The following is a 112,377-nucleotide window of genomic DNA, read 5'->3' as shown; positions in this document are numbered from 1 at the left end:
CGTCAGAGATGAGACCGTCGCGGCCATGCCTGTTCCTTTCCTCCTGCTCCGGCCCGCGGCCCGCGAAGACGGAGCCGTCTCTACGCCGAATCACGCCCTGGCAACCCACCGCGAGCGCCCTTCGATCTGGCGCCGCGATGGAAACGCTCTCAATCACCCGCCCCGGACCGTGGCGGAAAGCGGGCGTTTCGCCCGTCGCATGAGCATACGCACCTAACCGCGCCCAACCAAGCGGCGCCTTTAGTGGCCGCCGTGCGCCTCGCCGTGGTCGTGACCCGACTTCGGGGCCGGCTCGGTGTGGGTCAGCTGCCTCTGGCAGCGTTCCAGCAGGCGCAGGTTGTCGGGGCTGTTCCAGACGTCGGCGAACTCGACCACCGCCAGGCGCAGGCGGCGCATGTGCTCGGTCCACTCCAGCGGCGGCTCGGCCTTGTCGTCGGCCTTGTCCTCACAGCCCTTGTCCTGGGGCTTCGCGCCGCAGGTGCAGGCGTGGGGCTTAGCCGCCGGCGCCGCGGCCGGCGCGCAGTTGGCGTTGACGATGACGGTCTGCTTGCTGCTGATCTTCACCTGCGGCGAAGCCAGGGCCAGGCCGCCCACGCTGACCGGCACGCAGCAGATCACGCACTGGCAGGGCGCGGGCGCCTTGCAGGCGGGCGAAGGCGCGGGCTCGGCCTCGTGGCCGTGCTTGCCCTCCTCCTTGGCCCCATGGCCGCAGGTGCAGGGCTTGGAGACCTTCGGCTCCGGCTTGGTCTCGGGCTTGGGGAACTGGCCCAGGCACGCCTTCTCCAGGCTCTTGAGCGCCTTGCCGCAGGCGGCGAATTCGATCAGCGCCCCAACCCGGGCCTCGACCTCGGCCACCAGTTCCTCGGCGCGGCGCAGCAGCTCGCCCGTCGGCGCGCTGGTGGCGGCCACGCAGCGGGCCAGGATGGCCTTGTGGATGGTCTTGGGCACGTCGCGCCAGCGCTCGTCCCTGCCCTTGCGGCCGGTGAAGCGTCCCGCGCAGAAGGCCAGGGCCGCGACGGCCAGGGTGATCAGCGCGATGCCCGCCAGCAGGGTCGGATCGAAGATCGGCACCGGCGTCTCGACCGGAAACTCGGATTGATACACCCCACCCCTCCCGCATGCGCCGTTCGACGAGCAGCGTTATGGTTAACGCATGCGCGCGACGCTTGCACGGCCAAGGTTGGGATCAGCGGCGGGAAATCACGCCGCGGGCGCGGGCGCCCTGGTCGTAGCGGCTCTCGCCGCCATAGACGGCGACCTCGCACAGGATGTCGCCGCCTTCCTGGCCGGCCCACAGGTAGTTGCGCTCGACCTCGACGTTGCGGCCGGCGGGCGAGATGCCGTCGAAGGTGTCTCCCCAGGGAATCACCTTCGACAGTTCACGCCAGGACAGGGTCATGGCGCGCGACAGTTCGTCGTCGGCCATGGCCTGCAGGTCGGGATCGCTCACGCGCGGACTACTCGGCCGAGGTTTCGGCGTCGCGGAAGTACGGCACGACCTCGCCTTGCAGCTTGATGGTCATGGCGTTGCCCTTGCGGTCGACGGTCTTGCCGGCGGTCACGCGCACCCAGCCTTCGCTGACGCAGTACTCGTCGACATTGGTCTTCTCGACGCCCTTGAAGCGGATGCCGACGCCGCGCTCGAGCGCCTCGGCGTTGTAGTAGGGGCTGTCGGGATTGGCGGACAGGCGGTCGGGAGGCGTATCGCTCATCGGGTCGGCTTTCGAGATCTTGGGGCGGGACGGCCCGCCGAGGCGGGCGTGATAGCGAGGAAAGACGGAAAATCCAAGCGCTTGGGCCGAAAGCCTCAGCGGATGGAGGGCGCGCGGCCGCTGGAACCGCCCTTGGCGGGCGTGGGCGCGCCGTGCGGAGGCGTGTTGGCGGCCTGGCGGACGGGCGGCTTTTCCAGGGCCTGGTAGACCCACTTGCGGGTCTCGGCGTCGAGGCCGGGCCCCACCCCGCCCAGGCGCTGGATCATGCCGACGAAAAAGAGGTCGTTGGCCGGATCGATCCAGAACCAGGTGCCGGCGCTGCCGCCCCAGCTGATCGTGCCGGGGCCGACCGGCGCGCCCGAGGCGGCCGGGTCGACGGCCACCGCCACGTCGATGCCGTAGCCCATGCCCAGCGCGAAGGGGAACGCCTTCTGCTGGCCAGGCTTGAGCACGCCGGACGTGCCGTCGGTGGTGACCTGGAAGCTGGGCGGCAGGTGGTTGAGCCGCATCATCGCCACCGTCTCCGGCTCGAGGATGCGCACCCCGTCGAGGTCGCCGCCGTTGAGGATCATCTGGGCGAAGCGGGCGAAGTCCCCGGCGGTCGACAAAAGGCCGCCGCCGCCGGACGGCGCCGGGGGCGGCCGGGTGACGTCTCGCCAGCCGCCCTCGACGGCGGGCATGAGCTTTCCGGTGACCGGATCGGCGTCGTAGATCGCCGCCAGGCGCGCGGCCTTGTCGGCCGGAACCCAGAAGGCGGTGTCCTTCATCTTCAGCGGCTTGAAGATCCGCTGCTGCATGAACACAGGCAGGGCCTGGCCCGACAGGCGCTCGATGATCAAGCCCTGGATATCGGCCGCCACGCTGTAGCGCCACAGCTTGCCGGGCTCGGAATACATCGGCAGGCCGGCGATCTTCTGCACCATCGAAAACAGCGAGTCCGACTGCAGCACGCCCGCCCGGTAATAGGCCTGGTCGGCCTGGCTGCCCGGATCGTCGGCGATGCCGTAGGCGAAGCCGGCCGTGTGGGTCATCAGCTCGCGCATGGTCGGCGGGCGGCTGATCGGCGACAGGATCGGACGGCCCGAGGCGTCGACGCCATTGGCGACGCGCAGGTTCTCGAACTCCGGAATGAACTTGGTGATCGGATCGTCGAGCTTCCAGCGGCCCTCGTCATAGAGGATCAGCATGGCCACGCCCGTGACCGGCTTGGTCTCCGAACGGATGCGGAAGATCGCGTCGGCCGGCATCGCCTCGGGCTGATCGAGGGCGCGCTTGCCGTAGGTGGTCTGGCTGACGACCTTGCCGTGGCGGGCCAGCAGCGTGACGCCGCCGGCGATCTGGCCCTGGTCGACCAGGCGCTGCATGGTCTCGTCCACGCGCTTGAGCTTCTCGGACGAGAACCCCACCGCCTCGGGCTTGGCGCGCGGCAAGGCGCTCGCCACGCCCGGATGGGCGGCGGTCAGGCCCAGGAACCCGGCCAGGGCCCCGACGGACTTGCGCCACAAGCTCATAAGTCGACTTATCTCTCAGAGGGTTGGCGAGAGCATGGCGCCGAAGACGCCGGCTCTCGCCATATCACATCACTTGGGACGGAAGCGCTTCTGGGTCGGGAAGCCCTTGGGCGCCAGCTTGCCCGCGCCGGCGCGACGGCCGACAAAGGTCTGCCAGTCGGTCCATTCGCGGCGACGCAGCGCCGTGTCGATCCAGTAGGCGCCGGTCTCGGCGTTGAACGACAGGCCGTCGCGCAGGCCGCCCTCACGGTAGGCCTGCAGTTTCACGCCCTTGCCGCGCGGCATCTCCGGCAGCTCTTCCAGCGGGAAGATCAGGATCTTGCCGTTGTCGCCCACCACGGCCAGCTGGTCGCCGACGGCTTCCAGGCAGAAGGCCGCGCCGGCGGCGTCGACGGTCAGCACCTGCTTGCCCGCCTTGCGGTTGGCCAGGGCCTCCTCCTCCGGCAGCAGGAAGCCGTAGCCCTGCTTGGAGGCCAGGATACGCTTGCGGCCCGCCTTGAACGGGAAGACGTCGATGATCTTCACCTTGTCGTCGAGCTCGATCATCATCCGCACCGGCTCGCCGTGACCGCGCGCCGACGGCAGGTTGGCGCAGCCCAGCGTGAAGAACCGGCCGTCCGAGGTGAACAGCAGGAGCTTGTCGGTGGTCTCGGCCGGGACCAGGAAGCCCAGCTTGTCGCCTTCCTTGAACTTCAGTTCGGACGGATCGTCGATCTTGCCCTTGGCTGCGCGGATCCAGCCGCGCTCGGACAGGATGATGGTGATCGGCTCGCGCACGATCATCGCCTCGATGGCGGCGTCGGCGTCGACCACCGGAGCCACGTCGAAGACCGAGCGGCCGGTCACGCCCGTCGGGCGCGGCTTGTCCAGCGGGTGCTTGATCTTGATCAGGGAGGCGCGAACCTGGCGCAGGCCCGTGCCCACCAGGTCCCACTGCTTCTTGTCGCTGGCCAGCATGGCCAGGATGCCGTCGCGCTCTTCCACCAGTTCGGCGTGCTCGCGGCGGATCTCCATCTCCTCCAGCTTGGCCAGTTGGCGCAGGCGGGTGTTGAGGATGGCGTCGGCCTGGATGTCGCTGAGGGCGAAGGCCGCCATCAGCTTTTCCTTCGGCTTGTCCTCGTAGCGGACGATGCGGATCACCTCGTCCAGATTGAGGTAGGCGATCAGCAGGCCGTCCAGGATGTGCAGGCGGGCTTCGATCTTGGCCAGGCGGTGGCGGGCCCGGCGGGTCAGCACCTCGCGGCGGTGGGCCAGGAACGCCATCAGCGCCGACTTGATGCCCATCACCCCGGGGGTGCCGCGCGCGTCCAGCACGTTGATGTTGACCGAGAAGCGGCTCTCCAGCGCCGAGAGCTTGAACAGGCTCTCCATCAGCACTTCAGGCTCGACGTTCTTGGACTTCGGCTCGAGCACGAGGCGGATGTCCTCGGCGCTCTCGTCGCGGACGTCGCCCAGGAGGGCGGCCTTCTTGCTCTCGATCAGGTCGGCCAGCTGCTCGACCAGATCAGACTTCTTCACCTGATACGGGATCTCGGTGACGACGATCTGATAGGTGCCGCGGCCGGTCTCTTCGCGCTCCCACTTGGCGCGGGTGCGGATGCCGCCACGGCCGGTCTCGTAGGTTTCCAGCAGGGAGGCGGCCGGCTCGACGATGACGCCGCCGGTCGGGAAGTCCGGCCCCGGCACGCGTTCGAGGATGTCGGCGGTCGTCGCCTCGGGGTTGGACAGCAGCAGCAGGCAGGCGTCGATCAGTTCGGCCGGGTTGTGCGGCGGGATCGAGGTGGCCATGCCCACGGCGATGCCGGCCGAACCGTTGGCCAGCAGGTTCGGGAAGCCCGACGGCAGGACGACCGGCTCCTCGTCCTGGCCGTCGTAGGTGGGCCGGAAGTCGACCGCGTCCTCGTCGATGCCGTCGAGCAGAAGCGTCGCCGCCTCCGTCATCTTGCATTCGGTGTAACGCATGGCCGCGGCGTTATCGCCGTCGATGTTGCCGAAGTTGCCCTGCCCCTCGACCAGCGGGATGCGCTGGGAGAAGTCCTGGGCCAGGCGCACCAGGGCGTCGTAGATCGACTGGTCGCCGTGCGGGTGGAAGTTACCCATCACCTCGCCGACCACCTTGGCGCACTTGCGCGCGGCGGCCTCGGGGTTCAGGCGCATGTTGCTCATGGCGTAGAGCACGCGACGGTGCACCGGCTTCATGCCGTCGCGGACGTCGGGCAGCGCCCGCGAGCCGATGGTCGACAGCGCATAGGCCAGATAGCGCTTGGACAGCGCTTCGGTCAGCGGCTCTTCGAGGATGCGGTCGCCGTCGCCGGGACCGCCGGGGGGAGGAAGGACGGGCTTGTTCATCAGTCAGATTCGTTTCGGCCCGCCAGCCTAGCAGATATGCGGCGCTCGATTCGAGGCGGCGGCGGGGTTTTTGCGGCTTATCCGGCCGCGGGCGCCCCCAGAACGGCCCCTGCCCGCTCCACGAGGTCGATCACCGCCTCGTCGCGCCACACCTCGATCGTCTCGGCGCTGGCGTGATCACGCAGCAGCGACAAGGCATGACGCCGGTAGGCGTTGTCGGCCAGGTCCTGGATATCGACTGCGGTGGCGACCTGGTTACCGGCCAAGCAGACGAACGTGTAGGTTTTCATCACAGCCCTCGCCGTGACCCTAGCACGCCGAGCGGCGCCGTTTGTCGCCTGCCCGACCGATCACGGCATTGGGAACGGCCGTGTTTCCTCAGGCTTCGGCCGCGCTGCGGGCCGGCAGGGCCAGGGTCACGCGCAGACCGCCGATCGGGGCCCGCCCCAGCGTCAGCGCGCCGTCGTGCAGTTCGGCCAGTTCCAGGGCGATCGGCAGGCCAAAGCCGTGCCCCTGGCCACGCTCGTCCAGGCGGCTGCCCGGCACCAGGGCCGCGGCGGCGGCCTCGTCGGTCAGGCCCGGGCCGTCGTCGTCGATGTCGAGCACCACCCGCGCGCCCTCGCGGCGGCCGGTGACCCGCACGGTGCGCTCGGCGAACTTCCAGGCGTTGTCGAGCAGGTTGCCGGTCATCTCGTCGAAGTCCTGCGGATCGCAGGCGACATAAAGATCCTCGGCCACGTCGAGTTCGGCCCGCACGCCGGCGGCGGCGTGGATGCGCGACAGGGCCGCCACCAGGTCGTCCAGGCGCGAGCGGACCGGCAGGGCCGGACGCCCCGGCGCCCCCGGCGAGGCGGCGCGGGCGCGGCCCAGGTGATGGCCGATGGCCCCGTCGATCTGGGCGATCAGGCTGGCCAGGCTGCCGTCGGGATCGCGCCCCGGCTCGGCCAGCCGCACGGCCAGCGTGGCCAGCGGCGTCTTCAGCCCATGGGCCAGGTTCGAGACATGGCTGCGCGCCTTGGCCAGCGCCTGCTCGTTGTGGTCCAGCAGGGCGTTGAGCTCGGCCACCACCGGGTCGAGTTCGCGAGGCTGCTTGCCCTCGATGCGGCGCTGCTCGCCCGCGCGCACGGCCGCCAGCGAGGCGCCGAGCTTGCGCAGCGGCCGCAGGCCCAGCTCCAGCTGGCCGATCATCGCCGCCAGCAGACCAACGCCCAGCACGCCCAGCGACAGCAGCAGCGGCCGCAGGCCCTCGTCGCGCATGCGGTCGCGGATGTATCGCGGCGCGCCGGCGGTGACGGTGACCGGCCCGCGGCTGGTGCTGATCGTCAGGGTCCGGAAATAGAAGCTTTCGTTCCAGCCGCTGCGCGAGCGCCAGCGGCGGGATTCCTTGAGCGGCGCGGTCGGCGGCTTGTCGGGACGCATCTCGCGCTGGGGCATGCGATCACGGTCGCGGTCGCGGTCGCGGTCAGGACGGGGCCAGGGCGGCGGCCCCTCCCCCTGCCGGGGTTCGACCGCGGCCACGGTCTGAGAGCGCAGCACGCCCGCCGGTCCCTTGACCACCCAGGCCCAGCCCGCGCCGCGCCGGATGAACGGGCCGACCGACTGGATGCGGTCCTGGTCGAGCGAGCCGTCGGACTTCACCGCCCGGGCCAGCACCGAGATCTGCGATTCCAGGCTGGCGTCGACGTTGCGGCGAACGAACTGGTCCAGCGTCGGGCGGATGCTCAGGGCCGCCAGCACCACGGCCACGATGGTGAACAGCACGCCGCTGATCAGCAGCCGCGCGCGGATGGAGTTCAGAGGGCCGCTCATGCCGCCCCCGCCGTCAGGCGATAGCCGCGGCCGCGCACGGTCTCGATCATCTCATGGCCGATCTTGCGCCGCAGCCGGCCGACGATGACCTCCAGCGAGTTGGAATCTCCGCCCGCGTCGCCCTCATAGGCCTGCTCCAGGATGTCCATCCGCTCGACCACCACCTCCTTGCGCAGGATCAGGCACGACAGCACCCGCCACTCGAAGCTGGTCAGCTTCAGCGGCATGCCGTCGAACTCGAACCCGCCCATCTGGGCGTCGAAGGTCAGGCGGCCGCAGACGATGCGCGGACCGTGATGCCCGGCGGAGCGGCGCACCAGCGCCCGCAGGCGCATGACCAGTTCCTCCACCCGGAAGGGCTTGGTCAGATAGTCGTCGGCGCCGGCCTTGAAGCCCTCGACCTTCTCGGTCCAGCCATAGCGGGCGGTAAGGATCAGCACCGGCAGCGGCCGGTTCTGGGCTCGCCAGCCGCGCAGCACCGACAGGCCGTCCTGCTTGGGCAGGCCCAGGTCCAGCACGGCGGCGGCATAGGTCTCGGTGGCGCCCAGGTGCGCGCCGGTCTCTCCGTCGGCGGCGATATCCACCGCGAACTGCTCTTCGCGCAGGGCCTGGGCGATGCTTTCGGCCAGCGGCGCGTCGTCTTCGACCAACAGGATGCGCATCCGCAATCCTTAGCCGACGAACCCAAACCGAACCTGAACCAGTTCGTTCAGGCTACGTCGAGGTTGGGTGCGTTAGAGAGGCTGCAATCGAGGGATTCGGTTCGAGCCGTGGGGATGAGGAAATGACGAGGAAGATGGCCCTGCTGGCGGGCCTGCTGGGCTGCATCACACCGACGATGCTGTACGCCCAGGAAACGGCCCAACCGGCCCAAACCCCGCGCCCGTCCGCCCAGCAGGTCCCGTCCGACGCCGATATCGACACCGAGGTCGAGGGCATCGTCGTCACCGGCCAGCGCCAGTACGGCTCGGTCATCGGCGACATCCAGCCGGAAACCACCTTCAGCGCCGCCGACGTGCGCTCGCTCGGCGTCAGCTCGGTCACCGAACTGCTGTCGGAGCTCGCGGCGCAGACGACCAGCGCCAGCGGCGCCGCCCCCGTCACGCTGCTGAACGGCCGGCGCATCTCGGGCATGGGCGAGATCCGCGACATCCCCACCGAAGCCATCCAGCGCGTCGAGGTCCTGCCCGAGGAAGTGGCGCTGAAGTACGGCTATTCGGCCGACCAGAAGGTGGTCAACGTCGTGCTGCGCCAGCGCTTCCGCGCCCGCACCGGCGAGATCAGCCTGGCGGCGCCCACCGACGGCGGCCAGACCACCGAGCAATTCGATTCCAGCACCCTGCGCCTCAACCGCCAGGGCCGCCTGAACACCGCCTTCAAGTACGCCCACAGCGACAAGCTGCTCGAAAGCGACCGCGACATCACCTCGCGCTCGGCCAGCAGCGACTATGTCGGCGACGTCACGCCCTTCCGCACCCTGCGTCCGCGCACCGACAGCCTGTCGTTCAACACCGTCTACAACCGCGTGCTCGAGAACGGGATCTCGGCCACGGTCAACGGCAGCCTGTCCTACGACCAGAGCCAGTCGCTGTCGGGCCTGGCCCGCGCGCAGTTCGACGTGCCGGCCGCCAGCCCGTTCTCACTGTCGGGCGACGAGGAAGCGGTCTACCGCTACCTGACCGATCTGGGCGCGATGGAGCAGTGGAACCGGTCCTGGAACGCCCATGGCGGCTTCACGCTGGACGGCTCGATGAAGTCCTGGCGCTGGAACCTGACCGGCAACTACGACCACGACGAAAGCCGCACCAGCACCGACCGCGCCCCCCGGGTCGACGAGCTGCAGGACCGGCTGGACGACCTGGATCCCACCTTCGATCCGCGCGCCGGCCTGCCGACCGGCGACTTCCTGAAGGACCGCGCCAGCTCGACCAGCGACACGCTCAACACCCAGCTGGTGATGAACGGCGCCCTCAAGCGGCTGCCGGCGGGCGACATTTCCTCCACCGTCAAGCTGGGAGCCGAAGGCGCCTGGGTGGACTCCTGGTCCCGCCGCAACACCGCCACGGGCGCCACCGAGAGCAGCGTCGACCTGTCGCGCGGCACGGCCAACGCCCAGGTCAGCTTCGACGTGCCGATCACCAGCCGGAAGAACAACTTCCTGGCCCAGGCCGGCGACCTGTCGGCCAACCTGAACCTGTCGGTGAACCAGCTGTCGGACTTCGGGACGCTGACCTCGATCGGCTATGGCCTCAACTGGTCGCCGATCAAGCCGGTCAGCTTCATCGTCTCGATGAACAACCAGGAAAACGCGCCCAGCATGTCGCAGCTGGGCGGCGCGCAGGTCACCACGCCCGACGTGCAGGTGTTCGACTACGTGCGCGGCGAAAGCGTCCAGATCGTCCGGCTCAGCGGCGGCAACCCCGACCTGAAGGCCGAGGAGAAGAAGGTCCTGCGGGTCGGCGTCACGCTCAAGCCGCCGGTCGTCGAGGGGCTGTCGATCAACGCCAACTACACCCACTCGCGCACCGACAATCCGATCTCGTCGTTCCCCAGCGCCACGGCGGCCACCGAGGCGGCCTTCCCCGACCGCTTCTTCCGCGAGGACCCGACGGTCGATGACCCGATCGGCCGCCTGATCCGCATCGACGCGCGACCGGTGAACTTCGCCAAGCGCGAAAGCGACCAGATCCGCTGGGGCCTCAACTTCAACCGCCAGATCGGCAAGACGCCGCCGCGCCCGACCCCCACGCCCGAGGAAATGCAGCGCTGGCGTGATCGCCAGGGCCAGGGCGAAGGCCGGGGCGAAGGTCGTCGCGGCCAGGACGGCCAGGCGGCCGGCGGTCAGCAGGCTCAAGGCCAGACACCCCAGGGCCAGGCGACCCAGGGCCAACAAACCCAGACGGCCGAAGGCGCCCAGCCTCCGGGCATGGAGCTGCTGCAAGGCGCCATGCGCCAGGGCGGCGAACAGCGCAGCGGCGGCGACAACGCCCAGCCGCCGTCCGACGGACCGCGTCCGGGCGGCGACCAGGGCGGTCCCGGCGGCGGTTTCGGCGGTCCGGGCGGTCCGGGCGGCTTCGGCGGTCGCGCTCCCGGCGGCGGCTTTGGCGGTCCGCCTCCCGGCTTCGGCGCGGCGCGCCTGCAGCTGGGCCTCTTCCACACCGTCCGCCTGCGCGACCGGATCTACATCACCGACGGCGGAACCCCGCTCGACCTGCTGGACGGCGATGCGCTGGGCAACAGCGGCGGCTCGCCCCGCCACGAGGTCGAGGCCCAGGCGGGCCTGACCAAGAACGGCATGGGCATGCGCCTGACGGCCAACTGGCGCAGCGCCACCGAGGTGACCGGCGGCACGACGGGCAGCACGACCGGCACGCTGAAGTTCTCGGACCTGACGACGGTGAACCTGCGCCTGTTCGCCAACCTGGGCGCCCGCCGCGAGCTGGTGGCCAAGTATCCGGTGCTGCGCGGCACGCGGGTGACCTTCGGCGTCACCAACCTGTTCGACGAGAAGCAGCAGGTGCGCAACGCCGCCGGCGGCACGCCGATCACCTACCAGGAGGACTACCTCGATCCGCTCGGCCGCAGCGTGAAGCTGAGCGTGCGCAAGGTGTTCTTCTAGGACTGGCCGGGGCGGCTGCTACAGCCGTCCCGCCTCGCCCAGCCGGTCCAGCAGCCACATGCGGGCCGGCGGCAGCGGGCGGTTCAGCGGGCCGAACACGAACTGCTCCAGGAAGTGGCCGGTGATGTCGAGCCCGGCCTTCACGTCGCCCTCGGACAGCCCGCCTTGCGACGACAGCAGAAACGGCGGCAGCGGCAGCAGCTTGTCGTGATAGGGCGCGCCGGCCTTGCGGCTGACCGCCCGCCCGGTGCGCGGGCTGACATAGACCAGATCGTCGACATCCCCGGTGGCCGCGCACTTCGAGAGATCCAGGCCAAAGCCCAGGTCCTGCAGCAGCCCCGCCTCGTAGCGCACATAGACCGCCGGCCAGATGTCGGGGATCTCCAGCACCCGGATCAGGGTCTCCAGGGCCAGGAACGCGCCGGGATGCGGCTCGCGCTCGGGCAAGGCGCCGGCGGCGACGGCGGCGGCCGACTGCAGGCCGGCCAGCGCCAGGCGATCATCGAACAGCGACGAGGGCCCCTCGCCCATCGGCTCCAGCTGGGCCGAGCCCAGCTGATCGGCGACCCGGGCGCGATAGCGGGCGATCACCCGTGCGCCCGCCTGCAGGAACGGCTTCATGCGCCGCGAGGCCGCGCCGGCCACGTGGGCGACGAACTTGCCGCGGTCCTGGGTCAGCAGTTCGACGATGGCGCCGGTCTCGCCGTGCGCCCGCGCCGACAGCACGAAGGCGTCGTCTTCCCATTCCGTCACCGGGAGCGCTCCACTAGGCGGGGGTCCCCCAGGCGACGACCTTCTCCAGCACCGGCCGCCACTCGGGCTCGACCGGCAGGCCGATCACGTCGCGCAGGGTCGCCTCCAGCTCGTCGACCGACAGGTCGCGCTGTTCGATCAGCGCGCCGGTGGCGTCGCGATGGGTCAGGCGGTTGTTCTTCAGGGCGAAGCGATCGGTCGGCGTCGTGCGCCCCACCGTCATGCTCCAGGTGAAGTGCGAACTGGGATGGGTGTAGGTGAAGAAGTTGGCCTGCTCGTAGTCGACCGCCGCCCAGGCGCCCTTGGCCACCTGGTAGAGCGGCGCCCAGCGGCCGGACAGGTCGGCCTGCACCTGCCGTTCGACAACCCCGTCGTGCGAGGCGTCGACGATGCGGAAGGCGCCGTTGGGGCTCTGCTGCTCGCCGTCGGCGAACAGCCGCAGCGGCGCGGTCAGCACGCAGCCGCCGAAGCCCGCGTCGGCCAGCCAGGTCTCGCCGTCCAGCGTCACCCCCAGCACCTGGTGCGAGCGCGGACGCGGCGGCGCGCCCTCCGGCGCCATCCACAGCACGCGGGCCATCAGCCCCTCGACCTCGAAGCCGAGCGCCGCCAGCACCCGCTTGAGCAGGCTGTTCTGCTCGTAGCAGTACCCGCCCCGACCGGCCCCGATCAGCTTGGCGTCGACCTCGGCGGGAACGATGCTGATCCCTCGCCCCAGCAGAACATCGAGGTTCTCGAACGGGATCGCGTCCGGATGCTTCTGGCAGATGGACCTCAGCACCGCGAGCGTCGGCTCGCGCGGGCCCTCATAACCGATGCGGGCCAGATAGGCGTCCAGATCGACCGCCGGGGCGGCGGATGCGGGCGTGGCGGTCGTAGTCTCGAGGGGACGCAAGGGCTGGGGCCTTCCATGACGTTCGGCGCCCTCAAAGGCTGCCGGAGCGGGGCGAAGTCAACCCCGCGCCACTCGCCCAACAATCGACCGATGGTTGAGCCGATTCATGCGACTCGCTAAGCGCGAGCATGCGCTATGCGTACGGCGCTGTGGGGGATTGCATGACCGACACTTTCGCCAGCCCGGCTCCGCGCCGCCGGCCCAAGCCGCCGATCACCTGGCCGGCCTTCGTGCTCGTCGCGATCGCCGCGGCGGCCGCCGCGATCGCCTATGGTCTCTATCGCGGCCCGCAGTTCTCGTCGGGCTTCACCTCGAACGCGCTGACGGCTGCCTTCAACGCCGCACTGATCCCGACCCTTCTGGGCACGCTGGCGTTCTGGTGCCTGCTGTATTTCGGCTACGTGCGCTGGAAACACGAGGCGCGCGGCCCGGCCTATTTCAATGCCCTGCTGGCGATCATCTTCGCCTGCCTCTTCCTCAGCCCCTTCGCGCGCCATCAGGTCGAGGTCTACAAGGCCGGCGACGTGAAGGGCATGGAAGCGGCGGTGGCCAAGGTCAACGCCCGCGCCGTCGCCGAGGAACAGGCCGCCCGCGCCGAGTTGACCAAGGCTCTGGACGCCTGCGCTCGCGAGATCCGCCTTGATCCCGAAGTGCTGCTGACGGCGGGCGACCGCAAGGCGGCCCGCGAACGGATCGGCGTCGCCCGCGCCGCCGCCGAGGCCTGTCACGCGGGCTATCCCGAACGCCTGGCCAAGGCCCGCGTCGCCTTCGTCGCCGCCGTCGGCCAGGCCAAGGTTTCGCAGGAGGTCGCCGCCCGCAAAATCGCCGACTTCGACGACTCGGCGAAACTGCAGGTGCACCGCAGCGCCAAGATCCAGGAATGGGAGCAGGCGCTGTTCGACGAGGCCGAGGCCGGCATCGCCGCCCTCAGCCGCTCGCCCTGGAGGCCCTACGGCGACACCCAGCTGCTGTTTTCCAGCCGCGCCGACGGCGAGGCCTTCATCCTGGCCCAGCGCGAGGCCGGCGATCTGCGACTGAAGCTCCAGTCGCTGACCGCCGGAACGGGCGACGTGGTCATCACCGACCAGCCGATGATCCCGCAGACGCGCCAGCGCAGGCCGATCGCCGACGTCTACGGCTAGACGTCGAAGTCCAGGCCCATGTCGCTGAACAGGCCACGTTCCTCGGCCCAGTTCTCCTTGACCTTCACGTGAAGGAAAAGGTGAACCTTGCGGTCGAGGATGTCCTGCAGCTCCTCGCGCGAGGCCTGGCCGATCCACTTCAGCACCTGGCCGCCCTTGCCCAGGACGATGGCGCGCTGGCCCTCGCGCTCGACATAGATGGTCTGCTCGATGCGGGCGCTGCCGTCGGCGCGCTCCTCGAACGAGGTGGTCTCCACCGAGGCCGCGTAGGGCAGTTCCTCGTGGACGCGCAGATAGATCTTCTCGCGGGTGATCTCGGCGGCCAGCAGGCGGGCCGGCAGGTCGGCCGTCTGGTCTTCCGGATAGAGCCACGGGCTCTCCGGCATCATCGAGGCCAGCTTGGCGGTCAGGTCGTCGACGCCCGCCCCGGTCTCGGCGCTGATCATGAACACGTCGGTGTAGACGCCGGTGTCGAAGAAATCCTTGGCCACGGCCAGCAGGGTGTCGCGCTTGATGCCGTCGATCTTGTTGAGGGCCAGGATCACCTTGCGGCCGCTCTCCTTGAGCGCCTCGATGATGGTCTGGACRTCCTGCACGGCGCGGTGCTCGGCCGGAGTGGCGTTGCGCGCGCGGTCGGCCAGTTCGGCCTGCACGTCGACCAGGTGGACAGTGACTTCGGCTTCTTCCGAACCGGCCCAGGCCGAGCGCACCATGGCGCGGTCGAGGCGGCGGCGCGGGCTGAAGATCCCGGGGGTGTCGACGAGAACGATCTGGGTGTCGCCGGCCAGGGCGACGCCGCGCACGGGGAAGCGCGTCGTCTGCACCTTCTGGGTGACGATCGAGACCTTGRCCCCGACCATGCGGTTGACCAGGGTGGACTTGCCGGCGTTCGGCGCGCCGATGATGGCGGCGAACCCGGCGCGGGTGTTGGAGGTGTTTTCAGTCATTGGGCGTGCGTGTAGCACAGCAGCACTGCAAAAGCCCTCCCCCATCAAGGGGGAGGGAGAGATCACTTTACCCGCCCACGCGCTCCAGCAGCGCCTTGGCCGCGGCCTTCTCGGCTTCCTGGCGGGACTTGCCCTTGGCGATGGCCGGATCGACGTCCTTGACGCTGACCTGGACTGTGAACTCCGGCGCGTGGTCGGGACCGGTGCGGTCGAGCACGCGATAGGACGGCAGCGGACGGCCCTTGCTCTGCGCCCATTCCTGCAGGGCGGTCTTAGGATCGCGCGGACGCCCCTGCCCGGCCCGGTCGAACTCTTCCGACCACAGGTCGAGGAACACCTTGCGGGCCAGCTCCAGCCCACCGTCCTGGTAGAGAGCCGCCATCAGCGCCTCGCAAGCCCCGGCCAGGATCGATTCCGTTTCGCGACCGCCGATCTTGCTGGACGAAGCCGACAGCCGCAGCGCCGGGCCCAGTTCCGCGCCCTTGGCAACACGGGCGCAGGTCTCGCGGCTGACCAGGGCGTTGAGGCGGGGCGCCAGCTCGCCCTCCTTGGCCTTGGGGAAACGCTCGGAAAGCGCCTCGGCGGCCAGGAGCCCGAGCACCCGGTCGCCGATGAACTCAAGCACCTCGTTGTCGCGAATCTTGGCCTTGGCCCCGTCGCCGACGCTGGCGTGGGTCAGCGCCCGCTCGAGCAGTTCGCGGTCCTCGAACCGATGACCGATCCGGCGCTCCAGGTCGCCGACGGCGGCGACCCGTCTGTCCTTCACGGCCATGATCTTACTTCAGCACGCGGAAGAAGCGGCTCGGGCGCGCGTCCATGAACCATGTCCACGGCTTGAACAGGTGCGCGTCCGCGTTCCACGACAGCAGGATGATCTGCGCCTTGCCGACCAGGTTCTCGGCCGGGACGAAGCCCACGCCGATGGCGTCGCCGGTGTACTGGTCGTTCTCGTAGTTCCACTTGCAGGTCCCCGAGTCCGTCTTGAACGGCGAGATGCCCGGGTTGAAGCGGCTGTCGGCCGAGTTGTCGCGGTTGTCGCCCATGAAGAAGTAGCAGCCTTCCGGAACCTCGTAGACGCCGGTGTTGTCGCCCTGCGTGTCCGGGCCCGCGTCGGCCTGGGTCAGGTAGGTGCGGCCCTCGGGCGTGGTTTCCTGGATGCGCTTCATCGGCTGGGTGAAGCCGTAGCCGCTGTCGACCAGCACGTCGGCCTGCTCCTGGCGCTTGACGGCCTGGCCGTTGATGTAGAGCGCGCCGCCGCGAACCTGGATCTTGTCGCCCGGCAGGCCGACCAGGCGCTTGATGTAGTCGACATGGCCGTCGCGCGGCAGCTTGAAGACGATGATGTCGCCCCGCTTGGGCGCCGAGCCCAGGATGCGGCCCTTGAACAGCGGCGGGCTGAACGGGATCGAGTGCTTCGAGTAGCCGTACGAGAACTTCGAGACGATGATGTAGTCGCCTTGATAGAGATTGGGCTCCATCGAGGCCGACGGGATCGTGAACGGCTGGAACAGCAGCACCCGCAGCACCAGGGCGATGCCCAGGGCATAGGCCACGGTCTTGATGATCTCGATGAATTCGTTGACGGCGCCGCCCTTTTCTTCTTCGGGGGGCGTGGTCTCGACGGCTTCGGTCATGCGCGCGGGGCTCTTTGCGAATGGGGGTCGGGCGAGCCCGACAGGTCTTGCTAGACGCGGTTGTCGTCGCGGGCAAGCACCGCCGGCGATAGTGACGCTTCGTGGCGGCCGTTTGGCGCCGGAAGGCCGGCTCGCCTTAAAGATTATTCATTGGCCGCCACGATCGGCGAATGATGTTCTTCGGCCGCCGTTTCCCGGGGATACCGTCGATGCGCCCGCTCGTTCCGCTGTTCATTCTCTCCGTGGGCCTGATGGCCGCCTGGCAGGCCAGGTCGGCCGAGGTCGCGCCGCGCCCCGTGGTCGAGGACGTGGCCAAGGCGATCGCCGACAACTACTACGACGCCGCCAAGGGCGCGGCGGTGGCCCGGGACCTCCGCGCGGAGGCCGCAAAGGGCGCCTATGATCGCCTGACCGATCCTCGCGACCTGGCCACGACGCTGAGCGAGCGGCTGCGGCCGCTGGATCATCACTTCAACGTCTCGTGGTCGGCCGAGCCGGCGCCCGCCCAGCGGCCCGCGTCCGGACCAGCGGCGGCCGCCGGTGCGGCTTCCCCGCGCGTCGATCCGGCCAAGCGCGCCAACTACGGAATCCGCCGGGTCGAGATCCTGAACGGCAACCTCGGCTATATCGACATGCGGATGTTCGCCCACTTCCCGTTCGGCCAGCCCGACGCCCCGGCCCGCAAGGCCATCGAGGCGGCGCTGCAGACGGTGGCCAACACCGACGCCGTCATCATCGACCTGCGCGACAACGGCGGCGGCTCGCCGGCCATGGTCGGCTACCTGACCAGCGCCTTCACGCCCAAGGGCTCCGACATCTACAACACCTTCAGGCATCGCGAGGGAACGCTCAGCGAGGCCCCGGGCGACTGGTATCCGGCCCCGCGCCTGGACACGCCTCTGTACGTGCTGATCAGCGGCCGCACCGGCTCGGCCGCCGAGGCCCTGGCCTACACGCTGAAGAACGCCAAGCGCGCCGTGATCGTCGGCGAGGCCAGCGGCGGCGCGGCCAATCCCGGCGGTCCCGTGCCGCTGGCCGGCGGCTTCTCGGTCTTCGTGTCCGGCGGCTCGCCGGTCAGCCCGATCACCAAGACCAACTGGGAGGGCGACGGGGTGCAGCCCGACGTGGCCGTCCCCGCCGCGGGGGCTTTGGACGCCGCCCGCGCCCTTGCTTTGGAAGCTGTGCTGAAGACCGCGACCGGCCCCGCCGCCCAGGACGCCCGCTGGGCGCTGGAAGCCCTTCGCGCCGAAGCCGCGCCGCCGGCGACCAAGCCGTTGGCCGACTATGTCGGAGCCTACGGCGCGGTCGAGATCGTGCAGGTCGACGGTCGCCTGGCCATGAAGCGCGGTCGCCGCCCCCTCACCATCCTGCTGCCCCTGGGCGGCGAGACCTTCACCGTGGCGGGCGAGTCGAGCCGCCGCGTGGTGTTCGAGCGCGACGCCAAGGGCGCGGTCAGCGCGTTCGAGGCGATCGGCTACGAAGGCGGCGGCGCACGCTTCCGACGGGGGGCGGCGCCCATCGGATGACCGGTGAGCGAGTTCGAATTCGCGCAACAATTTAGGATTGATTTTACCTGGGCGACCCAACCTTGCGCCTATCCACATCGGGCGGGGTCGTTTCCATGCGTCAACTGAAGGCGATCACGCCGGTCATCGCGCTGGCCGCCGCGCTCACGCTCGCGCCCCAGAGACCAGCCGCCCAGTCGCTGCCGCCGACATCGCCGCAGCCTTCGGCCTGCGATCCTGACCAGAAGCGCTACGCGGATTCCATCGGCGTGCCCTGCTCGGCCCTGCGGGCGTTCGAACCGTCCTCAGCCTCGCCCAGCAAGACGCCGGCGCAGCCCGCGCGAACGGCCCAGGTCGCGGCTCAGCCTGACCAGGCCGCCGTCGCTCCCGCCTCTGTCCAGGCACCGACGAGGCCCGCCGACAGCGGAAGCTCCCAAGTCTCTACGTCCGTCCAAGCCGCCAGGACTTCAGCTCCGAGCCGCCTGGCGCTCTCTATCTCGCTGCCGTTCCGCAGCGGCGTCAGTTTGGACATCAGGCGGCTGGACGCTCCCGGCAAGACCGTCATCAGCCGCTCGCAAAGCCTGTACTCGAGCCCGCCGGATTTCTCCGGCGAGGTCTCCGAACGCTTGACCGGCCCGGCCGCCGACATGGGCTATAGCTATGTGTCGGCGATGGACTTCAAGGCCAAGGTGATCGTCAAGGACCTGCCCGCCGGCCGCTATGAAATCCGCAGCATCCAAACCTTCACCGGAGCAGGCGGAACAGTCTACCTGAAGCGAGACTTCGAAGAGCTGGGCCTCACCTTCGACATCGCGCCCGGGACGACGACCTATCTGGGCGAGTTCGGGCTTTGGAGCATCAACGGCAAGTCGCGGATCGGCCTGCGGATGACGGCCGGCGCGATCGTGGTGGTTCGCGACCAGAGCGCCCGCGACCTGCCGTTGGCCGCCCGCTCCCGAGACCTGGGCGAGGTGAGGATATCGGTCCCGGACGTCGAGCGATTGCGCCAGCCCTTGATCCAGCCCCGACTCTAGCGCCTCAGCTCGCCGGTACGGCCTCGATGATCACGAAGGCCTGGGCGTAGGGGTGGTCGTCGGTCAGCGACAGGTGGATCACCGGGACCATGCCCTCGGGGATCAGCTGGGCCAGCTTGGCAGCCGCGCCGCCGGTTAGGGCCATGGTCGGCTTGCCCGACGGCAGGTTCACCACGCCCATGTCGCCCAGGTGCACGCCCTGCTTGAGGCCGGTGCCCAGGGCCTTGGAGCAGGCTTCCTTGGCGGCGAAGCGCTTGGCGTAGCTGGAGGCGCGGTCGGGCTTGCGCTCGGACCGCTTGCGCTCGATCTCGGTGAAGACCTTGTTGGTGAAGCGCTCGCCGAAGCGTTCGAGGGTCTTCTCGATCCGCCGGATGTCGCTGAGGTCCGAACCGATGCCGATGATCACGCCGCCGCCTCCAGCCTCGCCGCGTCCATCAGGGTCCGCATGCGCAGGATGGCCTGGGGCAGGCCCACGAAGATCGCCTCGCCGATCAGGAAGTGGCCGATATTGAGCTCGACGATCTGCGGGATGGCGGCGACCGGCTTGACCGTGGCGTAGTCGATGCCGTGGCCGGCATGCACTTCCAGGCCCAGGGAGGCGGCGAAGGCCGCGCCCGACTTCAGGCGCTCCAGGATGGCGGCCGCGCGTTCGGTCTGGCCGGCGCGGGCGGCGTCGCAGTAGGCGCCGGTGTGCAGTTCCACGACCTGGGCGCCGACATCGGCCGAGGCCTGGATCTGAGCGTGGTCAGGCTCGATGAACAGCGACACCCGCGCCCCGACGGTGCGCAGGCGCGCGGTGGCGTCGGCGATGCGGTTGGCGCCCTTCACGACGTCGAGCCCGCCTTCGGTGGTCACCTCCTCGCGCCGCTCGGGCACCAGGCAGGCCGCGTGCGGCTTGGCGTTCATGGCGATTCCGACCATCTCGTCGGTGACCGCCATCTCGAAGTTCAGCGGCTTGCCGCGCTTGAGGCAGAGGTCGGTGAGGACGGCGATGTCGGCGTCGCTGATGTGCCGGCGGTCCTCGCGCAGGTGCGCGGTGATGCCGTCGGCGCCGGCCGCGAGCGCCAGCTCGGCGGCGCGCACCGGCTCGGGATAGCTCGATCCGCGCGCGTTGCGGATCGTGGCCACGTGGTCGATGTTGACGCCGAGCCTGAGCATGGGGCTCAGCCCTTCAGCCGGCGGCTGCCCGGATCCTCGATCGGGATCGCGGCCAGTTCGGGCGGCAGGGCGTCGGCCGGATAGGCCGGGACTTCCAGGCTGGCCAGGGCGATCAGCGGCACGCCGACATCGGCCTTGCCGCCCGAGCGGTCGACGATGCAGGCCGCCGCGACGACGTCGCCGCCGGCGTCCTTGATCGCCTGGATGCATTCGCGCGACGACAGGCCGGTCGTGACGATGTCCTCGACCATCACGACCTTCTGGCCGGGCTCCAGGTGGAAGCCGCGGCGGAACTTGAAGCCGCCGCCCTCGCGCTCGACATAGATCGACGGTACGTTCAGGTGGCGAGCGGTCTCGTAGCCCGGGATGATGCCGCCCACGGCGGGGGAAACCGCCACGTCGACATGGCCCACGGTGGCGATGATCTTGTCGGCCAGGGCCTTGCACAGGCGCTCGCAGCGCTCGGGCCGCATGAACACCAGGTTCTTCTGCAGAAACACCGGGCTGTGCAGGCCGCTGGAGAGCACGAAGTGGCCTTCGCGCAGGGCGCCGGCGGCGCGGAATTCGTCGAGGACGTCATCGTTGGTCATGAGGCGTGGATATAGACCAGCGCGGCGAGTCTACAAACCACCCTCAAAGGGGCGTAGGACAACGGCATGAACGACTCCCCTCCCCGCCCTCGCGTCGGTTGCGGCGCGGCCATCATCGACGCCGAGGGCCGCATCCTGCTGGTCCAGCGCCGCCGACAGCCGGAAGCCGGCCACTGGGGCCAGCCGGGCGGCAAGCTCGACTGGGGCGAGCCCGGCCGCACCTGCGCCGAGCGCGAGATCCGCGAGGAACTCGGCATCGGGATCGTCGCCGGCCCGGTGCTGGCGGTGACCGACATGATCGCGGCCGACAGCCATTGGCTGGCGGTGACCTATCGCGCCGACGGCTGCGTGGGCGAACCGGCCATCCAGGAGCCGGAAGCCCTCGCCGACTGGGGCTGGTTTGCGCTCGACGCCCTGCCCTCGCCCCTGACCCAGGCCACGAAGGACGCCGTGGCGGCCCTGCGCGGCGCGAACTGAACTTTTTTCGGCGGGTCGCGTCACACACGCGGACCTTGCCTCGTCATGGCGGCGCAACCCTCTTGAAAGGAGACCCGCCATGACCGCCAAGCTCGATCCCTTCGCCGCCGCTCCGGCCGTGATGAAGTCGTGGTTCACCGCCTCGACCGTCATCGCCGCCAGCCTGGAGCCGAGCCTGATCGAACTGGTCAAGATCCGCGCCTCGCAGATCAACGCCTGCGCCAACTGCATCAACATGCACACGGCCGAAGCCCGCGCCCAGGGCGAGACCGAGCAGCGCATCTACCTGCTGTCGGCCTGGCGCGAGGCGCCCTGCTACACGCGGCGCGAACGCGCCGCCCTGGCCTGGACCGAGGCGCTGACCCGCCTGTCGGAGGGCCACACGCAGGAAGCGGCGCACGCCGACCTCGCCGCCGAGTTCACGGAAGAGGAGCAGGTCAAGCTGACCCTGATGATCAACGTCATCAACGGCTGGAACCGCCTGGCGGTGGGCTTTGGCCTCTGGATCGAGCAGCCGGCCAAGGCGGCGGCCTGATCTACAGCGACAGACGCGGGGTCAGCCCCGCGTCCGGTCCACCGTCTCGACCGACGGGCAGGTGCGCAGCGCGGCCGAGATATTGGTCAGGTGCTTGGCGTCGCGCACCTCGACGTCGATGTCGGTGTCGAAGAAGTCGCTCTGCCGGTGATGCATGCGCAGGTTGACGATGTTGCCGCCCGCCTCGCCGATGATCGTGCAGACCTGGCCCAGCACGCCCGGCGCGTTGCCGATGGTGGCGTGCAGGCGGGCCAGCGAGACGGTGTCGCGCTCGGCCTCGGGCGTCCAGTTCAGATCGCGCCAGAGGTCCTCGCGGTCCTCGTACTCGGCCAGCTTCGGACAGTCGATGGTATGGACGTCGAGACCGCCGTCCTGATCCTTGGCGCTGTCCTCGCGCAGGATGCCGACGATGCGGTCGCCCGGCACCGGGCTGCAGCAGTGGGCGAAGTGCAGCGAAACGCCAGGGGTCAGCCCGCCGCCGCGCACATAGAGCCGCGCGCCCTTGCCGCCCTCGATCTTGCGGCGCGCCGTGGCCGCCTCGCGATCGGCGTCGACCATGCCCGGGAACGCGGTTTCCAGCACCTGGCTGGGCGTGACCCGGCCGCGGCCGACGGCGTCGAACAGGGCCTCTTCGCTCTCCAGCGCGAACCGCTCGAGGATCGGCCGCAGCGACACGTCCTTCAGGTTCTTGCCGGCGCGCTCGAAGATCTGTTCGACCGACACCCGGCCCAGGCGCAGGAACTCTTCCTTCTCGGTCTGGCGGATGTGACGCCGGATGGCCGAGCGGGCCCGACCAGTCACCGTCAAGGAACGCCAATCGGGCGGCACCACGGGCTTGGAGCCGCGGATCACCTCGACCACGTCGCCGTTGGTCAGGATGGTGCGCAGCGGCTTGAGCTCGCCATTGATTTTCACGCCGATGCAGGTGTCGCCGACGCTGGTGTGCACCGCGTAGGCGAAGTCCAGCGGCATCGCGCCCCGGGGCAGGCTGACCAGCTTGCCCTTGGGGGTGAACACGAACACCTGGTCGAGGAACATCTCGAGCTTGGCGTGCTCGACCAGCTCCTCGCTGTCGCCGCCSTGCTCGAGCACCTGCACCAGCTGGCGCAGGTTGGCCAACGGGTCGCGGCCGCCGGCGGCCTCCATGCCTTCCAGGTCGAGCCCGTACGAGGCGTCCTTGTAGCGGAAGTGGGCGGCTACGCCCTCTTCGTTCACCCGGTCCATCGACTCGGTGCGGATCTGCATCTCGATGCGCATGCCGCGCGGCCCCACCACCGTGGTGTGCAGCGAGCGGTAGTTGTTACGCTTGGGCGTCGAGATGAAGTCCTTGAAGCGGTCGGGCACGCTGGACCAGGCGCGGTGAACCACGCCCAAGGCGCGGTAGCAGTCCTCCTCGCTGTCGACGATCACGCGGAAGGCGTAGATGTCGGACATCTGCGAGAAGCCGATCGACTTGCGCTGAAGCTTGCGCCAGATCGAATAGGGAGCCTTTTCCCGGCCGAAGACGCGGGCCGGCAGATTGGCTGACTCCAGGCGCGCCAGGATTTCCTGGCTCACCAACTGGACCGCCCCGCCCTGCTCTTCCCGCAGCTTTTCCAGCCGCCGGACGATGGCGTCCCGGGCGACCGGGTTGGTGTGCTGGAAGGACAGCTCCTCCAGCTCGGTGCAGATGCGGTGACAGCCGATGTTGCGGGCCAGCGGCGCGTAGATGTCGCGCGTCTCGCGGGCGATGCGCTCGCGCTTGGCCTGGTTCTTGATGAAGTGCAGCGTCCGCATGTTGTGCAGACGGTCAGCCAGCTTGACCAGCAGGACGCGGACGTCCTTGGAGATCGCCAGGATGAACTTGCGCAGATTCTCGGCCTGGCGGGTGTGCTCGGCCTGGAGCTCCAGCTTCGAAAGCTTGGTGACGCCTTCGACCAGCTCGGCGATCTCCTCGCCGAACAGCTTGCCGATCTCCTCCTTGGTGACCGGCGTGTCCTCGATGACGTCGTGCAGCAACGCCGTGACGATGGTCGCGGTGTCGAGCCGGTACTCGGTGAGGATGCCCGCCACCTCGATCGGGTGGGCGTAGTAGGGGTCGCCGCTGGCGCGCGTCTGGCTGCCGTGCATGCGCATGGCGAAGACGTAGGCGCGGTTGAGCAGGGCCTCGTCGGCCGTGGGATCGTAGGCGTGGACGCGCTCGATCAGCTCGTACTGGCGAAGGAACTTGCGCGGCTTGGGCGCCGGCGGAGCCTCGGGCGCTGTGGCCTGGGGCTCAGACGAAGACGCGCCCGATTCCCCCCCAGGTGAAGGAGAGGATTCGGGCGCGCGTTCGGACGGAGCGGCGGCGGGCGCCGCTTCGATGATCAGAGGGTCTGCGCCGTCGGGGCTCAGTACCGCTCCTCCTGACCGCCGTCGCGGTCGCTTTGCAGCGCGCGAACGAGTTCCAGTTCGCTCATCTGCATGTGAGTCGGGTCGGCCAGCAGGGCGAGGGTTTCGGCCTCTTCCTCGGCTTCCGAGTGCTCGTCGACGCGCTGCAGCGTGGTGATCAGGTGCTCCTTGAGCCCCTCGTGATCGATCACGTCGTCAGCGATCTCGCGCAGGGCGACGACCGGGTTCTTGTCGTTGTCGCGATCGACCATCAGGGCCGCACCGGCCGAGATGCCGCGAGCGCGGTGCGCCGACAGCAGGACGAGCGCGAAGCGGTTCGGAACCTTCTCGACGCAATCTTCGACGGTGACGCGGGCCATGAATTCCTCGGGCTGACCGTAAGGTCTCTCAAAATAGGGCTCCGTGCGGCGTCACGCAACGCCGCTTCGGTTGTCACCCAGCTTTCGCGAGGCGGCGTGTATGCCTTTTCCGAAAAGCAAAGTCCAGCGCGGCCGTAGATTTCCCGAAGATCAGCCGACGGGACGGGCGTCGCCCCCCACGTCAGCGCCGGCGGCCAGCCGTGCGGCGCTCTTGCCCAGCACCGGATGGATCCAGTCCGGAGCGATCTGCGCCAGGGGCCCCATGACGAACAGGCGCTCGTGGGCGCGGGGATGGGGCAGGACGAGGTTTCCGTCCATCACCGTGCGGCCGTGGGCGATCAGGTCGAGATCCAGCGTGCGGGCGGCGTTGCGCTCGGACCGGGCGCGGCCGAACGCGGCCTCGACGCGGTGCAGGGCCGCCAGCGCCTCGGCGGGCGAAAGGCCGGTCTCCACCAGCGCCACGCCGTTCAGATAGGCAGGTCCCGAAGGATCCGGCCATGCGGCCGACGTCCACCAGCCGGAACGGGCGACCACCGCCAGCCCTTCGCCAGCCAGCGCCGCCACGGCGGCTTCCAACAGAGCCTCGCGACTCGTGTAGGCTCCGGGCAGATTACAGCCGAGGGCGACGACCACGGCCGCGTCCCGACCATTTTTATCCAGCCGATTTTTCAAGGAATTAGACCCGTGACCTTCTATCCGACCGAGCGGCTGGCGCTGTTCATCGACGGGGCCAACCTCTATTCCGCCGCCAAGGCGCTGGGCTTCGACATCGACTATCGAAAGCTCCTCGACGAGTTCAAGAAGCGCGGCCTGCTGGTGCGCGCCTACTACTACACCGCCATCGCCGAGAACGACGACTACTCGCCGATCCGTCCGCTGGTGGACTGGCTGGACTACAACGGCTTCACCCTGGTGACCAAGCCGGCACGCGAGTACACCGACAGCCAGGGCCGCAAGCGCTGGCGCGGCGACATGGACATCGAGATCGCGGTCGACATGCTGCAGATGGCCGACACGGTCGATCACCTGCTGCTGTTCTCGGGCGACGGCGACTTCCGCGCCCTGGTCGAGGCCGTCCAGCGCAAGGGCCGCCGCGTCACCGTCGTCTCGACGATGAAGAGCCAGCCGCCGATGACCAGCGACGACCTGCGCCGGCAGGCCGACAACTTCGTCGACCTGGCCGACCTGGGCAACATCATCGGCCGCCCGCAACGCGCGCCGCAGCAGCGCTACGCCTCGACCGACCAACGCACCCCGGCCGAGCGCGAAGCCGAAGACGAGTACTGAGAACGAGCCGACGCCATGCAGCATTCCAACATCGTCGGCGAGGTCGTCCCCTCCCCGGCCGAACCGCCGCGCGACTGCCCGCTGTGCCCGCGCCTGGTGGCCTATCGCCGTGAGAACCAGGAGCTCTATCCGGACTACTTCAACGGCCCGGCCCCGTCGTTCGGCGACAAGGACGCCCGCCTGCTGGTCGTGGGCCTGGCCCCCGGCCGCAAGGGCGCCAACCGCACCGGCCGACCGTTCACCGGCGACTATGCCGGCACGCTGCTCTACGAGACGCTCATCAAGTACGGCTTCGCCACCGGCAGGTTCGAGGCGCGCATCGACGACTCCCTGCAGCTCGTCGGCGCGGCGGTGACCAACGCGGTGCGCTGCGCCCCGCCCGGCAACAAGCCCGAGACCAGCGAGGAGAACACCTGCCGCCCGTTCCTGAAGGCGCGGCTGGACATGTTCCCCAACCTCAAGGCCATCGTCACCCTGGGCGACGTCTCGCGGCGCAATGTGCTGAAGACCCTGGGCCTGAAGGCCTCGGCCGGCATCCCCGGCCACGGCTCGGAGTTCCAGGCCGGCCCCTACCGCATCTTCAACAGCTATCACTGCTCGCGGCTCAACACGAACACCGGACGCCTGACGACGCCGATGTTCGAGGAGCTGTTCGCGCGGGTGAAGGCCTACGTGGATGCGGCCGACTAGGCCGCAAGCCGGGCCCGGTCGAGGCTGACCGTGCCGCCGGTCGTCAGCAGGATCACCAGTCGTCGCCCGCCAATCTCGATCGGGAACTCGATGGCGCCGTCCTGACGCAGCTTGCCCTCGCGCAGCCTCAAGAGACCGCCCGCGAGCAGGCCGGAGATGGGTTCGATGCAGGCTCGCACCGCCGCATCGACGTCTTCGAGCGCCATCGGCTTACCGACCGCCACCACCTCGCGCACGGCCAGCGACAGGCGGGTGAATCCCAGGAAGAGGCCCCGCGTCAATAGCTGGCCGATGGCCTGGCGCACGATCCCGGCGATATGCGCCTCGTTGATCAGCAGCGTGCTCAGATAGCCGAACACCTTGCCCTTCAGCGCCCGCACCACGCCCGCGATCCGGGCGGCGCGGGCCGCCGGAGCCTCGCCCTCGCCAGCCAGCGCGACGTAGATTTCCACGTGGTCGGCGAACTCGGCCGGCGTGCTGGAAACGGTCAGGGCGAAGGCCACCGCTTCCCTGGCCAGCTCGGCGTCCACGCCGCTCAGCACATCGGCCAGCGCGAGGACGGCCACATGCGCCGGATAGTCCATAATCTGGAACACCGGCGCATCGCCGACGCCGAGAGTCGCCAGGAAAGCCGGGCCGGCCGCCAGATCGGCCTGGGTCAGCAAACCGTGCTCGACCAGCACAGCCCGCGCCTTGGCCAGCGCCTCTTCGCCACCGGTCTGCTCGGCCGCCACCAGCGCCTTCAGCGCGTCGATCTCCAGCGTGACCAGCTTGGCCGAGCACACCTGCAGCCCCAGCGCCGGCAGCAGGATCAGAGCGCTGTCATGCAGGTCCGGCACGGCGCCGAGAAGCCCCTCCTCGTCTGCGAAGGCGAAGTGGGCGTTGCTGTCGCGTATCGCCCAGGCCAGCCACTCCGGAGCCGAAGGGATCAGGCTGAGCACCAGCCGGCAGCGCTCCGAAAAGGCTTCGGGCGTCTGGACCGTACGACCACGCAACGAAAGAACCATGCGACGAACTCCCTGAACTGCGCGCCGCGCGCCTCGCACAAAACGAGCGTCGCGGCGCTTCGCAACCGGAGTTATCAGCCAAGGTCACTACCGAGAGATGACCGCGGATAGAGCTATCGCTTGGTCGCCCACCCGTTGTCGGCCATCCAGTCGCGCAACCGCTCGGGCCAGGCCCTGATGGCGGCCTTCTCCGTGCGAAAGCCCATGTTGAAGGCGTGGCCGCCGCTCTGGAACAGGTGGAACTCGACCGGAACCTTGGCGGCGCGGAACTTCGAAAGCAGCTCCACCGGCGGGGCCGAGCAGCATTCGTCATCGTCGGCCGCGAGGATGAAGGCCAGCGGCGTATCGGCCGGGATCTTGTCGGGAATGCCCGCCGGGCCGGGATAGATCAGCACCTGGAAGTCGGGCCGGCCGCTGACCTTGTCGACGGCGTCGACCTTGGGATCCTTGGCGGTCGAGCCGTAGACCGCCAGGTCGACCACCTCGCCGCCACCGGAAAAGCCCATCAGGCCGATCTTCTTCGGGTCCACGCCGAACTCGGCGGCGCGCGAACGGACGAGCCGCACCGCCCGCACCGCGTCCTGTCGGGCGTGGTCGATGGCGTAGGGCGAGCCCTCTTCCTGGCTGAGGCGGTACTTCAGCACGAAGACCGCCACGCCCATGGGGTTCAGCACCTTGGCGACGTCGGTCCCTTCCGGATGGATGACCAGCATCTTGTGACCACCGCCCGGCAGCACGATCACCGCCGCGCCCGTCGCTGTGCCGGCCGGGGGCAGATAAGCGGTCACCGAAGGATCGTTGATCGACTTGGCCCAGTACTCCGCCGACTGCTCGGGTATGGCCTTGCGCGCCTCGAAGCCCGGCGCGCCGTTCGGCCACAGGGCAACGCGCTGCTGGGCGTGCGCCAGGGCGGGCAGGGTCAGGGCGGCGGCCAGGATGAAGGCGAACCGGTTGATCATGGTGTCATCCCCAAGGTTGTCACGCCCTGCGTCCTTCGAGGCTCGCCGCCGGCTCGCACCTCAGGATGAGGGTCTCATTGCACTGAATTCCTCATCCTGAGGCGCCCGCGCAGCGAGCCTCGAAGGACGCAGGGCCTTAAAGCTTCACCGTCCGGCCTTCGCGGGCGGCCTGGTAGATGGCCTCGATGATCCGCAGGTCCTTCAGCCCCTCCTCGCCCGGCACGATCGGGTCGCGACCGGTAAGGATGCATTCCGACAGGTGATCCAGCTGGCCGGCGAACTGGCTCTTCTTCACCGGCGGCGGCGTGCGGGGCCTTGCCTGGCCGTCGAGATTGGCCCGCATGGCCTGGCCGCCGTAGCTGGTGGCCGGATCGATCTCGACCCAGCCCTTGGGACCCGAGACCCGATAGCGGTTGCAGTTGGCGCTGTAGGTCGAGACGCAGTTCGCCGTCGCCCCCGACGGAAACAGCAGCTGGAAATTGATGGTGTCCTCGACCTCGGCGAACACCGGATTGGAGCGGTCCGTCGACTCCATGGCGTTGACGGCGATCGGCTCCTCGCCGGTCAGGTAGCGGGCGGCGTTGAGGCTGTAGATGCCGATGTCCATCAGGCTGCCGCCGCCCGACAGCGCCTTCTTCACCCGCCACATGTTCGGGTCGCTGGCGGTCCAGCCGTGATCGGCGACGATGGTGGCCACCGGCCCCAGCGCCCCGCCCCGCGCCAGGGCGATGGCGTCCAGGTTGTGCGGCTCGAAGCGGCTGCGATAGCCGATCATCAGCTTGCGACCGGCGGCCTTGCAGGCGGCGATCATCGCCTCGCAATCGGCGACCGAAGTCGCCATCGGCTTTTCGCACATTACGTGCTTGCCCGCCTTGGCCGCCCGCTCGGTGAAGGTGCGGTGCAGGCTGTTGGGCGTGACCACGTAGACGATGTCGACGGCCGGATCGTCGATGATCCGGTCGAAGGTCTCGTAGGAATAACGGCTCCTTTCCGGGATCCCGTACTGGGCGCCGTACTTGGCGAGCTTCTCCGGCGTCCCGCTGACCAGGGCCGTCAGCTTCGAGTGCTCGCACTCGGCGAAACGCGGCATGATGATCTGGGTGGCGTAGTAGCCCAGGCCCAGCATCGCGTAGCCGAGCTTGCGGCCTTCGGCCTTGGCCTGGGCCAGCGCGGCCGCGGGAGCCGTCGCGGCCATGGCGCCGGCGGCGAGGCCGGCCTGCATGAACGTGCGCTTGTTCATCACCCTCGCCTCTCCTTGTCTTGCTACCAGACCAGTCCGGTCGTCTTCAGCCGCACCCGCGCCAGGGTCTTGTCGGCGGTGAGGAACAGCGTCCTGCCGTCCTCGCCGAAGGCGCAGTTGGCGATCGGGCCGCCGGTCTCGATGACGCCGATCAACTCGCCCGCCGGGGTGATCACCAGCACCCCGCCCGGCCCGGTGGCGTAGAGACGCCCTTCGGTGTCCAGGCACATGCCGTCGGGAAGCCCCGGACCGCCGGCCTTGTGCAGGGCGGCCGCGTCGAAGAACACCTTGCGCGCGGTCGGCAGGCCATCGGCGCCCAGGTCGTAGGCCATGATCACCGGCCCGTTCGGATCCGACACCGCCACGTAGAGGCGCTTCTCGTCGGGGCTCAGGGCCACGCCGTTGGGGAAGGTCAGCTTGTCGTCGACCACCGCCAGCGAGCCGTCGGCGCGCAGCAGATAGACACCATTGAAGCTGAGCTCCTTCACCGGCGAGGCGTCCAGCCCCTCCAGGCCGTAAGGCGGATCGGTGAAGTAGATCGCGCCCGACTTGGCCACCGCCAGGTCGTTGGGGCTGTTGAAGCGCTTGCCCTGATAGCGGTCTACCACCACCGAGCGCGCCTTGGTCTTCAGATCCAGCTTGGTGATCGCCCGGTAGCCGTGATTGCAGACCAGCAGGTCCCCATGCGCGTCCAGGGTCATGCCGTTGGAGCCCGGCTCGCGGAAGATCTTGGTCGGCGGGCCGTCATAGCCCGAGGGCTGCAGGAAGACGCTTTTGCCGTCCTTCTGGCTCCACCGGTACATGACGTTGGCCGGCACGTCGGAGAAAACGAGGTACTGGCCGTCCTTCACCCACACCGGCCCTTCGGACCAGACGAAGCCGTCGGCCAGCTTCTCGATCTTGGCGTCGGCGGCGATCACGGCGTCGAGCGCAGGCGACAGGCGTCGGATGGAGCCCAGGGTCTGGACGGCGGCTTGGGCGGACATGGAAAGGCCTCCGGCGGCGAGTGCGGCGCCGGCTCCCAGAGCCAGCGTGACGGTGCGGCGCGTCGCGGTCATACGTCGAGGCCTCCCTTGTGGTTCTTGCTTATGACAGCGATGTCATAGCAATGCCCGCCCAGGTTGGCGAGACGCCTTTCGCAGCGCGCCGCGCGATTTTGAGGATCAGGAGCGGACGCGCGGCACGCAGTCCAGCCAGCGCGCGTAAGCCGCCTCGCGGGCGTGGACGGGCATGGCGGGCCGAAGATCCTCGGCCGAGGGGCGCGCCTTGGCGGCCTCCTCCAGCGAGTCGTAGAGCCCTGCTCCCAGCCCCGCGAACAGCGCCGCGCCCAGCGCCGTGGTCTCCTGGTAGCTGGAGCGAGCCACCGGCAGGCCGGTCAGGTCGGCCAGGCGCTGGCTGAACCAGGCGCTCTTGGACATGCCCCCGTCGATCCTCAGTTGCGCCTCGCCGGCGAAGGCGTCCGGCGCGTCGGCGCGCATGGCCTCGATCAGGTCGCGGCTCTGCAAGGCGCAGGCGTCGTAGGTGGCCGCGGCGATCTCGGGCAGGCCGGCGTCGCGGGTCAGGCCGAAGATCGCGCCCCGCGCCTTGGCGTCCCACCAGGGCGCGCCCAGGCCGGTGAAGGCCGGCACGACGACGACCCCATGGTCGGCCTTGGCCGCCCGGGCCAGGGCCTCGGCCGCGCGCGGGCCGCCGGTGATCCCCAGCCCCTCGCCCAGCCACTGGATCGCCGCGCCGGCCACGAAGATCGAGCCCTCAAGGGCGTAGGTCGCCTGGCCATCCACGCGAGCGGCCACCGTGGTCAGCAGGCGAGAGGCCGACACGGCCCTGGTGGCACCGGTGTTGATCAGCATGAAGCAGCCGGTGCCGTAGGTGGCCTTCATCTCGCCGGGGCGGATGCAGCCCTGCCCCATCAGGGCCGCCTGCTGGTCGCCGGCCACGCCGCGGATCGGCAGCGGCCGGCCCAGCACCGACGCGCCGACCTCGCCGAAGTCGGCGGCGCAGTCGAGCACCTGCGGCAGCAGCGCGCGCGGCACGCCGAACAGCGCCAGCATCTCGTCCGACCAGTCCTGCCGCTCGATGTCGAACAGCAAGGTGCGCGAGGCGTTGGTGGCGTCGGTCACGTGCCGCGCGCCGCCGGTCAGCTTCCAGATCGTCCACGCATCCATCGTGCCGGCCAGCAGTTGTCCCGCCTCGGCCCGGGCGCGGGCGCCGGGCACGTTGTCGAGCAGCCAGGCGATCTTGGTGGCCGAGAAATACGGGTCGAGCAGCAGGCCCGTGACGGCGGTCACCCGGGCCTCCTTGCCGTCCTTGCGCAGCCTTTCGCAGGCCTCGGCCGTGCGGCGGTCCTGCCAGACGATGGCCGGATGGATCGGGCGGCCCGTGACCTTGTCCCAGACCACCACCGTCTCGCGCTGGTTGGTGATGCCCAGGGCGACGACCTCGTCGAGCGCCGCGCCCGAGGTTTCGACCGCCTCGCGGATAACCGCCACGCAGGCGGCGGCGATCTCCTCGGCGTCGTGCTCGACCCATCCGTCATGGGGATAGCTCTGGCGCAGAGGGCGTCCGGCTTCGGCCACCGCCCGGCCCTCGTGGTCGAACAGGATGGCCCGGGTGCTGGTCGTTCCCTGGTCCAGAGCCAGGATCAGTGCTCGCCCCATACGCGTTTCCTCTTTCACATCCCCGGATTCACCTGCGACAGAGCGCCGCTAGTCTCCAGGTTCCGTGGCTTGACCTGTTTAAGCATGTTTTCATCTGGGAACACCAAGGTAGCCACAGTTCCGTTTGGCGCCCGAGGAGGGTCGTGAGCCAAGCCGCACAGACCGCCGAGCTTCTTGCCCTGGCCCGCAGCCGCGAGCCGGAAGACCGCGAACGCCTGCTCGCCGGCATCGTCGACCTCTGCGAAACGGGCGAGGCCCAGGGCAAGCCGGCCGCGCCCGAAATCCAGGTCCTGCTCGATTCGATCTTCATGACCCTGGTGGTCGAGGCCGAGCGCGAGATTCGCCAGCGCCTGGCCGAGCGCCTGGCCGATGCGGCCTGGGCCCCGTCGGCCCTGGTCAACATCCTGGCCCTCGACGAGATCGAGATCGCCCGCCCGATCATCGCCCGCAGCCCGGTGCTGCAGGACCACGACCTGATCCGCCTGCTGGTCCAGGCGACGCTGGAACACCAGATCGAGGTCGCCCGCCGACCGGGCCTGCGCGCGCCGGTGGTCGAGGCCATTCTTTCCCAAAGCGAACCGGCCGTGCTGACCGCCCTGGCCGGCAACGCCAGCGCCGAGATCAACCAGGACGCCATGGGCCGCCTGGTGGCCCAGGCCAAGGAGGTCGTGGCCCTGCGCTCGCCCCTGGCTCGTCACCCGGGCCTGTCGCCCCTGCTGGCCGAGCAGCTCTATCTTTGGGTCGGGCGCGCCCTGCGCGAGGCCCTCACCGGCCGCTTCGACCTGGATCCGGCCAGGATGCAGGCCGCCGTCGACGAGGCCACCCACGCCGCCCATCTGGGCCTGCAGCCGTCCGCCCCCGCGGCGCTCGCCGTCGAGGACGAGGCCGATCGCGAGGAGATGGAGGCGGCGCTGGTCGAAAAGCTCGACGCCGCCGGCCAGTTGCGCCCGGGCTACCTGTTGCGGGTGCTGCGCGAAGGTCGTCTGCCGCTTTTCGTCTTCGCCATGGCCCGCCTTGGCCGTTTCGACGTGCGCCAGGTGCGCCGCGCCATCGACAGCAACCGTCCCGAACTGCTGGCCCTGGCCTGCTCGGCCGTCGGCATCGACCGCAGCGTCTTTCCGACCATCCTCGAGCACGTGCGCCAGCTGAACGGCGGACGCCCCGGCGGCGGCGCGGAGGCGGCCCGCAGGGCCAGCGGCGCCTTCGGCCCGTTCCGCCCCGACATCGCCGCCATGGCTTTCCGCCAGGCCGTCAGCGCCGCCTGACGGAGCCCGCGAGACCGCCGTTTGACAAGCAAGCGGCTATCCCGCCACTTGGGGCGGCATGTTCCAAGCCCAGCCGTACTCGACTCGCCTGACCTTCAAGGCCAGCGACCGCCCCGAAGCCCAGGAGGCCCGCGAGCGCCTGGCCGCCCGCTACGGCGACGCCGGTGACGACGCCCAGATCGTCGTCGCCTTGGGCGGCGACGGCTTCATGCTGGAAATGCTGCACGAGACGATCCTGAACCAGAAGCCGATCTACGGCATGAACCGCGGCTCGGTCGGCTTCCTGATGAACGAGTACAGCGAGGACGAACTGCTGGCGCGGATCAACGCCGCCGAACGCGCCGTCATCCACCCGCTCGCGATGGTCGCCATCGACTMGCGTCGTCGCCAGCACCGGGCGCTGGCGATCAACGAGGTCTCGATGCTGCGCCAGACCCGCCAGACGGCCAAGCTGCGCATCTCGATCGACGGCAAGGTGCGGATGAGCGAATTGGTCTGCGACGGCGCCCTGGTGGCCACGCCGGCGGGCTCGACGGCCTACAACCTGTCGGCCCACGGACCGATCATTCCCCTGGACGCCCGCGTGCTGGCCCTGACCCCGATCAGCGCCTTCCGCCCGCGTAGGTGGCGGGGCGCGCTTTTGCCGCAGAGCGCGAGGGTGACGTTCGAGGTCCTGGAATGCGATAAGAGACCCGTCAGCGCCGTGGCCGACAACTACGAGGTCCGCGACGTCGTCGAGGTGCATATCTCCGAGGACCGGGGTTCGACCCTGTCGATGTTGTTCGACGCGGGCCGCAGTCTTGAGGAGCGCGTACTGACAGAACAGTTCTCGGCCTAGCCGGGAACGTCGGAAACCCGACACGGGCCTGTGGAGTGAAACCTTCGTCTCACTCATTGTTAACGCCTGTCGTGTGACCGTTCCCTAAGTAACGCCGACGGGGAGGCGACCCGATGAACAAGCCCACCGCTGAGGTGATCCAGGTGCCGAACATGCTCAAGCTCAAGGTGGGCGGACGCGGCGGTATCGACATGGCCGCGATCGCCAAGGCCGAAGCCGCGCTCAAGAGCCTGTCGGGCAATTTCGCCCAATGGCTCAACGACGAGATCGTCAAGCTGGAAGCCGCCCGCCAGGGCGTGCGCGCCGACGGCCTCAACGCCCAGACCGTCGAAACCCTCTACCTGCGCGCCCACGACCTGAAGGGCCTGGGCGCCACCTACGAATTCCCGCTGATCACGCGCCTGGCCGCATCGCTGTGCAAGCTGATCGACGACCCGGCCACCCGCCTTTCGGCCCCGATGTTCCTGGTCGACGCCCATATCGACGCGATCAAGGCCTGCGTCCGCGACGACATCAAGACCGACGAGCACCCCGTGGGCCGCGCCCTGGCGCTGGAGCTGGAAGGCCGCGTGGCCGAGTACCTGGCCGGCTGACCGGTCGCGACCAGCATCGAAGACAAGAAAGCCGGGGCTCGCGCCCCGGCTTTCTTCGTTTACCCCCACTCCCGTCATTCCCGCCCTTGTGGCGGGAACCCCTCTATCAGCCGCAAAGGTAGTAGAGGCGGCGTGCTTGGCACGCCGCAGGCGCCTCACGTAAAAGCGGAACCAGGGCTTCCCGCCACAAGGGCGGGAATGACGGGAGGAAGAGAATTACTCGCCGATGCCGTTCAGGCGCTTGGCGGCCAGGACGGTGTTGGCCAGCAGGCAGGCGATGGTCATGGGGCCGACGCCGCCCGGCACCGGGGTGATGGCGCTGGCGACGGCCTTGACCTCTTCGAAGGCCACGTCGCCCACCAGGCGCGTCTTGCCGTCATCCTTGGGGATGCGGTTGATGCCGACGTCGATGACCACCGCGCCGGGCTTGACCCAGTCGGCCTTGACCATCTGCGGACGGCCGACGGCGGCCACGACGATATCGGCTTCGCGCACGACGGCCGGCAAGTCCTTGGTGCGCGAGTGCGCGATGGTGACGGTGCAGTCGGCGGCCAGCAGCAGTTGCGCCATCGGCTTGCCCATCAGGTTCGAGCGACCGATGACCACGGCGCGCTTGCCCGACAGATCGCCCAGCTGGTCGCGCAGCAGCATCATGCAGCCGGTCGGCGTGCAGGGCGTCAGCGCCGGCAGGCCGCTGGCCAGGCGCCCGGCGTTGGCCACGGTCAGGCCGTCGACGTCCTTGTCGGGCGAGATGGCGGCGACCACGGCGGCCTGGCTGATGTGGTCGGGCACCGGAAACTGCACCAAGACGCCGTGCACGACCGGATCGGAGTTCAGCCGCTCGACCAGGGCCAGCAGTTCGGCCTGGCTGGTCTCGGCCGGCAGGCGATGGGTCTCGGAGTGCATGCCCGCCTCGAGGGTCTGCTCGCCCTTGCTGCGCACATAGACCTGGCTGGCCGGATCCTCGCCCACCAGCACGACGGCCAGGCCGGGCGTCAGGCCGTGCTCGGCCTTCAGGGTCTCGACCTCGGCGGCGATGGTCTGGCGCAGGCGGGCGGCGAAGGCCTTCCCGTCGATGATGGCGGCGGCGTGGGTCATGGGGGCGCTCCTGTGCGCGCTCCCCTAACGTCTCGCCCGCTGGCGTGCAACGCCCAAACGGGCGCGAGGTTTGCGTCATAGCGCTGGCGTGAGCGTCGTTCTTTCGTGCTAGAGCCAGAACGATGGAATCCGCTTCCGCCGCGCTTCGCGCCGACGTCGTCCTGGTGGGCGGCGGACTGGCCAACAGCCTGGTCGCCCTGCGCCTCAAGGCGCTGCGTCCGGGCCTGCGCGTGCTGTTGCTGGAGCGCGAGGCGACCATCGGCGGCGAGCACACCTGGTGCCACTTCGAAACCGATGTCGACGCGGCCATCTGCGGCTGGCTGCGGCCGCTGATCGTGCATCGCTGGACCGGCTACGAGGTGCGCTTTCCCGCCCACAGCCGCCGCCTGCCCACGCCCTATCTGGCCATCACCTCGAAGCGCCTGCACGAGGTGGCGACCCGCGTCCTCGGCCCCGACGCCTGGACCGGCGTCGCCGTGGTCGACGTCAATCCGCACCAGGTGACGCTGGCCGACGGCCGCCGCATCGTCGCGGGCGCGGTGATCGACGGACGCGGCGCGCGGCGCAGCAAGCGCCTGGCGCTGGGCTGGCAGAAGTTCGTCGGCCAGGACCTGCGCCTGACAGCGCCCCACGGCCTTTCGGCGCCGATCATCATGGACGCCACAGTGCCGCAGACCGACGGCTACCGCTTCGTCTACGTCCTGCCGCTGGACACCCACCGCCTGCTGATCGAGGACACCCGCTACAGCGACGGGCCGGGCCTGGACCGCGCTTTGCTGGGCGCCGCCATCGCCGACTACGCGCGCGGCCAGGGCTGGACGATCGAGGCGGTCGAGCGCGAGGAGCACGGCGTGCTGCCCATCGCCCTTGGCGGCGACATCGACGCCTACTGGCAGGAAGCCCGGCCGCAGGTGGCCGAGGTCGGCCTGCGCGCCGCCCTCTTCCAGCCGACCACCGGCTATTCCCTGCCCGACGCCGCCCGGCTGGCCGACAAGATCGCCGCCCTGCCCCGCATCACCAGCGCCAGCGTCCGCGCCTGCGTCGAGGCCCATTCCAAGGCGACCTGGCGCAAGCGGCGCTTCCTGCGCCTGCTCAACCGCATGCTGTTCCGCGCCTGCGCGCCGGAAGAGCGCTATCGGGTGCTGGAGCGGTTCTACCGCTTGTCGGTCCCGCTGATCCAACGCTTCTATGCCGCGCGCCTGACTTGGCGCGACAAGGCCCGGGTGCTGATCGGCAAGCCGCCGGTGCCGATCCCGGCGGCCATGAAGTGCATAAGCGAGAGTTCCGTGTTCGGAGGACAAGACGCATGAACGCCCACGCCCCGGTCCCGCCCCGTCCCAAGGCGGCCGTCATCGGCGCCGGCTTCGGCGGCCTGTCGCTGGCGGTTCGCCTGCAGTCGCAGGGCTTCGACGTCACCCTCTTCGAGGGCCGCGAGAAGCCGGGCGGGCGGGCTTATGTCTGGGAGCAGGAAGGCTTCACCTTCGACGCCGGCCCCACGGTCGTGACCGATCCCGATTGCCTCAAGGAGCTGTTCGAGCTCTCGGGCAAACGCATCGAGGACTATGTCGACCTGCTGCCGGTCGATCCGTTCTACCGCCTGCTGTGGGAAGACGGCGACGTCTTCGACTACGTCAACGACCAGGAGGGCCTGGATCGCCAGATCGCCGCCCGCAACCCGGCCGATGTCGAGGGCTATCGCCGCTTCCACGACTATTCCGAGGAACTGTACCAGAAAGGCTATGTCGAGCTGGGCGCCGTGCCCTTCCTCGACTTCGGCAGCATGATCGCCGCCGCGCCGTCGCTGATGAAGCTGCAGGCCTGGCGCAGCGTCTATGACAAGGTCGCCGGCTTCGTGAAGGACGACCACGTCCGCCAGGCCCTGTCGTTCCACAGCCTGCTGGTCGGCGGCAGCCCGTTCGCCACCTCGTCGATCTACGCCCTGATCCACGCGCTGGAGCGTCGGGGCGGCGTGTGGTTCCCGCGCGGCGGCACCCACGCCCTGGTGCGGGCGCTGGCCAAGCTGTTCGAAGACCTGGGCGGCAAGCTGCGCCTCTCCCACCCCGTCGAGCGCATCGCGGTGCGCGAGGGCCGGGTGACGGGCGTGGTCACCAAGGAAGGGTTCGAGGCCTTCGACACCGTCGCCTCCAACGCCGACGTCATGCACACCTACCGCCACCTGCTGCGCGAGGAGCCGCGCGGCCAGAAGGTCGGCAAGGCGCTGGAGAGCAAGCGCTGGAGCCCGTCGCTGTTCGTGGTCTATTTCGGCCTCAAGACCCAGCACCCCGAGATCCGCCACCACACCATCTGCTTCGGTAATCGATACCGGGAGCTGATCGGCGAGATCTACGGCAAGAACGCCCTGGCCGAGGACTTCTCGCTGTACCTCCACCATCCGACCGCCAGCGATCCGGCCATGGCGCCGGAGGGCTGCTCGACCTTCTACGCCCTGTCGCCCGTGCCCAACCTGCAGACGGCCGACATCGACTGGTCTGTCGAGGGGCCCAAGTACCGCGACCGCATCCTGGCCTATCTGGAAAAGCACTACATCCCGGGCCTGACCGCCGACCTGGTCACCAGCCGCTTCATCACGCCCGGCGACTTCGTCACGGATCTCAACGCCTGGAAGGGCGCGGCCTTCTCGCTGGAGCCGATCCTGACCCAGAGCGCCTTCTTCCGCACCCACAACCGCGACGACGTGATCCCCAACCTCTATTTCGTCGGCGCCGGCACCCATCCGGGCGCGGGCATTCCGGGCGTGGTGGGCAGCGCCAAGGCGACGGCCGGCCTGATGATCGACGACTTCGCCACTCAGGCCCCGGTCGCCGAATGAGCGCGCTCGAAGCTCAGGACATCGAGGCCCAGAGCCGGGAAGCGATCCAGAAGGGCAGCAAGAGCTTTGCGGCCGCCGCGGCCCTGTTCGACGCCCAGACCCGCGCCGACGCCGAGATGCTGTATGCTTGGTGCCGGCACTGCGACGACGTCATCGACGGCCAGACCCTGGGTCACGGCATGAGCCCGGTGGCCGACGCGCCCGCGCGTCTCGCCGCGCTCTACGCCCAGACCCGCAGCGCCCTGGCGGGCGAGACGCCGACGGATCCCGTCTTCGCCGCCTTCCAGGCCGTGGCGCTGGGTCGCGGCATTCCCGAACGCTACGCCCTCGACCTGATCGACGGCTTCGCCATGGACGTCGAGGGCCGCACCTACGAGACGCTGGAAGACCTGCTGGCCTATTGCTGGGGCGTGGCGGGCGTCGTCGGCGCCATGATGGCCATCGTCATGGGCGTGCCGGCCTCGGACTTGGCCACCCTGCGCCGGGCCCAGGACCTGGGCCTGGGCTTCCAGCTGACCAACATCGCCCGCGACATCGTCGAGGACGCCCGCAACGGCCGGGTCTACGTGCCCCGCGCTTGGCTGGCGGACCTTTCCCTGCCGGTCGAGCAACTGACCGACCCCTCCCGCCGCGCCGACGTCGCCGCCCTGGCCCGTCGCCTGGTCGAGGCCGCCGAGCCCTACTACGCCTCGGCCCGCTGGGGCCTGCGCGACCTGCCCGTCCGCTCGGCCTGGGCCATCGCGGCGGCGCGCGGCGTCTACCGCCAGATCGGCCTGGACGTGGTCTCGGCCGGCCCTGCCGCCTGGGACGAGCGCGTAGTCGTCAGTGGAAGGATGAAGGCCTGGCGCGCCCTGGAAGGTGGGATCGTGGCCCTGCGGTCGGCGACCCTGGACCGGCTGGGCGCCGTGCCCGAGCGGCCGGCGATGTGGTCGCGGATCTAGGCTCTCTCCTCTCCGCTCGTCATTCCCGCCCTTGTGGCGGGAAACCCTGGGTCCGTTCGCGCGGGAATAGCCAGCGACGTGCTTAGCACGTCGCCCCATCCGGCCTTGCGGCTGATAGAGGGGTTCCCGCCACAAGGGCGGGAATGACGGGAGAATGGTTGGAACGGCGGGGAAAGAAGGAAGCCCCTACCGCTCCAACTCCCGGTCGGGGAACGACAGCTTCACCGCCAGGGCCACGAACAGCACCCAGCGGAAGTCGTTGTAGGCCACCGCGATGCTCTCGGTCAGCGCCACCAGGCTGTAGACGACCAGGAACGGAAAGGCGAGCAAGGCGCCCCGGTCGCGGAACACGGCGATCAGGGCCAGGGTCATGGTCTGGATGTAGAACAGGCCCCAGGCGGCCAGGCCGAACAGCCCCATGCCCAACCACTGCTCCAGCCACGAATTGTGCGCGTGCTGAGCCTGGAAGCCGGCGTTCTTGCTGATCCAGGCGAAGGGGCCCCAACCGCTCTTGTCGCCCCAGATGGCGTGATAGCCGAAGCCAAGCCACGGCCGCTCCTGGATCTCGACCAGGGCCGCGCTCCAGATCTTGGTGCGGCCCGTCAGGGTGGCGTCCTTGCCCAGGATCGCGAAGAACACGTCAGAGGCCAGCACCAGGAAGGCGACCAGCAGCACCACGCCCGTCACCGCCGTCCAGGTCGCCGCCGTGCCGGCCGCCGGACCGCGCCGGGCGATCAGGACAAAGCCCAGGGCCGCCACGCCCAGCATCAGCGACACCAGCGAGGTCTTCGAGGTCGACATCAGCACAAGGCCGACCGCCAGCGCGGCGAAGCCCAACCACAGCTTGGCCCGCTTGGGGTTCAGCAGAGCCGCGGCCGAGACGATGCAGAAGCCGAAGGCCATCATGCCGCCAAGGCCGTTCTTCTCGCGCCACAGGCCCCGCCAGGCGCCGGGGAACAGCTCGGTCATCACCCCGATGCGCGGCACGGCGATACAGACCACGTAGGAGGCGATGATCAGCACCGCGAAGGTGGCGGCGAACACCTCGGCAAGCTCCCGCCAGCGGAAACGCGCGGCCAGGGCCACGCCGCCCAGCGTCGTGCAAGTCACCGCAAAGGCGCGGCGCGTGGTGACGTCCGGCGCGATCGACCAGAAGGCCGACAGGCAGACGATGCCGATCAGGGCGAACAGGAACGGCTGGCGCACGCTGGCCCGGAGGCTGTTGCGCGGATCCAGCGCGATCAGGCCAAAGCCCGCCGCATAGGCCGGCAGGTAGGCGACGCGCAGGATGGCCGAGCCGGCCTCGTCGGCGTTCTCCCCCACCAGCGGCAGCTCCCAGCCGCCGCTGTAGAGCAGCAGCAGGAACACCGAGGCGGTGAAGATGGCGATCTGGGGAAACAGGAGCCTCGGCGGCGCGACGCTGACCGGTCCGCCATAGGACGAGGTCACGGCAGGATGGCCCGCAGGAAGCTCGGCGGCGTCACCGAGGCCTGGTTGAAGAACACGCCGGCGCAGCGTCCGCCGGCCGAGGCCAGCGCGTCGCGCAGCAGGCCCGGCGGCCGCACGTCGGCCTCCTGGGCGCTGACCACCAGGATGGTCTGGTCCATGTGCTGGGCGATGGTCAGGGCCGCCTGCGAGGTGTCGGCCGACGGGCAATCGACGACGATGATCTCGGCGTGGCGGCGCAGGGCGGCCCAGTACTCCACCCCCGGCAGGATGTGGGCCTTCTGGCGGCCGCGCAGGGCTTCGCGCTTGAAACGGGTGACCCAGAAGCGCGGACCGCCGACGCTGTGGGCGGCGATGTACTTGGAGTCCGGCCACACCCCGCCGTCGGGCCGGGGCGCGGGCGGCTGCACCGTGAAGAACATCGAGCCGTCGGGGCTGGCCGCCGCGCCCGAGCCCAACGGGCCGTAGCGTTCGGGGTCGGCGGCGATGGCCTGGTATTGCGGCGAGGTGGTCAGGTCGAGATCGATCAGCCAGGTCCGGCGGCCGGCGCGCTTGGACGCGAAACGGGCGAACTCGCGGGCGGCCGTCGAGGTCCCCTCCCCGCGCCGCGCCGACACGAACTGGACGACGTGCGCACGGCCGGCCGCGGGGGCGCCGAGCGACCCCCACAGTTCCGCCATTTCCACGTTCAAATCCACCATTCGCCCGAATCGCCGCGCGTTGAAGACCGTTGAAACTAATGCCTAACCATGTTCGCGCGAAAGGCGACCAAATCGCCCACTCGGACCTTAGGCCGCGCGCTTGACGCCGGCGGTCGCCAGGACCGGCAGGCCAAGGGTGCGCGAGGCCGAGGCCGGCGTCTGCAGGCCCGGGCGCAGCAGCATCCGAACCAGGCCCGCGCAGGCGGCGGTGAAGGCGGCGAACAGCAGGGCCAGCACCATCACCGGCTTCTGCAGGCTCTTGCCCTGCGACGGCGCGACGGCGCGCTGGACGATGCGGATGTTGTCGCTGCTCTCGGCCGACATCTGCCGCTGGGCCTCGTCCTGCTGTTCCTTGACCGTGAAGTCGCGGACGTTGGCCGACAGCACGTCGCGGTCGCGGGTCAGCTGGTTGAATTGCGGTTCCAGCTGCGAGAGGCGCAGCAGGCGCTCGTTCACTTCCTGCACCTGCATGGCGTAGGCGCCTTGCGACTGGCGCAGGGCCGCGACCTCGGCGGTCAGGTCGTTGCGGGTCGACTGCAGGGTCTGCCAGATCGGGTTGGGACCGCTGCGGCGCGCGCCCTCGCCATTGGTGCGACCACTGGCCACGCCCTGCTCCAGCTGGGCGATCTGGGCGTCGATGTCGCGCACGGGCTGGGCGTTCGGCAGGTAGCGGGCCAAGAGGCCCTCGCGGTCGAGCTTCAGCTGCGCCAGCTTGCTCGAAGCCGACATGTCCTGGTCGCGATAGAGCACGGCTTCCGACGGCGTGCGGGCCAGTTCGGCCTGCACGGCGGCCAGGCGCCCTTGGCGGTCCTGCAGCTGGGCGTCGATCGAGTACTTCTGGGCCTCGACCTGGGCCTGCAGCTGGGTCAGGGCCGTCTTCTGGGCGGTGAAGTCGCCGATGTCGTTGGTCTGCAGGAAGGCCTGATAGGCGGTGTCGGTCTCGGCCAGCCGCTGCTCGAAGGTGTCGCGCTGGCGGGCCAGCACCTTGTCGTCGTCGTTGATCAGCAGGCTGCGGCGATAGATCAGGTACTCTTCCAGCAGCGTGTTCAGCACCTTCTCGGCCGTTTCCGGGTCCTGGTGCTGGAACGACAGGCGGATGATCGAGTTGTCGGGCGCGGTCTCGATCTTCAGGCTGCGGCCGACGCTGTCGCGCCCCTGGGCGATCATCTTGCGCTTCTGCTCGGGATTGGCCGAGGCGTACTTGGCCGCGGCGTCCGGGAACACGGTGGCGAAGCCCAGCTTGCGGATCACTCGCTCGCGCAACTCGCCGCTGCCCAGGATCTCGCTTTCCGACTGGATCACCTGGTCGACGTCGGGCACCGCGCCGCGGGCGGCGTCGCCGGCGCGCGGCTCGTAGACGTACTCCTGGCCCAGGCGCACGAAGAGGCTGGAATTGGCGGTGTAGGTCTTCTTCAGCGTGTAGGCGAAGGCCGCGCCCAGGAACAGGATCACCAGGAACACGCCCAGCATCAGCCAGCGCTCACGCCACAGCAGCGTGATGAAATCGGTCGGCGCATAGCGGGCTCGCGCCGCCCAGTCGCGTCGCGACGGCGGGTCGTGCGGCACGCTGGTCCAGGCGCTCGTCGACATGCGAATCCAATGGGTCCAAATTTCCACATGACCCTGGGACTTCCGGGCTTAAGGTTTGGTTACCTATGTTTGGTAAGAACCGTCGCATGGATCGGCGCAACGCTCTCTCCACCGCCCTGGCCCTGGCGCTCGCGAGCGCCAGCCTATCGGCCTGCGGCCACGTCGACGGCGAGCCGCTGACGCCCGCCCCGCGGCCCACCGGCCAGTTCCCAAACATCGGCTACGCCGACTGGAGCGAGAGCGAGCCCGCCTACCGGTTCTATCCGGGCGACGAGCTGGAAGTGACCGTACCTTCGGCCACGGAGCTTAATAAGTCGGTGGTGGTGCAGCCCGACGGCCGCGTCGCTTTGCCGCTGGTCGGACCGGTCATGGCCGCCGACCGCACGATCGAGGAATTGGAAGCCTCGCTGACCCAGGCCTACGGCCAGCAGCTGCTGCGTCCGCAGGTGCAGGTGGCGGTCAAGGCGACGGCGCCGCTGAAGGTGTTCGTCGGCGGCGAGGTCGGCAATCCCGGCGTCTACGACATGGCCGGCGACGGCGACGCCCTGCGGGCCGTGATCCAGGCCGGCGGGTTCAAGAGCTCGTCCAAGCGCAGCCAGGTGATCATCATCCGGCGCGGCCCCGACGGACGGGCCATGATGCGCACGGCGGATCTTCTGAAGGGTCTGACCGACCCGCGCGGCGCGGACCTGGTGCCGCTTCGCCGCTTCGACATCGTCTACGTGCCGCGCAGCGGGGCGGCGGAGACGGGCCTGTTCATGCAGCAGTACTTCCGGGACCTGCTGCCGATCAGCTTCAGCTACGCCATCAACGGCTTCAGCAACTGACCTTGAAAGTCACGGCCGGATCCAGAGAGCGTCCGGCCCGAGAGTAGAAACGGCTGAACCGTGGTTCAGCCGTGAGCCAGCCATTGGCGCGCCTGGCGCTGGGCTTCGGCGACGTCTTCGCTGGCCATCTCTTGCGACAGTTCCTTGCGATAGACCTTGGCCTCGACCGAACCGCGCATGGCGGCCAGGTTGAACAGCATGTGGGCCGATACATAGTCCAGCGGCGCGCCGCCCTGGCCGGTCGAATACAGCATGCCCATGCGGAACAGCTCGTCGCCGGTCGATTCAGCGGTCGGCAGCGGCAGGCCCATCACGACGGCGGGCGGTTCGATGCTCATCATCATCACTTCAGTTCCCCAGTCCTTCCGGCTGATCCCCAGTGGTCCAGCTCGGCCATGAACACAGAGAAAACCTTGCTCGCTGAACATATAGTTAAGCGCACAGAGATCATGAATCGAGGCGCGACAACACGCCTCGATCATTGAAGTAACACCCGATAAACACGGGTATACGGGTGGTTAACGCGCCCGCTGGCCGAACAGAACCTTGCGCGCCTCTTCGGCAGCTTTTCCAGACGCTTGCAGGCCGCCGGAACGCAGTTCCGCGCCGAGCTTGAAGCCCTTCTGCACGGCCTCGCGCGCATTCAGTCGCTCGAACCACGCCTTGATGTTCGGAAACTCCTCGATCTGGATTCCCTGGTTCTTCCACGGCACGACCCAAGGCCAGATGGCGAAGTCGGCGATGGACAATTGGCCGCAGACGAAATCCCTGCCCGCCAGCTGCTTGTTCAGCACGCCGTACAGGCGGTGGGTCTCGTTGGTGTAGCGGATCGCGCCGTAGGCCAGCTGGCGCTGATCGGCGATGATCGCCCCGGCATACTGGCGGAAGTGGTGGGTCTGGCCGGCCATCGGGCCAAGGCCGCCCATCTGCCACATCACCCACTGGTCGATGTTCACCCGGTCGCGCTCGCCCTGACCGTAGAACTGGCCGGTCTTGCGGGCCAGGTACTGCAGGATGGCGCCGGACTCGAAGACCGAGATCGGCTGGCCGTCCGGACCGTCCGGATCGACGATGGCCGGCATGCGGTTGTTGGGGCTGATGGCCAGGAATTCCGGCTTGAACTGCTCGCCCGCGCCGATGTTCACCGGAACCATCTCGTAGGGCAGGCCCATCTCCTCCAGCGCGATGGAGATCTTCCAGCCGTTGGGCGTGGGCCAATAGTGCAGCTCGATGGGGCTGGTCATGCACGCGACTCCCTGATGTCGGTCTTGATGACGCAGAACATGGCCACGCCCGCGCGCGACGCCAACACCCATCCTGACATGACCGTTCAGCGACGGTTCAGGCGCCGGGGATCAATCTTGTTTCCAAGGTCGAGGGACTAGGCCGCCGCCAGGCGACCGCTGACCACAAGGAGACGTCAGTATGAAACGTCTGTTGCTCACCATCGCCGCCGTGGCCTCGGTCGCCGGCCCGATGGCCGCCGTGGCCACCGAGGCCTCGGCCCAGGGCCGCGGCCACCACGAGGACCGCTGGGACCGTCGTGACGACCGCCGCGGCGACCGCTGGGATCGCCGCGATGACCGCCGTGACGGCCGTTGGGATCGTCGCGATGACCGCCGCGACAACCGCCACGGCCGCTGGGACGACCGCCGCTACAACGGCTACTACTATCGTGACCGCTGGCACTACGGCGCTCCGCCGGCCCACTATTACGGCCGTCCGGACTATCGCCCGGGCTACAACGCCTGGCGTCGCGGCGGCTACCTGCCGCCCTACTATCGCGGCGGCGGCTACGTCGTGCACGACTACGGCCGCTACCACCTGCGTCACCCGCCCCGCGGCTACTACTGGTACCGCGCCGGCAACGACTACGTGCTGGCCGCCATCGCCACGGGCCTGATCTTCGAGATCATCAACAACTAGATCGTCGGCATTTCGCCGATATCTGAAAAGTCTTGCGGCGCCCCGGGAACACCACCTGGGGCGCCGTTTTTGCGCCACGCTCGCCGCGCGTGCGCCATGCATCGGGCCGCAAAGCCCGATTGTCGGGTCATTTCGGCCGCAAGCCGCCGCCAGCGTGAGCCTCGCGTCACAGTCCGACGCAGCAGACACGAAGGCGCTTACCGATGAAGAGCTTGCGCATCTCCGCCGCCGTCCTCGCCCTCGCCGCCGCCGGCTACGCCGGTTCGGCCCTGGCCCAGCAGGCCCCGGCCGATCCCTCCGCCCAGACCACTCCGCCTTCGTCCAGCAGCAGCTGGGGCTCTTCGACCACGACGACCGATCCGTCGGCCTCGACCACCGCCCCGGCGACCACTGACAGCACGACGCCCCAGGCCGACAGCGCGGCGAGCGCTGGCGAGCCGACCTCGGCCACGGCCCCCGGCGAAACCTCGACCACCACCGCCCCGGCCGCCGAGGACGCCGCCAAGCCCGAGAAGAAGTCCAAGAAGCACAAGAAGCACACGGGCGATCCGGCCGCTTCGTCGTCCGCTCAGGACCCGACCACGCCGCAATAGGCGCGTCCCAGTTCGTGTCCCCTCCGAAAAGAGAAGGGCCCGCCGCTTTCGCGACGGGCCCTTTTCACTCCTCCCCCGTAGCGGAGCGTGCGGGGGAGGTGGCGCGGTGCGGATACGCGCCGTGACGGAGGGGGCGACGGCCGGCACTGAGCCCAGTCTCGCCCCCTCCACCGCTTCGCGGTCCCCCTCCCCCGTTTCACGGGGGAGGAACTCCGATCAGAGACCCAGCTTGGCCTTCAGCAGGTCGTTGACCGCGCCCGGGTTGGCCTTGCCGCCGGTGGCCTTCATGACCTGGCCGACGAACCAGCCGATGGCCTGGGGCTTTTCCTTCACGGCCGCGGCCTTGTCGGGGTTGGCGCCGATCAGCTCGTCGATCGCCGCCTCGATGGCGCCGGTGTCGTTGATCTGGACCAGGCCCCGCTTCTCGACGATCTGCGCGGGACGGCCTTCGCCGGCCCACATGTGCTCGAACACTTCCTTGGCGATTTTCGACGAGATCGTGCCGTTCTCGATCAGCTCGACCAGCTGGGCGATGTCCGACGAGGGCAGCGGCGAGTCCGGGAAGGCCGTGCCGGCGGCCGACAGCTTGGCCAGCAGTTCGTTGGTCACCCAGTTGGCCACCAGCTTGGCGTCACGACCTTTCGCGGCGGCCTCGAAATAGTCGGCGCGCTCGGCGTCGATGATCAACACGCCGGCGTCGTAGGCCGAGAGGCCGTACTCGCTCTGCAGGCGCGCCTTCTTGGCGTCCGGCAGTTCCGGCAGGGTCGTCTCGATCTCCTTCACCCAGGCCGGGTCCAGCACCAGCGGCAGCAGGTCCGGATCGGGGAAATAGCGGTAGTCGTGCGCTTCTTCCTTCGAACGCATCGAGCGGGTCTCACCCTTGTTCGGGTCGAACAGGCGGGTTTCCTGGTCGATCGTGCCGCCGTCTTCCAGGATCTCGATCTGGCGACGGGCCTCGTACTCGATGGCCTGCTGGATGTAGCGATACGAGTTGACGTTCTTGATCTCGCAGCGCGTGCCCAGGTGCTTGAAGCTGCCGGTCTCGCGGAACTTCTCATAGTCGCCCGGACGGCAGACCGACACGTTGACGTCGGCGCGAAGGTTGCCCTTCTCCATGTCGCCGTCGCAGGTGCCCAGATAGACGAGGATCGTCCGCAGCTTCTTCACATAGGCCGCGGCCTCTTCCGAGGTGCGCATGTCGGGCTTGGAGACGATCTCCATCAGCGCCGTGCCCGCGCGGTTCAGGTCCACGTAGGTGGCGTTCGGATCCTGGTCGTGCAGCGACTTGCCGGCGTCCTGCTCCAGGTGCAGGCGCTCGATGCGCACGTCGAAGGTCGTGCCGTCGTCGCGCTCGACCACCACCACGCCCTCGCCGACGATCGGCTGGTCGAACTGGCTGATCTGATAGCCCTGCGGCAGGTCGGGATAGAAGTAGTTCTTGCGGTCGAAGCGGCTCTTCAGATTGATCTGCGCCTTCAGGCCCAGGCCCGTCTTCACCGCCTGCTCGACGCAGAAGCGGTTCAGCACCGGCAGCATGCCCGGCATGGCCGCGTCGACGAGGCTGACCTGCTCGTTGGGACCGGCGCCGAAGCCGACGGCAGCGCCCGAGAACAGCTTGGACTTGCTGGCCACCTGGGCGTGAACCTCGAGGCCCAGCACCATTTCCCAGTCGCCGGTGCGACCCTTGATCGTCTTGGAAGCAGCTTCGGTCATGTCTCTTGTCCTCCCTCCGTCGCCGGAAGGCCGGTTAGCGCGGGCGGCGAAGCAGAGGCCTCGCCGTTTCAGGGTTCCTCATGCACCGTGGGGGTTGCTGGGGCAAGGCTGGCGGGGTGGTTTGTTGAGGTGGGGATCACTCCCCCGCTTCGCCAAATACCGTCGCCGACACTCGATCCACGACATGGCTCTTGAGCGCGCCGACTTGGCACTCGTCGACTGCCCCTTAGCGCCTCAACTGTGCGCCACGTCCCCGGCGAAGCTGCGAGGCCTACTTGACAGGAATCACAAATTTGGAACATTTCAAGAACAATCATGATCGCCGGATAGCAGAGCGTTGCGGATGTTGGGCAGGCGCTATCTGGCAGATGAGAGGCTTCGCTTGCCCTCCCCGCCACGATCGGCGTTCTATTGCCGTCAAACCGCCACAGCGTCATGGCGGGCTGACATGGGATGATCACATATGCCACGATCGGCTATAGCGCCGACCAAAGATCTGAACTCGAATCGAGCTATCGTTTTGATATGCTGACTTACCGTCGCACCAGTGTCTTGGACTCGCCAGCGCAGACCCTGGTCAACACCGTCAATTGTGTCGGTGTGATGGGTAAGGGAATTGCCAAGGCGTTCAAGGATCGCTACCCAGCGATGTTTATTGCCTACAAGCGCATCTGCGATCAAAACCTGCTACAGCCCGGCAAGCTTTGGCTTTGGCAAGGGCCCGATCATTCGGTGCTCAACTTCCCGACTAAGATGCACTGGCGCGCGCCGTCCCAGATCGAATGGATCGACATGGGACTGCAAAAATTCGTTGCCTCCTACGAGAGCCGCGGCATCAGCTCGATCTCTTTTCCGCGTCTAGGCTGCGGCAACGGAGGTCTCGATTGGAACGAGGTTCGCCCATTGATGGAGCGCTACCTTGAGCCGCTTCCGATCGACATTTACATCCATGACTATGAGCAGCCCATAGGCTTGCCAGAACACCTTGAAGACGTGGCCCGCCGGGTCGGCGCTCCGCCGCAGCCATTGCTAGTCTTCGAGGATTTCCTGGCGCAGATCGGGCAAGTGATCGACGTGGCGGACGGTCACTTTCAGGACCTGTCAACAGGCCAGCCGTTTACGGCGAGCCTCGACGACAACGCGCTGCATCTGCGCGCGGAGTCCATCAGTGCGGCGCTGGAACTCGACGACCTGCGCGGCGTGTGGCTTAGTCTATTATCGGGGTTGGTAACCACGCGAGAGGCTGGCTGGTCGGACATGCACAGCGGCCCAATGGTCTTGTCGCTGATCAGCCTACTGCCCCAGGTGAGGGCTCTAGAAATTCATCGCAGCCGCCGAGCGGACGCCGAGATCGCCCTGGAGCTGAAGCGCCTGCCGACCACCACCGTGTCGCCCCCGCGCGGCGAGCAGCAGGAAATGTCATGGGCCTGAGCGTCGCGGCTGCGGATGCTCATATCGCCCGGTGGACCGAGGAGCTTCGTAAGCCCTACTATCCCCATAGGGTTCACTGGCCGTCCCTGTTGTTTCACCACGCTCCTGTCGAAAACGCCGTACGCATCATAACCACCGGTCAACTGTGCTCGCGTCGTGACACCGAAGCAGCGCGCCCGCGCGACGTCGCCGGTGCGGGCGTAATTGATCATCGCCTGCGTGCGCATGAGTTTACGAGGCTTTATTTTCGACCGCGCACGCCCACCCAGTTTCACATTGAGGGCATTCGACGGCCGACGGATTGCCAGTTTGGCCCGTCCGCGCACGCGCCCATCCTGGTCATGTTCGCGCTCGACGCCCGTTCGATCCTAACCATGCCATCGACGCGGTTTTCCGACATCAATATGCAGCGCGACACCGCTCGCGACGGCGACACGGATGAGTTCTTTGCCACCATCGACTTCTCGAAGGTTTATCACGAAGGTGGCTTTGGCGGCGATGCGTCGATCGCGCATCACCGGGCCGCCGAAACCCTGTGTCACTCCCCCCTCCCCCTGGCCGCGCATCTCAAGTGGATCGTCTGCCGCTCAGACGCCGAACGCGAAACCCTGATCCATCTTGCGGGGCCGGCGGGACGAGCGCTGCGCCCTAAAATCGTCACGTCCGACGACGGTAAGGTCTTCGAAAAGCGTTTCGCCTTCGTCGAGCGGGTTCACGGCTCACCCGAAGGGATCACCTTCCAGCTAAATCCCCGGTACGATTGGTCGCCGCTGTCCGTGCGGGTCGAGGTTCGCGATAGTCAAGCCCAACTGGTGTTCGACGAAACCTACGGCCAGTTGCCAGCGCGCCCCGCCAATGGTGGTCCATGGATCGCTAAGGTCTCCCTGAAAGATGGCATTCACAGCGTCCAAATCCATATCGATGGCCATATCGGCTATCAAAACCTGATCTATGTGGGCGAAGCGCTATTCTAACCTAGCCTAGCCGCTCTAACGGCCGAGCCGAGACTCAGTGATCGAACTGGCGCTTCCAAACCCTACGGAGAGCTATGAGCCAAGACCAGCCGCAGCCGCCTTCCTCGTCTCGCCTCATGACAGCGAAAAATTGCTATGCGCGAATATGGAAGCTGTCCCTTCAAGTAAATCAATGAAGCGACCGCCCGAAGTCGCCAGCCTCCCCCTCAAGTCCCCCGAGGCTTCGCCCGCGTCGTCGGCGCTGCGCTGGCCGGGTCGTCCGGCCAGACGTGCCGGGGATAGCGCCCCTTCATCTCTACCTTCACCTCGCGCCAGGAGCCCTTCCAGAAGCCCGGCAGGTCCTTGGTGATCTGGATCGGGCGGTGGGCGGGCGACAGGAGGGCCAGGGTCAGGGGGACCTTGCCGTGGGCCACCGACGGGTGCTCGGCCAGGCCGTAGAGCTCGCCCACCCGCACCTCGACGCGGGGACCGCCTTCCGCGCCATAGTCGATGGCGAAGGTCGAGCCGGTGGGGGCGGTGAAGCGCGCCGGGGCCTGGGTCTCGATGCGGCTCTGCATGTCCCACGGGATCAGGGTCTTGATCGCCGCCTCCAGCGTGGCCTCGTCGATGCTGGCCAGCGACGAGCGGCCGGCCAGCAGCGGCTCCAGCCATTCGTCCAGCCGCGCGACCAGGGCCGCCTCCGACAGGTCCGGCCAGGCGTCACCGTCGTGCGCCCGCAGGAAGGCCACGCGGTCGAGCAGCCCCCTGCCCCGCTCGCCCAGCTTCAGGGCTGAAAGACCTTCGCTGCGCACCTGGTCGGCCAGGGCCCCGGCGATCAGGGCCGGGTCGGGCTTTTCGATGATCTTCTCGTCGATGACGAGCTTGCCCAGGCGCAGCAGGCGCTTGGCGCGCAGCTTGCCGCCGCCGCTGGTCTCCAGCCGGTCTTCGGCCACCAGGCGATCGGCGAAGGCGGCGCGCAGGGCTTCCTCGTCCAGCGGCGCGGCCAGCAGGATGCGGTCGCGGGCGTCGCCCCCGCCCAGTTCGCCCACGGCCAGCCAGGTCTCGCGGGCCAGGGCGTCGGTCGGCTCCAGATAGACGCCGCGGCCGCTGGCCAGCTGGTACTCGCCGGGCTTGCCGCGGGCGCGGGCCACCCGCTCGGGATAGGCCTCGGCCAGCAGCAGGGCGTCGTCCAGGGGCGCAGCGCCGCTGGGCTTTCCCGCCTGCCGCGACCAGCGCTCGGCGAGCGCCCGGGCGTCGCGGGCGCGCGGGGTGCGGTCACGGCCGAAGCCCTCAAGACGGCCGCGCAGATCAACGCCCCGACCGCCCAGCCCCTGCTCACTGAGCACGGCGGCGATCTCGGCGGCGCGGTGGGCCTGGCCCGAGGCGGCGGCGCGGGCGACCATGTGGGCCAGACGCGGGGCCAGCGGCATGTTCGACAGCGCCTTGCCGTGCGGCGTCAGCCCGCCATTGGCGTCCAGCGCCTGCAGCCGGCCCAGCAGCGACCGGGCCTCGGTGAAGGCCGCGCGCGGCGGCGGGTCGAGGAAGGCCAGCCCCTCCGCGTCCTTGGCGCCCCAGCGGGCGAGGTCGAGGGCAAGGCGCGACAGGTCGGCCTCCAGGATCTCGGGCCGGGCGAAGGCGGGCAGCGAGCGGGTCTCCGGCTCGTCCCACAGGCGGTAGCAGACGCCGGGCTCGGTGCGACCGGCCCGGCCTCGGCGCTGGTCGGCGGCGGCGCGGGCCACCCGCACCGTCTCCAGCCGGGTCAGGCCGCTGGACGGGTCGAAGCGCGGCACGCGCGAGAGGCCCGCGTCGATGACGACGCGCACGCCCTCGATGGTCAGACTGGTCTCGGCGATCGAGGTGGCCAGCACCACCTTGCGGCGGCCGGCGGGCGCGGGCTGCACCGCGCGGTCCTGCTCGGCCGGCTCCAGCGCGCCATACAGAGGCGCAAGATCTACGTCCGGGCGGCGCAGGCGCTCGGCCAACCAGCTTTCGGCACGACGGATCTCGCCCTGCCCCGGCAGGAAGACGAGAATGGAGCCGCTTTCCTCGGCCAGGGCCCGCTCGACGGCGCGGCCGACGCGTTCCTCAAGGCGCTGGCGGTCGTCGCGACCCAGATAGCGGGTCTCGACCGGGAACATCCGGCCCTCGCTCTCGACGACCGGCGCGTCGGCCAAGAGGGCCGAGACGCGGGCGCCGTCCAGGGTGGCCGACATCACCAGGATCTTCAGGTCGTCGCGCAGCAGGCCTTGAGAATCGCGGGCCAGGGCCAGGCCGAGGTCAGCGTCGAGGCTGCGCTCGTGGAACTCGTCGAAGATCACGCAGGCCACGCCGTCCAGGCCCGGATCGTCGAGAATCATCCGTGTGAAGACGCCCTCGGTGACCACCTCGACGCGGGTTCTGGCCGACACCTTCGACTGCAGCCGCACGCGAAAACCCACGGTCTCGCCGACCGCCTCGCCCAGGGTCTGGGCCATGCGCGACGCGGCCGCCCGAGCGGCCAGCCGGCGGGGCTCCAGCATGACGATCTTGCCGTCGCCGACCCACGCTTCCTCCAGCAGGGCCAAGGGAACGGCCGTGGTCTTGCCCGCGCCGGGCGGGGCCACGAGAACGGCGGTCTCGCGGTCGGACAAGGCGCCTTTGAGCGCGGGAATGGCCTGAAAAATGGGCAGCATCGCGCCGGCTTTAGCTGGGCTGGGGATCAACGCCAAGCAGGACTGGACTAGCCTCCCCGGCGGAGAACATTTACGCGCTTCGGCGGCGCGGCCTTGACCCCATGCTCATAAACGGGTCACCGTCCGCAAAATTTTCCAAAGGCGACCCCCGGGGGGGAGTCTTGCCTATCCAGGAGGAACTATGTGGCGCGTTAAATCGCTTGATGCGATCCTTGCGACGGCTGAGAAAAAATCCCTTCATCGCTCGCTCGGACCGGTCCAGCTGACGCTGCTGGGGGTTGGCGCCATCATCGGCACGGGGATCTTCGTCCTGACCGCCGCGGCCGCCCAGAAGGCCGGCCCGGGCATGATGTGGAGCTTCGTGATCGCCGGCGCCGTCTGCGCCATCGCCGCGCTCTGCTACTCCGAACTGGCCTCGATGGTCCCGGTCTCGGGCTCGGCCTACACCTATTCCTACGCCGTGATGGGCGAGCCGCTGGCCTGGATGGTCGGCTGGGCCCTGATCCTCGAATACGCCGTGGCCGCCAGCGCCGTGTCGGCCGGCTGGTCGGGCTACTTCCTCGGCCTGATCGAGAACGCGCTGGGCTTCCAGTGGCCCGCCCTGTTCAAGGCCGGTCCGGCCTGGTCGATGAACGGCTTCATCCCGGTCGCCGACTTCAGCGCCGGCATCGTCAACGTCCCGGCCATCATCGTGGCCCTGTCGGTCACCGCCCTGCTGGTCGTCGGCACCACCGAAAGCGCCCGCGTCAACGCGGTGCTCGTGGCCATCAAGGTCACCGCCCTGACGGCCTTCATCGTGCTGACCATCCCGGTCCTGAAGAGCGGCAACTTCTCGCCCTTCGCCCCCAACGGCTGGTTCGGTCCGGAAGGCACCAGCGGCATGGGCATCGTCGGCGCCGCCGCCTCGATCTTCTTCGCCTATGTCGGCTTCGACGCCGTGTCGACCGCCGCCGAAGAGACCAAGAACCCGCAGCGCAACGTGCCGATCGGCCTGATCGGCAGCCTGGCGCTGTGCACCATCTTCTACCTGCTGGTCGCCGCCGGCGCGATCGGCGCCATCGGCGCCCAGCCGGTGTTCGGCGCCGACGGCTCGGCCGTCCAGCCCGGCTCGGCCGCCTTCCAGGCCGCCTGCTCGCTGGCCGACAACAGCGGCCGCCTGGTCTGCTCGAACGAAGCCCTCGCCCACGTCCTGCGCGAGATCAACTGGCCGGTGGTCGGCAACGCCCTGGGCCTGGCCGCCAACCTGGCCCTGCCCTCGGTCATCCTGATGATGATCTACGGCCAGACCCGCATCTTCTTCGTCATGGCCCGCGACGGCCTGCTGCCCGAGAAGCTCGCCACCATCCACCCGAAGTTCAAGACGCCCTACATCGTGACCATCGTCACGGGCATCTTCGTCGCCATCGCCGCCGCCTTCTTCCCGGTGGGCCAGCTGGCCGACATCTCGAACTCGGGCACCCTGTTCGCCTTCTTCATGGTGGCGATCGCGGTGATGGTGCTGCGCGTGAAGGATCCGAACCGTCCGCGTCCGTTCAAGACCCCGCTGGTGTGGGTGGTCGGTCCGCTGGCCATGGTCGGCTGCGCGGCCCTCTACTTCAACCTGCCGGCCGAAGCCATGCTTGTGCTGCCGATCTGGGGCGCCATCGGCCTCGTGATCTACCTGGCCTACGGCATCCGCAAGAGCCACCTGGCCCGCGGCCTGGTCGAGGTTCCGGAACTGGCGGCCGACGCGCCGGCCGGCCCCGTGCCGCCGATGCCGGGTGCCCCGGCCCCGGGTTCGCCCGAGGAACGGTCTTGATCTTGGGGACCTAGTCTCTCTAGTTCAGGCGGGCGGGAACTTCGGTTCCCGCCCGTTTTCGTTTGGAGCCGACACCTTGACCTCCCAGTCGCCCATCAGCGCCGTCATCGCCCCGGTCACGCCGCTGCAGCAGAACTGCACGATCGTCTGGTGCTCCAAGACCAGGAAGGCCGCGATCATCGATCCGGGCGGCGAGGTCGACCGCCTGCTGCGCGCGCTGAACGACCAGGGCCTGACCCTGGAGAAGATCTGGATCACCCACGGCCACATGGACCACGCCGGCGGCGCGGCCGAGCTGAAGGCCAAGACCGGCGTTCCGATCGAGGGCCCGCACAAGGACGACCAGTTCTGGATCGACCGCATCCAGGAAAGCGGCGAGATGTACGGCATGCCCGAGGCCCGCATCTTCGTGCCCGACCGCTGGCTGGAGGACGGCGACGTCGTCACCCTGGGCGAGACGGAGTTCGAGGTTCTGCATTGCCCCGGCCACACGCCGGGCCATGTGGTGTTCTTCCATCGCGAGACGAAATTCGCCCAGGTCGGCGACGTGCTGTTCCAGGGCTCGATCGGCCGGACGGACTTCCCGCGCGGCAACCACCAGGACCTGATCGACGCTATCACCGGCAAGCTGTGGCCGCTGGGCGACGACGTCCGCTTCGTACCCGGGCACGGACCGATGTCGAGCTTCGGCGCTGAGCGCCGCACCAATCCCTTCGTCGGCGACCGCGCGGTCGCGGCCATGAAGGGCCCCGGCTACACGGCTCCGGTGAACCGCTCGCCGGGGTAAGCCGTCCCTACTGACGCGGCGGCGGGCCGCCGGGCGGGCCCGGGCGGAACTCGTCGCTCGTCAACTTGCCGTCGCCGTTCTTGTCGGCGGCCGCGAACTGCGCGCGGCTCGAGGCCAGGGCCTCGTCCTTGCTGACCTTGCCGTCCTTGTCGGCGTCCTGGCCCGCCAGCGCGGTGAGCATCCGGCTCGGGCCGCCACCGCCGCCGCCGCCCATCTGGGCGAAGCGCTGCCGGATCGCCTCGATCTCGGCCGCGTCGATGAAGCCGTCCTTGTTGGCGTCCAGGCGCTCGAAACGCTGCAGGGCTGAGGCCTCGTACTCGGCGGCGGTGATCACGCCGTCGCCGTCGGCGTCGGGGCTGCGCATGCCTCCCCCCGGCTGGGCGTGGGCGGCGCTCGCCGCCAACAGCGACAATCCGAGGACGGTGGAAACGAGTCGGTTCATGAAGACGCTCCGTGGCGATTTGACGCTAGACGGCCACGATCAGGTTGCGCGCCTGTTGCAAGCGTGAAATCTGACGGTGACAGGGGCATGAAAGGACCATCGGCATGGAGACCTCCCCGACCACCGCCTCGTCCGCCGCCGTCGCGGACACCGCCAAGGGCGCCGGCGCCCGCATCCTGATCGTCGACGACGATCCGGGCATCCGCGACGTCGTGTCCGATTTCCTCGTCCGCCACGGCTATGTCGTCGACACGGCCCAGGACGCGCGCACCATGGAGCAGGCCCTGGCCAAGGGCCCGGTCGACCTGGTGGTGCTCGACGTCATGCTGCCGGGCGAAGACGGCCTGGCCATCTGCCGCCGCCTGGCGGCCCAGGACGGTCCGGCGATCATCATGCTTTCGGCCATGGGCGAGGAGACCGACCGCATCGTCGGCCTTGAACTCGGCGCCGACGACTACCTGCCCAAGCCGTGCAATCCGCGCGAACTCCTGGCCCGCGTGCGCGCCGTCCTGCGCCGCCGCACCGAGCCGCGCTCCAGCGACGACACCATGGGAGCGGCCTGCGAGTTCGCCGGCTGGCGTCTGGACCTGGTCCGCCGCGAACTGCGCTCGCCGCAGTCGGTGGTGGTCAACCTCTCCAGCGGCGAGTTCTCGCTGCTGCGCGCCTTCGTCGAACGCCCGCAGCGCGTGCTGACCCGCGACCAGTTGCTCGACCTCGCCCGCGGCCGCGACAGCGACGCCTACGACCGCGCCATCGACGTCCAGATCAGCCGGCTCCGCCGCAAGCTGGACGACGGCGGCGGCGGCGAGCTGATCCGCACGATCCGCAGCGAGGGCTACATGTTCACGCCCAAGGTCACCCGCACGCCATGAAGTTCGCAGTCCCGGGGCGCGGCGGCGCGCCCCTGTTCGCCCAGGCCCTGGGACTGGCGCTCGTCACACTGGTCGCAACGATCCTGATCTGCGTGGCGGTCGTGTTCAACGTGCCGCCGCCCCCGCCCGAGCTCTACAAGCTCAGCGAGATCAGCCGGGCGCTGAAGACCGGCCAGACCGTGCACCCGCGCGACGGCCGCCCGCTGATCGTGCGCCACCGCACCAGCATCAAGCCCGACGGCGAGGACTCCCAGCGCCGCGCCGAGTTCAAGGTCGCCATCGGCCGCGAGCTGAACGTGCCCGTCGACCGCATCTCGATCCGCACCGAGAACGGCCCCCGCTTCTTCGTCCGCACCCAGCGCCAGAAGGGCCCGCCGCCGCCTCCTGGCCCCGGCGGCCCGCGCCCCGAAGGTCCGGGCGGCCCTGGTGGCCCTGGGGGTTCCGGAGGCCCGCCTCCCCCGCCGCCCGGCGGGACGGGCCCCAAGCCTCCCGGCGTGCAGATGCTCACCGACCGCATCGCGGCCGTCATGCGCGACGAACCGTTCCTGTTCGGCGACTTCGAGCTTGGCATCCGCCAGGCCGACGGCCGCTGGCTGGTGGTCGAGCCCAAGTTCACCGTCCTGCGCGACACCTGGCAGGTGCGGATTCTGCTGATCCTGGCCCTGTCGGTCGTCGCCGTGTCGCCGCTGGCCTGGCTGTTCGCCCGTCGCCTGGCCGGTCCGATCACCGCCTTCGCCGCCGCCGCCGAACGCCTGGGCCGCGACCCCCGCGCCCCGCCGCTCAGCCTGTCGGGCTCGGCCGAGGTGGCCGCCGCCGCCAACGCCTTCAACGAGATGCAGGAGCGCCTGCGCCGCTACGTCGAGGACCGCACGGCGATGATCGGCGCGGTGGCCCACGACCTGCGCACGCCGCTGACCCGCCTGCGCTTCCGCATCGAGACCACGCCCGACGACGTCAGGAGCAAGCTCGAAAGCGACATCGACCAGATGGAAGCGATGATCTCGGCCACCCTGGCCTTCGTGCGCGACACCAGCCGCCCGGCCGAGCGCACCAAGCTGGAACTGGCCTCGCTGCTGGAAAGCGTCATGGATGAAGCGGCCGAGACCGGCGGCGACGCCACGGCCGAAGAGAGCGAGAAGATCGTCATCGAGGGCGACCCGATCGCCCTCAAGCGCCTGGTCACCAACCTGGTCGAGAACGCCCTGAAGTACGGCGGCGCCGCGCGCGGCCGGGTCTATCGCCAGGGCGGCAGCGCGATCCTCGAGATCGACGACGACGGCCCGGGCGTGCCGTCCGCCGAGCTCGACCGCGTGTTCGAGCCGTTCTTCCGGGGCGAGCCGTCGCGCAACCGCGAGACCGGGGGCATCGGGCTGGGCCTGGCCGTGGTCCGCTCGCTGGCCCGCGCCCACGGCGGCGACGTGGCCCTCGTGAACCGCGCCGGCGGCGGCCTTCGGGCTCGCGTCACCCTGCCGGCCTGACGGTTGTTGCGGCCGCGCAATCAAGCGCGGCCGCACCGACATAACCGCGCAATGCGGCGGCGCTTCAAGCGAGCGGAAGGAGCTTCTTTCCATGACCGCACGCGCCCTGCCTCTCCTGGCCCTCGCCGCCCTCTCGCTCGCCGCCTGCGGTCACGCCCCGCCGGATGGGCCAGGCGGCCGTGGGCCGGGCGGTCGTCCCGGCTTCGGCGGCGGCCCGCCTCCGGGCGAAGGCGGCCCCGGCGGGCCTCGCATGGGCGGGGGCATGGGCGAGGGCCGGCAGGTGTTCATCAGTCCGGCCGGCGAGCCGTTCCGCGCCGATCCCGGCCAGCCCTACCCGGTCGCCCAATGGTTCGCGGGGGCCGACGCCGACCACGACGGCGCGCTGACCCGCGAGGAGTTCCTCGCCGACTCCCTGCGCTTCTTCGACAGGCTGGACGCCGACAAGTCGGGCGTGCTCGACGGTTTCGAGGTCTCGGCCTACGAGCGCAACATCGCCCCCGAGATCGTCCAGGCCTCGGCCATGCCGCAGCAGGGTCCGCCCTCGGGCGGCGGCGGCCCCGACGGCGAGGGCCCGCGTCCCCGCCGCGACGGAGGCCTGGGCAACATGCTGCTGGGCGCGACGCCCTACGCCCTGCTGGCCGAGCCCCAGCCGGTGATGGGCGCCGACGCCGACTTCAACCGCCGCATCACCCGCGACGAGGCGACCCGCGCGGCCAACGCCCGCTTCAAGTTGCTCGACAAGGACGGCGACGGCCGCCTGACCCTGGCCGAGCTGCCCCAGACCCGGGCCCAGCGCATGATGAATGGCGAGGAAGAGCCGCGCGAAGGCGGCCGGCGCGGCAAGGGCGGCCGCCGCCCGCCGCGCTGAGGCTTCACCCCGCCACCACCCCGGCGATGATGTTGATGCCGAGCGCCAGGATGGCGGTGTTGTAGAAATAGGCCGTCACCGCATGGGCGGTGACCAGGTTGCGCAGCGCCCCGGTGCGCACGTCGTTGTCGGAGACCTGGAAGGTCGCCCCGATGCTGAAGGCCAGATAGACGAAGTCCTTGTAGGTGCGGGCCGGCTCGCCGGGAAAGCCGAACCCGCCCTTCCTCGCCCCGCCGCCGAAATGGCGGTGGGCGTAGTGCAGCACGAACACCGAGTGCAGCACGATCCACGACAGCACCAGGGTGACGCCCGCGCAGGCCGCCGTCAGGTTCCTGGCGAAAGCCGCCTGCGAGCGCGCCCCGATCATCGCCGCCACCACCGCGGCCAGGCTGGCGGCGATGGCCGACAGCACGATCAGCAGGATCAAAGAGCGGCCCTCGTCCTCCTGCGCGGCCTTGGCCCGAAGCGTCGCCTCGTCGGCGGTGAGGAACAGGCGCCACAGCAAAATGCCGTAGATCGCGGCGCCGACATCCCACCCGATCAAAATATGCGTGCTTTCGGGCAGATTTATCTGACGGGCGAAAACCCACCCCAAAAGGCCCGTCAGAACACCCGCAATGAGACGCCAATGCCTTGTAATTAATGACGATTTACCAACCTCAAAGGTGCTCTTGCGCATCGCTCTCAGCCTGCCTTTTCCCCAGACAATCGTCCTTAACGCTGCATTTGTCTCGCCTGACACGTGAAACCGAACTCGGCTTCACCGGTTACTTCACCGGAACACCGGAACGACGCCATGACCGACCCCGACGCCCCGCCTCCGCTGGAGCCGCAAACGCCGGACGATCCGCCGGGCTCGACGCCCGACGAAGTCCCGCTGCAGCCGCCTCCGGTGCAGCCGGGCGACGATCGGCCCTATGGAGCCGCTCCGGGCTCGTTTCCTCCCGTTACCAGTCCCGATTAGGAGCAAGACATGGACCTCGACAGCGAACGGCCCCGCGGCCGCCGAGGCTTCGCCGCCATGGATCCGGAACGTCGCCGCGAGATAGCTCGCAAGGGCGGCGCCAGCGTCCCCAGTGAGAAGCGCAGCTTCGCCAAGGACCGCGACCTCGCCGCCAACGCCGGCCGCAAGGGCGGTTCTTCGTCGCGTGGCGGCGGCCGCCTCGGCTCTCGCGACCTCTAGGAATGCCGCGGCCGAGGGGGGGACGGGCGACGCAGCCGACGGTGGTGACGCACGTATCAGGATTTTAGGGCCCGGATCGGTCTTCCCGATCCGGGCTCTTGGGCTGTCCGCCATCCAGCGGCCGGCCGCGACTTCTTATTTCCGCTCTCAGGAGCGAAGCGCGAAGACGCCGAACGCCGGCGCATCGCTGATCCAGCGCGCCTCGACGCGCCAGCCGGCCTTCTCCGCCATCGCGGCGAAGACGTCGGGGTCGTACTTGTAGGAATTCTCGGTGTGGATGGTCTCGTCGGCCGCGAAGGCGATCGGCCGCCCGGCGATCTCGACGGTCTGGTCGCGCAGGCTGACCAGGTGCATCTCGATCCGGCTCTCGCCGGCGTTCCACACCGCCCGATGGGCGAAGGCGTCCAGATCGAAGTCCGCGTCCAGTTCGCGGTTGATGCGCGCCAGCAGGTTCTTGTTGAACGCCGCGGTGACGCCGGCCGCGTCGTCATAGGCCGGGATCAGCACGTCCGCTCCCTTGGCGATGTCGGCCCCCACCACGAACAGCGCACCGGCGCCCAGCAGCTCGCGCGCCGCCGCCAGGAAGGCGACCGCCTCGTCCGTCGGGAAGTTGCCGATCGTCGAGCCCGGGAAGAAGCCGACCGTCGGACGTCCTCGCGCCGCCGCCGGCAGGCCCAGCGGATGGGTGAAGTCGCCCACGGCCGGCGCCACGGTCAGCCTTGGATAGTCGGCGCGGATCGCAGCCGCGGCCGCGTCCAGGGCCGAGGCGCTGATGTCCATCGGGGCGTAGACCGCCAGCTGCGGCGCGGCGTCCAGAACGATGCGGGTCTTGGTGCTGGCCCCGCTGCCGAACTCGATCATCGCCGCGCCCTCGGGAATGCGGGCGGCGATCTCGGGCGCGATGCGGCGCAGCAACGCCGTCTCGGTGCGGGTCGGATAGTATTCCGGCAGCACCGTGATCTCTTCGAACAGGCGCGAGCCTTCGGCGTCGTAGAAGTACTTGCTGGGCAGGCTCTTGGCTTCGGCGGAAAGGCCGCTGAGCACGTCGTCGCGGAAGCCTACGTCCACCGCCCGCTCGCGACCGCCCTGGCCGTCGCGCGCCAGGCGCACGCCCGAGAACATCCAGCGCTGGCCGGGATGGAAGAAGTTGCGATAGCTCGACCGCGCATGGCCCGGCGGCGTACCCGCCGCCCCGCCGCGCAGGACCATCTGGCCGACCATGAACTTGCCGTTGTACTCGCCCAGCGCTCCGGCTCCCGGACGGAAGCCCGGATAGGGCGCATAGGCGCTGGCGGTCCATTGCCAGGCCTCGCCCGACATCTGCCGCAGGCCCCTGCCCGATCGCGCGGCGACCTCCCACTCGGCCTCGGTGGGCAGGCGCGCGCCGGCCCAGGTCGCAAAAGCGGCCGCCTCGTAGTAGCTGACGTGGCCCACCGGCGCTGCGGGATCCAGCGGGCGCAGGCCCGTCAGGCCGAACGCCTTCCAGGCGCCGTCCTCGTCCTGGCGCCAGTAGAGCGGCGCGCGCCACCCCTGCGCCTGGACGCTCGCCCAGCCGTCCGACAGCCAGAACTCTGGCCGCTTGTAGCCGCCGTCCTCGATGAAGCCCAGCCATTCGCCGTTGGTGGTCAGGCGGTCGGCCAGGCGGAAGGGTTCCAGGAACACGCGGTGGCGCGGCCGCTCGTTGTCGAAGGCGAAGCCGCGCGCCTCGGCGCCGATCACCTCGAGCCCGCCCTCGAAGCCGACGAAGCTTAAGGCCGGCGCGGCGGCGCGCGGCGGCTCATCCCGCTCGCGATAGGCCGGGTGCAGCGGCGACTGGGCGAAGAGGTGCTGGATGTCCATCAGCAGCAGCTCCTGGTGCTGCTCCTCGTGGGCCAGGCCCAGGTCCAGCCGCTCCAGGATCTCGGGCGACAGCGCGCCCGACAGCAGCCGGGCCATGGCCGCGTCCACATGCCGGCGATAGGCGGCCACATCGGCGCAGGACGGGCGGGTCAGCAGCCCCCGCTCCGGCCGCGGCTGCCGCGGCCCCATGGCCTCGTAGTAGGAGTTGAAGATGTAGCCGAACGCCGGATCGTAGGGCTTGTAGCCCGGCGCGTACGGGGCCAGCAGGAAGGTCTCGAAGAACCAGGTCGAATGGCCCCGGTGCCACTTGGTCGGACTGGCGTCGGGCATGGACTGCGCGGCCTGGTCCTCGGGCGACAGCGGCGCGGCCAGCGCCTCGGTCCGCGCGCGGACGGCGCGATAGCGGGCAAGCGGGGTGTCTGCTGCCTCGTTGACGGAGGCCAGGACCAGGGTGTCGTCGGGACTCATGCACGCTCCTGGCGCTGACGGGCCGTGTGGGCGGGCCGCTGTCCAAAACGGATCGGGAGCTTGGGCGTTCCCCCGTTCGAGGGCAAGGCGGCCTGCTGCCAGCATGGTGTCATCAGCACTTCTCAATTCCTATTGAATTGATCTGGTTTGATCCTCCCGCCTCGCGGGAGCGACAAGCAGGTCAAATCCGCTTCGCGCGGTCCCGTCTTGAAGAGTTCAGCGATGTCTTTCATCTCGCCGCCCGATCCCGCCGACGATCCGCCGATCCTGATCGTGCCGGGCCTCTACAACTCCGGTCCCGACCATTGGCAGAGCCATTGGGAGCGCACCCTGCCCACCGCCGAGCGCGTGGATCAGGTCGACTGGGAGCGCCCCGCCCTCGGCGACTGGACGATCAGCCTGGCCGAGGCCGTGCGCAGCCGTCCCGGCGCGATCCTGGTGGCCCACAGCCTGGGCTGCGCCCTGGTCTGCCACCTGGCCCAGGTGACCGGCGGCCGGGGCGTGCGCGGCGCCCTGCTGGTGGCCCCGGCCGACGTCAATCGCGAGGGTCCCGCCGGCCGCCTGCTGATCGGCTTCTCGCCCATTCCCCGGCCGCGCCTGCCCTTCCCCTCGCTGGTCGTGGCCAGCCGCGACGACCCCTATGTGGCCATCGACCGGGCCGAGGCCTTCGCCCGGGGGTGGGGATCGCGCTTCGTCGACCTGGGCCGCGCGGGCCACATCAATGTCGACTCCGGCCACGGCGCCTGGCCGCGCGGCCGCATGCTGCTGAACGAGCTGATCCGCACCACGGCTCCGGCCTCGCCGCCGGCCTGAAAAAAGACGACCCCCGCGAACCGGGTTCGCGGGGGTCGTTCTTTACGCGGACTGTCTGGCTTGCTTCGCGATCCTCAGCGCTTGGCTCCAGCCTCCCTACGGGCGAGCGCGCTGTTCCGCGAAGATCGAACCCTTACTGGCCTCAGGCGGCGGCCTGACGGCTGCGCACGCGGCTCATCCAGTCTTCCGGATAGGTCTCGCGCACGACGATCGACTTGAACTGGCCGACCGGGATGCGGGCGGCGTCGCCCGGCTGCAGGTCGCGCGAGACCGAGTGGCCCGCGAATTCCTGGATGATCGTGATCACCTGGCTGCTGCCGGCGGCGTTCTCGATGAGGATCATGGGAGTGTCTCTCTCTGAGAGGGCTCTTGAGGGCGCGTCAGAGGACGCGGCGTTCCTGGGGCAGGCTCTGGCGGGTCCAGGCATCGATGTCGGCCGAGCTCTGGAAGCGGCGGAAGGCGCCCTGGGTGTGGTCGGGGCAGTACGAGGCGCGCTTGCTGGTCGTCTCGCGGCCGCAGAAGCCGAAGTCGCCGGCGTCCGGATTGCCGATCGGCCAGCGGCACGAGTGCATCGACAGGTCGAGGATGCCGGCCGTGGGGGTCAGCTCTTCCATCACCGAGGCCTGCGAGCGGACGGCCGGACGGGCCTGGGCCGGGGCGCTGGTGCGGGCTCGCGGAGCCTGGCGCGACACCCGGACGGTGACGGCGCGCTGGCGCACCGGCGTCTCGCGGACGGTGATGCCCAGGCGATGGATCTTGCCGATGACGGCGCTGCGGCTGACGCCGCCCAACTGGCGCGCCACCTGGCTGGCGCTCAACCCTTCGAGCCACAACTTCCTGAGCGTGGCGGTACGTTCCTCGTTCCAGTCCATGACGGTTTCCGCTTCTTAAGGGTGCGGGATCAGCCCCCGCCCTTCTTCGGTAGAATCATGGTTAACATCGGTCAAATTCTTCCGTGCATACCCACGGTTCTCGAAATCACATTTCCCAAGCGAATCTCGCTAGATAGCAGACGATGTCGCAGGGGGCCGTTTTGAACTGCGGCAAGACCTTGACCGAATAACGTCGTTCCGCGATGAATTCACGGGTCAGAAACCGGCTTGGATTTGAATGCGGCGCGGCGTCGCAAGCCTTGCGACATAACGCCTACGGGGATTGTGATGCGTACCCTCACCGTCGTCGCCGCCGCGACGCTCTGCCTGTCCATGAGCCTGTCTCTGGCCGCCTGCTCCAAGGGCGGTGAAACCTCCGGCCAAGGCGCGGCCACCCCGCCGCCCGCGCCGCCCCCGACCCCCGCCGAGAAGGCTGCGGCCCTGGCCGCCCTGCCCGCCCCGTACAACACCGGCGACCTGCTGAACGGCCAGAGCAAGTTCGCCCTCTGCCGCTCGTGCCACACCATCACGCAAGGCGGCCCGAACATGACCGGCCCCAACCTCTACGGCCTGTTCGGCCGCAAGGCCGGGACCCATCCGAAGTACACCTACTCAGACGCCGTCAAGAACGCCGGCTTCACCTGGGACGCCGAACACCTCGACCACTGGCTGGACAACCCGCGCACCTTCCTGCCGGGCACCAAGATGACCTTCGCGGGCCTGTCCACCCCCAAGGACCGCATCGACCTGATCGCCTATCTGAAGGTCGAGACGGGCTACAAGCCCGAGCCCTCGCCAGCCCCCGCTCCATCATCAGCCCAATGACCCCGCGCATCGCCCTCCTGACCCGGCTCTACGACGCCTACAACAAGGGCGACTTCGACGCCTTCGCGGCCGAGCTGGACCCCGCCGTCGACTGGCCCGACCAGATCGGCGGCGGCAGGGTCGTGGGGGTCGAGGCGATGCGCGCCTTCTGGACGCGTCGCGACGGCATGGTGCGGGTCGAGGCCGCCCCCATGGAGTTCACGGTGATGGAGGACGGCCGCATCCTGGTGGCCACGAACCAGACCGTGCATAACCTGGAGGGGCGCCTCTGGTCCGACAGCTGCGTGCGACATATCTACACGTTCCACGATGAGCGCGTGTCGCGCATGGATATCGTCGAGCGTTTGGACGAGGCGTGAGGATGGCGAAGGCGGAAGTGTTGCTGACCCGGCACTTCGATGCGACGCGCCGGCGCGACATCGAGGCCGTGGTCGCCCAACTGCATCCCGACATCGCCTTCGCCAACGTCCTGGAGGGCGGCGAAGTCGTGGGCCTGGAAGCCGCGCGAGGCTATTTCGAGCGGCAGTTCGCCATGGCCGGCGTCGACATCAGCCTGATGCGCGTGCGTCGCCAGGCCGACGGCTGGGTCCACGCCGACGTCGAGATCGCCCTGCGCCGCCCCGACGGCCGCCTGTGGTCGCAGAACACCGCCATCATCGCCTACCTGATCCGCGACGACCTGATCGTAGGGATAGACCCCCTGCCGGATCCCGGGACGCGGTAGAGCGACGAACTTCAAGACGCATTTTAGCTCGTCATCCCGGCCGTAGCGAAGCGGAGAGCCGGGACCCAGGGGCCGCCGCAATGCGCTGGCGACCCACCAACGAGAACCCAACCACCGCGCCCAGTCCCCTGGGTCCCGGATAAGCGCTGCGCGCTTTCCGGGATGACGAGCTTTGCTGGAGTGACTACTCCTCCCCTAAGCCAGCAGGTCCGCGCAGGCGTCGAGCACCGCGTCGGCGTCCAGGCGGTACTTCGCATAGAGGTCGGGCAGATCCCCCGACTGGCCGAAGGTCTCCAGGCCCAGCGCCCGCAGGCGATGACCATGCACTGAACCCAGCCACGACAGCGTGGCCGGCGCGCCGTCGACCAGGGTGACCAGGCCCGCATCGCGCGGCAGGTCGGCCAGCAGCCGCTCGACCGTCGAGGTGCTTTTGGCGCCGTGCGTCCAGCGCGAACGCCCCGCGGCCGTCCAGTCGCGGTGCAGCACGTCGGCCGAGGTGACGGCCAGCAGGCCCGCGCCCGGTTCGTCCTCCAGCAGCGCGGCGTGGGCCTCCAGGGCTTCGGGCGCGAGGGCGCCGCTGTAGACGACGGCCAGGCGCGCGTCCGGCGCCGGGGGCTTCAGCCAGTAGGCGCCCTCGACGACGCCCTGCTTCCACGCCTCGTCCGGCCGCTCTGGCTGGGCGATGCTCCGGGTGGACAGGCGAAGGTAGGTCGAGCAGCCGTCTGCGGCCTGGATGCGCTCGAAAGCATGGGCCATCAGCACCGCCGTCTCGTCGGCGAAGGCAGGCTCGTAGCTGTCCAGCCCCGGCTGGCTCATGCCGATCAGGGGCGAGCCGATCGACTGGTGCGCGCCGCCTTCCGGGGCCAGCGTCAGGCCCGACGGCGTGGCCACCAGCAGGAAGCGGGCGTCCTGGTAGCAGGCGTAGTTCAGCGCATCGAGGCCGCGAGCGATGAAGGGGTCGTAGAGCGTGCCGACCGGGAACAAGCGCTCGCCGAACAGCGGGGCGGTCAGGCCAAGCGCCGCCAGGGCGATGAACAGGTTGTTCTCGGCGATGCCCAGTTCGACGTGCTGGCCCGTCTCGCCCATCGACCACACCTGGGCCGAGGGGATGCGGCGGCGCTTGAAGACGTCCTCGTGGGCTCGGCGGTGAAACACCCCGCGCCGGTTCACGAAACCGCCCAGGTTGGTCGACACCGTTACGTCCGGCGAGGTGGTCACAACCCGGCCGGCGAACTCGTCCTTGCGGGCGGCGATGTCGAACATGACCTTGCCGAAGGCGGCCTGGGTCGACTGCTCGGCCCCGCCAGTCACCGCCGCCAGCAGTTCGTCCTGGGTCGGCGTGGCCAGGGTCGCCGCGGTGTAGTTGCGATCGTTGGCCGCCGCGAAGGGCGCGCGGGCCACCAGGCCCTTCAGCGCCGTGCGCTCGGCCGAGGACAGGCCCGACAGCGCGTCCCACTCCTCGCCCTCGACCACGCCCAGCCGCTCGCGAAGCTCGGCGATCTGGGTGGGGTTCATCAGGCCCGCGTGATTGTCCTTGTGGCCCTGGAACGGCAGGCGCAGGCCCTTGACGGTGTAGGCGATGAAGAACCGCGGGGCGTCGTCCCGGGAAGCCCGTTCGAAGGCCTCCAGGATCGTCTCCAGGCAGTGGCCGCCCAGCTCGGTCATCAGCTCGCCGAGGTCGACGTCCTTGTACGACGCCACCAGCGCCAGGGCGTCGGGCTCGCCCGCCAGGTCGGCGGTCAGGCGCTCGCGCCAGGCCGCGCCGCCCTGGTAGGTCAGGGCCGAATAGAGGTCGTTGGGCGCGGTCTCGATCCAGGCCTTCAGCGCCGCCCCGCCCGGCCGCTCGAAGGCTTCGCGCTGGCGCTTGGACCACTTCAGGGTCTCGACGGTCCAGCCGGCGGCCTCGAAGATCTCACCATAGCGGGTGAACATCCGGTCCTTGGTCGTCGCGTCCAGGCTCTGGCGGTTGTAGTCGACGATCCACCAGGTGTTGCGCAGGTCGTGCTTGCAGGCCTCGATCAGGGCTTCGTAGATGTTGCCCTCGTCCAGCTCGGCGTCGCCCAGCAGCGAGATCATCCGCCCCATGCTCTCGGGCTTCACCGAGCCGCGCGCGGCCAGATAGTCCTGGGCCAGCGAAGCGAAGGCGGTGACCGCCACGCCCAGGCCCACCGAGCCGGTCGAGAAGTCGACGTCGTCGACGTCCTTGGTGCGCGAGGGATAGGACTGCGCGCCGCCCAGGGCGCGGAAGGCCTTCAGCTTGTCCAGGCTCTGGCGGCCGAACAGATGCTGGATGGCGTGGAAGACGGGGCTGGCGTGCGGCTTGACCGCAACCCGGTCCTGCGGCCGCAGCGCCTTCATGTAGAGCGCCGTCATCAGCGTGGTCATCGAGGCGCACGAGGCCTGGTGACCGCCGACCTTCAGCCCGTCGCGGCTTTCGCGAAGGTGGTTGGCGTTGTGGATCGTCCACGACGCCAGCCAGAGAATGCGTTCCTCGAGACGTCGCAGCAGCGCGATTTCCTGCCGCTTGGCCGTCAGAGACCCGTCAGCCATGCTTCCTCACCCGTTTATACGGGTGAGGTATGCCCCTCGCCCGCCTTTTCGCGCGCTTCATAGTCCTCGATCTGCCGCGCCGTCCACTCCGGAGATTTCGTGAAGCGTGCGAGCAGGTTGTAGAACACCGGAACGATGAACAGCGTTAGCAGGGTCGCCACGATCGCGCCGAAGAAGATCACGGCCCCGATCGTCTGGCGGCTTCCCGCCCCGGCCCCGGTCCAGAGCAGCAGCGGCAAGGCGCCCATGGCCGTGGCGATCGAGGTCATGATGATCGGGCGCAGGCGCAGGGCCGCCGCCTCGATCACCGCCTCGGTGACCTTCAGCCCCTCGTCGCGCAGCTGGTTGGCGAACTCGACGATCAGGATGCCGTTCTTGGCGGCGATGCCGATCAGAATGATCAGGCCGATCTGGCTGTAGGTGTTGATGGTCGAGCCGGCCATCACCAGGCCGAACAACCCGCCCAGCACCGCCAGCGGCACGGTCAGCATGATCACCGCCGGGTGGATCCAGCTTTCGAACTGCGCGGCCAGCACCAGGAACACCAGCAGCAAAGCCAGACCAAAGGCGATGGCGATCCCGCCCGAGCCTTCCAGGTAGTCCTTGGCCTGGCCGCCCCACTTGATGCTGACGCCGGGCGTCGGATGCTGCGCGGCCTGGGCCTGGAAGAAGCTGACGGCGTCCTCGACGGTGTAACCCGGCGACAGCTGCGTGGTCAGGGTCACCGAGCGCAGGCGGTCGACGCGCGGACGGTCGGGGGTGTCGCCTCTAAGCTCGGTCTTCACCACCGTCGACAGCGGCACCAGGCCGCCGGCGTTGGTGCGCACCTGCAGCTTGTCGAGGTCGGCCACGCTGCGGCGCTGGTCGAGCTCGGTCTGCAGGATGACGTCGTATTCCTGGCCGTTCTTGATGTAGGTCGTCGCCTGGCGCGAGCCGAACATCGTCTCCAGCGCCCGGCCCACGGCCTGGGCCGAGACGCCGAGGCTGGCGGCCTTGTCGAGGTCGATCTGCACCGAAAGACGCGGCGCGGTCGGCTCGTAGTCGATGCGCGGGCGCGAGAAGCCCGGGTTCTCCTGCGAGGCGGCCAGGATCGGCTTGAGCCAGTTGGACAGCTGGACGTAGTCGTTGCCGACGGCGATCAGGTCGACATTGGTGCCGCCGCCGCCACCGCCGCCCCCGCCGCGCTGGAAGGCGCCGCGAACGCTGGCCACGGCGCGCACGCCGGTGATCTTGGAAAGGTCCTTGTTGAGCTCGGCCGCCACGTCGTCGGCGGTCTTGTCGCGCTCGCCCCAGCCTTTGAGCACCACCACGCCGTTGCCCGAGTTGAACTGGCTCTGGCCAAAGCGCGGAATGGTCAGGATGGTGCGTTCGGCCACGCCGTCCTCGCGATAGCGGGCCATGATCTTCTCGATCCGGGCGCCGATGGCGGCGGTGTAGTCGAAGCCGGCGCCTTCGGGCGCGCTGATCTGGATGTCGACGCGGCCGCGGTCCTCGGCCGGGACCAGTTCCTTGGGCAGGCTGACGAACAGCAGGGCTGCGAAGCCGGCCAGCAGGATCACCGCCCCGCCGGCGGCGAAGCTGGCGGCCCGCACGCCCAGCAGGCTCTCGAGCGAGGCGCGGTAGCTGTCCTTCAGCCGGTCCATCGCCCAGTCCATGCGCTTGTTGAACCAGCCCCCGCCGTGCGCGGGCTTGAGCAGCTTGGAGGCCATCATCGGCGACAGCGACAGCGCCAGCAGGGCCGAGAAGGCCACGGCGGCGGCGATGGCCACGGCCAGCTCGACGAACAGCCGGCCGATATAGCCGGGCAGGAACATCAGCGGCGCGAACACCGAGATCAGCACGATGGTGGTGGCCACCACGGCGAAGAACACCTGGCGCGAGCCGCGCTGGGCCGCGATCAGGGCCGGCTCGCCCTCGTCCACCCGGCGCTGGATGTTCTCGACCACGACGATGGCGTCATCGACCACCAGGCCGACGGCCAGCACCAGGGCCAGCAGGGTCAGGAGGTTCAGCGAGAAGCCCAGCGGCGCCAGGACGATGAAGGTCGACAGGATGCAGATCGGCGCGACGATCGACGGGATCAGCGCCGAGCGCCAGCTGCCCAGGAAGATCAGGTTGACCAGCGCCACCAGGGCCACGGACATGCCCATGGTGATCCAGACCTCGTGGATGGCCTCGGCGGTGAACACCGAATTGTCCACGGCCACCACCAGCTTGGTGCCGGGCGGCAGGGTCTGGTTGATGACCTCGACCTCCTTGCGGACGGCCTCGGAGATGGCGACGTCGTTGGCCTGCGACTGGCGGGTCAGGCCGATGCCGACCTGGTCGACGCCATTGCCCCGGAACAGGCGCCGGCGCTCGTCCGGCCCTTCCTCGATGCGGGCCACGTCCGACAGGCGCAGCACGAAGCCGTTGCCGTCGGCGGCGCGGATCGGAAGACGGGCGAAGTCGGCCGGCGTTGCGTAGGCGCGGGCCACGCGGATGGTGAAGTCCTTGGCGCTGCTCTCCAGCGAGCCGGCCGGCAGTTCCAGGTTCTGGGCGTTCAGCGCATCCTCGACGTCGCTGACGGTCACGCCGCGGGCGGCCATGGCGTCGGCGTTCAGCCAGATGCGCATGGCGTAGATCTTGGCCCCGAACAGGTTGGCCTGGGCCACGCCGTCGATGGTCGACATCCGCTCGACGAGGTACCGGTCGGCGTAGTCGGCCAGCTCCAGCGGATCCAGCGTCGTCGAAGTCAGGTTCAGGATGATGATCGGCGAGGCGTCGGCGTTGGCCTTGGCGATCTGCGGCGGGTCGGCCTGGTCGGGCAGATTGGCCGAGACGCGGCTGACGGCGTCGCGCACGTCGTTGGCGGCGGCGTCCAGGTCGCGGTCCAGGCGGAAGGTGATGCTGATCTGCGAGCGGCCGTCGCGCGACGAGCTGTTGACCCGGTCGATGCCCTGGATGCCCGACACCTGGCGCTCGATCACCTGGGTGATGCGCTCTTCGATGACCTCGGCCGAGGCGCCGCGATAGACGGTCGAGATCGACACCACCGGCGGGTCGACATTGGGCAGTTCGCGGATCGGCAGCGAGCCGAAGGCCGCCAGGCCGATGACGCAGAGGATGATCGCCGCGACGGCGGCGAATACCGGGCGGCGGACGGAGATGTCGGACAGCATCAGCCGGCCTTACGGTCTTGCGGCTTGCCGCCTTGGCCGCCCGGGCCGCCGGCCGGCTTGGCGACGTCGCGCACCGCGCCGCCGTCCTGCACGCGGTTGAGGCCGTCGGCCACCACCACGTCGCCGGCCTTCAGGCCCGAACGGATCTCGACGAAGCCGTCGGCCGTCAGGCCGGTGGTGATGTTGGTGCGGCGGGCGACCTGGCCCTTTTCGCCCTTGGCGACCAGGAACACCGAGGCCTGCTGGCCTTCGAACTGCACGGCCGCTTCCGGCACGGCCAGGCCCTGGCGCACGCCCTGGTCGATGGCGACCTTGACCAGCATGCCGGGCTTCAGGCGACCGCCCGGATTGGGGAACTCGGCGCGGGCCTTGATGGCGCGGGTGGCCGCGTCGATACGGGTGTCGATCTGGGCGATCTGGCCCTGGAAGGTCTCGCCCGGCAGCGCGTCGGGGCTCGCCTTGATCGGCAGGCCCTCGCGCAGGGTGGCGAGGTAGCGGTCGGGAACGGCGAAGTCGACGCGCACCACCGAGGCGTCGTCGAGGCTGACGATTGCTCCGCCCGGCGCGATCAGCGTGCCGGGAGCGACGTCGGAGATGCCGACACGGCCAGCGAACGGCGCGCGGATCACGCGGTCCAGGCGCTGGGCCTTGGCCGAGGCGAGAGCCGCCTTGGCGCTTTCATAGACGGCCAGGTTCTGCTCGGCCGTGGCGCGCGGGGCGATGCCCTTGTCGGCCAGGGTCTTCCAGCGGTCGTAGTTGCGCTTGGCCTGGTCCAGGTTGGCCTGGGCCTGGGCGATGTCGGCGGTCTCCTGGTCGTCCTTGAGCGTGACCAGGACCTGCCCGCGCGAAACCAGCTGGCCGTCGCGGAAATGGACGGCGGTGATCAGCTCGGTGGTGTTGGAGGTGATGGTCACCGACTGGCGGCCCTTGGCCACGCCCAGCACTTCGATGCGGTCGGTGAAGGGGCGTTCGCCCACCTTGACCTGGGAGACGGCCGTGGCGCGGCCGCCCGGGCCGCCCTGCCCTTCGGCCTTGCCGCCGAACAGCAGCTTGGCTCCGCCGGCCAGGATCATCAGAACCAACGCGACCCCGGCCGCGATGAGGAAGAAGTGCCTGCGGATCACAAATACGCTCCGGCGCCGTTGAACCGGCGCCCTTAAGGTCTAGGTTGGGGCGACATATGACCCCACCCTAGACCCGCGTCTAGTGACACTAGAATTACGCGGCATTTCAACTCTGCAACACTTGAGCGCCATCAACTTGACGTAACGTCGATCGCCAAGCTTGGCCGTTCGCGTCTAGGCCGCGTAGCCAGGGGACTCCCGGTCGAGCTTGCGCAGGCAACCGGGCCAGGCCAGGCCCGCGATCATGCCCAGGCCCATGCCCGTCTGGCTGCGGACCTCGGCCTGCGCTGCCTCCGGAGCGAGCAGCACCTGATCGCGCCCTGCGCTGAGAGCCATCACCTGCTGGGCGCAGGCGCGCTCCAGGAAGAACATGCCAAGCCAGCATTCGGCCGCCGTGCGGCCCACGGCCAGGGTGCCGTGGTTGCGCAGCAGCATCAGCCGCCTGTCGCCCAGGTCGGCCACCAGCCGCTCGCGCTCGTCGAGGTTCAGGGCGATGCCCTCATAGTCGTGATAGGCCAGCTGCGGCGTGACGATCAGCGCCTGCTGGCTCAGCGGCAGCAGGCCCTCGGCATGGGCGGCCACCGCCACGCCCTGGTCGGTGTGCAGGTGCATCACGAACTGGGCGTCCTCGCGCGCGGCGTGGATGGCCGAGTGGATCGTGAAGCCCGCCGGATTGATGAAGTACGGCGTCTTGTCGACGACGTTGCCGTCGAGATCGACCTTCACCAGGCACGAGGCGGTCATCTCGCCGAAGAACATGCCGTACGGGTTGATCAGGAAGTGGTGCTCGGGCCCCGGGATCCGCGCCGAGATGTGGGTGAAGATCATGTCGTCCCAGCCGTGCACCGCAACCAGGCGGTAGAGGGCCGCCAGGTCGACCCGGGCCTGCCATTCGGCCTCGCTGACCTGATCCTTGATCGATGCGGCGATCGCGCCGGTTCCGTCGGCCATGACGCTTGCTCCCGTAAGTTATCATTGTTGAGTTGAGCGTCGCGCCGTCGGGCGCCGACGTCAAGCGACCCGCGTTCGATCGGATCGTACTTGCCAGCGCCCTTTCGCCGTCGGACGGTCCTGGCGGATTCGAAGACGGGGGATCGTCCGCATGTTGCCCTTGATCGGCGTGGGCGTGATCGTCCTGGGCTTCGCCCTGCGGTTCAATCCGCTGCTGGTGGTGGTCTGCGCCGCCATGGCCTCGGGTCTGGCCGCGGGCCTTGGTCCGCTTGAGGTGCTGGCCGCCTTCGGCAAGGCCTTCAACCAGAACCGCTATGTCAGCATCGCCTGGCTGATCCTGCCCGCCATCGGCGTGCTCGAGCGCTCGGGCCTGCAGGAGCGCGCGCGGATGGCGATCAAGAGCCTGAAGGCCGCCACCGCCGGCCGGATCCTGGTCGTCTACCTGCTGCTGCGCCAGCTGACGGCGGCCATGGGCCTGATCTCGATTGCCGGCCACGCCCAGACCGTGCGTCCCCTCGTCGCGCCGATGGCCGAGGCCGCCGCCGAGAACCAGGGCGAGCTGGACGACGCCGCCCGCGACCAGGTCAAGGCCATGAGCGCCGGCACCGACAATGTCGGCGTCTTCTTCGGCGAGGACGTCTTCATGGCCATCGGCTCGATCCTGCTGATCGTCGGCTTCCTCGACCAGAACGGCCTGGTGGTCGAGCCGCTGCACCTTTCGGTCTGGGCCATCCCGACGGCGATCTGCGCCTTCCTCGTGCACGGGGCGCGCCTGCTGCTCTTCGACCGCAAGCTCTCGAAGCGGGAGGTGAAGGCATGATCGGCCTGCCGCTCGTCTACCTGCTGGCCGGCTTCATGTTCACGGCCTTCGCGGCCCTGAGCCTTAGCGACAAGGCCAACCCGAAGCGCCTGGGCAACGCCGCCTTCTGGGGCCTGTTCGCGATCAGCTTCCTGTTCGGCGACAGCCTGGGCGACCTGGGCAACGGTTTCCTGGTGGTGGCGCTGGCCCTGCTGGCCGGCACGGGCCGCCTGGGCGTCGGCCAGCCCAGGACCACCACGGGCGAGGAGCGCGCGCAGATGGCGCAGCGCTTCGGCCTCAAGCTGTTCCTTCCCGCCCTGCTGATCCCGATCATCGTGCTGGCGGGCACCTTCACCTTCAAGGTCCTGACCTGGAACGGCCAGCACGTCGTCGATCCCAAGCAGGCGACCCTGGTGTCCCTGGCCATCGCCGCCGTCGTCGCCGCCGTCCTCGCCCAGCGCCTGTTCGGCCAGCCCGCCGCCTCGCCCCTGCAGGAAGGCCGCCGCCTGATGGACTTGGTCGGCTGGGCCGCCCTGCTGCCGCAGATGCTGGCGGCCCTGGGCGCTGTCTTCGCCCTGGCGGGCGTGGGCCAGACCATCGGCGACATCACCCTGGCGATCACGCCGGTCGACAGCCGCCTGGCCGTCGTCGTGGCCTATTGCCTGGGGATGGCGATCTTCACGGTGATGATGGGCAACGCCTTCGCCGCCTTCCCGGTGATGACCGCCGGCATCGGCCTGCCGCTGGTGATCGGCCGCTTTGGCGGCGACCCGGCCGTGGTCTGCGCCATCGGCATGCTGTCGGGCTTCTGCGGCGCCCTGCTGACGCCGCTGGCCGCCAACTTCAACCTCGTCCCCGCCGCGCTCCTGCAGCTGAAAAACCGCTACGCCGTCATCCAGGCCCAGGCGCCGACGGCGGTGCTGATGCTGCTGATCAACATGGTCCTGATGTATGTCCTCGCTTTCCGCTGAGACCGCCGCCCGCTTCGCCCAGGCCGCCCTGGGCCACGTCGCCCGCGAGTACCCCAACAAGCTCGATCACGTGCTGGCGAGCGGCGCCGACGCGCTGGGTCCGCGCGCCTTGCACCTGATCTTCTTCGGCAGCTTCGACTGGCACTCGTGCGTCCATGGCTACTGGACCCTGGCGACGCTCCTGCGCCTGCATCCCGAAATCGCCGAGGCCTCGGCGATCCGGGCCCTGTTCGATGACGCCTTCACCGCAAAAAAGGTCGCCGCCGAGGTCGCCTATCTGGCCCGCCCAGAAAGCCGGGGCTTCGAGCGCCCCTACGGCTGGGCCTGGCTGCTGAAGCTGCAGGCAGAACTGCTGGCCCACGACGCGCCCTGGGCCGCGACACTGCAGCCCCTGGCCGACGCCTTCGTCGCCCGCTACCGCGCCTTCCTGCCGATCGCCGACTATCCGATCCGGGCCGGCGTGCATTCCAACACCGCCTTCGCCCTGGCGCTCGCCGCCGACTATGCCGACGCAACCGGCGACGCCGAGTTCCGCGCCCTGCTCGCGGGCAAGGCCGCCGCCTGGTACGGTCAGGACCGCGCCTGCCAGGCCTGGGAGCCCTCGGGCGACGACTTCCTGTCCTCGGCCCTGGTCGAGGCCCTGGCCATGCGCCGCCTGCAACCGGAAACCTTCGCGACCTGGTTCGCCGCCTTCCTGCCGGACCTGGCCGAACGCCGGCCCGCCACGCTGTTCTCCCCGCCCAGCGTCAGCGACCGCACCGACGGCAAGATCGCCCACCTCGACGGCCTGTCGCTGTCGCGCGCCTGGTGCTGGCGCGCCGTGGCCAAGAACGCCCCGCCGGCCATCGCCGCCGTCGCGCTGGAGGCCGCCGACCTGCATCTGGCCGCCGCCCTGCCCCACGTGACCGGCGACTACATGGGCGAGCACTGGCTGGCGAGCTTCGCCCTGCTGGCGATGCTGGAATAAGGAACCTCCCCCTCTGGGGGAGGCGATCGCGCAGCGATCGGTGGGGGGCGTAGCTGGGGATCGGCCGACATCCAGGAAGCTGAAAACTTCCCCCCGCCGGCCTACGGCCGCCTCCCGCAGAGGGGGAGGTTCATCTACTGTGCCCCGCCGACCGCAACCGGATTCGTCTACCCGTGCTCCTGATCCCCGTCGCCGACCTCACCGAAGCCCAAGCCGTCGAGGAACTGGAGCGTCTCGCCGACGAGATGGCCGGGCACGACCTCCGCTACTATCAGGACGACGCGCCGACGGTCAGCGACGCCGAGTACGACGAGCTCAAGCGCCGCAACGCCGACATCGAGGCGCGCTTCCCCCACCTGATCCGCGAGAACTCGCCGTCGCTGAAGGTCGGCGCCGCGCGCTCGGCCCAGTTCTCGCCGGTCGAACACGGCGTGCCGATGCTCAGCCTCGACAACGCCTTCTCCAATGACGAGGCGACCGAGTTCGACGCCCGCATCCGCCGCTTCCTGCGCATCGGCGCCGACGAGCCGGTGTTCTACACCGCCGAGCCCAAGATCGACGGCCTGTCGGCCTCGATCCGCTACGAGAAGGGCGTGCTGATCCAGGGCGCCACGCGCGGCGACGGCCGCGTGGGCGAGGACGTCACGGCCAACCTCAAGACCATCGCCGACATCCCCCACAAGCTGAAGGGCTCGGGCTGGCCGGACGTGATCGAGATCCGCGGCGAGGTCTATGTCGAGCTCGAAGCCTTCGCCGCCTTCAATCGCGCGGCCGAGGAAGCCGGCCAGCGCACCTACGCCAACCCGCGCAACTTCGCCGCCGGTTCGCTGCGCCAGATCGACCCCAAGATCAGCGCCACGCGGCCCTTGCGCTTCTTCGGCTACGCCTGGGGCCTGGCGTCCGAGCCCTTCGCCGCCGGCCAGTGGGAAGCGCTGGAAAAGCTGGAGGAATGGGGCTTCGTCACCACCGCCCCGCCCGCCCAGAAGGTCGAGGGCGCGCAGGGCCTGCTCGACGTCTACGCCCACTTCGAGACCCTGCGCCCGCAGCTGCCGTTCGACATCGACGGCGTGGTCTACAAGGTCGACGACCTGGAGCGGCAGCGCCGCCTGGGCTTCGTCTCGCGCTCGCCCCGCTGGGCCATCGCCCGCAAGTTCCCCGCCCAGCGCGCCAAGACCATTCTTGAGGCCATCGACATCCAGGTCGGCCGCACCGGCGCCCATACGCCCGTCGCACGCCTCAAGCCCGTCACCGTCGGCGGCGTCTCGGTGACCAACGCCACCCTGCACAACGCCGACGAGATCGCCCGCCTCGACGCCCGCATCGGCGACACCGTCGTGCTGCAGCGCGCCGGCGACGTGATCCCGCAGATCGTCGAGGTCGACCTCGAAGCGCGCCCCGAGGGCGCGGAGCCCTACGTGTTCCCGCACGTCTGCGAATGCCCGCTGAAGACGGCCCTGACCCAGGAGATCAACGCCAACGGCGTGGAGTCKGTCGTCCGCCGCTGCACCGGCGAGTTCGCCTGCCCGTTCCAGCGCGTCGAGCACCTGCGCCACTTCGTCTCGCGCCGCGCCTTCGACATCGAGGGCCTGGGCGAAAAGCAGCTGCAGGCCTTCTTCGAGGAGGGCTGGATCAACGAGCCGGCCGACATCTTCAAGCTGGCCAAGGACGAGGAGAAGCTGGCAGCCTTGCGCGAACGCGACGGCTACGGCGAGACCTCGGTCAAGAACCTCGTGGCCGGCATCGAGGCCCGGCGCACGATCGGCCTCGATCGGATGATCTACGGCCTGGGCGCGCGCGACATCGGCGAGACCACCTCGACGGTGCTGGCCCGTCACTTCGACACCTTCGCCGACCTTCGGGCAGCGTCCGAAGCCGCCGCCGCCGGCCTGCCGGGCGCGACCTATCTGGAACTGTCGACCGCCGCCGGCGTCGGACCCAAGGCGCTGGATCTCCTCGTGGAGGCCGGCCGCGCCGGCGTGCCGGCCGATCCCTGGCCCCAGTCCGAAGACCTGGAGCTGAAGATCGGCCAGGTGGTTCCGAAACTGACCAAGCCGGCCCGCGCGGCGCTGGCCCAGCGCTACGGAACCTGGGACGCCTTCGCGCAAGGCCTGGCCGAGGCCGCCAAGGGCGCGCCGGGCGACGACTATCTGCATCTGGCCGCCGTCGACGGCGTCGGCCCGGTGGCCGCCCAGTCGCTGGCCCGCTTCTTCGCCGAAGAGCACAATCGCCAGAAGGTCGAGAACCTGCTGGGCGAGCTCGACGTCCAGGCCGTGGCCAAGCCCAAGACCGACACCGCCGTGGCCGGCAAGACCGTCGTCTTCACCGGCTCGCTGGAGAAGATGACCCGCGACGAGGCCAAGGCTCAAGCGGAGTCGCTGGGCGCCAAGGTCGCCTCGTCGGTCTCCAAGAAGACCCATCTGGTCGTCGCCGGTCCCGGCGCGGGCTCCAAGCTCAAGACCGCCCAGGACCTCGGCATCCAGGTGATGACCGAGGACGAATGGCTGGCCCTGGTCGCCGGCTGATGAAGGTCGTCGCCATCGACTTCGAGACGGCCAACGAGACCCGGTCGAGCCCCTGCTCGATCGGCCTGGCCTTCATCGAGGACGGCGCGGTCGCCCGCGTCGACCACCACTACATCCGGCCGTGGGACATGCGCTTTGCGCCGTTCAACATCGCCTTCCACGGCATCGGCCCGAGCCATGTAGCAGACGCCGACGAGTTCCCCGCCGTGCTCGACCGGCTGCGCGAGGATCTGGACGGCGCCCTGGTGCTGGCCCACAACGCCGCCTTCGACATCAGCGTCATCCGCCGCACCTGCGAGCACTATGGGATCACGCCACCGGCCTTCGACTACATGTGCACCGTACAGGTCGCCCGCAGCGTCTGGCCCGGCCTGCCCTCGCACAAGCTGAACGTGGTCGGCCGTCACCTGGGCGTCAGCTTCAAGCACCACGACGCGGCCGGCGACGCCTATGCCTGCGGCCAGGTGGCCCTCGCCGCCGCCGGAGCGACGGGCGCGGGCCGTATCCACGACCTGCCCGGCCGCATCGGCCTGACGCTGGGCCGGCTGAGCCGGGACGCCTACGCCCCCTCGCAGAGCCGCAGCCTTCCCAGGAAGGCCCCGCCCCCGCCGCGCCCCGTCCTGCCGCCCGGCGCCGAGCGCCGGCTGGCCGGCCGCACGGTGGTCTTCACCGGCCAGCTCGACACCATGAGCCGACCCGACGCCCAAGGCCTGGCCGCGGCGATGGGCGCGCGCGTGGTCCTCTCGGTGACCAAGACCGTCGACCTGGTGGTCGCCGGCCCCGGCGCCGGCGCCAAGCTGCGCACGGCCCGCGAGCGGGGATTGCAGGTGATGGACGAAGAGGCCTGGCTGGCGCTGGTCAGCTAGCCCCTCTGCTCCTCAAGAAACCTCCCCCCGCGGGGGAGGCGGCCGAAGGCCGGTGGGGGGACGTTTTCAGCTGTCGAGGTGTTGGCGGATTTCGCAGTCACGCCCCCCACCGATCGCTTCGCGATCACCTCCCCCACAGGGGGAGGTTCCTTTGGCCAAGGCTTACTTCCCCCAAAACGCCGCCAGCCGGTCCTTCCACAGCACCGCCCAGGTGTGGCTGCCGTGGCCCTTGGTCTTTTCACTCGCCGGCAGCAGCACGAACTGCCCGTGCTTCAGCCGCTTTACCTCGCGCTCGGCGATGCCCAACTCCGGCGGATTGATGAAGTCGTCGGCCGAGTTGATCCACAGCACCGGAACCTTAATCTTCTCCAGCCCCGCCGACGGGTCATAGGTGCGCGAGGCGTCGACCTGGTAGAGCAGGTCGTTGGCGTCCAGGCCCGCGATGCGGCGGTTGAAGTCGGCCTCCAGCGCCTTGTCGGTCGCCTCGCGGGTCGGCAGGGCCAGCTGCATCGGCAGGGCCGAGGCGCCGGCGATGATCAGGAAGTCGGTCGCCGTGCGCAGGCCCTGCATCGGCTGCTGGGCGTAGTCGCCGCCGTTCCAGGCCGGGTCGGCCTTGATGGCGTCCATGGTCATCTTGCGCCACATGCGGTTACGGCCGGCGATGGCCACCGGCTGGCAGGCGAACGGCGCCAGCTTGGCGGCGAAGCCCGGATAGGTCTCGCCCCAGACGAAGGCGTGCATGCAGCCCATCGAGGTGCCCATCAGCAGTTGCAGGCGATCGACCTTCAGGCCCTCGACCAGCAACTGGTGCTGGGCCCGCACCATGTCGTCGTAGTCGTAGTGCGGGAAACTGGCCTTCAGCCCGTCCGAGGGCTTGGAGGATTTCCCGTGGCCGACGCCGTCGGGCAGGATCACGTACCACTTGGCCGGATCCAGCAGGCCGCCCGGCGCCAGCAGCTCGTTGGCGAACTGCGGCGACAGGAACTGCTTTCCGCTGCCGCCCGTGCCGTGCAGCACCATCACCGCATTGGTCACCCGCCCTTGCGCGTCGTGCTTTGGCTCGCCCAGCGTCGTGTAGTGCAGCCGCAGTTCCGGCAGGGTCTCGCCCGAACCGAACTTGAAGTCGCGAACGACGAAGTCGCCTTCCTTGGGCGTCACGGCCGGCGCGGCCAGGGCCGAGGTCCCGAAAAGAGCAACACCCAGGGCCAGGCTGGCGGCGAAACGACGGATCATGGCGCTCCTCATGCGCGGACGGTTTCGAACACCTGCCGCAGGTTCGCCGCGCGCGCCCCCTGCGACCGGATCATCAGGAACTTGCCCGAGAACTCGCCCGGCAGGGTCCAGGTCCCCTCCACTTCCGAGCCGTCGGCGCTGAGCGTGCCGGCGTAGAACACGTCGTGCTCCCAGCCGCTCGCGCCGTCATAGGTCTTGGTGAAGGTCAGGCTGGCGCCCGAGCGCTTGCCCAGCAGGGTCGAGAACACCTCGGCCACGCCGTATTCGTCGTAGGCGACCTCGTGCACCGCCCCGCTGACCCACGCGCCGCTTTCCAGCACGGTGGCGGTGAACGGCACGGGCGCGACGGCGGCGGGGTAGGAATAGAGCCCCTGCCAGACGCCGGTCAGGTTGGCGGGCGCCTCGCTCATGGCGTCAGTTCTTCTCGAGACGGGCCACGAGGCTGGAGGTGTCCCAACGATTGCCGCCCATGGCCTGAACCTCGCCGTAGAAGCCGTCGATCATCCGGGTCATGTCGAGGGCCGCGCCGTTGCGGGCCGCCTCGTCCAGCGCGATGCCCAGGTCCTTGCGCATCCAGTCGACGGCGAAGCCGAACTCGAACTCGCCGCGCGACATCGTCCCCCAGCGGTTCTCCATCTGCCAGGACTGGGCCGCGCCCTTGGAGATCGCCGCCAGTACGTCGTCGGTCGGCAGGCCCGCGCGCTTGGCGAAGTCCAGCGCCTCGGCCACGCCCTGCACCACCCCGGCGATGGCGATCTGGTTGCACATCTTGGTCAGCTGGCCCGCGCCCGACGGTCCCATGCGGCGCATGGCCTTGGCGTAGACCGAAAGCACCGGCTCGGCGGCGGCGTAGGCGGCCTCGTCGCCGCCGACCATGATGGTCAGCTGGCCGTTCTCGGCGCCCGCCTGGCCGCCGGACACCGGCGCGTCGAGGAAACCGACGCCCTTCTGGGCGCAAAGGTCGGCCATCTCGCGCGCCACCTTGGCCGAGGTGGTGGTGTGGTCGACGATGATGGCGCCGGCCTCCAGCGCGGGAAGGATTTCCGCCACCACCGCGCGGACGTCGTCGTCGTTGCCGACGCACAGGGCCACCAGCTGCGCGCCCTTGCTGGCCCCGGCGATGGTCGGATCGCTCGTCCCGCCGTGCTTTTCCACCCAGCGTGCGGCCTTCTCGGCGGTGCGGTTGTAGACGGTCACCTCGTGGCCGGCGGCCTGCAGGTGGCCCGCCATCGGAAAGCCCATGACGCCAAGACCGATGAACGCCGTCTTCATGCGCGAGACTCCTTGCCGCACCCTGCGAATTGGCCCCGTGCATGAGCCCTTCGGGCCCGTATCGCAACGCCATTTTAACGTCCTGCGGGCAGGTTGCCCCGACAGGGTTAAGCAGGCTTAAGCACGATGGCGTCGACCGGCGAAGCGCCGATCATCATCAAGAAGGTCAAGAAGGGCGGCGGCCATGGTCACCATGGCGGCGCCTGGAAGGTGGCCTATGCCGACTTCGTGACGGCGATGATGGCCTTCTTCCTGCTGATGTGGCTGCTCAACACCACCAGCCCCGAACAGAAGCAGGGCATCGCCGACTACTTCGCCCCGGCCTCGATCTCGTCCAGCACCAGCGGCTCGGGCGGCATCCTGGGCGGCACCTCGCTGGGCGACGACGGCGCCAAGGCCGACGGCAAGATGTCGGTCGTCCAGCAGATGGCCCCCGAAGCCCCCGACCAGACCAACCAGGACGGCCAGTCCTCGACCACCGCCAGCCTCGACTCGGCCAGCGAGCAGGCCCTGCGCGACGCCCTGGCCAAGAAGGAGCAGGACAGCTTCGCCTCGGCCGCCCAGTCCCTGCGCCAGTCGCTGCAGGACATGCCCGAACTGGCCGAACTGTCGAAGCAGATCCTCATCGACCAGACCCCGGAAGGCCTGCGCATCCAGCTGGTCGACCAGGAAGGCCGCTCGATGTTCAAGGAGGGCTCGCGCGAGCCCAACGACCGCGCCCGCCTGCTGCTGCGGGCCGTGGCCAAGGTCATCAACCAGCTGCCCAACCGCATCACCGTCTCGGGCCACACCAGCGCCGACCAGCGCGGCCGCAAGGCCGACAGCGACTGGGCCCTGTCGGCCCAGCGCGCCGACTCCTCGCGGCAGATTCTCCGCGGCGCCGGCGTCGACGACGACCGCATCTACCAGGTTTCGGGCAAGGCCAACTCCGAACCGCTGTACGCGGACGATCCGACCCTGGCCGGCAACCGCCGCATTTCCATCGTTCTGCTGCGCGAAAAGCCCGTCCTGCCCGATAACCTGTGACCGTTAGCCGCGTCGCGCGTTTGTCCTGCTTGCACAACGGCCCGGCATGCCGCCTAATCACCTTCACGGTTTAGGCGGGGGCCTGACCGGGCGTAAGGGGATTGGGAAGACGTGACGCAGCATTTTCCGACGCGACAGCTTCGGTTCTTCCTGACGGCTCCGACCCCTTGCCCGTACCTGCCCGGCCGCCAGGAACGGAAGGTGTTCACCCACCTGCCCCTCTCCGACGGACCCGGCGTCAACGACAGCCTGACCCAGGTCGGCTTCCGTCGCTCCCAGAACATCGCCTACCGCCCGGCCTGCGAGACGTGCCGCGCCTGCCAGTCGGCCCGCGCGCCCGCCGCCGACTATGAATTCTCGCGCTCCGAGCGCCGCGCCCTGAACCGCAACAACGATCTGGTCCGCTGCCTGGTCGAGGCCGAGGCCACGCTGGAGCAGTTCGAGCTGCTGCGCCGCTACCTCACCGCCCGCCACGCCGACGGCGGMATGGCGGAAATGACCTGGCCCGACTACGTGGCCATGGTCGAAGACACCGCTGTCCGCACCCACCTGATCGAGTATCGCCGCCCGTCGGTGGATCGCGGCCCGGGCGAACTGGTCGCCTGCGTGCTGGTCGACGTGCTCGCCGACGGCCTGTCGCTGGTCTACAGCTTCTACGACCCGACTGAGGAACGCCGCAGCCTGGGCTCGTTCATCATCCTCGACCACATCGTCCAGGCCCGCCTGACCGGCCTGCCCTACGTCTATCTGGGCTACTGGGTCCCGGGTTCCGAGAAGATGGCATACAAGGCCCGCTTCTCGCCGCTGGAGATCCTCAAACCAGGCGGCTGGTCGCTGATGTCGGCCCGCGAACGCGGCGCCCGCCCGCCCAAGGCCGCCCCGGCCCCTGCGGTGCGCGAGATCGAACTGTCCGACGCCGTACCGCTGACCGAACTGCCGGCGGCGGGAAAGCCGTAGGGAGAAACCCTCTCCACCTGCCTTTATCTCCCGTCATTCCCCCCCCCTTGTGGCGGGAACCCCTGCTTCCGTACACACGTGAAGCGCCAGCGGCGCGCTCAGCGCGCCGCCCCACCCATCATTGCAGCTTACAGAGGGTTTCCCGCCACAAGGGCGGGAATGACGGGATCAAGGGGACGGGCTCAAGGGAGAGGGTTACATCACCGCGACCAGGCCACCCCGCCGTCCACCGCCAGAGTGGACCCCACTACATAGTCCCCCGCCCGCGAGGCGAGATAGATCGCCGCCCCCGCCATGTCCTCGGCCTCGCCGATGCGGCCGGCGGGGATGAACTTGGCCACCGCGTCGGCGTGGTCGCGGGCGACGCGGTTCATGTCGCTGGCGAAGGCGCCCGGCGCGATGGCCGACACCGCGATGTTCTCCGGCGCCAGGCGCAGGGCCATGCGCTTGGTCATGTGGATCAGGCCGGCCTTGCTGGCGCCGTACGGATAGGTCTCCTCCTTGGTCACCGACAGGCCGTCGATCGAGGCGATGTTGATCACCTTGGCCACGCGGGCCTTGGCTGCCTCGCGCAGCGGGGCCAGCAAGGCCTGGGTCAGGAAGAAGGGCGTCTTCATGTTGAGGTCGACGGTCTTGTCCCAGCCGGCCTCGGGAAACTCGTCGATGCCCGCGCCCCAGGCCGCGCCGGCGTTGTTCACGAGAATGTCGAGCTTGTTCTCGCGCTCGAGGATGCGGGCGGCCAGGCCCTGCACGCCCTCCATCGTCGAGATGTCGCCGGGCAGCGAGACGCACTCGCCGAACTGCGACAGCTCCTGTGCGGCCTCGTCGCAGGCGGCGGCCTTGCGGGCGGTGATGTAGACCCTGGCCGCGCCGTGGCGCAGGAAGCCTTCGACGATCATCCGGCCGATGCCGCGCGAACCGCCGGTGACGAGGGCCACCCGGCCCTCGAGCGAAAACAGATCCTGCATGTGATTTCCTCCGTCAGCCCTTTGGCGGGCCTTATTTTTCGGGATTGATGAGCGCCTGGTAGACCAGGGTGGAAGCACGGTCGCCAAGGTCGCGCAGGGCCGGATCGCCGTCCTTGGCCAGCACGTGGATCATGCCCAAGAAGAAGAGGTCGTTCTCGGGATCGATCCAGAACCAGGTGCCGGCCGCGCCGCCCCAGCTGTAGGTCCCCTTCCCCGCCAGCGTGCCCGCGCGGGCCGGATCAGTGATCACCATGAAGTCGAGGCCGAAGCCCTTGCCGCTGGCCTTGGAGAACTCGGCCTTGGGGTCGTCGAGGATCGCGTCGGGCAGGTGGTCGGAAGCCATCAGCTTGACCGAGGCCGGCGACAGGATCCGCGCCCCGTCCAGTTCGCCGCCGTTCAGCAGCATCTGGCAGAAGCGGGCGTAGTCGGCGTTAGTCGACACCAAACCACCGCCGCCCGAGGCCACCACCGGCGGCTTGGTGACGTCCAGCACCATGAAGCCGTCGGCCGGCTGGATCTTCTGCTCCTTGCCGTTCCACATGTAGAGGCTGGCCAGGCGATCGGCCTTCTCGGCCGGCAGCCAGAAGCCGGTGTCCTTCATCTTCAGCGGGTCGAAGATCCGGGCCTGCATGAAGTCAGGCAGGCTCTGGCCCGACAGCTTCTCGACGATGAAACCCTGGATGTCGACGGCGACGCTGTACTTCCATTGCTTGCCGGGCGGGCCCACCAGCGGCAGCTTGGCCACCTTCTCGACGAACTCCTGGCCGCTCTTGGAGCCCAGCACGCCGGTCGAGACATAGGCCTTGTCGATCGGGTTGTTGGGCACGAGGCCGTAGGCGAAGCCGCCGGTGTGGCTCATGATCTCGCGCATGGTCGGCGGCCGGTCGGCGGCCTCGGTCACGAACGAGCCGTCGGCGTTGACGCCCTTGTAGACGCGCAGGTTGGCGAACTCCGGCACGTACTTGGTCACCGGGTCGTCGAGGCTCCACTTGCCCTCCTCGAAAAGGATCATCATCGCCACGCCCGTGACCGGCTTGGTCTGGGAGTAGATGCGGAAGATCGTGTCCTTGGTCATCGGCGGGCCGCCAAAGCCCCGCGCGCCATAGGTCTCGAAGCTGACCACCTTGCCGTGGCGCACCAGCATGGTCGTCGCCCCCSGCAGGTGGCCGGKGGCGACCAGGTCCTTCATCAGGGCGTCGAGGCGCTTGAGCCGTTCGGGCGAGACGCCGACGCTTTCCGGCGCGGCCGCGACCAGATGGTCCTTCGGCGCGGCCAGGGCGGGCGCGCCGCTCCACGCCAGGGACAGAGCCAGGGCCGTCGCCAACCCGAAACGCCGCCCCGAACCTTGCCTAGCCATCGCGTCACCCCAAACAGTCGTTTGAAGCGACCTTACCCAGGATTGCGACAGGCGCAATCGCGCCGCGCCCGGTCGGCGCGGCGCGATCGTCGAAACACGGCTACTTTTTCTTCTTCGCGTTGGCGGCGAAGACCGCCAGGAACACCGTTCCCACCCCGGCGAACACCGCGATCAGGCTGGCGAAGATCGCCACGACTTCTTGGAGTCGCCGTCGGCGGCATGGGCCAGGGCCGGCGTCGCCAGCAACATCGCGCTGGCCAGCAGCGTCTTCACGGTCGTCATCGAGAAAGCCCCCACACACGGATACCGGCCCGAGCTAACCCGCCCGCCACCTTCGCGGCAAGGCGGATCACGGATCTACTTGCCCGGGAACAGCGCCTTGTCCGCCGCCTGGGCCATCAACTCGTACCCGGCGTCGTTGGGATGCAGGTGGTCGCCGTTGTGCAGGCCCTCGCGGATCCGGCCGGGCTTGGCGTCGTCACGGACGGCCGCGTCGAAGTCGATGACGCCGTCGAACTCGCCGCCGGTGCGGATCCAGGCGTTGACCGCTTGGCGCGTGGCCTCGCCCTTGTCGTGATAGTAGGCCGCGCCCTCGAACGGCGGGATGACGCCGCCATAGACCTTCACGCCGCGCGCGTGGGCCCGGGCGATCAGCTGGCGATAGCCCGCGATCAGGTCTTCGGGACCGACCACGTCGGCGGTGAAGCCCGGCTGCACGGCCCGGCCGATGTCGTTGATGCCTTCCAGCACCACCACCGCCTTGACGCCCGCCACGCTCAGCACGTCGCGGTCGAAGCGCGACAGCGCGCTGGGGCCCGAGACCTCGCGCAGCAGCCGTCCGCCGCCGACGCCCATGTTGACGACGCTCCAGCCCTGACCGCGCGCGGCCAAGCGGGCCGCCAGCTGTTCGGGCCAGCCCTTGTCGGCGTTGGGGGTCGAGCCCGAGCCTTCGGTGATCGAGTCGCCGATGGCCACCAGCACCGGCGCCTCGCCCTGCCCGCGCACCTCGACGCCGCTGATCAGGCCCGGCCCCTTGAGGGCTTCCTCGCCGGGGATCGCGTCCTTGGCGACGTGGTTGCCGGGCGGGGCCACGAACAGGCGCACGCGGTGGCCGGCCGGGGCCTGGGTCCCGACGTAGAAGACCGACGCCGACACGTAGTCCATCGCCTTCACCGGTAGGATCACCGGATCGCTCAGCACCGGCGCCGCCGGCGGGATCGTGAACTCGGCCTTGCCGCCGACCGTCACCGCGATCGGCGCGCCCAGGATCTTGCCGTCCGCTCCGGCCGGCGCGAGCGTGATCGCCCCCACCGCCAGCGGACGCTCGTTCAGTTCGTTCGACAGGCGCAGCCGCACGGCGTCGCCGCCGGCGTTCAGGCGCATCACCTGGCGCACGGTGACGTCGGTGAAGGCCCGCGCTTCGCCCGGACGCGCGACGGCCTGCGGCGCGATCGGCGCGTTGCCCCAGGCGCTGCGCCAGGCAGGCGCCGGGGCGACGGCGGCCGCGGGGGCTTTCGGCGCGGCCAGCAGCGGCGCGGGCGCCAGCGCCAGCAAAACGGCGGCGGACAGGATGGATCGGTTCATCGGCGTTTCCCCACAACGGCGGTTGACGTCCGCCGCCTCAGTGATATTCTCAATATATCGATCAATTGTCCATATTGTGAGAATTGATCGATGGATCGAAGCTCGATCCTTCCCTGTTCTGCCTGACCTCGTACTTCCCCCTCTGAGGTCCAGGAGCGCCGGCCCCGCCGTCGCTCCTTTCTTTTTGCCTCAAGCTCAGGGACGGCCCGCGCAGGTGGGCTCGCCACGCGCCGAGGCGTCGGCGACGGCGCGCAGCACCAGCTTCGAGGCCGGGACCTTGGCCCCCTTCAGCCCCTTGGCCACGATGCCGGCGGCCATCCGCGCGCCCAGCTCGTTGGGATGGGTGGTGTCGTTGATGCCTTCGGGGTGGCTGGCGATCTTGTCGGCCGCCGAATAGATCATGAAGCGCTTGGCGCCCTCGGCCTCGCCCAGCTTCTGCAGGACGGCCTGGCTTTCCTTGTCCAGGTCGATCAGCGGCGTCTTCGTTTCCGCCGCCACCCGCCGCACGGTCGCCGAGTAAGGGCCGTGGGCGTCCTGGATCTGGCCGTCCTTGAAGATCAGCTTGGCGATCGGGGTGATCAGCACCGGCTTGGCGCCGGCCGTGCGCACGTCGGCCACGAACCGACGCAGGTTGTCGGCATAGGCCCCGTTCGGGTCGGTGAAGCGGACGATCTTCTTGGTGTCGGCGTCGTTGTGGCCGAACTGGATCAGGACGGTGTCGTCCTTCTTCAGCTGCGCCATCAGCACCGACCACAGCCCCTCCTCCTGGAAGGTCTTGGTCGAGCGCCCGCCGCGGGCCAGGTTGACGATCTGCGCCTCCGGCTTCAGCGAGCACTTCAGCACCATGCCCCAGCCCATCTGCGGGAAGCTGCGAGCGCTGTAGTCGGCGGCGGTGGAATCGCTGGCGATGACGATCCGGTTCGGGTCGGCCAGGGCGGCCGGCGCCGCCCCCATGACCAGAGCCAGTGCGAGGGCGGCGGCGATCTTCATCAGCGGGTCTCCGCCAGGATTGAACGGTCGATCTCGGAGACGGAGTTGACGCCGGTCAGCGCCATGGCCACCCGCATCTCCTTCTCCATCAGGTCCAGAAGCTGGGTCACGCCCGCCTGGCCGCGCGCGGCCAGGGCGTAGACGGCGGCCCGGCCCAGGAGGACGCCCTTGGCGCCCAGGGCCAGCATCCGCACCACGTCGAGGCCCGAGCGCACCCCGCCGTCGGCCAGCACGGTCAGCTTGTCGCCCACCGCCTCGGCGATGGCCGGCAGCGCCTTGGTCGACGACAGCACGCCGTCCAGCTGGCGGCCGCCATGGTTGGACACCACGACGCCGTCGGCGCCGATGTCGGCGGCGGCCTTGGCGTCCTCGGGATCGAGCACGCCCTTGATGACCAGCGGCCCCTTCCAGGACTGCCGGATCCATTCCAGGTCCTTCCACTGGATCGAGGAGTCGAAATTGGCCCCCAGCCAGCCCATGAAGTCCTCAAGGCCCGTATTGCCCTTCAGCACCGGGGCGACGTTGCCCAGGGTGTGGGGACGGCCCATGACGCCGACGTCCCACGCCCATTGCGGCCGGCCCATGGCCTGCAGCATCCGGCGCATCGAGGCGTTCGGACCGCTCATCCCTGAGTGCGCGTCGCGATAGCGAGCCCCCGGCACCGGCATGTCGACGGTGAAGACCAGGGTGGTGGCCCCCGCCGCCTCGGCCCGCGCCAGGAGGTCGCGCATGAAGGCACGATCGCGCAGCACGTAGAGCTGGAACCACAGGGCCCGGCTCGACGCCGCCGCCACCTCGTCCACGTCGCACACCGACACCGTCGACAGGCACAGCGGCACGCCCTTGGCCGAAGCCGCGCGCACCGCCTGGCATTCGCCGCGGCGAGCGTACATGCCCGTGAGGCCCACGGGGGCCAGCACCACGGGCATTGACTGCTCCACGCCGAACAGGCTGGTCGCCGTCGAGACCTTGGACACGTCCTTGAGCACCCGCTGTCGCAGGGCGAGGTCCGCCAGGTCGGAGACGTTGCGGGCCAGGGTCCGCTCGGCGTAGGCGCCGCCGTCGATGTAGTCGAAGAGGAAGCGCGGCAGCTTGCGCCGCGCAGCCTCACGGAAGTCGGTGGTCGACGAGACGATCATGGAAGGACGATCGATCTACTGCAGGTTCACGAACGCGCCGCCGTCGACCAGCAGGGCCGCGCCGGTGACGTAGTTGGCCAGGTCCGAGGCCAGGAACACGATCGGGCCGGCCAGGTCGTCGGGCTCGCCCAGGCGCCCCAGCGGGATGCGGCCGCTCATGTATTCGCGCTTGGCGACGTCGGCGAGGTCTTCCTTGTTGATCGCGGTCTCGATGGTGCCCGGCAGCACCGAGTTGCAGCGGATGCCATGCTTGCCCAGCGCGATAGCAGTCGACTGCATCAGGCTGTGCACGCCGGCCTTGGTCGGGGTGTAGTGCGTCTGCATGCCACCGCCGACCAGGGCGCTGATCGACGAGACGGCGATGATCGAGCCGCCGTGCCCCTGCTTGACCATCTGGTTGGCCGCCGCCTGCACCATGTAATAGGCGCCGAACAGGTTCACCTTCATGGTCCGCTCCATCACTTCGGGCGGCATGTCGAGGAAGGCGTGGAACGGGCAGATGCCGGCGTTGTTGACGAAGACGTCGACCTTGCCGAAGGCGGCGACGGCGGCGTCGACGAAGGCCTGGGCGGTTTCGACCTGGGCCACGTCGCCCTTCACGGCGATGGCGCGACGGCCAAGGGCCTCGATCTGCGCCACGGCGTCGGCCGCGCCGGCCTCGTCGGAGTGGTAGTTGATCGCCACGTCCGCGCCGTGACGCGCGGCGCCGATGGCGGCCGCCTTGCCGATACCGCCCGAGGCGCCGGTCACCAGCACCACCTTGTCCTTCAGAAGCATAGTTCCTCCGTCTTCACTCACGCGCGGGGAGGCGTCAGGTCTTTGCGCCTGACCCCCGCTTGCCGTTCCAGCCCAGATCGCGGCTGATCGCGTCGGCGGCCGAACGGATGTCGTCCACCAGGACCCCCATCCGCTCGTCGTCCATGTATTGAGCCGCGCCCGAGACGCTGATGGCCGCCACCACCTGCCCGCCCGCACCGCGCACGGGGGCGGCGACGCAGCGGATGCGGTCCTCGTTCTCTTCAAGGTCGAAGGCCACGCCGCGCTGGGAATAGTCGTGCATCCAGGCGATCCACTGCTCTTCGTTCGGCGCGCCGGCCGCGGCCGGGCCTTCCTTGCGATAGAGCGCGCGCCAGCGGCTCTCGTCGTCGTCCAGCACCAGGGCCTTGCCCAGGCCGGTCGAGCGGATCGGCTGGCGATCGCCCACGCGCGAGGAGATGTTGATGCGGCGACGGCCGGTCAGCTTGTCCAGATAGAGAGCGCGGTCGTCGTCGAGCACGCCCAGGTGGACGGTGTCCTCCAGCTCTTCCCACAGCTTTTCCAGGTGCGGGCGCGCGATGCGCGGCAGATCCATCTGCTGGCTGGCCAGATAGCCCAGCTCCAGAAGCTTCGGACCCAGGCTGTAGCCTTCGCGCGGGGTCTGGGTCAGCAGGCGGCGCTCGACAAGGGCGGTGGCCAGTCGGTGCGTGGTGCTGCGGGTCAGGCCGAGTCGGGCCGCCAGCGCCGGCAGGCCGATGGCCCCCGCGTCGGCCACCACGTCGAGCACGTCCAGGCCGCGAAACAGCGTCTGGCTGCCGCTTGGGCTCTTGGTCGCCGCGCCTTCGTCGTCCGCCACCGGTTCCGCTCCCCTTGACGTGCTGGGTTTCATTTTGTAGCACTACCTCTCATAATATGGAACGCAAGACAAGGGCTCGCGTCAGCGACTCTTTTCTTTCGGTCGCGGGGGTCCTGCGATCAGCGTGTCATACGATGTTCTGGGGAGGTAGCGCGAACAGTCGTTCGCGTCGTTCGGCGGCCCCGCTGGCGCGCCTCCCTTGGTAGGGGCAGATCCGGTCGCGAGAAGACCGGGCGATGGTTGGAGCACGAGATGCCGCTTCCCTTGATCAAGGCTGTTCGCGCCTATGTGGTCCGCGGGGGCGGCGCCGACTATCACGACCAGGGCGAAGGCCACTGGATCGACGACCACATCGCCACCCCGATGTCGCGCTATCCCGAGTACCGCCAGAGCCGCCAGAGCTTCGGCATCAACGTGCTCGGCACCCTGGTCGTCGAGATCGAGGCCGTCGACGGCACGATCGGTTTCGCGGTGACCACCGGCGGCGAACCGGCCGCCTACATCGTCGAAAAGCACCTGGCCCGCTTCCTCGAAGGTCGTGATCCGACCGAGGTCGAGAAGATCTGGGACCAGATGTACTTCTCCACCCAGTACTACGGCCGCAAGGGTCTGGTGGTGAACGCCATCTCGGGCGTCGACCTGGCCCTCTACGACCTGATCGGCAAGCTGCGCCAGGAGCCGGTCTACGCCCTGCTCGGCGGCAAGGTCCGTGACGAGCTGACCTTCTACGCCACCGGCGCGCGTCCGGACCTGGCCAAGGAGATGGGCTTCATCGGCGGCAAGATGCCCCTGCACCACGGCCCGGCCGAAGGTGAAGAGGGCCTGCGCAAGAACCTCCTGGAACTCGAGACCATGCGCAACCGCGTGGGCGAGGACTTCTGGCTGATGTTCGACTGCTGGATGTCGCTGGACCTGAACTACGCCACCAAGCTGGCCCACAAGGCCCACGAGTATGGCCTGAAGTGGATCGAAGAGGCCCTCAGCCCCGACGACTACTGGGGCTATCGCGACCTGAAGAAGAACGCCCCTCCCGGCATGCTGGTCACCACCGGCGAGCACGAAGCCACCCGCTGGGGCTTCCGCATGCTGCTGGAGATGGAATGCTGCGACATCATCCAGCCGGACGTGGGCTGGTGCGGCGGCGTCACCGAGCTGATCAAGATCGCCAACCTGGCCGACAGCAAGGGCGTGATGATGATCCCGCACGGCTCGTCGGTGTACAGCTACCACTTCGTCATCACGCGCCATAACAGCCCGTTCGCCGAGTTCCTGATGATGGCGCCGAAGGCCGACGAAGTCGTGCCGATGTTCCATCCGCAGCTGATCGGCGAGCCCGTGCCGGTCAACGGCAAGCTCAAGCTCGGCGACGCGCCCGGCTTCGGCGTCGAACTGAACCGCGACGTCGGCCTGCACCGTCCCTACCCGCGGTAAGCCGCGTCCCCCTCCCCCATTTTCCCCTAGAGCCAGAAGACCATGAAACTGTTGCGTTACGGCCCGCGGGGCGCCGAAAAGCCCGGCCTGCTGGATTCCGAAGGCAAGATCCGCGACCTCTCGGGCCACGTGTCCGACATCACCGGCGCGGAACTGACCCCGGAAGGCCTGGCCAAGATCGCCGCCATCGACGAGACCACCCTGCCGGTGGTCGAAGGCTCGCCGCGCTACGGCGTGCCGATCGCCAATGTCGGCAAGTTCCTGGCCATCGGCCTGAACTTCGCCGACCACGCCAAGGAAGCGGGCCTGGAGCCTCCGCCCGAGCCGATCTTCTTCACCAAGGCCATCTCGTGCCTCAACGGCCCGAACGACCAGGTCATGCTGCCCAAGGGCGCCGAGAAGGGCGATTGGGAAGTCGAGCTGGGCGTCGTGATCGGCAAGCGCGCCCGCTATGTCGAGCAGGACGAAGCCCTGGACTACGTCGCCGGCTACGTGCTGGTGAACGACGTCTCCGAACGCGCCTTCCAGAAGGAGCTGGGCTCGCAGTGGGACAAGGGCAAAGGCTGCGACACCTTCGGCCCCGTGGGCCCGTGGGTCGTCACCGCCGATGAAGTGGGCGACTGCCAGAACCTCGACATGTGGCTCGACCTCAACGGCAAGCGCATGCAGACCGGCAACAGCAAGACGATGATCTTCGGCGTCGCCGAGCTGATCGCCTACATGAGCCGCTTCGTCACCCTGGAGCCGGGCGACATCCTGACCACGGGCACCCCTCCGGGCGTCGGCGAAGGCCAGAAGCCGGAAAAGATCTTCCTGAAGGCCGGCGACGTCATGACGCTGGGCATCGAGAAGCTCGGCACGCAGCGCCAGGAAGTCATCGCCTGGACCAAGGAAGGCGTCTCGTGACCGTTTACGCCAACCGTTTCGCGGGCCGCACCGCCGTCATCACCGGCGGCGCCTCGGGCCTGGGCAAGGAAACCGCTCGCCGCATCGTCGCCGAAGGCGGCAAGGTCGCCCTGTGGGACCTCAACGCCGACGCGCTGGAAGCCGCCGCCAAGGAAGTCGGCGCGACCTTCACCGTCGCGCTGGACGTCTCCGACGAAGGTCAGGTGGCCGCCGCCACCACGGCCAGCGTCGACGCCCTGGGCAAGATCGACGTGCTCGTGAACTCGGCCGGCATCACCGGCGCCACGGTTCCGGTGCACGAGTTCCCGCTCGACAGCTGGAAGCGCGTCATCGACATCAACCTGAACGGCCTGTTCTACTGCTGCCGTTCGGTGGTGCCGCACATGCTGGCGGCCGGCTACGGCCGCATCGTCAACGTTGCCTCGGTGGCCGGCAAGGAAGGCAACCCGAACGCCAGCGCCTATTCGGCGTCGAAGGCCGGGGTCATCGGCCTGACCAAGTCGCTGGGCAAGGAACTGGCCGGCAAGGGCGTCATCGCCAACAGCCTGACCCCCGCCACCTTCGAAAGCCCGATCCTGGAACAGCTGCCCGCCAGCCAGGTCGAGTACATGCGTTCGAAGATCCCGATGGGTCGCCTGGGCGAAGTCGAGGAAAGCGCCGCGATGGTCTGCTTCATGGCCAGCGAGGAGTGCAGCTTCACCACCGCCGCGACGTTCGACACGTCGGGCGGCCGGACGACCTTCTAGTTTGAGACCGGGCCCGCCCGTCCCTCGGGGCGGGCGGGCCCGGACCTTCAAGAGCCCAAGGGGACAGGCATGGCGTACGCGGGTCCGATCATCGACGCCCACATGCACCTGTGGGATCTCGACAAGCACTACTATTCCTGGCTGCAGGACGTTCCCCTGCCGGGTAACCCGGCGGGCGACATGAGCCTGATCGCCGGCAAGAACTACCTGCCCGCCGACTACGCCGCCGACGCCCTGCCCTGGCGCGTCGAAAGCCTGGTCCACGTCGAGTGCGGCCTGCCCACCGACAAGCAGCTTTCCGAGACCGACTGGCTGGAAGGCCTGATCGCCGCCGGCGCGCCTATCGGCGCCATCGTCGCCGGCGCCAACCTGGACGATCCGAACGTCGAGGCCCTGCTGGAGGCGCACGCCTCGCGGCCGCACGTGCGGGGGATCCGCCAGATCGTCAATTTCCACGAAGACCCGGCCAAGACCTACGGCCCGTCCGACCTGCTGCTCAACGACCAGTGGCGCGCGGGCTTCGGCCTGCTGGCCAGGCATGGCCTGTCGTTCGACCTGCAGCTCTATCCCGCCCAGATGGAAACCGCCGCGGCCCTGGCCGACGCCCATCCCGACATCGCGCTGGTGGTGAACCACGCCGGCATGCCGACCGACCGCGACGAGGCGGGCCTGGCGCTGTGGCGCTCGGGCATGGCCGCGCTGGCCCAGCGCCCGAACGTCACCTGCAAGGTCTCGGGCCTGGCCATGGTCGACCGCGCCTGGACGGTGGACAGCCTGCGTCCGTTCATCCTGCAGGTCATCGAGGCCTTCGGCGTCGAGCGCACCATGTTCGCCAGCAACTTCCCGGTCGAGAAGGTGCACGGCTCGTTCGACGCCTTCTACAGCGCCTACGACGCCGTCACGGCCGGGTTCAGCGACGCCGAGCGCCAGCGCCTGTTCGCCGGCACGGCCGCCGCCGTCTACCGCATCGCCTGAAAACCAAGAAACGACGCCAGGAGGAAACCATGAGCACGCTGACCGAAGGCCGCCCGATCGCCTTCCGCATGCAGCTGAAGCCCGGTGTCGCCGCCGAGTACGAGCGCCGTCACGACGAGCTGTGGCCCGACCTGGCCCAGGCCCTGCGGGAAGCCGGCATCTACGACTATTCGATCTTCCTCGACGAAGAGACCATGAGCCTGTTCGCCGTGCTTCGCCTGAAGCCCGACAACAACAAGGACGCCCTGCCCCTGCAGCCGGTGATGAAGCGCTGGTGGGACTTCATGGCCGACCTGATGGACGTCCATCCGGACAACAAGCCGGTCGAATGGCCGCTCAAGCCCGTCTTCTACTTCGAGGGCTGAGCCAGTGATGATGAAGCGTCCCGCCCTGCTCGGCCTCGCCGCCGCCCTGCTCGCCACCACCGCGCTGGCTGAGCCGACGCGCTACGTCATGACGGCGTTCACCAACGCCAGCCAGTCGAACATGAGCGTGTACGACTCGGCCGACGGCTCGCGCTTCACCCTGCAGAAGCCGCTGGCCTACACCCCGCCCAAGGGGCTGATCCGCGACCCCAGCGTCATCAAGCGCAAGGACGGCTACTACTACGTCGCCTACACCACCGGCTGGACCGGAAACACGATCGGCCTGGCCCGCAGCAAGGACCTGGTCGACTGGACCTTCCTGCGCGACGTCACCGTCGACGTGCCCGGCTCGACCAACACCTGGGCGCCGGAGTGGTTCGTCGACGCCGACGGCTCCGAGCACCTGATCCTGTCGGTCTCGACCACCGGCATCGCCGGCCAGTTCCAGCCTTACCGGATCACGGCCCAGGACGCCGACCTCGCCAGTTGGAGCGCGCCGCGCCCGCTGTCGGGCATGGGCCCCAACTACATCGACGCCTTCGTCGTGCGCGAGGGCTCGCAGTACCAGGCCTTCGCCAAGAACGAGACCACCAAGTTCATCGAGCTCCTGACCGCCCCGTCGCTGGACGGTCCCTGGCAGGTCAAGGGCGGCGGCGACTGGGCCGGCTGGGGCAAGTTCCTCGAAGGCCCCGCCCTGACCCGTACGCCTGAAGGCGCCTGGCGCATCTATTTCGACGAGTACATGGCCAAGCGCTACTGGTACTCCGACAGCACCGACGGCTTCCGCACCTGGACGCCCAAGAAGGAACTGCCCGAGCTGTCGGGCACGGTCCGCCACTTCACGGTGCTGAAGGAAGGCGGCGACCAGGCGGTCGCGGCCAAGCCGGCGCAGGCCCACAAGATCACCTGGGACAAGTACTCCCTGAAGGTCGACGGCAATCGCATCTATTCCTGGGGCGGCGAGTTCCACCCCTTCCGCGTGCCCAGTCCCGACCTGTGGCGCGACATCCTCCAGAAGATGAAGGCCAGCGGCTACAACACCGTCGCGATCTACATCGACTGGGGCTACCACTCGCCCAAGCAGGGGGTCTACGACTTCTCGGGCATCCGCGACATGGATCGCGTGCTGACCATGGCCAAGGAAGAAGGCCTCTACGTCATCACCCGCGCCGGGCCGTACGTGAACGCCGAGCTGACGCGCGGCGGCTTCCCGGGCCACCTGGTCAACCAGCAGGCCCGCGCCCGCACCGACGCGCCGGAATACATCCAGGCCGCCGACGAGTGGCTGAGCCAGATCAACAAGGTCATCGCCCGCCACCAGCTGACCACCGGCCAGGGCACGGTCATCGCCCACCAGATCGAGAACGAGCTCGACGTCGTCGGCGCCCCGCAGCAGCGCTACATGCAGTGGCTGGCCGACAAGGCCCGCGCGGATGGCATCACCGTCCCGCTGTTCCACAACGACAAGGGCCGCAACGGCTACTGGGTGCCCAAGGGCTCCAACGTGCCCGGCGCGGTCGAAGGCCCGACCGACCTCTACGCCTTCGACGGCTATCCGGGCGGATCGTGCAAGGTCGACTCGACCCCCTCCTCGCCCGGCGTGGCGCCCGACTGGGGCCTCTACGGCGCCGGCGGGGCCAAGGGCGGCGCTTCGGCCAGCCCCAACACGCCCGGCTTCGCGGCCGAGTTCGGCGGCGGCTGGTTCGACTACTGGGGCAGCAACGGCGACTACGACTGCACCGCCATCCATCGCGGCGTCGGCTACCAGCGGGTGTTCTACGGAACCAACATCGCCAACGGCCTGACGATCCAGAGCTTCTACATGACCTATGGCGGCACCTCGTGGGGCTGGTCGCCGGCCCCGGTGGTGTTCAGCTCCTACGACTACGGCTCGGCCATCGACGAGGCCCGCGGCCTGCGCGACAAGGCCCGCGTCATGAAGCAGATGGGCCAGTTCCTGAACGCCGTTCCGGACCTGACCCGCATGGACAAGGGCGAGGCCGTCGTTCCCTCGAACGACAAGGTCCGCGTCTATCACAACGTCAACGCCGAGACCGGCAGCCACCTCTATGTGGTGATCCACAACCCCAGCAGCGCCACCGGCGACGAGGCCTTCACCTTCAAGGTCAAGACCCGCGACGGCGAGTACGTGGTCCCCTCGCGGATCAAGGGCCAGGACAGCAAGATGCTGATGGCCAGCTACGACCTGGGCGGCCAGCGTCTCGTCTATTCGACGTCCGAGATCCAAACCCACCTGCCCTGGAACGGCGGGGACCTGGCCTTGATGTACGGCCGCGCCGGCGAGGCCGGCGAAACCGTCCTGCGCTACGCCGAGGCCCCCAAGGTCGAGGTGCTGGAAGGCCAGGTCTCGTCGAGCTTCGACGCCGCCAAGGGCGACCTGAAGCTCTCCTACACTCACACGGGCCTGGCCCGCGTGCGCATCACCGGCGGCGGCCGTCCGCCGCTCGTGCTGCTGCTGGCCGACGAGGCCACGGGTCAGACCTTCTGGCGCCAGGACACCGCCGCCGGCCCCACCCTGCAACGCGGCCCCGGCCTCGTCCGCTCGGCCAGCGTCAAGGGCGCGGTCCTGTCGCTGACCGGCGACACCGAAACCGAAAGCCCGCTCGAAGTCTTCGCCCCCAAGGGCGTCAAGACCGTCCGCTGGAACGGCGCCGCCGTCGCCGCCAAGGCCACGACGTCGGGCTCGCTGCTGGCGTCCAAGTCGCTGGCCGGCCCGACCGCCGTCACCGTGCCCGACCTCGCCAAGCTCGACTGGAAGACCGCCGCCGGCTCGCCGGAGTCGGATCCGGCGTTCGACGACAGCGCCTGGGCCAAGGCCGAAGGCAAGCGCGGCGGCTCCACCGTGCGTCCGCCGACGGGCCAGCCGGCGCTCGACATGAGCACCCACGGCTTCCACCACGGCGACGTCTGGTATCGCGGCCGCTACAAGGGCCGCGCCGACATCGACACCCTGACCCTGCACTACGGCGCCGGCGGCGCCGGCATGCTGCAGGTCTGGCTGGACGGCAAGTTCCTGGGCCAGCACGAGCTGGACGGCGGCCTGCCCCGCCCGATCACCACGGGCGTGGCGACCTTCAAGCTGCCGGAAGACCTGCGCGGCGACGGCGAGCATGTGCTGTCGGTGATGGTCCGCAACAACGGCCATAACTGGGACCTGGACGCCGACGACTTCCACAAGGAAGCCCGCGGCCTGGTCTCGGCCTCGCTGTCGAGCCCGACGAGCTACAGCTTCGCCGTGCCGATCAGCTGGAAGATCCAGGGCAACAAGGGCGGCGAGGACATCGCCGATCCGGTGCGCGGCCCGATGAACGAAGGCGGCCAGTACGGCGAACGCAACGGCTGGCACCTGCCGGGCTTCCCCGACCAGGGCTGGACCAAGGCCGACATGGGCGCCACTCAGCCCTATGCCGGCACCACCTGGTACCGCACCAACTTCGACCTGGCCCTGCCCAAGGACCAGGACGTGACGCTGGGCCTGACGATCGGCGATCCGAAGACCCCGCGCTCGCCCGGCCGCTACCGCGTGCTGATCTTCGTCAACGGCTGGAACATGGGCCAGTTCATCGCCCACGTCGGCCCCCAGCGGACCTTCGTGCTGCCCAACGGCATCGTCGATCCGCACGGCAAGAACACCATCGCCCTGGCCGTGACCAGCGACGGCGCCCACGGCGACGCCCTGGAAGCGGTCAAACTGGAAGTGCTGCGCAACGTGGAAGGCGGCGTCCCCGTCGCCCGCGTCCCCGCGCCGAACTACAAGCAGTAGGCCCCCGCCTACCCCGAACTTACCTTTAGGAGACTACCGTGCCCAATCTCGCTCACGGCATCGAGGCCAAGGACGTCAAGGCCAAGATCGCCCTTCTGATCAGCAACCTCGTCGACATCACCGACGAGACGGGCGAGTTCCTGCTGCGCCTCGACGACGGCCGCGTCATCGACACCAAGGGCTGGAACGACTGGGAATGGACCCACGGCGTGGGCCTCTACGGCCTGTGGAAGCAGTACGAGATGTACGGCGACGAGCGCGCCTTCGACATCATGACCAAGTGGTTCGCCGACCGCTTCRAGGCCGGCACCCCGACCAAGAACATCAACACGGTCTCGCCGTTCCTGACCCTGGCCTACCTCTACGAGGCCACCGGCGACCACACCTACATCCCCTATCTCGAGACCTGGGCCGACTACGTCATGTACGAGGGTCCGCGCACCGAGGAAGGCGGCTTCCAGCATATCGTGTTCAACAGCGAGAACCCGCAGCAGCTGTGGGACGACACGCTGATGATGAGCGTGCTGCCGCTGGCCAAGATCGGCCTGCTGCTCGACCGCCCCGACTTCGTCGAGGAGGCCAAGCGCCAGTTCATGGTCCACATCAAGTACCTGGCCGACCGCAAGACCGGCCTGTGGTTCCACGGCTGGACCTTCGAGGGCCGTCACAACTTCGCCGACGCCCTGTGGGCCCGCGGGAACTGCTGGGTGACGATCGCCATCCCGGAATTCATCGAGCTGCTCGACCTGAAGCCGGGCGACGGCCTGCGCGCCTTCCTGATCGACGCGCTGGAAGCCCAGATCAAGGCCCTGACCGAGTACCAGGACCAAGAGACGGGCCTGTGGCACACGATCATCAACGACAAGACCTCGTACCTTGAAGCCTCGGCCACCGCCGGCTTCGCCTACGGCGTCCTCAAGGCCGTCCGCAAGCGCTACATCGGCAAGGAATACGAAGCCGTCGCCATCCGCGCCATCAAGGGCGTGCTGGCCAACATCGACGACGCCGGCGAACTGCAGCAGGTCTCGTTCGGCACCCCGGTGTTCGACACGATCCAGGGCTACAAGGACATCCCGCTGACCTCAATGCCGTACGGCCAGTCGCTGGCCATGCTGGCGCTGGGCGAGTTCCAGCGCGCCTTCATCTAGGGCTGAATACTTCTGAGCCGTTCCCAACCACCGTGTGTCCCCGCGAAGGCGGGGACCCAAGCCGAGCCAACCGGGCAAGCCCTGGAAACGCAGCTTGGATCCCCGCCTTCGCGGGGATGATCGGAAAAGGGAACGGTTCAACGCCTAAGGCCCGTCAGAGGCCTTTTCGAATACCTTGGGAATGAGACGCACATGGCCACGCCAGACGCCCGCAAACCGTCCTGGATCAACTATTGGGGCTGGGGCTCCGGCGACATGCTGGGGGCCGGCGCGCAAGCCGTGATCACCGGCTGGCTGGCCTACTTCTTCATCACCTTCTGCGGGCTCACGCCGATCGAAACCGGCATGATCCTGGGCCTGCCGCGCCTGCTCGAGGCGATCACCTGCCCGCTGATCGGCTACATCTCCGACAACCTGCGCCACACCTGGATCGGCCGTAAGGTCGGGCGGCGGAAGATCTTCCTGCTGCTGACCATCCCGCTGCTGCCCAGCTTCGCCCTGATCTTCGTGTCGGGCCAGACCTTCACCTACTACCTGGTGACGTTCATCTTCTTCGAGTTCGTCTACACGATGTTCCTGATCCCGTGGGAAACCCTCGCGGCGGAAATGACGAAGGATTACAAGGAGAAGGCCAAGTTCGCGGGCGCGCGCATGCTGATCGCCCAAAGCTCGGCGATCCTGGCCTCGTACTTGCCCACGCTGATCATCAACAACTTCGGCGGCAAGGACAGCTCCAACACCTTCCTGATCATGGCGGCCATCTTCGGCGGCCTGTTCAGCCTGGTCGTGGTGCTGGTGGTGCTGTTCACCTGGGAGCGCCCCTACACCGAAGACGAAAAGCTGATCCAGCCCGAGGCCATGGACTGGGGCAAGGCGGCGCTGATCCCGGTCAACATGTTCCGCGACCTGTTCTCGACCCTGAAGCTGAAGGCCTTCCGCCAGCACCTGTCGCTCTATCTGGGCGGCTACATCAGCCAGGACATCTTCAACACCGCCTTCCCGCTGTTCGTGGCCACGGTGATGGTCGGCTCGACCCTGGTGATCTCCCAGGCGATGACGATGATGTACTTCGCCCAGCTGATCTCGGTGATGATCGCCATCCGCGTGATCATCAAGACCGGTCCGACGGCCGCCTACCGCATGGCCATCACCTTCGTCGGCGCGGCCCTGCTGCTGTTCCTGGGCTTCTACCTCGTCAAGCCGGCCGGCTTCGCCGCGGGCGTCGAGGGCCTGCACGGCAACATCTTCAACGCCGCCGGTTCGGGCTTCAACCCCACGGTCCTGTTCTGGCTGTTCCTGCCGATCATCCTGGCGGGCCTGGGCCGCGGCACGCTGAACTTCGTGCCCTGGGGCGTCTACAACTACCTGCCCGACGTCGACGAGGCCGTCACCGGCCAGCGCCGCGAGGGCATCTTCGCCGGCGTCATGACCTTCGTGCGCAAGATCGCCCAGTCGGGCGCCATCCTGCTGACCACCACCCTCCTGGGCCTGGGCGGCTTCGTCTCGGGCGGCAAGGGCCAGGTGGTCCAGCAGACGCCCCAGGCCATTCACACCCTGGTGCTGATCATGGTCGGCGGCCCGATCCTGGTGATGGTCACCGGCATGATCATCTCGTGGAAGTTCCGCCTCAACGCCAAGACCCACGAGGTCCTGGTCCACGAGGTCGAACGCCTGCGCGCCGGCGCGACCGAAGCCGAGACCCCCGAGTCCAAGGCCATCGTCGAGGATCTCACCGGCTGGAAGTACGAACGCCTCTGGGGCCGCGGCGAAAAGGCCAGCCCCCCGGTCGGCAGCGACCAGATCCCCGACATCAACTGAGACTGATCCCTCTCCCCTTGCGGGAGAGGGCGGCCTCCCGAAAGGGAGGTCGGATGAGGGGTCTCCCAGAAGCCAAACGCCGCGACAGCCGATCGGCCGTCGCGGCGTTTTCGTTCGTGCAACCCCTCATCCGTCGACTACGTCGACACCTTCTCCCGCAAGGGAAGAAGGACGAGACCCAAGACCCTCCCCCTTCGGGGAGAGGGTCTGTCAGGCCGCCTCGGCCTGCCCCCACCGCGCCACCATCTCCAGCAGCCGCGAGGGATTGATCGGCTTGCCCAGGTGGTCGTCCATGCCGGCCGCCATGCAGGTGGCCACCTGCTCGGGCAGCACGTTGGCGGTCATGGCCACGATCGGGGTGCGCAGGCCGATCGGCTCCAGCGCCCGGATGCGGCGGGTGGCCGTCAGGCCGTCCATCACCGGCATCTGCACGTCCATGAGGACGAGGTCGTAGGCCTTGCCGGCCTTGAAGGCGTCGACCGCCGCCACCCCGTCCACGGCCGTCTCCACCTCGACGTCGAACGGCGCCAGCAGCGCGCCGATCAGTTCGCGGTTGGCCGCGTTGTCCTCGACCAGCAGCAGCCGCACGGGCCGGTCCAGCGCCGCCGGCTGCGGCGCGGGGGGCAGGTCGTTGGCCACCGTCTCGGTCACCGGCAGCTCGACCTCGAACCAGAAGGTCGAGCCCTGGCCGGCGACGCTGTCGACGCCGATCTGGCCGCCCATGGCCTCGATGATCCGCTTGCAGATCGCCAGGCCCAGGCCCGTGCCGCCGAACCGGCGCGAGACCCCGGCGTCGGCCTGGATGAAGCGCTCGAACACCGCCTCGTGCATGTCGTCGGGCAGGCCGATGCCGCTGTCGCGCACCGCCATCCGCAGGCGCTGGCCCAGGGCCGAGCTCTCCTGGTTCACGCTGATGACGATCTGCCCCTCGCTGGTGAACTTCACCGCGTTGGACAGGAAGTTCAGCAGCACCTGGTTCAGCCGCGCGGAGTCGCCCAGCAGCGGCTTGAGGCCCGGGCCGAACTCGATCAGCACCGGCAGGCCCTTGGCCTGGGCCTGGCTCTCGATCAGGGCCGCGGCCGAACGGGCGATCTCGCAGGGCTTGAACGGCTCGGCGTCCAGCTCCAGCCCGGCCTCCAGGCGCGAGAAATCCAGCACGTCGTTGATGACGCCCAGCAGGGTGTTGCTGGCCTCGTGGATCAGGCGCACCTGCCGCGCGTCGGTCTCGTCCAGGGCTGACGACTGCCGCAGCAGGCCTGAAAAGCCGATGATCGCCGTCAGCGGCGTACGCAGCTCGTGGGTCATGTTGGCCAGGAAGTCGGCCTTGGCCGCCGCGGCCGCCTGGGCCTGGTGCGCGGCCGTGGCCAGCTCCTGCGCCAGGCGCTTGCGCTCGGTGATGTCGCGGCTGGTGGCGATGAAGCCGCCGCCCTCCTCCTTGGGCACCAGCGAATAGGTGCTCTCGATCCAGATCGTCTGGCCGTCCTTGCGGCGGAACTGGTACTCCAGCGTGCTGCTGTCGCTGGGCGTCTGCAGCGTGCGGATGGCCGCCACGGCCTGGGCGCCGTCCTCCTCGCTGACCCCAAGCAGGTTGGGCGCGACCAGGAACTCGGCGGGGGTGTAGCCCGTCAGCCGCTCGATGGCGGGCGAGTTGTAGCGCCTGCGCCCATCGGGCCACCACATCGACAGGGCGTCGGTCAGGTTGTTGGCCAGGATCCGGTACAGCGACTCGTGCTCGCGCAGGCGCGACAGGGTCCGCTCGGCCTCGCGGCGGCGGCGCTCGGCCTCCTCGGCCGTCTGGCGCTGGATCTTCAGGCTCTGCGAGAGGTCAAGCTTGGCGGCCTTCAGGTTCAGCCGCTGGCTGTGCAGGACATAGAACAGCGGCCCGCCCACGATGACGACGATGACCATCGTCATCCACGGCGTGAACACCTCGGCGCGCTTCAGGATCAGGATGTTGACGCAGTAGTCCGTCGTCACCGCCATCAGCGCGGCCAGCACGACAGTCGCAACGGTTCTCAGGAACGTGGCTAGAAACATGGCCCCAGGGTCGACGTCACGCCGGATCGAAACGGCTCGATCCCGTTCCTTTTCGCTCATCTAGGAAGCGAAGGTGCTAAAATCGACGCGCATGGGTCATCAAATCTACCTGCGCGACGCTAAGCCGCACTGTAGGCCCCGCCCCGAGGGGCGGCGCCGGGCTACCGCCTGACGAAACGCTGGGCCGCCATGTCCTCGCCGTCGATCCGCACTGCCGCCCGGGCGTCAGCGCCGCCGCTCAGCGCCAGGCCCTCGATCACCAGCCCCCGCACGTGCCGCGCCCACAGGCCCCAGGCCGGGGGATCGCCGAACATCCGCGGCTCGGGATAGGCGTCCTCCAGCTGCGCCGGCTCGACGCCCGCCTCCCCCGCCCCGCCCAGGAAGCTGAGGGTCAGGTTCTCCAGCCGCACGTCCTCGATCGGATGCTCGGCCAGGCCCGCCAGGATCACCGGCAGGTCGGCCTTCGCCGTCTCGCCCGACAGGTTGCGCACGCTCACCCGGCGCAGCGCGCCCGGCCGCGTCCCCTCCGGGCCGCGCAGCCGCGCGCCCAGCCGCAGGAACAGCGGCGCGCTGGTCATCTCGACCAGCCGCACGTTGTCGATCTCGACGTCCTCGATGGTCCCGCCGTCGACGGTCTCTAGCGCCAGCCCGCGCGAGCGCTCCAGAACGCAGTCCGTGATGCGGATCCGCCGGAAGTCGCCGTTGCTCTCGGTGCCGATCTTGATGCGGCCGGTCACCCGATCCTGGTCGGGCGAGATCTGCTGCTCGCGCCCCAGCGTGCCGTCCAGCACCGTGCCCGGATCGAAGCCCGAGACGTGGCAGCGGGTGATCTCGACGTCCTGCGTGGGCAGCGCCGCGCCCAGCGCCATCGAGGCCTTCAGCACGATCGCGTCGTCGTTGGGGGTGTTGACCCGGCAGTCGCTGATGCGCACGCGCGAGCAGCCGTCGATGTCCAGGCCGTCGCGGTTGGTGTCGACCAACAGGTTCTCGATGACCAGGTCCTCGCAGCCGGTGGCCAGCACCGCGAAGTGCCCGCCGCGCACCAGCGTGAAGCCCGACAGCCGCACGTTCCGGCAGCGCTTGAGCCCGATCGCCTTGTTGCCCTGGCCGATCATCGCCGCCCGTTCGGGCACGAGCTCGGCCATGGCCTCGGCCGACAGGCCCACCATGCTCAGCGGAAACTCGCCCGCCTGCCGGCGCCAGCGCGAGCCCGGCCCCTCGCGGGTCAGGCCCTCGCCGTCGATGCGGCCGGGGCCTTCGATGGCCACGTCCTCCAGGTCTTCGCCCCAGAGCAGGCTGTTGCGCCAGTGGCTGTGCCCGAAGTCCTGGTAGAGGTCGTGCGGGTTCTCTTCCGGCGGATCGTAGGCGCCGCCGTGCCGGGCCGGATCGGCGGCGACCAGCACGCAGCCCTCCTCCAGCTTCAGCCGCACGCCGCCGGCCAGCCGAATCGAAAAGCAGAGATAGCGCCCCGCCGGCAGCCGCACGGTCCCGCCGCCGGCCGCGCGGGCGGCCTGGACGGCGGCGTTGATCGCGTCGGTGTCCAGCGTCTCGCCGTCGCCCATGGCCCCGAAGGACCGGACGTCGAAGACCTGGCTCACGCGTAGAGGCCGTGGCGGCGCAGGAACGGCGGCAGCAGCTGCGGCCAGCCCATGTCCATGCCCTGCGGACCGGTCACGCCGAAGCCGTGGCCGCCCTTCTCGAACATGTGCAGCTCGCTGGGCACGCCGGCCGCGCGCAGCGCCGAGTACAGCAGCAGGGAATTGTCGGCCGGCACCACCTTGTCGTCGGCGGCGGTGGCGATGAAGGTCGGCGGGGTGTCGGCCGGCACGTCCAGCTCCAGCGACGCGGCCTTGCGGCGCGCTTCGGAGGCGTCGCCGGCCAGCAGTTCCCGCATCGAGGCGCCGTGCGCGAACGGCGCCTGCATGGTCACCACCGGATAGAACAGCCCCGCCACCGACGGCCGGGTCGACAGCTTGTCGAGGGCGTCGATCGGCGCGTAGGTGTCGCGCTTGAACTGGGTGGCCAGCCGCCCGGCCAGGTGTCCGCCGGCCGAGAAGCCCATCACCCCGACGCGCGCCGGATCAAGGCCCAGCTCGCCCGCGCGCGAGCGGATGATGCGGATCGCCCGCTGGGCGTCCTGCAAGGCCACGTCCGGTCCCGCCGCCCAGCCGTCGGCCGGTAGGCGATAGGTCATGACGAAGGCGGTCACGCCCTGGTCGGCGATCCACCTGTCGATCGCCCCGCCGGCCTTGCTGACCGCCACGCGCTTGTAGCCGCCGCCAGGGATCATCAGGATCGCCGCGCCGTTGGGCTTTTCCGGCCGGCGCATCATCAGCACCGGGTCGGTGATGTTGAGGAAGGCCGTGTCGTTGGGATCGCCGCCCGGCGTGCGCAGGATCACCTGCTCCTTGACCGTCACCTTCTCGCCGCCCGGAGCCTTGCCCGGCCAGATCGGCTGGATCTCCAGCGTCGGCCTGGCGCCTTGCGGGGCCTGGGCCAGGGCGGGGCTGGCGGCGGTCGCGCCGGCCAGGGCCAGCAGGGAGCGACGGTCGATCATCGGATACCTCTTACCTCGCAAGGAGGATCAATTGCCGCGCAGGGCCGCGTTGCTGCGGGCCGCGCTGGGAGCCATGACGAAGCTGTCGGGAGGCGTCGGCTTGGCCGGATCGAACGCGCCGGCGTCGGCCGAAAGATGGCGCGCCAGTTCGGGAACGCCGGCCCTGATCCCCTCGACGATGCAGCGGGCCAGCTCATAGGCGCCGTAGTTGTCGTGGTGGGTGATGTCCTTGCCGCCGTCGGCGAAGGCCTTGGGCGACTGCGCCGGGCCCAGGGCCTCGTAGAACACGCGGCTCATCGCGGCCAGGTCGATGACCGGCACGCCCAGTTCCTGGCCCACCGCCAGCACCGCGGCCGGATAGTCGCCGTGGGTGTTGATGATCCTGCCCTCGCCGTCGAAGCGCCGGCGGTGCATCGAGGTCACCAGCACGGGCGTGGCCTTCCTGCGCCGGAACTCGCCGACATAGGCCCGCAGATAGTCGCGATAGGTGCTGTCGGCGGCCACATAGGTCTGGGGCCAGTTTTCCTTCTGGTCGTTGTGGCCGAACTGGATCAGCGCGAAGTCGCCGGCCCGCGTCTGGCTCAGCACCTTGTCCAGCCGGTGCTCCATCAGGAACGACTTCATGGTCTCGCCGGACTCGGCGTGGCTGGCCACCGACACGGTCGGCGCGAAGAACCTGGGCAGCATCTGCCCCCAGCCGGCGGCCGGCTCGAACGGCTGGTCGGTGACCGTGGAATCGCCCAGCAGGAAGACGCGCGGCACGCTGGCGGGCTCGACGATCATGCGGGCCACCTTCGGAGCCGGCCCGCAGAACTCCACCGTCAGCCTGTCGTCCCAGTTGGGCGTGCCCTTCTCGCGCGGATTGAGGATCACGCCGGTCCCGCCCGGGGCGTTCTTCGGCGGCGGCGGCAGCGAGGCGTCGCGGACATTGACCACGAACGTCACCTCGCGGCGCTCCTTGGCCTTGGTGCGGATCTGCTCGGCCATCAGCCGACGGGATTCGGCCTTCACGGTCAGGTCCGCGCCGCCCTCGACCTCTAGCGTCACGCGCCAGTCGCCTTCCGGCGCGGCGACCGAGAACGACCGCCCCTCGCCCGGCTCGAAGCCGTAGCCCAGGGCGGCGTCGTACAGCCGGTCGGCGGCGACGGGCGTGAAGCCCTCGCGCGGCCTGGCGGTGAAATCGAACCTGCGGGTCGTCACTTGTCGCGCCTGTGCTCCAACGGCCGTCAGCAGCGAGGCCGACACCATCCCGACCAGGACCTCGCGCCGTCGCGCGCCCTTGACGTCCATGATCGCACCTCCCGAACCGCCACGCGTCGATCCCGGAAGGTCGACGTCCTTGGCCGGACCATCCCGAAGAACAGGAGGCAGCGCAAGCAATTTCACATGTCAGAAAGCAATCCCGAATTGTGGGATTACAGGATCCGCGACGTCCGGCGTCGAAACCTCAGTTCGCCTTCGCGCTCCAGCCCTGCAGCACTTCGTCCTGCGGGAACAGCTGCAGCCCGTTGCGAAGCCCGACCGAGGTCCAGAACGGCGACTTGCGGATGACCAGGCCCCGGTACGCGATCGAGCGATAATAGATCGGCACCTTGCGGCGAAGCGGCTTGAGCAGCCGGCGCAGCGCCCGCAGGTCGCCGTCCAGCGCGGCCCGGAACATCACCTTGGCCGTCTCGCTGCTGGCGACCATGCGAATCGTGTCGTGGTCCATGAAGGGCGCGTGCACCTCTTCGATCCGGCCGACCTTGCGGATCAGCTCCACGTGCTCGCGATCCAGCGGCTGATAGGGGTCGTAGACGATGATCGAGCGCCCCGGCAGGCTTCGCACGGCCTCGCCGCCGTTCAGGTCCTGGCGGAAGAACTCCTGGTAGCGCTTGTCGTGCGGGACCAGCGCCGGATCCAGCGAGAACTGCGGCGAGAACGCCAGGGTGGTGGTGGCGCCCAGCGTCTTGCCGTGCGCCAGCGCGGCGTACGCGCCCATGCTGTTGCCGTAGGCCAGCACCTCCCGATAGTCCGACAGCACGCCGCGAACGCGCCTGGCGATCTCCTCGATGTCCTTGGCGGGGAACCAGTTGGGCCGCTTGGCGACCACGCCGACGCAGCCGATGTCCAGCTTGCGCACGACCGGCGAGGCCCAGAAGTCTTCTTCGTCGGGCCGAAATCCGAGACTATTGAAGGTAATGAGGGCGTAGGGCGCACTTCCCAACCGGAAGTACGCCTTCAGATTCTCGGTTTCGATCCAAGGCTGCATCATTGGTTGCAGATTACCATCGAAGCCCGACCTCGAAACCGGATATTTTGCAATGTATCCGATGTGAAACCTAAACGAAGACTCTCCGGGACGGCGGCGCCGCACGGCCCGCGACGCCCGGCGGCGGATTCGGCGATTCGATCCCCGACCGTCCCCGAACCGGGCTTCGGACCAGGCGCGCGCCGTTCCCGATGATGCGTCGCCTCGGCGGACGCCCCGTCGGGGCGATCCGCTAAGTCGTTATTCTTCAAAGGAAAGTTGGTAGGCCGGCTGGGACTCGAACCCAGGACCATTCGATTAAAAGTCGAATGCTCTACCACTGAGCTACCGGCCCGCTGTCGACACGGAGGTAGGCCGTGGAAGCGGCGCGGAACATAGTCGGGCCACGTCTGCGTCGCAAGCTCGCTTTCATGTTTCACGGCGGATGACGACACGGCTCGTCGCGCGTTAGGGTCAAGTCATGCGAAGCCTGCTTCTCCTCGCCGTCGCGCTCCCCCTGCTGGCCGCCTGCGCGAGCACGCGCCAGCCCGAGCCCGAGGTTTCCAAGGCTCCGGCCGAGGTCGACTCTCCAGACAAGATCCAGACCACCTCGGAGGCCAACAAGGACGGCCTGTCGGGCGCGGTCACCGCGCCGCTGCGCGACGTCAACCTGATGCGCACCAAGATCCCGCCCGTGCTGCTGGAGGCCATGCAGGATCCCTACGCCCGCCCCCAGCCCTCCAGCTGCGGCCAGCTGACCGCCCTGGTGAAGCCGCTCGACGCGGCGCTGGGGATCGATCTCGACCAGGTGCCGCCGGGCGAGGACGAAGACCTGATGGACCGCGGCCGCAAGGCGGCCGGCGACGCCGCCCTCGGGGCCATGGCCAGCGCGGCCCAGGACCTGATCCCCATGCGCGGCTGGGTCCGCAAGCTGTCGGGCGCCGAGAAGCACGACCGCCTCGTGCAGTCGGCCATGGCCGCCGGCGCCGTGCGCCGCGCCTATCTGAAGGGCCTGGGCGAGGCGCGCGGCTGCATGCCCCCGGCCACGCCCCAGCACCGCGGCGAGCCCCAGCCCGAACCGGCCAAGAAGCGTCGCTTCCCGTTCATGGGCGGCAAGGACGAGCCGCCGCCTCCCCCGCCCAAGCCCAAGCCCTCGGTCGTCGGCCCCACCGTCGAGCCGATCCCCGACGTCCACGCCCCGCCGGCCGCCGCCGCGCCCGCGCCTGCGCCCGAAGCCGCCAAGGGCAAGCGCAAGCCCGCCTACCCCATCACCCCCGTCCCCGCCGCCCCGCAACCGACCCAGCCCACGACGCCGCAAGGCCCGACCAGCTAAGCCCCCATAAGCCCCCATAAGCCCCTCTCCCGGAGGGGAGAGGGAGGGTGAGGGGTTACGGTGTCAGCTGGCGTGCCGGCACGCCGTCGACCGTCCCTAACCCCTMATCCGACCTGCTTCGCAGGCTACCTTCTCCCTCCAGGGAGAAGGAACAGGAGCCGGACGGGGATAGAGCAGCGTGGATCCCCGGCGTTCGCCGAAAAGAACCCAACCAATCCAGCCACTTGCAACTTTCTCAGCCAATTCAATCAGACGCGCTGAAACCCGGGTCATAATCAAAGCCGTCCCCGCCATGGGGAGGGCTCTTGGTACCGGCCCAAGCGTGGCGAGGACCGCATCGAGCGGGGCCGCAAGAAGGTCTCGGGAAGGCGGGACA

103 protein-coding genes and 1 tRNA gene (1 of these 104 only partly in view) are annotated in these 112,377 nt (G+C 69.1%); 46 read left to right on the top strand and 58 right to left on the bottom strand.

The window, feature by feature from the left end; translation table 11 throughout:
• From AC1DCG_RS03910 to AC1DCG_RS03870, 9 genes are all read right to left on the bottom strand, one after another.
• A protein-coding gene (locus AC1DCG_RS03910) for a MarR family winged helix-turn-helix transcriptional regulator (protein WP_165259527.1) crosses the window boundary here: on the bottom strand, positions 1 to 27 show its 5' end (the start). 501 nt of this gene lie to the left of the window's left edge; the window shows 27 of its 528 coding nt (coding positions 1–27); its start codon is at positions 25 to 27; its stop codon lies off the left edge, out of view.
• Between the two features lie 213 nt (positions 28 to 240).
• Positions 241 to 1,104 carry a hypothetical protein gene (locus tag AC1DCG_RS03905; RefSeq protein ID WP_477029505.1) on the bottom strand — a complete coding sequence of 288 codons (864 nt, stop codon included), beginning with the start codon at positions 1,102 to 1,104 and terminating at the stop codon, positions 241 to 243.
• Positions 1,105 to 1,186: 82 nt separating this feature from the next.
• Complete coding sequence (locus tag AC1DCG_RS03900) at positions 1,187 to 1,426, bottom strand: hypothetical protein (protein WP_477029512.1); 240 nt, start codon at positions 1,424 to 1,426, stop codon at positions 1,187 to 1,189.
• 31 nt (positions 1,427 to 1,457) lie between these two features.
• Positions 1,458 to 1,712, bottom strand: a complete 255-nt coding sequence (locus AC1DCG_RS03895; RefSeq protein ID WP_165259523.1) for a DUF3297 family protein — start codon at positions 1,710 to 1,712, stop codon at positions 1,458 to 1,460.
• Positions 1,713 to 1,807: 95 nt separating this feature from the next.
• Positions 1,808 to 3,223 carry a serine hydrolase domain-containing protein gene (locus AC1DCG_RS03890; protein ID WP_477036738.1) on the bottom strand — a complete coding sequence of 472 codons (1,416 nt, stop codon included), beginning with the start codon at positions 3,221 to 3,223 and terminating at the stop codon, positions 1,808 to 1,810.
• 69 nt (positions 3,224 to 3,292) lie between these two features.
• Positions 3,293 to 5,572 carry a DNA topoisomerase IV subunit A gene (parC, locus tag AC1DCG_RS03885; protein ID WP_165259519.1) on the bottom strand — a complete coding sequence of 760 codons (2,280 nt, stop codon included), beginning with the start codon at positions 5,570 to 5,572 and terminating at the stop codon, positions 3,293 to 3,295.
• Between the two features lie 77 nt (positions 5,573 to 5,649).
• Complete coding sequence (locus tag AC1DCG_RS03880) at positions 5,650 to 5,862, bottom strand: hypothetical protein (RefSeq protein ID WP_165259517.1); 213 nt, start codon at positions 5,860 to 5,862, stop codon at positions 5,650 to 5,652.
• A gap of 88 nt (positions 5,863 to 5,950) precedes the next feature.
• Positions 5,951 to 7,381, bottom strand: a complete 1,431-nt coding sequence (locus AC1DCG_RS03875; protein ID WP_477029503.1) for an ATP-binding protein — start codon at positions 7,379 to 7,381, stop codon at positions 5,951 to 5,953.
• Complete coding sequence (locus AC1DCG_RS03870; protein WP_058350497.1) at positions 7,378 to 8,043, bottom strand: response regulator transcription factor; 666 nt, start codon at positions 8,041 to 8,043, stop codon at positions 7,378 to 7,380. Before AC1DCG_RS03870 ends, AC1DCG_RS03875 begins: the two co-directional genes overlap by 4 nt.
• Before the next feature lie 122 nt (positions 8,044 to 8,165).
• Between AC1DCG_RS03870 and AC1DCG_RS03865 the strand changes: the two genes are divergently transcribed.
• The gene (locus AC1DCG_RS03865; protein ID WP_477036737.1) at positions 8,166 to 11,000 is read left to right on the top strand and encodes a TonB-dependent receptor; all 2,835 of its coding nucleotides are present in this window, start codon (positions 8,166 to 8,168) and stop codon (positions 10,998 to 11,000) included.
• A gap of 18 nt (positions 11,001 to 11,018) precedes the next feature.
• Here the strand turns inward: AC1DCG_RS03865 and recO are convergent, their stop codons facing one another.
• Positions 11,019 to 11,753: a DNA repair protein RecO gene (gene recO / locus AC1DCG_RS03860; protein ID WP_477029500.1), complete on the bottom strand. Its 735-nt coding sequence runs from the start codon at positions 11,751 to 11,753 to the stop codon at positions 11,019 to 11,021.
• Positions 11,754 to 11,766: 13 nt separating this feature from the next.
• Positions 11,767 to 12,645, bottom strand: a complete 879-nt coding sequence (locus AC1DCG_RS03855; RefSeq protein WP_477029499.1) for an arylamine N-acetyltransferase family protein — start codon at positions 12,643 to 12,645, stop codon at positions 11,767 to 11,769.
• Positions 12,646 to 12,806: 161 nt separating this feature from the next.
• On the opposite strand from AC1DCG_RS03855, the gene AC1DCG_RS03850 reads away from it, so the two are divergent.
• Positions 12,807 to 13,787, top strand: coding sequence for a hypothetical protein (locus AC1DCG_RS03850; RefSeq protein ID WP_477029498.1), 981 nt, complete (start codon positions 12,807 to 12,809; stop codon positions 13,785 to 13,787).
• Here AC1DCG_RS03850 and era read toward each other — a convergent pair.
• The 3 genes from era to lepB all read right to left on the bottom strand — a co-directional run bounded on the left by era (position 13,784) and on the right by lepB (position 16,368).
• Positions 13,784 to 14,734 carry a GTPase Era gene (era, locus tag AC1DCG_RS03845; RefSeq protein ID WP_477041383.1) on the bottom strand — a complete coding sequence of 317 codons (951 nt, stop codon included), beginning with the start codon at positions 14,732 to 14,734 and terminating at the stop codon, positions 13,784 to 13,786. The genes AC1DCG_RS03850 and era overlap by 4 nt on opposite strands.
• 67 nt (positions 14,735 to 14,801) lie before the next feature.
• The gene (gene rnc, locus AC1DCG_RS03840) at positions 14,802 to 15,506 is read right to left on the bottom strand and encodes a ribonuclease III (RefSeq protein ID WP_477029497.1); all 705 of its coding nucleotides are present in this window, start codon (positions 15,504 to 15,506) and stop codon (positions 14,802 to 14,804) included.
• A gap of 4 nt (positions 15,507 to 15,510) precedes the next feature.
• Complete coding sequence (gene lepB, locus AC1DCG_RS03835; protein ID WP_165259503.1) at positions 15,511 to 16,368, bottom strand: signal peptidase I; 858 nt, start codon at positions 16,366 to 16,368, stop codon at positions 15,511 to 15,513.
• A gap of 209 nt (positions 16,369 to 16,577) precedes the next feature.
• Here lepB and AC1DCG_RS03830 point away from each other — a divergent pair, with 209 nt between their 5' ends.
• Together AC1DCG_RS03830 and AC1DCG_RS03825 are read left to right on the top strand one after the other, a co-directional pair.
• Positions 16,578 to 17,894 (top strand): S41 family peptidase, encoded by a 1,317-nt coding sequence (locus tag AC1DCG_RS03830; protein ID WP_477029496.1) that lies wholly within the window; start codon positions 16,578 to 16,580, stop codon positions 17,892 to 17,894.
• A gap of 95 nt (positions 17,895 to 17,989) precedes the next feature.
• On the top strand, positions 17,990 to 18,907 hold the full coding sequence (locus tag AC1DCG_RS03825; protein ID WP_477029495.1) for a hypothetical protein: 918 nt from the start codon (positions 17,990 to 17,992) through the stop codon (positions 18,905 to 18,907).
• Between the two features lie 4 nt (positions 18,908 to 18,911).
• Here the strand turns inward: AC1DCG_RS03825 and acpS are convergent, their stop codons facing one another.
• Genes acpS through pyrE form a run of 3 tightly spaced genes read right to left on the bottom strand, consistent with a single transcriptional unit; the run spans position 18,912 to position 20,655 of the window.
• Positions 18,912 to 19,313, bottom strand: coding sequence for a holo-ACP synthase (gene acpS / locus AC1DCG_RS03820; RefSeq protein WP_101712028.1), 402 nt, complete (start codon positions 19,311 to 19,313; stop codon positions 18,912 to 18,914).
• Entirely contained in the window at positions 19,310 to 20,065 is a 756-nt protein-coding gene (locus AC1DCG_RS03815) for a pyridoxine 5'-phosphate synthase (RefSeq protein WP_165259495.1), read from the bottom strand. The genes acpS and AC1DCG_RS03815 overlap by 4 nt, the downstream gene beginning before the upstream one ends.
• A 5-nt stretch (positions 20,066 to 20,070) precedes the next feature.
• A complete protein-coding gene (pyrE, locus tag AC1DCG_RS03810; protein WP_165259493.1) occupies positions 20,071 to 20,655 on the bottom strand; it encodes an orotate phosphoribosyltransferase in 585 nt (194 codons plus the stop codon).
• 66 nt (positions 20,656 to 20,721) lie between these two features.
• On the opposite strand from pyrE, the gene AC1DCG_RS03805 reads away from it, so the two are divergent.
• Both AC1DCG_RS03805 and AC1DCG_RS03800 read left to right on the top strand, forming a co-directional pair.
• Positions 20,722 to 21,132, top strand: coding sequence for an NUDIX domain-containing protein (locus AC1DCG_RS03805; protein WP_477036735.1), 411 nt, complete (start codon positions 20,722 to 20,724; stop codon positions 21,130 to 21,132).
• 79 nt (positions 21,133 to 21,211) lie between these two features.
• On the top strand, positions 21,212 to 21,667 hold the full coding sequence (locus AC1DCG_RS03800; protein WP_477029493.1) for a carboxymuconolactone decarboxylase family protein: 456 nt from the start codon (positions 21,212 to 21,214) through the stop codon (positions 21,665 to 21,667).
• Between the two features lie 21 nt (positions 21,668 to 21,688).
• Here AC1DCG_RS03800 and AC1DCG_RS03795 read toward each other — a convergent pair whose 3' ends face one another.
• The 3 genes from AC1DCG_RS03795 to folK form a co-directional block, all read right to left on the bottom strand.
• Positions 21,689 to 23,782 carry a RelA/SpoT family protein gene (locus AC1DCG_RS03795; protein ID WP_477041382.1) on the bottom strand — a complete coding sequence of 698 codons (2,094 nt, stop codon included), beginning with the start codon at positions 23,780 to 23,782 and terminating at the stop codon, positions 21,689 to 21,691.
• A gap of 254 nt (positions 23,783 to 24,036) precedes the next feature.
• Positions 24,037 to 24,396 (bottom strand): DNA-directed RNA polymerase subunit omega, encoded by a 360-nt coding sequence (gene rpoZ / locus AC1DCG_RS03790; protein WP_058350513.1) that lies wholly within the window; start codon positions 24,394 to 24,396, stop codon positions 24,037 to 24,039.
• 150 nt (positions 24,397 to 24,546) lie between these two features.
• Positions 24,547 to 25,029, bottom strand: a complete 483-nt coding sequence (gene folK / locus AC1DCG_RS03785; RefSeq protein ID WP_477029492.1) for a 2-amino-4-hydroxy-6-hydroxymethyldihydropteridine diphosphokinase — start codon at positions 25,027 to 25,029, stop codon at positions 24,547 to 24,549.
• A 51-nt stretch (positions 25,030 to 25,080) separates the two neighbouring features.
• On the opposite strand from folK, the gene AC1DCG_RS03780 reads away from it, so the two are divergent.
• Together AC1DCG_RS03780 and AC1DCG_RS03775 are read left to right on the top strand one after the other, a co-directional pair.
• Entirely contained in the window at positions 25,081 to 25,683 is a 603-nt protein-coding gene (locus tag AC1DCG_RS03780) for an NYN domain-containing protein (RefSeq protein WP_165259485.1), read from the top strand.
• A gap of 15 nt (positions 25,684 to 25,698) precedes the next feature.
• A complete protein-coding gene (locus AC1DCG_RS03775; RefSeq protein WP_477029491.1) occupies positions 25,699 to 26,373 on the top strand; it encodes a uracil-DNA glycosylase in 675 nt (224 codons plus the stop codon).
• Here the strand turns inward: AC1DCG_RS03775 and AC1DCG_RS03770 are convergent.
• From AC1DCG_RS03770 to glpK, 5 genes are all read right to left on the bottom strand, one after another.
• The gene (locus AC1DCG_RS03770) at positions 26,370 to 27,380 is read right to left on the bottom strand and encodes a hypothetical protein (RefSeq protein WP_477029490.1); all 1,011 of its coding nucleotides are present in this window, start codon (positions 27,378 to 27,380) and stop codon (positions 26,370 to 26,372) included. The two genes, AC1DCG_RS03775 and AC1DCG_RS03770, sit on opposite strands and share 4 nt — an antisense overlap.
• A 113-nt stretch (positions 27,381 to 27,493) precedes the next feature.
• Positions 27,494 to 28,339: an alpha/beta hydrolase gene (locus AC1DCG_RS03765; protein WP_477029489.1), complete on the bottom strand. Its 846-nt coding sequence runs from the start codon at positions 28,337 to 28,339 to the stop codon at positions 27,494 to 27,496.
• A 136-nt stretch (positions 28,340 to 28,475) separates the two neighbouring features.
• Positions 28,476 to 29,696 carry a Gfo/Idh/MocA family protein gene (locus tag AC1DCG_RS03760; RefSeq protein WP_477029511.1) on the bottom strand — a complete coding sequence of 407 codons (1,221 nt, stop codon included), beginning with the start codon at positions 29,694 to 29,696 and terminating at the stop codon, positions 28,476 to 28,478.
• Positions 29,603 to 30,565, bottom strand: a complete 963-nt coding sequence (locus AC1DCG_RS03755) for an SMP-30/gluconolactonase/LRE family protein (RefSeq protein ID WP_477029488.1) — start codon at positions 30,563 to 30,565, stop codon at positions 29,603 to 29,605. The genes AC1DCG_RS03760 and AC1DCG_RS03755 overlap by 94 nt, the downstream gene beginning before the upstream one ends.
• A gap of 177 nt (positions 30,566 to 30,742) precedes the next feature.
• Positions 30,743 to 32,236 (bottom strand): glycerol kinase GlpK, encoded by a 1,494-nt coding sequence (glpK, locus tag AC1DCG_RS03750; protein WP_477036734.1) that lies wholly within the window; start codon positions 32,234 to 32,236, stop codon positions 30,743 to 30,745.
• Between the two features lie 143 nt (positions 32,237 to 32,379).
• Here glpK and AC1DCG_RS03745 point away from each other — a divergent pair, with 143 nt between their 5' ends.
• The 3 genes from AC1DCG_RS03745 to AC1DCG_RS03735 all read left to right on the top strand — a co-directional run bounded on the left by AC1DCG_RS03745 (position 32,380) and on the right by AC1DCG_RS03735 (position 34,932).
• Positions 32,380 to 33,501 (top strand): DUF2336 domain-containing protein, encoded by a 1,122-nt coding sequence (locus AC1DCG_RS03745; protein WP_477036733.1) that lies wholly within the window; start codon positions 32,380 to 32,382, stop codon positions 33,499 to 33,501.
• Positions 33,502 to 33,559: 58 nt separating this feature from the next.
• Entirely contained in the window at positions 33,560 to 34,339 is a 780-nt protein-coding gene (locus tag AC1DCG_RS03740) for an NAD kinase (protein WP_477041381.1), read from the top strand.
• A gap of 113 nt (positions 34,340 to 34,452) precedes the next feature.
• A complete protein-coding gene (locus AC1DCG_RS03735; protein WP_165259469.1) occupies positions 34,453 to 34,932 on the top strand; it encodes an Hpt domain-containing protein in 480 nt (159 codons plus the stop codon).
• 216 nt (positions 34,933 to 35,148) lie between these two features.
• On the opposite strand, the gene folD is transcribed toward AC1DCG_RS03735, so the two are convergent.
• On the bottom strand, positions 35,149 to 36,030 hold the full coding sequence (gene folD, locus AC1DCG_RS03730; RefSeq protein ID WP_477036732.1) for a bifunctional methylenetetrahydrofolate dehydrogenase/methenyltetrahydrofolate cyclohydrolase FolD: 882 nt from the start codon (positions 36,028 to 36,030) through the stop codon (positions 35,149 to 35,151).
• Positions 36,031 to 36,152: 122 nt separating this feature from the next.
• Between folD and crtY the strand changes: the two genes are divergently transcribed.
• Genes crtY through AC1DCG_RS03715 form a run of 3 tightly spaced genes read left to right on the top strand, consistent with a single transcriptional unit; the run spans position 36,153 to position 39,801 of the window.
• Positions 36,153 to 37,340 carry a lycopene beta-cyclase CrtY gene (crtY, locus tag AC1DCG_RS03725; RefSeq protein WP_477029483.1) on the top strand — a complete coding sequence of 396 codons (1,188 nt, stop codon included), beginning with the start codon at positions 36,153 to 36,155 and terminating at the stop codon, positions 37,338 to 37,340.
• Entirely contained in the window at positions 37,337 to 38,860 is a 1,524-nt protein-coding gene (locus AC1DCG_RS03720; protein WP_477036731.1) for a phytoene desaturase, read from the top strand. The genes crtY and AC1DCG_RS03720 overlap by 4 nt, the downstream gene beginning before the upstream one ends.
• A complete protein-coding gene (locus AC1DCG_RS03715) occupies positions 38,857 to 39,801 on the top strand; it encodes a phytoene/squalene synthase family protein (protein WP_477036730.1) in 945 nt (314 codons plus the stop codon). The genes AC1DCG_RS03720 and AC1DCG_RS03715 overlap by 4 nt, the downstream gene beginning before the upstream one ends.
• A gap of 186 nt (positions 39,802 to 39,987) precedes the next feature.
• Here AC1DCG_RS03715 and AC1DCG_RS03710 read toward each other — a convergent pair whose 3' ends face one another.
• The 3 genes from AC1DCG_RS03710 to AC1DCG_RS03700 all read right to left on the bottom strand — a co-directional run bounded on the left by AC1DCG_RS03710 (position 39,988) and on the right by AC1DCG_RS03700 (position 43,538).
• Complete coding sequence (locus AC1DCG_RS03710) at positions 39,988 to 41,202, bottom strand: O-antigen ligase family protein (protein ID WP_477029510.1); 1,215 nt, start codon at positions 41,200 to 41,202, stop codon at positions 39,988 to 39,990.
• A 44-nt stretch (positions 41,203 to 41,246) separates the two neighbouring features.
• A complete protein-coding gene (locus AC1DCG_RS03705) occupies positions 41,247 to 41,927 on the bottom strand; it encodes a P-loop NTPase family protein (protein ID WP_477029480.1) in 681 nt (226 codons plus the stop codon).
• Positions 41,928 to 42,035: 108 nt separating this feature from the next.
• Complete coding sequence (locus AC1DCG_RS03700) at positions 42,036 to 43,538, bottom strand: GumC family protein (protein WP_165259455.1); 1,503 nt, start codon at positions 43,536 to 43,538, stop codon at positions 42,036 to 42,038.
• Positions 43,539 to 43,624: 86 nt separating this feature from the next.
• On the opposite strand from AC1DCG_RS03700, the gene AC1DCG_RS03695 reads away from it, so the two are divergent.
• Positions 43,625 to 44,365, top strand: coding sequence for a polysaccharide biosynthesis/export family protein (locus tag AC1DCG_RS03695; RefSeq protein WP_165259453.1), 741 nt, complete (start codon positions 43,625 to 43,627; stop codon positions 44,363 to 44,365).
• A 65-nt stretch (positions 44,366 to 44,430) separates the two neighbouring features.
• Here the strand turns inward: AC1DCG_RS03695 and AC1DCG_RS03690 are convergent, their stop codons facing one another.
• Both AC1DCG_RS03690 and AC1DCG_RS03685 read right to left on the bottom strand, forming a co-directional pair.
• Positions 44,431 to 44,709 carry a sel1 repeat family protein gene (locus AC1DCG_RS03690; RefSeq protein WP_165259451.1) on the bottom strand — a complete coding sequence of 93 codons (279 nt, stop codon included), beginning with the start codon at positions 44,707 to 44,709 and terminating at the stop codon, positions 44,431 to 44,433.
• 174 nt (positions 44,710 to 44,883) lie between these two features.
• On the bottom strand, positions 44,884 to 45,609 hold the full coding sequence (locus AC1DCG_RS03685) for a glutathione S-transferase family protein (protein ID WP_165259449.1): 726 nt from the start codon (positions 45,607 to 45,609) through the stop codon (positions 44,884 to 44,886).
• A gap of 181 nt (positions 45,610 to 45,790) precedes the next feature.
• On the opposite strand from AC1DCG_RS03685, the gene AC1DCG_RS03680 reads away from it, so the two are divergent.
• Positions 45,791 to 46,291 (top strand): RcnB family protein, encoded by a 501-nt coding sequence (locus AC1DCG_RS03680; RefSeq protein ID WP_477029477.1) that lies wholly within the window; start codon positions 45,791 to 45,793, stop codon positions 46,289 to 46,291.
• 203 nt (positions 46,292 to 46,494) lie between these two features.
• Entirely contained in the window at positions 46,495 to 46,884 is a 390-nt protein-coding gene (locus AC1DCG_RS03675; RefSeq protein ID WP_477029476.1) for a proteophosphoglycan 5, read from the top strand.
• A gap of 216 nt (positions 46,885 to 47,100) precedes the next feature.
• On the opposite strand, the gene gatB is transcribed toward AC1DCG_RS03675, so the two are convergent.
• The gene (gene gatB, locus AC1DCG_RS03670) at positions 47,101 to 48,597 is read right to left on the bottom strand and encodes an Asp-tRNA(Asn)/Glu-tRNA(Gln) amidotransferase subunit GatB (protein ID WP_477029475.1); all 1,497 of its coding nucleotides are present in this window, start codon (positions 48,595 to 48,597) and stop codon (positions 47,101 to 47,103) included.
• Between the two features lie 453 nt (positions 48,598 to 49,050).
• Between gatB and AC1DCG_RS03665 the strand changes: the two genes are divergently transcribed.
• Both AC1DCG_RS03665 and AC1DCG_RS03660 read left to right on the top strand, forming a co-directional pair.
• A complete protein-coding gene (locus tag AC1DCG_RS03665; protein WP_477029474.1) occupies positions 49,051 to 50,028 on the top strand; it encodes a macro domain-containing protein in 978 nt (325 codons plus the stop codon).
• Positions 50,019 to 51,002 (top strand): DarT ssDNA thymidine ADP-ribosyltransferase family protein, encoded by a 984-nt coding sequence (locus AC1DCG_RS03660; RefSeq protein ID WP_477036728.1) that lies wholly within the window; start codon positions 50,019 to 50,021, stop codon positions 51,000 to 51,002. Before AC1DCG_RS03665 ends, AC1DCG_RS03660 begins: the two co-directional genes overlap by 10 nt.
• Positions 51,003 to 51,208: 206 nt before the next feature.
• On the opposite strand, the gene hrpB is transcribed toward AC1DCG_RS03660, so the two are convergent.
• On the bottom strand, positions 51,209 to 53,653 hold the full coding sequence (gene hrpB / locus AC1DCG_RS03655; RefSeq protein ID WP_477029472.1) for an ATP-dependent helicase HrpB: 2,445 nt from the start codon (positions 53,651 to 53,653) through the stop codon (positions 51,209 to 51,211).
• 181 nt (positions 53,654 to 53,834) lie between these two features.
• Between hrpB and AC1DCG_RS03650 the strand changes: the two genes are divergently transcribed.
• Positions 53,835 to 55,451, top strand: a complete 1,617-nt coding sequence (locus tag AC1DCG_RS03650; protein WP_277793371.1) for an amino acid permease — start codon at positions 53,835 to 53,837, stop codon at positions 55,449 to 55,451.
• A 76-nt stretch (positions 55,452 to 55,527) separates the two neighbouring features.
• Entirely contained in the window at positions 55,528 to 56,238 is a 711-nt protein-coding gene (locus AC1DCG_RS03645) for an MBL fold metallo-hydrolase (protein ID WP_477029470.1), read from the top strand.
• Between the two features lie 7 nt (positions 56,239 to 56,245).
• On the opposite strand, the gene AC1DCG_RS03640 is transcribed toward AC1DCG_RS03645, so the two are convergent.
• Positions 56,246 to 56,680 (bottom strand): EF-hand domain-containing protein, encoded by a 435-nt coding sequence (locus AC1DCG_RS03640; RefSeq protein WP_477036670.1) that lies wholly within the window; start codon positions 56,678 to 56,680, stop codon positions 56,246 to 56,248.
• Positions 56,681 to 56,784: 104 nt separating this feature from the next.
• Here AC1DCG_RS03640 and AC1DCG_RS03635 point away from each other — a divergent pair, with 104 nt between their 5' ends.
• The 3 genes from AC1DCG_RS03635 to AC1DCG_RS03625 all read left to right on the top strand — a co-directional run bounded on the left by AC1DCG_RS03635 (position 56,785) and on the right by AC1DCG_RS03625 (position 59,898).
• Positions 56,785 to 57,552 carry a response regulator gene (locus AC1DCG_RS03635; protein ID WP_101711996.1) on the top strand — a complete coding sequence of 256 codons (768 nt, stop codon included), beginning with the start codon at positions 56,785 to 56,787 and terminating at the stop codon, positions 57,550 to 57,552.
• Complete coding sequence (locus AC1DCG_RS03630; RefSeq protein WP_477036669.1) at positions 57,549 to 59,030, top strand: ATP-binding protein; 1,482 nt, start codon at positions 57,549 to 57,551, stop codon at positions 59,028 to 59,030. Before AC1DCG_RS03635 ends, AC1DCG_RS03630 begins: the two co-directional genes overlap by 4 nt.
• A gap of 91 nt (positions 59,031 to 59,121) precedes the next feature.
• Positions 59,122 to 59,898: an EF-hand domain-containing protein gene (locus AC1DCG_RS03625; RefSeq protein ID WP_477029467.1), complete on the top strand. Its 777-nt coding sequence runs from the start codon at positions 59,122 to 59,124 to the stop codon at positions 59,896 to 59,898.
• Positions 59,899 to 59,902: 4 nt separating this feature from the next.
• Here AC1DCG_RS03625 and AC1DCG_RS03620 read toward each other — a convergent pair whose 3' ends face one another.
• The gene (locus AC1DCG_RS03620; protein ID WP_477029466.1) at positions 59,903 to 60,442 is read right to left on the bottom strand and encodes a DUF1345 domain-containing protein; all 540 of its coding nucleotides are present in this window, start codon (positions 60,440 to 60,442) and stop codon (positions 59,903 to 59,905) included.
• A gap of 429 nt (positions 60,443 to 60,871) precedes the next feature.
• Here AC1DCG_RS03620 and AC1DCG_RS03615 point away from each other — a divergent pair, with 429 nt between their 5' ends.
• Complete coding sequence (locus tag AC1DCG_RS03615; protein ID WP_477029465.1) at positions 60,872 to 61,081, top strand: KGG domain-containing protein; 210 nt, start codon at positions 60,872 to 60,874, stop codon at positions 61,079 to 61,081.
• Positions 61,082 to 61,228: 147 nt separating this feature from the next.
• Here the strand turns inward: AC1DCG_RS03615 and egtB are convergent, their stop codons facing one another.
• Entirely contained in the window at positions 61,229 to 63,388 is a 2,160-nt protein-coding gene (gene egtB / locus AC1DCG_RS03610; protein WP_477029464.1) for an ergothioneine biosynthesis protein EgtB, read from the bottom strand.
• A 222-nt stretch (positions 63,389 to 63,610) separates the two neighbouring features.
• Here egtB and AC1DCG_RS03605 point away from each other — a divergent pair, with 222 nt between their 5' ends.
• Positions 63,611 to 64,201: an alpha/beta hydrolase gene (locus AC1DCG_RS03605; protein ID WP_477029463.1), complete on the top strand. Its 591-nt coding sequence runs from the start codon at positions 63,611 to 63,613 to the stop codon at positions 64,199 to 64,201.
• A gap of 142 nt (positions 64,202 to 64,343) precedes the next feature.
• Here the strand turns inward: AC1DCG_RS03605 and AC1DCG_RS03600 are convergent, their stop codons facing one another.
• Together AC1DCG_RS03600 and AC1DCG_RS03595 are read right to left on the bottom strand one after the other, a co-directional pair.
• Positions 64,344 to 64,544: a hypothetical protein gene (locus AC1DCG_RS03600; RefSeq protein WP_058350547.1), complete on the bottom strand. Its 201-nt coding sequence runs from the start codon at positions 64,542 to 64,544 to the stop codon at positions 64,344 to 64,346.
• A 37-nt stretch (positions 64,545 to 64,581) separates the two neighbouring features.
• On the bottom strand, positions 64,582 to 65,073 hold the full coding sequence (locus AC1DCG_RS03595; RefSeq protein ID WP_477029462.1) for a GcrA family cell cycle regulator: 492 nt from the start codon (positions 65,071 to 65,073) through the stop codon (positions 64,582 to 64,584).
• A gap of 288 nt (positions 65,074 to 65,361) precedes the next feature.
• On the opposite strand from AC1DCG_RS03595, the gene AC1DCG_RS03590 reads away from it, so the two are divergent.
• Genes AC1DCG_RS03590 through AC1DCG_RS03575 form a run of 4 tightly spaced genes read left to right on the top strand, consistent with a single transcriptional unit; the run spans position 65,362 to position 66,765 of the window.
• A complete protein-coding gene (locus AC1DCG_RS03590) occupies positions 65,362 to 65,898 on the top strand; it encodes a c-type cytochrome (RefSeq protein ID WP_477029461.1) in 537 nt (178 codons plus the stop codon).
• Positions 65,895 to 66,257 carry a nuclear transport factor 2 family protein gene (locus tag AC1DCG_RS03585; protein ID WP_165259413.1) on the top strand — a complete coding sequence of 121 codons (363 nt, stop codon included), beginning with the start codon at positions 65,895 to 65,897 and terminating at the stop codon, positions 66,255 to 66,257. The genes AC1DCG_RS03590 and AC1DCG_RS03585 overlap by 4 nt, the downstream gene beginning before the upstream one ends.
• Before the next feature lie 2 nt (positions 66,258 to 66,259).
• Positions 66,260 to 66,622, top strand: coding sequence for a nuclear transport factor 2 family protein (locus AC1DCG_RS03580; protein WP_477029460.1), 363 nt, complete (start codon positions 66,260 to 66,262; stop codon positions 66,620 to 66,622).
• A gap of 20 nt (positions 66,623 to 66,642) precedes the next feature.
• Complete coding sequence (locus AC1DCG_RS03575) at positions 66,643 to 66,765, top strand: hypothetical protein (protein ID WP_477029509.1); 123 nt, start codon at positions 66,643 to 66,645, stop codon at positions 66,763 to 66,765.
• A 52-nt stretch (positions 66,766 to 66,817) separates the two neighbouring features.
• Here AC1DCG_RS03575 and AC1DCG_RS03570 read toward each other — a convergent pair whose 3' ends face one another.
• The 4 genes from AC1DCG_RS03570 to AC1DCG_RS03555 all read right to left on the bottom strand — a co-directional run bounded on the left by AC1DCG_RS03570 (position 66,818) and on the right by AC1DCG_RS03555 (position 74,408).
• Positions 66,818 to 69,172 carry a transketolase gene (locus AC1DCG_RS03570; RefSeq protein ID WP_477029459.1) on the bottom strand — a complete coding sequence of 785 codons (2,355 nt, stop codon included), beginning with the start codon at positions 69,170 to 69,172 and terminating at the stop codon, positions 66,818 to 66,820.
• Positions 69,173 to 69,186: 14 nt separating this feature from the next.
• Complete coding sequence (locus tag AC1DCG_RS03565) at positions 69,187 to 72,333, bottom strand: efflux RND transporter permease subunit (protein WP_477029458.1); 3,147 nt, start codon at positions 72,331 to 72,333, stop codon at positions 69,187 to 69,189.
• Positions 72,333 to 73,457 (bottom strand): efflux RND transporter periplasmic adaptor subunit, encoded by a 1,125-nt coding sequence (locus AC1DCG_RS03560; protein ID WP_477029457.1) that lies wholly within the window; start codon positions 73,455 to 73,457, stop codon positions 72,333 to 72,335. The genes AC1DCG_RS03565 and AC1DCG_RS03560 overlap by 1 nt, the downstream gene beginning before the upstream one ends.
• 174 nt (positions 73,458 to 73,631) lie before the next feature.
• Positions 73,632 to 74,408 carry a class II aldolase/adducin family protein gene (locus AC1DCG_RS03555; protein ID WP_165262173.1) on the bottom strand — a complete coding sequence of 259 codons (777 nt, stop codon included), beginning with the start codon at positions 74,406 to 74,408 and terminating at the stop codon, positions 73,632 to 73,634.
• Positions 74,409 to 74,559: 151 nt separating this feature from the next.
• Here AC1DCG_RS03555 and AC1DCG_RS03550 point away from each other — a divergent pair, with 151 nt between their 5' ends.
• The 5 genes from AC1DCG_RS03550 (at position 74,560) to AC1DCG_RS03530 (ending at position 80,533) form a co-directional block, all read left to right on the top strand.
• Positions 74,560 to 75,228 carry a DUF969 domain-containing protein gene (locus AC1DCG_RS03550; protein WP_477029456.1) on the top strand — a complete coding sequence of 223 codons (669 nt, stop codon included), beginning with the start codon at positions 74,560 to 74,562 and terminating at the stop codon, positions 75,226 to 75,228.
• The gene (locus AC1DCG_RS03545) at positions 75,225 to 76,178 is read left to right on the top strand and encodes a DUF979 domain-containing protein (protein WP_477029455.1); all 954 of its coding nucleotides are present in this window, start codon (positions 75,225 to 75,227) and stop codon (positions 76,176 to 76,178) included. Before AC1DCG_RS03550 ends, AC1DCG_RS03545 begins: the two co-directional genes overlap by 4 nt.
• Positions 76,159 to 77,145, top strand: coding sequence for a DUF2891 domain-containing protein (locus AC1DCG_RS03540; RefSeq protein ID WP_477029454.1), 987 nt, complete (start codon positions 76,159 to 76,161; stop codon positions 77,143 to 77,145). The genes AC1DCG_RS03545 and AC1DCG_RS03540 overlap by 20 nt, the downstream gene beginning before the upstream one ends.
• Before the next feature lie 173 nt (positions 77,146 to 77,318).
• Entirely contained in the window at positions 77,319 to 79,667 is a 2,349-nt protein-coding gene (ligA, locus tag AC1DCG_RS03535; protein ID WP_477036665.1) for an NAD-dependent DNA ligase LigA, read from the top strand.
• Positions 79,643 to 80,533, top strand: coding sequence for an exonuclease domain-containing protein (locus AC1DCG_RS03530; RefSeq protein WP_477029452.1), 891 nt, complete (start codon positions 79,643 to 79,645; stop codon positions 80,531 to 80,533). Before ligA ends, AC1DCG_RS03530 begins: the two co-directional genes overlap by 25 nt.
• Positions 80,534 to 80,695: 162 nt before the next feature.
• Here the strand turns inward: AC1DCG_RS03530 and AC1DCG_RS03525 are convergent, their stop codons facing one another.
• Genes AC1DCG_RS03525 through AC1DCG_RS03515 form a run of 3 tightly spaced genes read right to left on the bottom strand, consistent with a single transcriptional unit; the run spans position 80,696 to position 83,038 of the window.
• Positions 80,696 to 81,766, bottom strand: coding sequence for an alpha/beta fold hydrolase (locus AC1DCG_RS03525; protein ID WP_477029451.1), 1,071 nt, complete (start codon positions 81,764 to 81,766; stop codon positions 80,696 to 80,698).
• 8 nt (positions 81,767 to 81,774) lie between these two features.
• Positions 81,775 to 82,176 carry a hypothetical protein gene (locus AC1DCG_RS03520; RefSeq protein WP_477036664.1) on the bottom strand — a complete coding sequence of 134 codons (402 nt, stop codon included), beginning with the start codon at positions 82,174 to 82,176 and terminating at the stop codon, positions 81,775 to 81,777.
• 4 nt (positions 82,177 to 82,180) lie between these two features.
• Positions 82,181 to 83,038: an NAD(P)-dependent oxidoreductase gene (locus AC1DCG_RS03515; RefSeq protein ID WP_477029449.1), complete on the bottom strand. Its 858-nt coding sequence runs from the start codon at positions 83,036 to 83,038 to the stop codon at positions 82,181 to 82,183.
• A 126-nt stretch (positions 83,039 to 83,164) separates the two neighbouring features.
• Between AC1DCG_RS03515 and AC1DCG_RS03510 the strand changes: the two genes are divergently transcribed.
• Positions 83,165 to 84,064, top strand: coding sequence for a flagellar motor protein MotB (locus AC1DCG_RS03510; protein ID WP_165262191.1), 900 nt, complete (start codon positions 83,165 to 83,167; stop codon positions 84,062 to 84,064).
• Positions 84,065 to 84,175: 111 nt separating this feature from the next.
• Positions 84,176 to 85,021, top strand: coding sequence for an arginyltransferase (locus AC1DCG_RS03505; RefSeq protein WP_165262193.1), 846 nt, complete (start codon positions 84,176 to 84,178; stop codon positions 85,019 to 85,021).
• 200 nt (positions 85,022 to 85,221) lie between these two features.
• Here AC1DCG_RS03505 and AC1DCG_RS03500 read toward each other — a convergent pair whose 3' ends face one another.
• From AC1DCG_RS03500 to AC1DCG_RS03470, 7 genes are all read right to left on the bottom strand, one after another.
• Positions 85,222 to 85,989: an SDR family oxidoreductase gene (locus AC1DCG_RS03500; RefSeq protein WP_477029448.1), complete on the bottom strand. Its 768-nt coding sequence runs from the start codon at positions 85,987 to 85,989 to the stop codon at positions 85,222 to 85,224.
• Positions 85,990 to 86,020: 31 nt separating this feature from the next.
• Positions 86,021 to 87,346 carry a serine hydrolase domain-containing protein gene (locus AC1DCG_RS03495; RefSeq protein ID WP_477041380.1) on the bottom strand — a complete coding sequence of 442 codons (1,326 nt, stop codon included), beginning with the start codon at positions 87,344 to 87,346 and terminating at the stop codon, positions 86,021 to 86,023.
• Positions 87,347 to 87,703: 357 nt separating this feature from the next.
• Positions 87,704 to 88,930, bottom strand: coding sequence for an SGNH/GDSL hydrolase family protein (locus AC1DCG_RS03490; protein WP_477029446.1), 1,227 nt, complete (start codon positions 88,928 to 88,930; stop codon positions 87,704 to 87,706).
• Positions 88,931 to 89,125: 195 nt separating this feature from the next.
• A complete protein-coding gene (locus tag AC1DCG_RS03485) occupies positions 89,126 to 89,920 on the bottom strand; it encodes a rhamnogalacturonan acetylesterase (protein WP_477029445.1) in 795 nt (264 codons plus the stop codon).
• The gene (lldD, locus tag AC1DCG_RS03480) at positions 89,920 to 91,059 is read right to left on the bottom strand and encodes an FMN-dependent L-lactate dehydrogenase LldD (protein WP_477036662.1); all 1,140 of its coding nucleotides are present in this window, start codon (positions 91,057 to 91,059) and stop codon (positions 89,920 to 89,922) included. Before lldD ends, AC1DCG_RS03485 begins: the two co-directional genes overlap by 1 nt.
• Positions 91,060 to 91,074: 15 nt before the next feature.
• On the bottom strand, positions 91,075 to 91,836 hold the full coding sequence (locus AC1DCG_RS03475; protein WP_058350571.1) for an SDR family NAD(P)-dependent oxidoreductase: 762 nt from the start codon (positions 91,834 to 91,836) through the stop codon (positions 91,075 to 91,077).
• A 34-nt stretch (positions 91,837 to 91,870) separates the two neighbouring features.
• Complete coding sequence (locus tag AC1DCG_RS03470; protein ID WP_165262215.1) at positions 91,871 to 92,704, bottom strand: IclR family transcriptional regulator; 834 nt, start codon at positions 92,702 to 92,704, stop codon at positions 91,871 to 91,873.
• Between the two features lie 219 nt (positions 92,705 to 92,923).
• Here AC1DCG_RS03470 and rhmD point away from each other — a divergent pair, with 219 nt between their 5' ends.
• From rhmD to AC1DCG_RS03430, 8 genes are all read left to right on the top strand, one after another.
• Positions 92,924 to 94,102, top strand: coding sequence for an L-rhamnonate dehydratase (gene rhmD / locus AC1DCG_RS03465; protein ID WP_165262217.1), 1,179 nt, complete (start codon positions 92,924 to 92,926; stop codon positions 94,100 to 94,102).
• Between the two features lie 42 nt (positions 94,103 to 94,144).
• On the top strand, positions 94,145 to 95,008 hold the full coding sequence (locus AC1DCG_RS03460) for a 2,4-didehydro-3-deoxy-L-rhamnonate hydrolase (protein WP_477029443.1): 864 nt from the start codon (positions 94,145 to 94,147) through the stop codon (positions 95,006 to 95,008).
• Complete coding sequence (locus AC1DCG_RS03455; RefSeq protein ID WP_477029442.1) at positions 95,005 to 95,754, top strand: SDR family NAD(P)-dependent oxidoreductase; 750 nt, start codon at positions 95,005 to 95,007, stop codon at positions 95,752 to 95,754. Before AC1DCG_RS03460 ends, AC1DCG_RS03455 begins: the two co-directional genes overlap by 4 nt.
• Before the next feature lie 69 nt (positions 95,755 to 95,823).
• Positions 95,824 to 96,729, top strand: a complete 906-nt coding sequence (locus AC1DCG_RS03450; protein WP_477029441.1) for an amidohydrolase family protein — start codon at positions 95,824 to 95,826, stop codon at positions 96,727 to 96,729.
• A gap of 29 nt (positions 96,730 to 96,758) precedes the next feature.
• Positions 96,759 to 97,094 carry an L-rhamnose mutarotase gene (gene rhaM, locus AC1DCG_RS03445; protein ID WP_101717582.1) on the top strand — a complete coding sequence of 112 codons (336 nt, stop codon included), beginning with the start codon at positions 96,759 to 96,761 and terminating at the stop codon, positions 97,092 to 97,094.
• Between the two features lie 7 nt (positions 97,095 to 97,101).
• Positions 97,102 to 100,878, top strand: a complete 3,777-nt coding sequence (locus AC1DCG_RS03440; RefSeq protein WP_477029440.1) for a beta-galactosidase — start codon at positions 97,102 to 97,104, stop codon at positions 100,876 to 100,878.
• Positions 100,879 to 100,916: 38 nt separating this feature from the next.
• A complete protein-coding gene (bglB, locus tag AC1DCG_RS03435; protein WP_477041379.1) occupies positions 100,917 to 102,026 on the top strand; it encodes a beta-galactosidase BglB in 1,110 nt (369 codons plus the stop codon).
• 192 nt (positions 102,027 to 102,218) lie between these two features.
• Complete coding sequence (locus AC1DCG_RS03430) at positions 102,219 to 103,844, top strand: MFS transporter (protein ID WP_477036661.1); 1,626 nt, start codon at positions 102,219 to 102,221, stop codon at positions 103,842 to 103,844.
• A gap of 210 nt (positions 103,845 to 104,054) precedes the next feature.
• Here AC1DCG_RS03430 and AC1DCG_RS03425 read toward each other — a convergent pair whose 3' ends face one another.
• From AC1DCG_RS03425 to AC1DCG_RS03400, 6 genes are all read right to left on the bottom strand, one after another.
• Entirely contained in the window at positions 104,055 to 105,842 is a 1,788-nt protein-coding gene (locus AC1DCG_RS03425; RefSeq protein ID WP_477029437.1) for a PAS domain-containing hybrid sensor histidine kinase/response regulator, read from the bottom strand.
• 200 nt (positions 105,843 to 106,042) lie between these two features.
• The gene (locus AC1DCG_RS03420; RefSeq protein WP_477029436.1) at positions 106,043 to 107,479 is read right to left on the bottom strand and encodes a rhamnogalacturonidase; all 1,437 of its coding nucleotides are present in this window, start codon (positions 107,477 to 107,479) and stop codon (positions 106,043 to 106,045) included.
• Positions 107,476 to 108,438: an alpha/beta hydrolase gene (locus tag AC1DCG_RS03415; RefSeq protein ID WP_477029435.1), complete on the bottom strand. Its 963-nt coding sequence runs from the start codon at positions 108,436 to 108,438 to the stop codon at positions 107,476 to 107,478. The genes AC1DCG_RS03420 and AC1DCG_RS03415 overlap by 4 nt, the downstream gene beginning before the upstream one ends.
• A gap of 27 nt (positions 108,439 to 108,465) precedes the next feature.
• Positions 108,466 to 109,728: a rhamnogalacturonan acetylesterase gene (locus tag AC1DCG_RS03410; RefSeq protein ID WP_477029434.1), complete on the bottom strand. Its 1,263-nt coding sequence runs from the start codon at positions 109,726 to 109,728 to the stop codon at positions 108,466 to 108,468.
• A gap of 157 nt (positions 109,729 to 109,885) precedes the next feature.
• Positions 109,886 to 110,692, bottom strand: coding sequence for a hypothetical protein (locus AC1DCG_RS03405; RefSeq protein WP_477029433.1), 807 nt, complete (start codon positions 110,690 to 110,692; stop codon positions 109,886 to 109,888).
• A 256-nt stretch (positions 110,693 to 110,948) separates the two neighbouring features.
• Positions 110,949 to 111,023: transfer RNA gene (locus AC1DCG_RS03400), tRNA-Lys, on the bottom strand.
• 126 nt (positions 111,024 to 111,149) lie between these two features.
• Here AC1DCG_RS03400 and AC1DCG_RS03395 point away from each other — a divergent pair.
• Entirely contained in the window at positions 111,150 to 112,001 is an 852-nt protein-coding gene (locus tag AC1DCG_RS03395; RefSeq protein WP_477036660.1) for a hypothetical protein, read from the top strand.
• Positions 112,002 to 112,377: the final 376 nt, after the last annotated feature.

Source organism: Caulobacter sp. 10L414, from assembly GCF_056395525.1.
The sequence above is the reverse complement of the archived record's forward strand: the minus strand, read 5'-3'. Positions and strand labels throughout refer to the sequence as shown.

Coding starts and splice junctions, on each gene's coding strand:
- AC1DCG_RS03590 (WP_477029461.1), top strand. CDS start 65,362: ATGCGTACCCTCACCGTCGTCGCCGCCGCGACGCTCTGCCTGTCCATG.
- AC1DCG_RS03440 (WP_477029440.1), top strand. CDS start 97,102: ATGATGAAGCGTCCCGCCCTGCTCGGCCTCGCCGCCGCCCTGCTCGCC.
- AC1DCG_RS03405 (WP_477029433.1), bottom strand. CDS start 110,692: ATGATGCAGCCTTGGATCGAAACCGAGAATCTGAAGGCGTACTTCCGG.
- AC1DCG_RS03685 (WP_165259449.1), bottom strand. CDS start 45,609: ATGACCAGCCCCATCGAGCTGCACTATTGGCCCACGCCCAACGGCTGG.
- AC1DCG_RS03765 (WP_477029489.1), bottom strand. CDS start 28,339: ATGATCAACCGGTTCGCCTTCATCCTGGCCGCCGCCCTGACCCTGCCC.
- AC1DCG_RS03585 (WP_165259413.1), top strand. CDS start 65,895: ATGACCCCGCGCATCGCCCTCCTGACCCGGCTCTACGACGCCTACAAC.
- AC1DCG_RS03460 (WP_477029443.1), top strand. CDS start 94,145: ATGAAACTGTTGCGTTACGGCCCGCGGGGCGCCGAAAAGCCCGGCCTG.
- glpK (WP_477036734.1), bottom strand. CDS start 32,236: ATGGGGCGAGCACTGATCCTGGCTCTGGACCAGGGAACGACCAGCACC.
- AC1DCG_RS03430 (WP_477036661.1), top strand. CDS start 102,219: ATGGCCACGCCAGACGCCCGCAAACCGTCCTGGATCAACTATTGGGGC.
- AC1DCG_RS03415 (WP_477029435.1), bottom strand. CDS start 108,438: ATGATCGACCGTCGCTCCCTGCTGGCCCTGGCCGGCGCGACCGCCGCC.
- AC1DCG_RS03900 (WP_477029512.1), bottom strand. CDS start 1,426: ATGGCCGACGACGAACTGTCGCGCGCCATGACCCTGTCCTGGCGTGAA.
- AC1DCG_RS03475 (WP_058350571.1), bottom strand. CDS start 91,836: ATGCTTCTGAAGGACAAGGTGGTGCTGGTGACCGGCGCCTCGGGCGGT.
- AC1DCG_RS03700 (WP_165259455.1), bottom strand. CDS start 43,538: ATGTCGACGAGCGCCTGGACCAGCGTGCCGCACGACCCGCCGTCGCGA.
- AC1DCG_RS03650 (WP_277793371.1), top strand. CDS start 53,835: ATGTGGCGCGTTAAATCGCTTGATGCGATCCTTGCGACGGCTGAGAAA.
- pyrE (WP_165259493.1), bottom strand. CDS start 20,655: ATGACCAACGATGACGTCCTCGACGAATTCCGCGCCGCCGGCGCCCTG.
- AC1DCG_RS03500 (WP_477029448.1), bottom strand. CDS start 85,989: ATGCAGGATCTGTTTTCGCTCGAGGGCCGGGTGGCCCTCGTCACCGGC.
- AC1DCG_RS03675 (WP_477029476.1), top strand. CDS start 46,495: ATGAAGAGCTTGCGCATCTCCGCCGCCGTCCTCGCCCTCGCCGCCGCC.
- rnc (WP_477029497.1), bottom strand. CDS start 15,506: ATGGCCGTGAAGGACAGACGGGTCGCCGCCGTCGGCGACCTGGAGCGC.
- AC1DCG_RS03630 (WP_477036669.1), top strand. CDS start 57,549: ATGAAGTTCGCAGTCCCGGGGCGCGGCGGCGCGCCCCTGTTCGCCCAG.
- AC1DCG_RS03545 (WP_477029455.1), top strand. CDS start 75,225: ATGATCGGCCTGCCGCTCGTCTACCTGCTGGCCGGCTTCATGTTCACG.
- hrpB (WP_477029472.1), bottom strand. CDS start 53,653: ATGCTGCCCATTTTTCAGGCCATTCCCGCGCTCAAAGGCGCCTTGTCC.
- AC1DCG_RS03410 (WP_477029434.1), bottom strand. CDS start 109,728: ATGGACGTCAAGGGCGCGCGACGGCGCGAGGTCCTGGTCGGGATGGTG.
- AC1DCG_RS03880 (WP_165259517.1), bottom strand. CDS start 5,862: ATGAAAACCTACACGTTCGTCTGCTTGGCCGGTAACCAGGTCGCCACC.
- AC1DCG_RS03580 (WP_477029460.1), top strand. CDS start 66,260: ATGGCGAAGGCGGAAGTGTTGCTGACCCGGCACTTCGATGCGACGCGC.
- AC1DCG_RS03640 (WP_477036670.1), bottom strand. CDS start 56,680: ATGAACCGACTCGTTTCCACCGTCCTCGGATTGTCGCTGTTGGCGGCG.
- folD (WP_477036732.1), bottom strand. CDS start 36,030: ATGACCCACGCCGCCGCCATCATCGACGGGAAGGCCTTCGCCGCCCGC.
- AC1DCG_RS03520 (WP_477036664.1), bottom strand. CDS start 82,176: ATGAGCGAGGCGCCCGCCAACCTGACCGGCGTCTGGCAGGGGCTCTAT.
- AC1DCG_RS03815 (WP_165259495.1), bottom strand. CDS start 20,065: ATGCTCAGGCTCGGCGTCAACATCGACCACGTGGCCACGATCCGCAAC.
- AC1DCG_RS03775 (WP_477029491.1), top strand. CDS start 25,699: ATGCAGCATTCCAACATCGTCGGCGAGGTCGTCCCCTCCCCGGCCGAA.
- AC1DCG_RS03595 (WP_477029462.1), bottom strand. CDS start 65,073: ATGGACTGGAACGAGGAACGTACCGCCACGCTCAGGAAGTTGTGGCTC.
- AC1DCG_RS03570 (WP_477029459.1), bottom strand. CDS start 69,172: ATGGCTGACGGGTCTCTGACGGCCAAGCGGCAGGAAATCGCGCTGCTG.
- AC1DCG_RS03510 (WP_165262191.1), top strand. CDS start 83,165: ATGGCGTCGACCGGCGAAGCGCCGATCATCATCAAGAAGGTCAAGAAG.
- AC1DCG_RS03720 (WP_477036731.1), top strand. CDS start 37,337: ATGAACGCCCACGCCCCGGTCCCGCCCCGTCCCAAGGCGGCCGTCATC.
- AC1DCG_RS03490 (WP_477029446.1), bottom strand. CDS start 88,930: ATGAACCGATCCATCCTGTCCGCCGCCGTTTTGCTGGCGCTGGCGCCC.
- AC1DCG_RS03665 (WP_477029474.1), top strand. CDS start 49,051: ATGATCACATATGCCACGATCGGCTATAGCGCCGACCAAAGATCTGAA.
- AC1DCG_RS03705 (WP_477029480.1), bottom strand. CDS start 41,927: ATGGCGGAACTGTGGGGGTCGCTCGGCGCCCCCGCGGCCGGCCGTGCG.
- AC1DCG_RS03565 (WP_477029458.1), bottom strand. CDS start 72,333: ATGCTGTCCGACATCTCCGTCCGCCGCCCGGTATTCGCCGCCGTCGCG.
- AC1DCG_RS03800 (WP_477029493.1), top strand. CDS start 21,212: ATGACCGCCAAGCTCGATCCCTTCGCCGCCGCTCCGGCCGTGATGAAG.
- lepB (WP_165259503.1), bottom strand. CDS start 16,368: ATGACCGAAGCCGTCGAGACCACGCCCCCCGAAGAAGAAAAGGGCGGC.
- gatB (WP_477029475.1), bottom strand. CDS start 48,597: ATGACCGAAGCTGCTTCCAAGACGATCAAGGGTCGCACCGGCGACTGG.
- AC1DCG_RS03755 (WP_477029488.1), bottom strand. CDS start 30,565: ATGTCCGCCCAAGCCGCCGTCCAGACCCTGGGCTCCATCCGACGCCTG.
- crtY (WP_477029483.1), top strand. CDS start 36,153: ATGGAATCCGCTTCCGCCGCGCTTCGCGCCGACGTCGTCCTGGTGGGC.
- rhmD (WP_165262217.1), top strand. CDS start 92,924: ATGCCGCTTCCCTTGATCAAGGCTGTTCGCGCCTATGTGGTCCGCGGG.
- AC1DCG_RS03450 (WP_477029441.1), top strand. CDS start 95,824: ATGGCGTACGCGGGTCCGATCATCGACGCCCACATGCACCTGTGGGAT.
- egtB (WP_477029464.1), bottom strand. CDS start 63,388: ATGAGTCCCGACGACACCCTGGTCCTGGCCTCCGTCAACGAGGCAGCA.
- AC1DCG_RS03825 (WP_477029495.1), top strand. CDS start 17,990: ATGCGTCAACTGAAGGCGATCACGCCGGTCATCGCGCTGGCCGCCGCG.
- AC1DCG_RS03865 (WP_477036737.1), top strand. CDS start 8,166: ATGACGAGGAAGATGGCCCTGCTGGCGGGCCTGCTGGGCTGCATCACA.
- AC1DCG_RS03660 (WP_477036728.1), top strand. CDS start 50,019: ATGGGCCTGAGCGTCGCGGCTGCGGATGCTCATATCGCCCGGTGGACC.
- AC1DCG_RS03530 (WP_477029452.1), top strand. CDS start 79,643: ATGGCTGGCCCTGGTCGCCGGCTGATGAAGGTCGTCGCCATCGACTTC.
- AC1DCG_RS03805 (WP_477036735.1), top strand. CDS start 20,722: ATGAACGACTCCCCTCCCCGCCCTCGCGTCGGTTGCGGCGCGGCCATC.
- AC1DCG_RS03395 (WP_477036660.1), top strand. CDS start 111,150: ATGCGAAGCCTGCTTCTCCTCGCCGTCGCGCTCCCCCTGCTGGCCGCC.
- AC1DCG_RS03485 (WP_477029445.1), bottom strand. CDS start 89,920: ATGAAGATCGCCGCCGCCCTCGCACTGGCTCTGGTCATGGGGGCGGCG.
- lldD (WP_477036662.1), bottom strand. CDS start 91,059: ATGATCGTCTCGTCGACCACCGACTTCCGTGAGGCTGCGCGGCGCAAG.
- rhaM (WP_101717582.1), top strand. CDS start 96,759: ATGAGCACGCTGACCGAAGGCCGCCCGATCGCCTTCCGCATGCAGCTG.
- AC1DCG_RS03615 (WP_477029465.1), top strand. CDS start 60,872: ATGGACCTCGACAGCGAACGGCCCCGCGGCCGCCGAGGCTTCGCCGCC.
- AC1DCG_RS03870 (WP_058350497.1), bottom strand. CDS start 8,043: ATGCGCATCCTGTTGGTCGAAGACGACGCGCCGCTGGCCGAAAGCATC.
- AC1DCG_RS03550 (WP_477029456.1), top strand. CDS start 74,560: ATGTTGCCCTTGATCGGCGTGGGCGTGATCGTCCTGGGCTTCGCCCTG.
- AC1DCG_RS03600 (WP_058350547.1), bottom strand. CDS start 64,544: ATGATCCTCATCGAGAACGCCGCCGGCAGCAGCCAGGTGATCACGATC.
- AC1DCG_RS03715 (WP_477036730.1), top strand. CDS start 38,857: ATGAGCGCGCTCGAAGCTCAGGACATCGAGGCCCAGAGCCGGGAAGCG.
- AC1DCG_RS03680 (WP_477029477.1), top strand. CDS start 45,791: ATGAAACGTCTGTTGCTCACCATCGCCGCCGTGGCCTCGGTCGCCGGC.
- AC1DCG_RS03850 (WP_477029498.1), top strand. CDS start 12,807: ATGACCGACACTTTCGCCAGCCCGGCTCCGCGCCGCCGGCCCAAGCCG.
- parC (WP_165259519.1), bottom strand. CDS start 5,572: ATGAACAAGCCCGTCCTTCCTCCCCCCGGCGGTCCCGGCGACGGCGAC.
- rpoZ (WP_058350513.1), bottom strand. CDS start 24,396: ATGGCCCGCGTCACCGTCGAAGATTGCGTCGAGAAGGTTCCGAACCGC.
- AC1DCG_RS03875 (WP_477029503.1), bottom strand. CDS start 7,381: ATGAGCGGCCCTCTGAACTCCATCCGCGCGCGGCTGCTGATCAGCGGC.
- AC1DCG_RS03605 (WP_477029463.1), top strand. CDS start 63,611: ATGTCTTTCATCTCGCCGCCCGATCCCGCCGACGATCCGCCGATCCTG.
- AC1DCG_RS03695 (WP_165259453.1), top strand. CDS start 43,625: ATGGATCGGCGCAACGCTCTCTCCACCGCCCTGGCCCTGGCGCTCGCG.
- AC1DCG_RS03540 (WP_477029454.1), top strand. CDS start 76,159: ATGTCCTCGCTTTCCGCTGAGACCGCCGCCCGCTTCGCCCAGGCCGCC.
- AC1DCG_RS03635 (WP_101711996.1), top strand. CDS start 56,785: ATGGAGACCTCCCCGACCACCGCCTCGTCCGCCGCCGTCGCGGACACC.
- AC1DCG_RS03525 (WP_477029451.1), bottom strand. CDS start 81,766: ATGATCCGTCGTTTCGCCGCCAGCCTGGCCCTGGGTGTTGCTCTTTTC.
- AC1DCG_RS03770 (WP_477029490.1), bottom strand. CDS start 27,380: ATGGTTCTTTCGTTGCGTGGTCGTACGGTCCAGACGCCCGAAGCCTTT.
- AC1DCG_RS03515 (WP_477029449.1), bottom strand. CDS start 83,038: ATGAAGACGGCGTTCATCGGTCTTGGCGTCATGGGCTTTCCGATGGCG.
- AC1DCG_RS03830 (WP_477029496.1), top strand. CDS start 16,578: ATGCGCCCGCTCGTTCCGCTGTTCATTCTCTCCGTGGGCCTGATGGCC.
- AC1DCG_RS03555 (WP_165262173.1), bottom strand. CDS start 74,408: ATGGCCGACGGAACCGGCGCGATCGCCGCATCGATCAAGGATCAGGTC.
- AC1DCG_RS03735 (WP_165259469.1), top strand. CDS start 34,453: ATGAACAAGCCCACCGCTGAGGTGATCCAGGTGCCGAACATGCTCAAG.
- AC1DCG_RS03890 (WP_477036738.1), bottom strand. CDS start 3,223: ATGAGCTTGTGGCGCAAGTCCGTCGGGGCCCTGGCCGGGTTCCTGGGC.
- AC1DCG_RS03690 (WP_165259451.1), bottom strand. CDS start 44,709: ATGATGATGAGCATCGAACCGCCCGCCGTCGTGATGGGCCTGCCGCTG.
- AC1DCG_RS03895 (WP_165259523.1), bottom strand. CDS start 1,712: ATGAGCGATACGCCTCCCGACCGCCTGTCCGCCAATCCCGACAGCCCC.
- AC1DCG_RS03470 (WP_165262215.1), bottom strand. CDS start 92,704: ATGAAACCCAGCACGTCAAGGGGAGCGGAACCGGTGGCGGACGACGAA.
- AC1DCG_RS03625 (WP_477029467.1), top strand. CDS start 59,122: ATGACCGCACGCGCCCTGCCTCTCCTGGCCCTCGCCGCCCTCTCGCTC.